Raw genomic sequence first — 115,343 nt, 5'->3', positions numbered from 1 at the left:
GGGCGCGCGCATCGGTCAACCTGGCGCGTTGCCGGATCATGTCGCGTCGGTTTTCCTGTCGGCTGACATCCAGAAACAGGGTGTCGCCCTGCCCCGTCACACCGGATTGCACACGGTCGGCCTCTTGCATGGCCAATTCCATCAGCCTTTGCTCAAGGTCCTGGCGCGCAGCAACGATCTCGTTCGCCTCGACCGCATCGACATAGGACAGCAGCGCGTCGCGCACATCCTCGTTTCGCTCCTGCCAGAACTGGATCTCGGTCATGGCGCGCAAAATCTCGGCCTTTTCCCGGCGGGTCCGGGTCTGGCTGAAATCATAGATCATCTGCGTGACGGAAATACCAATGCCCGGTCCCGTCGATCCCACCCCCAACGAGGCCGTGGGCCGTATGCGGGGGAACCAGGCCGCCTTCTCGGCGGCACTCTCGGCCTCGGCAGCGCGCAGCAAAAACAGGGTCGGCGACCGGTCAATCGACATCCGGTTGGCCTCAAGCGCGACCTCGGCGATTGCCGTTTCATTGCGCAATGCCGGCTGCCAATCTTCGAGATATGCGCCACTCAGCACATATGGTGTCGTCAGCGAGGCATCACCCGGATCGTCTGTCGCAGAGGGGGCTTGTCCAGTATGAGCCGGGTCGGCCAACAGGGCTGACCCGCCATCTTGCGGGACACAGCCCGCCAAAAGGCAAACGGCAGTCAGCGCAGCACATGCAACGCGACATACCCCTGAACCGCTTTGTCCGCAAAACCGGAACGGAGGACCGGACGCCGTCGAACTTGTTACCATTTTACCCGCCTCACGCCTCGCATGGTTCACAACGGTCGTGCCATGCGATGGTTGTAGGAAAAAATAACCGACCTTTCGTCAAAAGCCATCAGTTATTCCACAGTTCTGGACCGTGTCACTTTGCCGACACGCCGAGCGTTCAACCAACGAGACGCGAAATGGCGAAGGGCGGCCCCCGGTAGATGGGCCGCCCTGCAGTTTCATATCAAGTCGTGACGATGTTGGTGATCTCGTCATCGATGAACAACGTGGCGCCATTGGCCTCAAAGATGCTGAAGCTCTGCCCCTGGATCGACTGGTCCTTGCCCGTGTCCACGAACCCGGTCGCATTGACGACATCGCTGTCGTCACCGACGATGATGAGTTCATTATCGGCATCCGTCAGCGCGATGACCTCGCTTTCATTCAACTCCACGACCTGCCGATTGCCATCATTCATGTCGATATATTCGACATCCGCTGTGAACCTGGCATCGTCGATCTGCGTGAAGTCCAGTGTCACATCCTCGCTCAGCAGGATGTAGCCTTCATCATACGTGTCAGAGCCACTGGTCAAACCAGTGATTTCCGCCGCTGTCAGGCTTTCCTCAACACCATCTTCTGTACCGTTGTTGTCACTGTCGGCATCACGGTAATTCGGAATCCCGTTGGCATCGCTGCCCGTCTCATACTTGTCCCAGAGTCGATCGCCGTCGGTATCGATATCAAGGCTGTTGGCGATACCATCCTGGTCAAGATCTTGATAATCGAAGTTCGGATCGGCGACCACACCAAGCGAGAAGCCCTGTCCACCACCGTTTGATTGCAACGTCACAGTTACCTGGGTGGCACCGCTCGAGCTGTAGATGGCCGCTTCATTGAATGAATCGACGATTCTGACCGTCGATGTGTTAGCACCCGTGATATCCGGCCTACCGAGTTGTTCCACAAGCGTCCAAGCACCACCATTGGTCGTCGCTTCGACATACTCTTGAGTGCCACTGGTCTCAGCCTCAGCCCAGAATACCGTTGGGTTGAAACTATTTCCTAAGGAGTCAAGACCAGAGATTGAGAAAATTATGCTCTCGGTGCCCACAACACCTGATGTGCTGATGGGTCCGTTTAGCGCGCCATTGGGCACCAGATAAAGATCATCGAGCGTCGCGCCATTCCATGTTGCCGTCGACGAGGGCAGCAAATCTCCCGTGGCACCCGTCACACCCGTGACCTCAAACGTCACGACCGATCCATCCGGCAACAGCATGGTTTGGCTGTCACCCACCTGCACGCCATTGTCGAAATCCGCCCCCCACTGAACGAAGCGCAGGTCTTCTGTTCCGGACCCGCCCGTTGAATTGAGGAAAGGATCATCCTCGACAGTATCGGTGACAAGATCCCCGTCAGCGTCGTCGACGACCGAATTCGCCGTGCCGTCCCCATCCGTATCGGTGAAAGTGGTCACCGTCGATGCAGAACTCGTAAAGCCATCCAAGGATTGCGTCACCGTCAGCTCTGCACCATCCGCAATCGGGCTATCCGTCACGAAAGACCACATGCCGTCCGTCCAGACAACGGCGCTGCCGATCACGATGTCGCCTTCGGACACCGTCACGGTTGCCCCCGCATCGCCGGTCCCGCTGACCGTATTGGCCTGATCGGTGATGCTGGCGTCAAGGGTCGGCGTGTCCGGGCGAGAGATGGGGCCATCCTCGGTCAGCGAGACGTTAATTCCATCTCGGATAAGCAGAGTGGCGTCATTGGACTCGTAGATGTTGAACCTCTGCCCTTGGATCGACTGGTCCTTGCCCGTATCGACAAACCCTATCGCATTGACCGTATCGTTACTGTCACCGACGATGATCAGCTCATTGTCGGTATCGGTCATCGCGGTCAGCGTGTCGGCATCGATTGTCACCGTCTGGGCGTTCGCGCCATCATTGATGTCGATATACTCGACATTGCTGAAGGCGGTATTCCCGATTGCCGTTAAGTCCATCGTGACGGCATCGGTCAGTACGATGAACTGGTCCGCATACATAGCGCCCGCGACAAGGGCGTTGACCTGTGCCTGGTTCAGGCTGGCCTGCACACCGTCAAACGTGCCGTCATTGTCGCTATCTGGATCGCGGTAATCAGACACACCATCGCCATCACTATCGGTGGTGAGCTCATACTTGTCCCAGACCCGATCGTTGTCGCTGTCGATATCGACCCAGTTCTCGATCAACACGCTCGTACCGGCCACGACATCACCATCGACATCATCGGCACCGGCAAATCGTCCGGTCACGGTGATGGTCTGATCACTGATCGACCCGCCATCGCCATTATTGATGTTCGCGTTCCGGAAACCTGTTCCGATCGTCACACCATTGGCACTGGTCGCATCCACCGTCGGTACGGGGTTCGGAAGTGCGTCGAACCCACTAACACCAAAAATATCCGATCTTCCGCCGTCCGTATTATCAACCAAAAGCTGAACGGTTCCGGCTGCCAAGTCGATAACAAGCTCTGGATTGCCCTCGCCATTAAACGGCGCCCAATCAAAACCGAAGTTTCCAGTATTAGGGTTGCTATCGGCATCATAGTCGAAGGTATCGTAAAAACTCAGATCGAGGCCTTGGTAGTCTCTACCACTAAAATCCACGATCACAGTGCCGTCGATCTCGACATAAAGGCCGTCATCGAAAGATCCGATAGCGATCCCGATGGTCAGGTCCTCGACCGTCTCGCCCTCGACAACATTTGCCTTGTAGTTGAAGCGCGAGATTGTCCCCGTGCCAAGCGCTGACGTGGTCGTGCCGGTCCCGCTCTCACCGAGGGCAACCGCCGTGATGTCGATCAGGCTTCCCGAGGAATTGTCGGTCGTCGTGCCGCTGCTATAGCCCGGGGTCGGTGACCCTATGCTCATGTTCGAAGCCACGGTTTGCGCGGGATAGGTGATGACCGACTCCGATTCCGTTGCCGCTTCATCGGTGTCCGAGATCCCGTCCCCGTCATCGTCGGCACTGTCCGCATTCGACGTGCCATCTCCATCCGTATCGGTGAAGGTGACCTGTGACGCTTGCATACTCAAGTTACCCGCCGCATCTTGCTGCACTGCATGCAGCGTCGCCCCATCCGCAATCGGGGTGTCGGCAACAAAGCTCCATGTGCCATCTGTCCAGACAACCGCCGAGCCAACCGCTTCACTTACCCCCTCCGACATGATCGACACCGAAACCGTCGCTCCGGGCTCCCCGTGTTGATTTCCGTTGAGAACTGACCCGGTAGGTAAGTAAATTTTCACTGAGAACTGACCCATGTGAACACCTTTACCTGACGGATTTGTCAGGGAGATATGGAGTGATCGACATGGGATTTTTGAGTGTCATCCGACGTTGGGCCTTGCGAGACAAGATGCCCATTCGAGAGATCGCCAGACGCACGGGCCTTTCTCGCAATACCATCAAGAAGTACCTGCGCGAGGGCGCAGTGGAACCGAAGTTCAAGACACCGCCCCGGTCCAGCAAACTGGATCCTTATGCGGATCGGCTATCGGCGTGGCTGTTGTCGCAGACGCGCAAGCCGCGCAAAGAGCGCCGCAGCCTCAAGCAGATGCATGAAGATTTGGTGAAGCTCGGCTACGACGGGTCCTACGGGCGCGTTGCCGCGTTTGCCCGTGCCTGGCGCGCAGATCGGCACATTGCTGAGCAGACGACGGGGCGCGGTACATATGTGCCGCTGATTTTCCAGCCCGGAGAAGCTTTCCAGTTCGATTGGAGCGAAGACTGGGCCACCATTGGCGGCGAACGCGTCAAGCTGCAAGTCGCGCATACGAAGTTATCGCACAGCCGCGCTTTCGTGGTGCGGGCCTATCTTCTGCAAACCCATGAGATGTTGTTCGACGCTCATTGGCACGCTTTCCGCGTCTTTGGCGGCGTGCCTGGCCGGGGGATCTACGACAACATGAAGACGGCAGTGGATCGTGTTGGCAAAGGCAAGCAGCGCGACATCAATGCGCGCTTCCAGGCCATGGCCAGCCATTACGTGTTTGAGCCCGAGTTCTGCAATCCTGCGGCCGGTTGGGAGAAGGGCCAGATCGAGAAGAGCGTCCGGGATGCTCGGACCCGTCTGTGGCAGGTGATACCGGTCTTCGACACGCTGGACGAGCTGAACCAGTGGCTGGAGGACCGCTGCATCGCCCTATGGGCAGAGACGGCGCATCAGACATTGCCCGGCTCAATCGCAGATGCCTGGGAGGCTGAGAAGCCGACGCTCATGACGCTCCCGCCCGCTTTTGATGGGTTCGTCGAGCACAGCAAACGCGTCTCACCAACATGCCTGGTCACCTTTGAGCGCAACCGGTACAGCGTGCCAGCTAGCTTCGCGAACCGTCGTGTCAGCCTGCATGTCTACCCAGATCGGTTGGTCTTCGTGGCCGAGGGCCAGACGGTTTGTACGCACGCGCGCATCATCGAGCGATCACATCGCAAACCTGGCTGGGTTGTCTATGATTGGCGCCATTATCTCGCGGTGATCCAGCGCAAGCCCGGCGCTCTGCGCAATGGCGCACCGTTCACGGAGATGCCTGAAGCCTTCCGCCGCCTGCAAGACCACATGCTGCGCAAGGAAGGCGGAGACCGCGAGATGGTCGATATCCTGTCGCTTGTGCTCCACCATGACGAGGATGCCGTCTTATGCGCCGTGGACTTGGCATTGGAAGCTGGCGTGCCAACCAAGACACATATCCTGAACCTGCTTCACAGATTGGTGGATCGCAAACAGACCGATCATCCCGAGATAGATCCACCGGAGGCACTGGTCCTGGCTAAAGCTCCCAAGGCAGATGTCGACCGATATGACGGTCTGAGACAGCCCAAGGGGAAGCGTCATGCGTCATGATCCAGCAGGCGCCTCGATCGTGATCATGCTGCGCAGCCTCAAGCTGTATGGCATGGCGCAGGCCGTCGAGGATCTCGTCGCACAGGGCGCCCCCGCCTTCGAGGCCGCAATACCGATCCTGTCACAGCTACTGAAGGCAGAGATGGCGGAACGGGAGGTGAGATCCATCGCCTACCATATGAAGGTTGCGCGCTTCCCGGCATACAAAGATCTCGCGGGCTTCATCTTTGCCTCCAGTGACATCAACGAGGCCACTGTCCGCCAACTCCATCGCGGCGAGTTCATGGAAAATGCCGAGAACGTGGTGCTCATCGGTGGACCCGGCACCGGAAAAAGCCATGTCGCGACGGCCATCGGTGTCCACGCCATCGAGCATCAACGGCGCAAGGTCCGCTTCTTCTCAACCGTGGAGCTTGTGAACGCGCTTGAACAAGAGAAGGCTGCCGGCAAGGCAGGGAAGATGGCGGAGTTACTGACAAAGGTCGACTTGGTCATCCTCGACGAGCTCGGCTATCTGCCGTTCAGTGCGTCCGGTGGCGCGATGCTGTTCCACCTGCTCAGCAAGCTCTACGAGCGTACCAGCGTCATCATCACAACCAATCTCAGCTTCGCGGAATGGGCCCAGGTCTTCGGCGATGCAAAGATGACGACCGCACTCCTCGATCGCCTGACACACCGCTGCCACATCCTCGAGACCGGCAACGACAGCTATCGCTTCAAAGCCAGCTCTGAAGCCGCCAAGAAAAAGCGAAAGGAGGCACACGCATTGACCAAAACCTGACCGTTGATAAACCTACTTAGGCGGGTCAGTTCTCGGTGAAAATACCGGGTCAGTTCTCAACGGAAATCAACACTCCCCGGTCCCGCTGACCGTATTGGCCTGATCGGTGATGCCGGGATTGATGGTGGGAAGGGCGACAGTATTGTCCAAGGTCGCCGTCGCACTCGCCTCAGTCGCTGCATTACCTGCGGCATCCGACACGTTCGCCGTAACCGTGATCTCACCTTCCGCAAGGCCGGAGATATCCGCCCCGCTGGCGTTCAGGCTCCAGCCCCCTTCGGACACCGTCGTCGTCGCCGTTACCGTCGCATTGGCGCTATCGGTGAAGGTCACCGTGACAATCTGACCATCCTCGGCATCCGTCGTGCCAGCAACGAAAACATCCTCGTCCTCAGAAGCGTTCACGATATCATCACCCGCGATCCCGGGCGTAATCGCAATCGTCGGCGCGCTATTGTCCAATGTCACCGTGGCACGCGCCTCGGTCGCCGCGTTACCCGCAGCATCCGACACGTTCGCCGTAACCGTGATCTCGCCGTTGGCAAAGTCGGAGATATCCGCCTCGCTTCCGTTCAGGCTCCAGCCCCCTTCGGACACCGTCGCCTCCGCGGTCACCGTGGCAGAGGCACTATCGGTGAAGGTCACCGTGACAATCTGACCATTCTCGGCATCCGTCGTGCCCGCGATGACGACATCCGCATCCTCCGCCGCATTCACGACATCATCGCCCTCGATCGGGGTCGTAATCGTGATTGTCGGCGGGGTATTGTCCAAGGTCGCCGTTGCACTCGCCTCGGTCGCCGCGTTACCCGCAACATCCGACACGTTCGCCGTAACCGTGATCTCGCCATTGGCAAGGCCGGAGATATCCGCCCCGCTGCCGTTCAGGCTCCAGTTCCCTTCGGACACCGTCGCCGTCGCGGTCACCGTCGCATTGGCGCTATCGGTGAAGGTCACCGTGACAATCTGACCGGTCTCCGCATCCGTCGTGCCCACGACAAGGACATCCGCATCCTCCGCAGCATTCACGACACCATCAGTTTCGATCGGGGTCGAAATCGTGATTGTTGGCGGGGTACCATCAATCGCCTGAACATCCGTCGGCGTGCTCTCGTTGCCCGCCGCATCCGTCGCCGTCACGGAGCCTGTAAAGCCCTCCGTCGTCCCGTCGGGGAAATCATCGGCAGGGATCGACCACGTGCCATCTTCGCCAACCGTCGCCGTCACAGGCTCGTCGTTCGCATCCAGAACCGGAGCGCCATTGGAGTCCAGCAGCGTGATCGTGCTGTTCGCCTCCGCCGTCCCGCTCAGACCGTCCGCATTGGCACTGGTCACATCAGGTGCGAATGGCGCAGTTTCATCGACTGCAGGCTGTGATGTATTGTTCGCCTGATCGGTCTGTGTTGTCACAACATCGTTGGATATCTGCGGCGCCTCCGAGGTGATCGGGCCGTAAGTGCCGTCATCGGCCACAACCGCCGTGCCGGTCGTTCCATCGGGGAAGGTCGTGGTCACGGTCGAGCCAGGCTCACCCGTGCCCGACACGCTCAGCGTGCCGTCTTCATTCGGCGTCACATCCTGGCTCGGCGCAAGCGGCGCCGTGGTGTCCGAATAGGCTTCGGTCAACGGCTCCGAGGTGTTGCCCGCCGCATCGGTTGCGGTCACGGACACATCGCCCGTCGTCTGAGGCGCCTCCGAGGTGATCGGGCCATAGCTGCCGTCATCAGCCACAACCGCCGTGCCGGTCGTTCCATCGGGGAAGGTCGTCGTCACGGTGGAGCCGGGCTCGCCCGTGCCCGACACGCTCAGCGTGCCGTCATCGTTGGTGGTCACATCCTGCGAGGGCGAAAGCGGCGCCGTGGTGTCCGAATAGGCTTCGGTCAACGGCACCGAGGTGTTGCCCGCCGCGTCGGTTGCGGTCACGGACACATCGCCCGTCGTCTGCGGCGCCTCCGAAGTGATCGGGCCATAGCTGCCATCTGCCGCCACGAGCGCCGTGGCGGTGCTTCCATCGGGGAACTCGGTCGTCACGGTCGAGCCGGGCTCGCCCGTGCCCGACACGCTCAGCGTGCCATCGGTGTTCGGCGTGACCACCTGGCTCGGCGCCTCGGGTGCGGTTGTATCGCTATAGGCTTCGGTCGCCGGATCGGAGGTGTTGCCCGCCTCGTCGGTCTGGGTCGCGGATACCTCGCCGCTGGTCTGTGGCGCGGCCGAGGTCACCGGGCCGAAATTGCCGCTGTCATCGACCAGCGCGCTGCCCACGGTGCCATCGGGGAAGGTGACCTGAACGGTCGATCCCGGCTCACCGGTGCCCGACACCGACAAGGTACCGTCCTCATTCTGCGTCGCCGGCTCGATGACTGGTTCAAGCGGCGCGGTCTCGTCCGTATAGGGCGAGACCACGTCATCCGACTGGTTGCCAGCCTCATCGACCTGGTTCACGATCACGTCACCCGAGGTCTGCGGCGCGTCAGAGGTCACCGGGCCATAGGTGCCATCGGCCTCAACCAGCGCGGTGGCCGTCGTGCCGTCGGGGAAGAACACGGTCATGGTCGCACCCGGCTCGCCCGTGCCGGAGATCGACAGCGTGCCGTCGTCATTCGGCGTGACTGCACCGACGGTCGGGTTCAGCGGCTCGTTCGTGTCCACATAGTCCTCTGTCGACGGCTCGGAGACATTGTTCGCCTCATCCGTCTGCGTGGCCGAGACGGGACCCGTCGTCTGCGGCGCAGCCGAGGTCACCGGGCCGAACGCGCCATCATCGCCGATCGTCGTGGTTGCGGACGTGCCATCCGGGAAGATCACGGTCGCCGTGGAGCCCGGCTCGCCCGTGCCGCTCACATCGATCGTGCCGTCGTCATTCGGGGTCACGATCAGGTTGACCGGCAGCGGCGGCGTCTCGTCGAAATAGGCCTCCGTCGCCGCGGGAGCAGAGGTATTGCCCGCCTCATCGGTCTGCGTGGCCGAGACGGTCCCCGACGTTTGCGGCACAGCCGAGGTTACCGGGCCAAACGTGCCATCTTCGCCGACCAGCACGGTGGCGGTCGTCCCATCGGGGAAGGTCACGGTCGCGGTAGAGCCGGGCTCGCCCGTGCCGCTCACATCGATCGTGCCATCTTCATTGGCCGTGGCGACAAGGTTGCTAGGCGCAAGCGGGGCCTGCGCGTCGTCAAACTCAGCCGTGTCAGCCGCGGACGGGTTGCCCGCCTCATCCGTCTGAACGGCCGACACCGCACCATCCGTCTGCGGTGCGTCAGAGGTCACCGGGCCGAAAGAGCCATCAGGACGAACTGTCGTGGTGCCCGTGCTGCCATCGGGGAAGGTCACGGTGGCGATGGCGCCGGGCTCACCCGTGCCGGACACCGAAAGCGTCCCATCCAGGGTCTGCTCGATGGCCCCAAGAACCGACGCCTGCGGGCCGACCTCGTCGGAGAAGGGCACGGTCGCTGTGGGCGAGACATTGCCCGCGCCATCGGTCTGGGTCGCCGTCACATCACCAGAGGTCTGCGGCGACGAAGAGGTGATCGGCCCAAAGGTTCCATCCGGACCGACAACAGCCGCGCCGATGGTCCCGTCGGGGAAACGCACCGTCGCCGTCGAGCCGGGCTCGCCCGTGCCGGAGACCGACAAGGTGCCATCCTCGTTCGGCGTCACCGTGTCGATGGTCGGGGCGGTCGGAGCCGTGGTGTCGGTATAGGCCTCGGTCGTCAAAGGCGACGTGTTGCCTGCCTCATCGCTCTGCCGCGTCGAGACCGCGCCCGTCGTCTGCGGCGCCTCCGAGGTGATCGGGCCGTAAGTGCCGTCATCGGCCACAACCGCCGTGCCGGTCGTCCCATCCGGGAAGGTCGTCGTCACGGTCGAGCCAGGCTCACCCGTGCCCGACACGCTCAGCGTGCCGTCTTCATTCGGCGTCACATCCTGGCTCGGCGCAAGCGGCGCCGTGGTGTCCGAATAGGCTTCGGTCAACGGCTCCGAGGTGTTGCCCGCCGCATCGGTTGCGGTCACGGACACATCGCCCGTCGTCTGCGGCGCTTCCGAGGTGATCGGACCATAGCTGCCGTCCTCCGCCACGAGCGCCGTTCCGGTGGTCCCATCCGGGAAGGTCGTCGTCACGGTGGAGCCGGGCTCACCCGTGCCGGAGACCGACAAGGTGCCATCGTCATTCGTGGTCACCGTCTGCTCAGGCGCCAGCGGCGCCGTCTCATCCGTCACCGTCTCGCTCTGCGGATCTGAGGTGTTGCCCGCTTCGTCTGTCTGCGTCGAGGACACTTCACCCGTCGTCTGCGGCCCCTCCGACGTGATCGGCCCATAGCTGCCGTCATCATTCACAACCGCCGTGCCGGAGGTCCCGTCGGGGAACACGGTCGTCACGGTCGAGCCGGGCTCACCCGTGCCGGAGACAGACAAGGTGCCATCGTCATTCGGCGTCACCGTCTGCTCAGGCGCAAGCGGCGCCGTCTCATCCGTCACCGTCTCGCTCTGCGGATCAGAGGTATTGCCCGCTTCGTCTGTCTGCGTCGAGGACACTTCACCCGTCGTCTGAGGCGCCTCCGAGGTGATCGGACCATAGCTGCCGTCATCATTCACAACAGCCGTACCCGAGGTCCCGTCGGGGAACACGGTCGTCACGGTCGAGCCGGGCTCGCCCGTGCCGGAGACCGACAAGGTGCCATCGTCATTCGTGGTCACTGTCTGCTCAGGCGCCAGCGGCGCGGTTTCATCCGTCACCGTCTCGCTCTGCAGATCAGAGGTGTTGCCCGCTTCATCGGTCTGGCTCGAGGACACGGTCCCAGTCGTCTGCGGCCCCTCCGACGTGACCGGCCCATAGCTGCCGTCCTCCGCCACGAGCGCCGTGCCGGTCGTTCCATCGGGGAAGGTCGTCGTCACGGTGGAGCCGGGCTCGCCCGTGCCCGACACGCTCAGCGTGCCGTCATCGTTGGTGGTCACATCCTGCGAGGGCGAAAGCGGCGCCGTGGTGTCCGAATAGGCTTCGGTCAACGGCTCCGAGGTGTTGCCCGCCGCGTCGGTTGCGGTCACGGACACATCGCCCGTCGTCTGCGGCGCCTCCGAAGTGATCGGGCCATAGCTGCCATCTGCCGCCACGAGCGCCGTGGCGGTGCTTCCATCCGGGAACTCGGTCGTCACGGTCGAGCCAGGCTCGCCCGTGCCCGACACGCTCAGCGTGCCATCGTCATTCACCGTCACCACCTGGCTCGGCGCCTCGGGTGCCGTCGTGTCGCTATAGGCTTCGGTCGCCGGATCGGAGGTGTTGCCGGCCTCGTCGGTCTGGGTCGCGGATACCTCGCCGCTGGTCTGTGGCGCGGCCGAGGTCACCGGGCCGAAATTGCCGCTATCATCGACCAGCGCGCTGCCCACGGTGCCATCGGGGAAGGTGACCTGAACGGTCGATCCCGGCTCACCTGTGCCCGAAACGGACAAGGTACCGTCCTCATTCTGCGTCGCCGGCTCGAGGAAGGGTTCAAGCGGCGCGGTCTCGTCCGTATAGGGCGAGACCACGTCATCCGACTGGTTGCCAGCCTCATCGACCTGGTTCACGATCACGTCACCCGAGGTCTGCGGCGCGTCAGAGGTCACCGGGCCATAGGTGCCATCGGCCTCAACCAGCGCGGTGGCCGTCGTGCCGTCGGGGAAAAACACGGTCATGGTCGCACCCGGCTCGCCCGTGCCGGAGATCGACAGCGTGCCGTCGTCATTCGGCGTCACTGCACCGACGGTCGGGTTCAGGGGTTCGTTCGTGTCCACATAGTCCTCTGTCGACGGCTCGGAGACATTGTTCGCCTCATCCGTCTGCGTGGCCGAGACGGGACCCGTCGTCTGCGGCGCAGCCGAGGTCACCGGGCCGAACGTGCCATCATCGCCGATCGTCGTGGTTGCGGACGTGCCATCCGGGAAGATCACGGTCGCCGTGGAGCCCGGCTCGCCCGTGCCGCTCACATCGATCGTGCCGTCGTCATTCGGGGTCACGATCAGGTTGACCGGCAGCGGCGGCGTCTCGTCGAAATAGGCCTCCGTCGCCACAGGAGCAGAGGTATTGCCCGCCTCGTCGGTCTGCGTGGCCGAGACGGTCCCCGACGTCTGCGGCGCATCCGAGGTCACCGGGCCAAAAGTGCCATCTTCGCCGACCAGCGCGGTGGCGGTCGTCCCATCGGGGAAGGTCACGGTCGCGGTAGAGCCGGGCTCGCCCGTGCCGCTCACATCGATCGTGCCATCTTCATTGGCCGTGGCGACAAGGTTGCTAGGCGCAAGCGGGGCCTGCGCGTCGTCAAACTCAGCCGTGTCAGCCGCGGACGGGTTGCCCGCCTCATCCGTCTGAACGGCCGACACCGCACCATCCGTCTGCGGTGCGTCAGAGGTCACCGGGCCGAAAGAGCCATCAGGACGAACTGTCGTGGTGCCCGTGCTGCCATCGGGGAAGGTCACGGTGGCGATGGCGCCGGGCTCACCCGTGCCGGACACCGAAAGCGTCCCATCCAGGGTCTGCTCGATGGCCCCAAGAACCGGCGCCTGCGGGCCGACCTCGTCGGAGAAGGGCACGGTCGCTGTGGGCGAGACATTGCCCGCGCCATCGGTCTGGGTCGCCGTCACATCACCAGAGGTCTGCGGCGCAGACGAGGTGATCGGCCCAAAGGTTCCATCCGGACCGACAACAGCCGCGCCGATCGTCCCGTCAGGGAAGCGCACCGTCGCCGTCGAGCCGGGCTCGCCCGTGCCGGAGGCCGACAAGGTGCCATCCTCGTTCGGCGTCACCGTGTCGATGGTCGGGGCGGTCGGAGCCGTGGTGTCGGTATAGGCCTCGGTCGTCAAGGGCGACGTGTTGCCTGCCTCATCGCTCTGCCGCGTCGAGACCGCACCCGTCGTCTGCGGCGCCTCCGAGGTGATCGGGCCGTAAGTGCCGTCATCGGCCACAACCGCCGTGCCGGTCGTCCCATCCGGGAAGGTCGTCGTCACGGTGGAGCCGGGCTCGCCCGTGCCCGACACGCTCAGCGTGCCATCGTCATTCGGCGTCACATTCTGGCTCGGCGCAAGCGGCGCCGTGGTGTCCGAATAGGCTTCGGTCAACGGCTCCGAGGTGTTGCCCGCCGCATCGGTTGCGGTCACGGACACTTCACCCGTCGTCTGCGGCCCCTCCGACGTGATCGGGCCATAGCTGCCGTCATCGGCCACAACCGCCGTGCCCGAGGTCCCGTCGGGGAACACGGTCGTTACGGTAGAGCCGGGCTCACCCGTGCCCGACACGCTCAGCGTGCCGTCGTCATTCGGCGTCACATTCTGCGAAGGCGACAAAATGTCCTGGATTATATCATCCAATAGCGCCTGAAGTTCAGCCACGGTATCGGCGCCACCGGCCTCTGCGTCACGCAGGGCTTCGAGGAATTCGCCAAGGTATGGCGAAGGCGCGGCCAGCCCAGTGAGCCCCATAGCGGTGAGGTTTTCCTCGGTCAGCTGATCCCGCGCATGCTGTGGGATCTCCGCGCCCGTATCCAGCGCCGCAAGCGCTTGTATGGCATCAGCGGTATCCACAAGCGTCTGGAAACCCTCAATGGTGTCCGCATTGGCGTTGGGCGCAGAGCCAGTCGATGTCCCTTTCAGGGAATCCTCGAGAAGAGCCGAAAATTCCGGTTCAGTGGTCTGTCCATCCTCACCCACTTCGGGCGTACGCTCCACCCCCAAGCTGGGCGCGCGCAACAGGTCGGCCTCGGTTTCCGTTCCATCCTCGTTGTTGAATTCAAACTCTCGGGCACCAGCCAGCAATTCCGATCGCACGGCGGATTGTGCAGCGGCGGTATCATCGCCAGCATCTTCGATGGCGGAAACAAACTCTTCGATCGTGGCGCCCTGATCGCCTTGATTTAGCTTGTCCTTGCCTGACAGCATCGCCAGAACCTGGCCGTATTGCTCCCCATCGTCGATATCACCGTCGGTGTCATCGAAGTCTTCATCAAAGATATCTTTGGGCGCGACGCCGTTGATATCGGAAAGACCGAAAGTTTCCTGCACCTGTTGGATGCTTTCGGTGATTTTTTCCGGAGAAACGCCCTCGGCAGGTATCTCGCCCTCGGCACTAACACCGGCAAGACGCGCGGCCACAGTGGTTACCGGGTTGATGTTGAGCGCAACATTCGTGGTCCCGTTGGGCTGCGGATCGCCCGCGCCAAGGCCCATGAGCGTCGCGTTCAGGTCGGTATCCGCGCCCGTTGCTTCATCACGGTAATCGGGATTCTCGTTGAGATCGCGCATGATCGCGATCACGTTGGGGAACGTGCCCTGCAACGTGACCGAAAACGATCCATCTTCGTTCAACGGAATGCCCGCCTGAAGAAGCGCACCGGTGTTGTCATAGAGGTCGACAACAAGCCCGTTGCCGGGGATTACCGGACCGGCCACGAATGTTCCTGAAATTATCGTCAGAGCATTGGAAACTGACCCGAAGAAGGCCCCGGCTCCGCCACCGCCTCCCATAGCCGCCAAACCCAAACCACCGGCACCAAGTCCAGCCAATGCAAGGCCGACACTCCCCTCCCCAATCAACGCCGCGCCGAGGGTGTCGTCGGCCAGCAAAGGCTCAAGGGGTGAAAAACTCGAGGACTTCGCCAGGATGGATCCCGCAGCATCAGGGCTGCCACCAAAGGCGTAAAGGGCTTTGCCATCGACCGTTCCGATCGGGGCCATGTCGGCCGGGAGTTCGATCACGCCGCCAAGGCCATCCATCGAAAAGAGTGTATCTCCGAGGAAGTAATCCTGAAGGACGACCTCGGTGCCATCCGCATAAAGCAACACGAGGTCATTGCCTTGCCGGACCGCCACATAGGGCTGCTCGCCAAGCCTGCCTGCTGCGTCCACGACGGTTACGCTGTCATAAACTTGGTATTTCTGCGCGGGAATAACGGAAACAGAACCCGAACGAACTTCCAGACGGATCACAGAATTATCAAGCATTTAAGCAGTCCTTGCACTCGTTACTTCACACGGTGGAGTAAACTTGCGACCATTGGATGTCGCACCCCACATGATTTCTGGCCTGACATACTCCAGGCCATTCAATCTTTTGAGATAACTTATTCCCTTTTGAGAATGCAAATAGGAAAAGAGATTTATATCCATAAGATTAGGTTACCCGACGTAAGTCAGCCGATGACGGGTCTGAAGCGTGAAACGCAAATATTTTTCGACAACCGCTCTTCAAAGAGCTGCCAAATCGATGTCACGGGGCCTCAGGCTCGTCGATGCGAACGAATGATACGTTAAACACAAACAATCCAATATATGGGGATACCGCCCGCCCTCTGGCGGAAACAGGCTCATTCGAGGCGCGTAATGATGTCAGCGCCCTAGCCAATGCCGGCGCAAGAGCTGTGCGAACATATCGGGCAGGAGGACAGCACGAAACGCAAATGGCATGCCATTGGGATAACGCTCAGATAGACACTTCTCGCAGCAACCTGTCACGCTCCACATCGGCCGCCGGTTCCGACAGACGGACCACACCACGGTTCAGCACGACGATATCGTCGGCCAGATCATAGGCAAAATCGAAGAACTGTTCGACCAGTACGATCGCTATCTTGCCCTCATTCCGCAAAAGGCGGATGACCTCGCCGATCTGTTTGATGATGTTGGGCTGGATGCCTTCGGTGGGTTCGTCCAGAAGCAGAACGCGCGGCTGCGTTATCAGGGCGCGTGCGATGGCAAGCTGTTGTTGCTGACCACCCGACAGATCGCCACCTCGCCGGTCCTTCATCTGCGCAAGCACCGGGAACAGGTCATAAATACGCTCGGGTATCCGTTGTTCGGACTTCGGGAGGCAGGCAAAGCCGGTCTGCAAATTCTCGGTCACGGTAAGGAGTGGAAATATCTCACGGCCCTGGGGAACATAAGCGATCCCGTGTTTCGCCGCATGGACCGCACCGAAGCGGTCCAGCTCGGTTCCGTCCAGCACGATGCGCCCTGCGCTATAGGGGTGCCGCCCGGCGATTGCCTTGAGCAGACTAGTCTTGCCCACGCCATTGGTGCCCATCACCGCTGTCACCGCGCCGGGGCGCGCCTGCAGACTGACACCATGCAGGATTTGCGAAGCCGCGTAATGCAAGGTCAGATCATCAACGCTCAGCATATGTCACCGCCCCAGATAGACATCGATCACCTCTTGGTTCTTCGTGACATGGTCCAGACTGCCCTCCGCAAGCACGGATCCTTCATGCAGCACCGTGACCTTGCAGCCAAGGCGACGCACGAATTCCATGTCATGTTCGATCACCACGACAGCGCGGGTTTTGGCTGCTCGCTTGAGCAGATCGGTGGTGTGTTCACGCTCTGCGGGCGTCATACCGGCCGCCGGTTCATCGACCAGTAACAGCCGCGGGTCCTGCGCCAGCAACATGCCGATTTCCAGCCACTGTTTCTGACCATGACTCAACGCCCCTGCCCGCTTCGGCAACTGCTCAAGCAGGCCTATCTCCTGCGCGATCTCTCCGATCCGGGTGGCCGCATGCCGAGTGCGCCGGTAGAAGAGCACGTCGAAGGGGCCACGTTTGTTCTTGAGGGCCATGGCAAGGTTTTCGCGCACGGTCTGATCTTCGAACACCGTGGGCTTCTGAAATTTTCTGCCAATACCCGCGCGGGCAATCTCGCTTTCGCTCATCCCCAGAAGCGACACCGATTTTTCACCCCAGATGACGCGCCCCTCGTCGGGGCGGGTCTTGCCGGTCACGATATCCATGAATGTGGTCTTACCCGCGCCATTGGGGCCGATCACCGCCCGTAGTTCCGGCTCGGCGATCTGGATCGACAGGTTGTTGATTGCCCGGAACCCGTCAAACGTGACAGAAACGCCCGAGACTTCGAGAAGCGTCGTCATTTGGCCCTCACAAGGTAGTCGAACAGTCCACCGATGCCACGTGGAAAGAAAAGCGTGACGGCGACAAAGCCGAGGCCCAGAAGAACAAGCCACCAATCGGTCCAGTTGATGACGTAGAAGCCAAGGTCAATGTCGGGTGCACCCCCGCCCGTGAACCAGCTTGACGCAAGGCTGACCACCGCCGCCCCAATCACGGCGCCATAAAGGCGCCCACGGCCCCCGATCGCCACCCAGACGGCCAGATAGATCGACGCGATTGGGGCAATTTCAGCCGGGTTGATGATGCCCGCCTGCGGATAATAGAGCGCGCCCGCCAATCCCGAAACAATGGCGGTCAAAGTGAAGATCACCAGCTTGTAATGCTCTACGTGGTAGCCAAGAAACCGCACGCGCGCCTCGTTGTCACGAATGCCACGGATAACCGATCCGAACTTACCCGATACCAGCCATGCGAAGATCACGTAGCCAAGCCCAAGCGCAAAGGCCGATGCCCAGAAGAACCAAAGCGCCAGCGTTGACTGCGGCACATGCAACAGGCCGGGAATGTTCTGGAGGCCCGACAGGCCGTTATTGCCGCGCAGACCGGTATCATTCTGAAAAAGGTAGAGCGACAAAGCCAGCGTCATGGCCTGTGTGAGGATCGACAGATAAACGCCCGTCACCCGGCTGCGAAACGCCAACCAGCCAAAGACCAGCGCCAGCAGCCCCGGCACCAACACGACCATGGCCAACTGCAGCGGCAGGCTGTGCGCGAAAACCCAAAGGGCGGGCAGCTCGTTGCTGCCGACCACACCGAATATCTGCGTGGCGATGGCATCCGTGATCTCTGTCTCGGTCGGCGGAATGGGCGCGTTTTCGAACGAGTCGATCACGATCCCTTCGGTCCGGGCATACATCAACCACATCCCGATGGCGTAACCACCCAGACCGAAGAACGCGAAATGCCCCAGGCTGAGGATCCCGCAATAGCCCCAGACCACATCCATCGCCACCGCGATCAGACACAGACAGAGCGTCATACCCAGCACCTTGACCATCGAGGTCGACAGGATGGGAAGACCGAACCCTTCAGCAAGCACGCTCACACTCAGCGTGAACAGGCCAAGGGCTCCCAAAAACCAGAGTACCGAGGGATTTTCCGCAAAGAAGCTTTTACGTGGCGCGATGTCAGAGGACATATCTTGCGTGCTCATCGATCAATCCCCCGCAGCGCGACCCTTAAGGGCGACAATGCCCTTGGGCCGAACCTGAATGAATAGGATGACGAACAGAACCATATAGGTCTGTGCCGCCAGCGTGTTGGAGGGATTGAGCCATTCGATCCCCTTTTGCAGAAAGCCGATCATCGACGCCCCGGCCAAGGTGCCCCAGACATTGCCCACCCCGCCCACAACCACGGTCATGAAGCTTTGCACGATATAATTAGCGCCCATTTCCGAGGTCACCTGCGCATAAAGCCCGATCGCAACACCCGCGATCCCGGCAATCCCCGAGCCCAGACCGAAGGTCAGCATGTTGATCCGGTCCGGGTTGATCCCCATTGACGCGGCCATACCCGGGTTCTGCGTGACCGCCCGCACCTCGAGCCCGAGACGCGTGCGTTTGAGGACATAAAGCAGCAGCGCCAGAAAGATCAGCGCCAGAACGAAAATCGCGACACGAATGGTTGAGATGCCGACGATATCGTTCAAGGTGATTGCCCCACCCAGCCAGTCGGGTGCAGTCAGAGGACGAGCCTGCGTCCCGAAGATGTTCTTGGCCAGTTGCTGCAATGCGATGGATATACCGAACGTGGCCAGCAAGGTTTCCAGCGGGCGTGTGTAAAGATGCCGGATCACCAGACGCTCCATTGTCACGCCCGCGCCAAACGTCACGGCAAAGGCCAGCGGCAGCGCGACCAATAGGCTGAGTGTGTAATCGGGGATGAACAACTGCACGACATAGCCGGTATAGGCGCCCATCATGATGAACTCGCCATGCGCCATGTTGATGACGCCCATCACCCCAAAGGTAATGGCCAGCCCGATCGCCGCCAGAAAGAAGATCGACGCCAGCGACACTCCATCAAGAATAAGGTCCAGCGTCTGGTAGACAGCCAGCATGCGCGAGGTCGCAGTCAGCGCTGCCTCTGCGGCGTTGGTGATATCAGGGTCCGGCTCAAGGTATTCCTCGTAGAATACATACGCCGCAACGGCGCGCGCCACCTCTTCGTCTGAAGCTCTTGGCGGAACCGTGCCAGCGGCTTCAAGAGCCTCATATGCGATTGCGCGAGTTTCGACCGTGTTCAGACGATGCAACGGCACACCGCCAACCCTGCCGTCCAGGATGTGCTCGGCAAGCACATCGCGCAATTCCGCCGCAGTCTGTCGCGGCGGGGCAAGGTCCTTATCGACCAGCCTGTCATATGCTTCAGCCCGGGTCATGTCTTGGCCGGCCTCAAGAACTCGGGCGATATTAGCGCCGTCAGGCACGGTTTCGGCCAAAGCGTCCCGGCGTGCGGTCAATTGGTTCAGAACGCTGCGCGCCTCGATACTGGTATCCCCGGACAAGGCTTCGATGGCGGCCAGGCGATCCGCCTTGTCCGCTCCGAATTGCGCGGTCAAAAGGGCCAAAAGCCTTTGTTTTCGAGTTTTCAGATCGGCATCTTGTTCGCCGTCGATACTGGCAGCCAGAGGCTCGATCTGGCTGGCGTCAGCGCTTCTTGCGATAGATTCCAGCGCCGCTGCCCGACGGGCGGGGTCAGAGGCATTCAACTCGAACGGCACCAACGCCGCCGCCACTTCTCGTTGCACGCCCGCGTTCGGCTTGATCTGATCCACCTCACGACTGCCGACCTGGCCCACGGACTCTCCCGTGTCGATGTCGACAAGAGTGAGCCCGTCACCCGCATCCTCGGCATAGAAGAACAGACCGTCACCGGGGCGTTTATACACCTCACGCGCCTCCCATTTCCGCAGGAAGTCAGAGATGGCGGGATGATCGGACGCCAGAAGGGCCGCGATCACCGGTCCGATGGTCCGGCGCGAGGGCTTGGACAGTTCGGCCTTGTAGGGCTGCAGGACCGATTGCAGTGTTTCTTGCGCGGCGACATCGCCGGGGCGCCACGCAACAATGCAGACGAACAGCATCGCTGTCGCAATGACGCGGGCAAAAAGGGCGGTGAAACGCATGATCCGTCCGGTCCTGATCGGGGAAATGGAATGGATGGGCCGCGCGGGATACGACACCCCGCGCGGCGCCGTTACCTTAGTAGTTCGAGGTCATCTGAACGCAGGTGCTGGTTTCGACATTGTACATGCCGCAGCCGAGTTCCTTCCAATCGCTTTTCAGAACGGCACTATCCGGCAGGTGATCGGTCCACGCATCACCGGGCACTTCTTCTGTCTGGCTGATGATATCGAACTGACCGTCATCGCGGATCTCACCGATCAGCACCGGCTTGGACAAGTGGTGGTTGGCGTTCATAACCGCCATGCCACCTGTCAGGTTGGGGAATTCCTGCCCCCACATCGCTTCGCGAACGGCATCGACGTCGGTGGTGCCTGCGGCCTCAACGGCGTTCACCCACATGTTGAAGCCAATGTAATGGGCCTCCATCGGGTCATTGGTCACACGGGCCGTATCGCCGATATAGTCATGCCATGCGCTGATGAACGCGGCATTTTCTGGCGTATCGGCGGACTGGAAGTAATTCCAGGCCGCAAGGTGACCCACAAGGTTCGACGTATCGAGACCCGACAATTCCTCTTCGCCGACCGAGAAGGCAACCACGGGAATATCCGCTGCGCTGACATTCTGCGCTGCCAATTCCTTGTAGAAGCCCACATTTGCATCACCGTTGATCGTGGAGATCACGCCAACCTGCTTGCCCGATGCGCCAAGAGCCACGACATCCGACACGATCGTCGCCCAATCGGAATGCCCGAAGGGTGTGTAGTTCACGAAGATATCCTCTTCGGCCACACCCTTGGATTTCAGATATGACTCCAGAATATTGTTGGTGGTGCGGGGATACACATAGTCGGTCCCAAGCAGTGCGAAGCTTTCGACGCCAAGCTCTTCAAGGAAATAATCCACGGCCGGGATCGCCTGCTGATTGGGCGCAGCACCGGTGTAGAACACATTCTTCGACGATTCCTCGCCCTCGTACTGAACCGGATAGAACATCAGCCCGTTCAGCTCTTCAAGCACCGGCAGCGCCGACTTGCGGCTGACGCTTGTCCATGAGCCAAAGATCACATCCACTTCGTTCACAGTCAGAAGCTCGCGGGTCTTCTCGGCGAAGAGCGGCCAGTCCGAGGCCGGATCGACCACGACCGCTTCGATCTCGCAGCCCAGCACGCCGCCCTTGGCGTTTTGCTGCTCGACCAGCATCAGAACCGTATCTTTCAACGTGGTTTCCGAGATTGCCATCGTGCCGGACAGCGAATGCAGAACGCCTACTTTTACGGGGCAATCCTGCGCCAAGGCAGGTGCGGAAAATAGTGCGGTGGTTGTGGCCAGACCGGCCAGCAATGTCTTGGTATTCATTATGCTCTGAACTCCCAGTGTCAGGGCTGCGCTTGCGTCGGGGATCGGGTTTCCATTCACCGTACCCCCTGCTAAATTCGCGCGGCAGCATTTCCATGTTGCCACCGTCCAGCGGTTTCTAGTCTGCCCGGACCGGGGCCGCTGGTCGGTGTCCACGTCCAAGATCGGACAAAGCAACCTAAGCGCCATAAATCCGCAGGTGCCACGAGGCGGTCTACGCCGCCTGACGCTCAAAGGGGCGTTTTGATTAATCTATGAGCAAAAATATTCTTGGCGCCGCTTTTGTGTGCGCCGATCCCGCATCCAAAATGCTGCGCTGCGGCATTCAGCCCGGTTCACCAGTAGATGCGTCTCTTCACCCGAGTCGATGACAGGCGCCAAGAACGGCTCTTATAATCCGGGCTTCCTTGCCCGATGAGACCAATGCACCCGCCTCACAATCACCTTTTTCAGCCCACAGGCAAAAACACTGGACGCACAGGTCCGGGAATAGCACCACGCTTGATACTTATAGCTGCGTGCGGCCCTATGCCTATGCCTTTGACTTTCGCACCACCGATCCAACGAATTTCCTGCGGGCAATCGTCCAATGTGTTGACCAAATCGCCCTTTTACAAAGCCTCGACAGGCCTCAGACCACAAGCCGTCTCGCTCAGGGTTCCCGCCGCAAAGCATACGATATTGTCGGTCCTCAAATCACTGAAAGACCTGGAAACAGACCATCCAACGCTGAATGGCAGACGAGTCGCGGCTTGCATAGCGTCATCAACAGGCACCGGCACATCGCGGCCGCACGTCATTAGTCCCCGGCGCGGGCGGGCAGGCGCGTGGTCCGCCTAAGCGTGTCGCGCTGCCCGGCCAAGCCGTTTCGATCCCCGCTCCGGACGGGTTGCGCAGGGTTACGGCGCGAGCTGCTCGAACAACCGCGCGACCGCCTCGGCGCCCGGATCGACATGGCCCTCAAGCTGGGCTGCATTGATATAGGACGCGCGCCCTGCCTTGGCGCGGACGATGGTGGCCGTGTGGTCCGCGCCATGCCGCGCCTCAACCGCGGCCCGGGCAATACCCTCGGCTTCCAATGCATCCAGTGCCGGCTTGAGGGCATCGACCATCGTGCGATCGCCCAACTGCGCGCCACCGATACGCTGCATCCGCGCCAATCCCTCTTTCAGGGCCGCAACCATCGACAAGCCGCTTGACGCGGCATCCCCGGCGGCAGTGAAGAAGATCGCCAGCAGAACACCGGACGAGCCCCCCATGGTCTGCGTCAACTCCTGACCGATCGCGCGGAAAAGCTGTGTGTGATCCGCCAACGGCAAACGGTCCAACGCCCCGATCAGCGCCCGCGCGGCACCGGCAAGGGTGGACCCGGTATCGCCATCGCCGGACTTGGCATCAAGCGCGTTCAGATCGGCTTCCGCCTCTATCAGGATCTGACAGCATTTTGTCAGAAAGGCCGCCGTTTCGCGGTGCTCGGAGGGGATCGGCTGAATCGGGCGAAGCCCATCCGGCAGGTCGAGCACGCGGACCGGCTGGATCGTCTGGCAGCGCGGCCAGGCCGAGGGCGCGCAAGGCGCGGACAACCACGCATGATCCTCGGCACTCAGAGGATAGACCGACACCGAAAACCCGCGCATGTCCAGCGATGTCATAAGCGCCGCTGGCCCGACCATCAGCTTTAGGTTCTTGCCGATAGGCGATTTCACCAATTCATTGGCCAGGATCGCCATTTCCAGCACAGAGGCACCACCAAGATTGTTGAGCAAAACGACATGCGGCTTGTTCTCCATCGTCGCGGCCAGCTTGGCGGTCACCGCTGCGATGGCCTGCTCGGCATTGTGATAGTCGATCTGCTGAACCCCTGCCTCGCCATGGATGCCCAGACCCAGCTCGGCCTTGCCGTCGCCGATGCGATTTTCTTTGGGCGAGCCAGGAACGGTGCAGGTATCGAGCGACATGCCGATGGATTTCGTGTGTTTCACGACATGCTCGGCCACCTTCGACACATCCTCGAGCGAGGCGCCACTTTCGGCCATGGCACCCGCAATCTTGTGCACGAACAGCGTGCCCGCCACACCACGCGGCTGGGGCAGATCGGGCAAAGCGATGTCGTCATCCACGATCACCATGTTTACCTTCAAGCCGAAGGCCCGGGCCCTTTCGGCGGCCAGCCCGAAATTCAGCCGGTCGCCGGTGTAGTTCTTGACGATCAGCAAACACCCTGCAGGCCCGGTAACCGCGAGGATCCCCGCAAGCACCGCATCGACCGAAGGCGAGGCGAAGACATCACCGCACACAGCCGCGGTCAGCATCCCTTCACCCACGAAACCCGCATGTGCCGGCTCATGCCCCGAGCCACCGCCAGACACGAGGGCAACCCGCGACTTGTCCCAGTCGGCGCGCACAACGACACGAATATGCGGATACCCGTCCAGCCGGGCCAACTGCCCGCCCGACGCCTGGATCACACCGTCGATCGCCTCGGTGACGATTGCATCTTTGTTGTTGATGAATTGGGCCATGGTTCCCTCCCTCAGGCCAGACGCGCGCCGGTTGCGTCGAAATAGAATGGATTTCTCGGGCGTATCCTGACGATATCGCCCGGTTTCAGTTCGGTATGCGCGTCGGTGACAGTGATGATGTCATGCGACTTGCAGGTCAGATGCAGACGCGTTTGATCGCCCAGATGCTCGACTCTCTGGACAAGACTTTCCTCCCCCTCGCCCTGCACGATCTGTTCAGGGCGCAGCCCGATGCTGGCCGCCCCCGACGGCGCCCCGCCAAAGATATCCGCCGGAAGGACGTTGATGCGCGGCTGCCCCAGACGGCTGGCCGCATATATGCTGACCGGGTTCTCATAGATCTGGCGGGGCGATCCGAACTGCACCAACCGGCCCTTGTCCAGAACACCCACATGGGTCGCCATCGTCATCGCCTCGATCTGATCGTGCGTCACGTAAAGCAACGTCGCGCCCGAATCCGCCTGAATCGATTTCAGCTCCAGCCGAAGATCAGCGCGCAGCTTGGCATCCAGCGAACTCAGCGGCTCATCCATCAGATAGACCGACGGATTGCGCACGAGCGCACGCCCGATCGACACGCGCTGCATTTCGCCCCCCGACAGCGCCGTCGCCTTGTTGTCCAGCTTGGACGAGATTTGCAGGATCTCGGCGATCTCGGCGACCTTGCGGTCGATATCGGTCTGCGGCGTGCGCAGGATCGGAGATTTCAGAGGGAATTCAAGGTTTTGCCGCACCGTCATATGCGGATAGAGCGAATATTGCTGAAACACCATGGCCACATCACGCTGCGCCGGCGTCAATCCGGCCATATCATGCCCACCGATGGTGATCCGGCCCTGATCGGGTGCATCCAATCCCGATACCATCCGCAACGTGGTCGTCTTGCCCGCTCCTGTCGGACCAAGCAGCACAACGAACGAGCCATCGGGTATGGTCATCGTGACATCGTCAAGAGCCACGTCCTTGCCAAAGCGCTTGGTGATCCCTGTCAGACAGACTTCAGCCATGACCCAGCACCCTCCTGTTTGCCTCTGATGTGAGGGCGCGCCCGTGGTCATTTTCAAACAGCGTGATGGTGCGCTCATCGAACCGCAAGCCGGTTGTCGCCCCGAGCGTCACCCGATCACTGCTTGGAACGCGCACCTTCACCGCTCCATGCGCGGTCTCCAGCGTCACGATCTGCGTTGTGCCAAGATATTCCGTCGCCAGCACCCTGCCGCGATATGCGGCACTGTCATCCAGCCTCACATGCTCCGGCCGCACTCCAAGCGTTAATTTTCCAGCCCTGCCATCGATGCTCCGCGGCATGCCGATCGTGGCATCGCCAAGCCGGACCTCATCTTGTCCTGCGCCGATCATGCCCTCGAACTCCAGAAAATTCATCGGCGGCGATCCGATGAACTGGGCCACGAATCTGGTGGCGGGCCAGTCATAGATATCCTGCGGAACGCCGAACTGCTCCACGACCCCGTGGTTCATCACGACGATCTTGTCGCCCATCTGCATGGCCTCGAGTTGATCATGCGTCACATAGACGGTTGTTGCGTTCATCCGATCATGCAGCGCGCGCAGCTCTTCGGACATGCGCTCGCGAAATTCCGCATCCAGCGCACCAAGCGGTTCGTCCATGAAGAACGCTTTGGGATCGCGCACGATCGCACGGCCAAGGGCCACGCGCTGACGATCCCCGCCCGACAATCCCCCAACCGGCCTGTCCAGAATGTCGGAGATTCCCAAAATCTCGGCCACCTCGGCTACTTTTGCCTTGATCTGGCCCGACGGCATCCCCTGACTTTTGAGCGGATAGCTGATGTTGCCACGCACGTTCATATGCGGGTAAAGCGCGAACATCTGGAAGACAAACGCGATATCACGCTGGCTTGCGGGTTTCTGGCCCACCTCTTCGCCGTCGATATAGATCTGACCCGATGTCGGCAGCTCCAACCCGGCCATCATCCTCAAGGTTGTCGTCTTGCCGCAGCCCGACGGCCCCAGCAGCATGAAGAATTCGCCATCCTCGATCGTGAATGTCGAAGACTGGACAGCGGTGAACGACCCGAATTCCTTGCGCACGTTTTCAATTCTGATCTGTGCCATGGGTTACTCCGGGAAATGGCTGACGATGATGAACATCACCGTGCCGGTCAACGTGATGACAAAGGACCATGTATAAAGCGTGATCCAGATGGGCTGCATCAGCATCACCACGCCGGCCGCGATCAGGACCGATGCCACCATTTCCCAAGGACCACGGCGCAATCTCAGCAATCCTTTTATGAAACCGCTCATTTGCGCACCGCTCCGAATGTGATCCCACGCAGCAGGTGTTTGCGCAGCAGGATGGTGAAGACCATCACCGGCACGAGGAATATCGTCGCTCCGGCGGCGACGGCGGGCCAGTCCTTGCCCGATGTGCCGATGATCGTCGGGATGAAAGGCGGTGCGGTCTGGGCGGTCCCCGACGTGAGCAGCACCGCAAAAGCGTATTCATTCCACGCAAAGATCAGACAAAAGATGGCGGTCGAGGCGATGCCCGTGGCCGCCTGCGGCAGCACGACCTTGTAGAACGCCTGAAACCGGGTGTAGCCGTCGATCAACGCCGCCTCTTCGTATTCGACCGGGATCTCGTCGATAAAGCCCTTGAGCAGCCAGACCGACAGCGACAGGTTGACCGCCGTGTAAAGCAGGATCATGCCCAGATGCGTGTCGTTCAGCCCCAATTGCCGGAACATCAGGAATATGGGGATCGCCACGGCAATCGGCGGCATCATCCGCGTGCTCAGGATGAAGAACATCAGATCATCCTTGAGCGGCACACGAAACCGGCTGAACGCATAGGCCGCCGCCGTCCCGAGCAGCATGCAAAGCGCGGTTGAGCCAAAACCGATGATCACCGAGTTCAGGAACCGTTCGCCATAGCGTGACGGGCCGGTGATGATCGTGCCCTGATCGCGTGCGATCTGGTCATACCATGTCTCCGGGGGGCCGGCTTCCTCCAGCATGTCCTCGGTGGCGCGGGTCCGGTCGGTAAAAAGGTTCACATACCCCTCCAGCGACGGCTCGAACACCACTTTGGGCGGATAGGCGATGGAGTCGGGGCCGCTCTTGAACCCGGTCGCAATGATCCACACGAGCGGCGCAATGGTGATCAGCGCATAGCCCACGACAAGGATGCACGCGATCCACTTGGTCCGCCCGGACGCTTCTGTGACCGAAAAGCTCATCGTTCTTTCACCTTGTTCAGCGCTTTCACATAGATCGAGGCAAGCCCGAACACGGTCACGAAAAGGATCACCGCATAGGCCGATGAGTAGCCCGTGCGCCACTTCTCGAACGCTTCACGCTTGAGGTCGATCGAGGTCAGGGTTGTCGTGTTGCCTGGTCCGCCGCCCGTCAGCTGGACCACCAGATCGAACATCTTGAAATTCTCGATCCCCCGAAACAGGACCGCCAACATCAGGAACGGCAGCACCATCGGCACCGTGATCGTCCAGAACTGCCGCCACTTGCTGGCGCGGTCGCATTCGGCGGCCTCGTATATGCTATCCGGAATCGACCGCAGACCCGCCAGACAGATCAGCATGACAAAGGGTGTCCACATCCAGGTATCGGCGATCACGATGGCCCAGGGCGCAAGATGCACATCCCCGATCATCGAGAAACTGGCCGGGTCAGCGCCGGTGAAGAAAGCGATCACGTAGTTGAACAAGCCGATCTGTGGCTGATAGAGGAACGTCCAGAAATTACCCACAACCGCGGGCGACAGCATCATCGGAAAGACGATGATCGTGGTCCAAAGATCGTTTCCCCGGAATTTCTTGTTGATGAGATACGCCAGCGCAAAGCCGATCAGAACCTGCAGAACGATGGTCCATATCAGAAAATGCGCGGTTGCCTGCATCGTCGCCCAGACATCCGGATCCGTCAGAATACGTTCGTAATTGCGCAAGCCCACCCATTCCACCTCGCGGTTGGGTCGGTTCACGCGGTAATCGGTAAAGCTCAGGCGGATCGTCCAGATCAGCGGAAAGATATTGACGGCCAGCAACAGAAAGATCGTCGGCGCCACGAAGATCCAGGCAATGCTGCGATCCGACAAGCCGCGAATGCGGCGTGCCAGTGGCTCGGGCGTGGCTTGCGCGGCCTTGTCGATGGGTGTGTCTGTCATTGGTCTTGCCCCATGACCCACAGCAGATCTGCGCGTCTTGCTTGATGCGGAAAGATGTCCCGGCCACCCGCTGCGGGCGGCCGGGGAATGTCAGCGCGCCAAGGCGCCGACAGGCATCAGCCTTACAGCTTGCCTTCGTCCTCGAAGACTTCGATCCAGTCGCGCACCAGACCGTCCAGCGCTTCTTGCGCCGTGCCTTCGCCGGCGATCACGTAGTTGTGGATGCGCTCCTGCATGGGCAGCAACAGGTCGGCATAAGCAGGTTCGGCCCAGAAGTCCTTCACGATGGCCATACTGTCGAGGAAGGTCTGCGCATAAGGCTGGCTAGCGGCAAAGCCCGGATCTTCCACCACCGCGCGCAGTGCAGAATATCCACCCAGCTCCCACCAGCGGGCCTGAATCTCGGGTTGCGCGAACCATTTGATATACTCAAGCGCGGCATCCTGCTTTTCGGAATAGGCCACGACCGAGATCCCCTGACCGCCCAGCTGGGCAAACTGGCCCGCCGGACCGGCCGGGTTGGGGAAATAACCAGACTTGCCGCCGCCGACATTGGGATCGGCCTCGACGCCCGGCCAGATGAAGGCAAAGTTCATCTGCAGCGCCACCTGCCCCGATCTATAGGCGTCGATATTCTCGCCCATATACCAGTTGGACGACCCCGGAGGCGTCGCCGTGTCGTAAAGCTCCTTGTAGAATTCGAGGCCCGCAATAGCGCCCTCGGAATTCACGAAACCTTCCAGATCATAGGGCTTTTCGGGGTTCTCGTAGAGGAACCCGTAGTTATAGAGCGCATTGGTCACGCCCATGGTGATCCCTTCGGAACCGCGCTCGGTATAGATCGCCGCGCCATAGACGGTGGTGCCATCGATCTCACGGCCCTGGAAGAACTGGGCGATATCCTTCAACTCTTCCAGAGTGCCCGGAACGCCAAGGTCACGACCGTATTTTTCCTTGAATTCGGCCGCGATCTCGGGGCGCTCGAACCAATCCTTGCGATAGGTCCAGCCCACCACGTCACCAAAGGCCGGCAGCGCATAGTAATTGGGGGTGTTTTTGGGCCATTCCGCATAACCGGTCACGGTCGCGGGAATGAAATCCGCCATGTCGATGTTATTGGCATCGAAAAAGTCGTTCAGCTTGACGTAGTGGCCATTCTCGGCACCACCACCGATCCATTGGCTGTCGCCGATCATCAGGTCACAAAGCTGACCACCCGAATTCAGCTCGTTCAGCATGCGGTCGGCAAACGAGGTCCACGGCACGAACTCGAAATTCATCGTGTGGCCAGACTGCGCCTCGAAATCCTTGGACAGCTCGACAAGCGCATTTGCGGGATCCCAAGCGGCCCAGCAAAGCGTCAGATCTTCGGCGGTCGCGGATGTGGCGGCACCGCCTGCGATCAGCGCAGAAACGGCAGCCGACATCAGATGTTTGGTCTTCATTCGGAAATCCTCCCATTTGGTCCATCACGGCCCTCCTGCCGCGACTCGACTGCCCGAAGTCGTAAATGAGGTGCGCACCTCATTTCAAGGTATTTCTGAGGTACGCACCTCAAATGTGATTGCCCTTGCCAAAAATCTGAGCGATAATCTTGCATAAACCTCTGGAAATAGGGATATTCGCCCCAATGCGCCCGACCACGAAAGATCTTGCAAAAGCGGCTGGCGTCAGCCTCGCCACAGTGGATCGGGTGCTCAATGGGCGTGCGGGCGTTCGGCAAAAGACGGTCGAAGCCGTCAATGACGCGATTGAACGGCTGGGCTTCCAGCGCAATCAGGTCGCCGCCACTCTGGCTCGGCAAAAAGGCTACAGGTTCGCTTTTGCCCTGCCCCGTTCCGGCGATGAATTTCTCGAAGAAATCATAGATCGGATCCGGGAATTCGACACCGCAGGCCGCGCCGAGATGATCGAAGCCAAGGTCATCCGCCTTGACGATCGTGACCCGCACAAGGCCGCGCACGTCCTGTCGCGACTGTCATTGGACGATATCGACGGGATCGCGATCATGGCGCCCGAAACGCCACAAATCCGCGATGCCCTGTTGCGGATGCGCGAACGCGGCATCAGGACCCTGCCTTTCGTTGCCAACCAGCACTCCTACGGCACGGGGGACTTCGTGGGCATCGACAACCGCGCTGCGGGCGCCACGGCCGGCCGGCTTCTCGCGCGTTTTCTGGGACCTGTCCAAGGATCGATCATCGTGCTCACCGAAACGACCCAATCGCGCGACAGTCTGGAGCGCAGGTTGGGTTTCGATGCGGTGATCTATCGCAATTACCCGGATCTGAGAACCCTGCCGACACTCGAAACCCATGGCGATCCCGGCCGCGCGCAGCACGTTCTGCGCAATGCGTTGCAGGCTCGTGACGATGTCGTAGGCCTCTACTTCATGGGCGCCGAGGCCCGCATTCCGATCGAGGTGGCCCGCGCATTGAACGCCACCACAGGCCGTGTTACGATCGCGCACGAGCGCACGCCCTCCACCGAACAGGCCCTTCGCAAAGCCAAGATCGACGCGGTCATTCATCAGGATCCCGGCCATCTTGTCCGCAGCGCGGTGCGCATCCTGCGCGCGCAATGCGAAAACCGTACGACTCTGGCATCACAGGAACGGATCAGGACGGAAATCCTGATCGCTGAAAACCTTTGATTTCGACGTTGGCGCAGCGCTCCCCTGCCCCACAGGCGGATATGACCGGCACGCAAAAAGGGCACGCAGCGCGCGTGCCCTTCCTGTGATCGTCCAAGACCAATGCTTAGTTCGGAATAGGCGCCAGCAAAGCGCGGTTCAGCACCAGATTGCGCACACCATGCGCATGGTCTTCTTCAAAGATGTTGTTGTCATACCAAGCCGCAAGGCTGGCGATGCTCACCTTGATGACCTCGGGGCGCACTGACCAGGTCACCTGAAACGGCGAACCCTGCTCATTATAGCTGGGTCCAGTGGTCGACCCAAGATAGCCGATTGGCGTGCCGGTATCCGTCGGAATATTCGGCGCCTGCCAGTAACCGTTCACTTGTGAAACGGCGGCAAGCTCGGCGAAGTCCAGCGCGGCATCGTCATTGACCAGCACCATCACCTGGGTTTCGACGCGCAGTTGCGGGTTGCCGGTTTCATCATCCAGGCAGGCGCCAAGCGTCGGGCCCGGCTCGATTTGAGCGGTGGTATGCACATAATGCACTTCGATCGTGTCACCCGACTCAAGAAGGCCCTTTTCACCTTTGCCAATCGGCGTATCGAGCGGGCGAAGCTCCGCCTCGGTCAGTTCTCCATCATAGCCAAATCCGGTGCCAAAGCCTTCGCCATCGCCATTGCCCAGAAATGTAGTGAACTCGCCGCCAGCATGTTCGGCGCCTTCATGAAAATGGATGTTGCACAGGTTCATCTGTGTATGAGCAGGTGCCTTCGAAAAAACCCTCAGGTTTTCACCCTCAAGCGTGCGCAGGTCGCGCGGGGCTTGCGGCCCAAAGCCAACATTCGCCGTGGTTTCTGCCAACGCAGCACGTTGTGCCGCAATCACGTCGTCAGGGACTTCGTCAGTGCCATTCGCAATCGCGGTCGACGCCAGCAGTGCGAAAACTGACGTTTGGATCAAAGTAGGACCTAGTCTCACAGTTAAACTCCACTTCACTCGTTACATAAGAGGTGCAGAGATACGCCGTCGAAAATGGTTAACAATAGTTAACGAAATATTTTTGCCATTTTTCTGCAATTATATTTCGCAGCGGGTCATAAACCTCCCAAAGAAGCATCACGGTCACGGCTCAGGGATCGTATCGCACAATAGAAAACGGGCGCTTGAGCGCGCCCGCTTCTTTCTCCCGACTTCTGTTGCTGTGTCAGAGCACCGCTTCGAACAAGGCCCGCGTGTTCTCTTCGTTCAGTGGCACCGGATTGCCGCCGCAACTCGGATCGCTCAGCGCGCCCTTGACCAGCCGGTCGATATCCGGATCGGTGACGCCCAGTCCCGACAGATGCCTCGGGATGTCGAACCCCTCGTTGAAACCGTCCACGAAGGCGCAAAACCCCTCAAAGCCGCCATCAACGCCCAAATACCCCGCAACCGCATCAAACCGGTCGCGGATCGCCGGCGCATTCAGGCGCAGCACGGCGGGCATGCAGACCGCGTTCGTGGTGCCGTGATGCGTATGATGCATCGCCCCGATCGGATGGCTGAGCGCGTGAATCGCCCCCAGTCCCTTCTGAAACGCCGTCGCCCCCATCATCGCTGCCGACATCATGTTCGCACGCGCAAGCATGTCATCGGGCGTGGCATAGGCCTTTGGCAGGTTCTCGATCACCAGACGCATCCCCTCGACCGCGATCCCCTGGCTCATCGGGTGGTAATGCGGGCTCGAGAACGCCTCGACACAATGGGCGAACGCATCAAGCCCGGTGCCTGCGGTAACGAAGGCCGGCATGCCCACGGTCAGCTCAGGGTCGGCGATCACCACAGACGGCAACACCTTGGGATGGAAAATGATTTTCTTTTCCTGCGTCTGCGAATTGGTCACGACGCTGGCGCGCCCCACCTCCGAGCCGGTGCCGGCCGTCGTGGGCACCGCCACATTGGGATAGATCGCATCGGCATCCGCGCGCGTCCACCAATCGCCGATATCCTCGAAATCCCAAAGAGGGCGCGTTTGCCCCGCCATGAAAGCCACCATCTTGCCAAGGTCCAGCCCCGAGCCGCCGCCAAAGGCCACAACCCCGTCATGCCCGCCCTCGCGGAAGGCGGCGACACCGGCGGCCAGATTGATCTCGTTCGGGTTCGGGTCCACGTCCGCGAAAAGCGCGCGGCCCATGCCCGCCGCTTCCAGCACATCAAGGGCCGTCTGCGTGACAGGCAGCGCCGCCAGCCCCCGGTCGGTCACCAGCAGCGGGCGCTGGATGCCGGCGGCCTTGCAGGCCTCGGCCAGTTCCTTGATACGGCCCGCGCCAAAGCGGATTGCGGTGGGGTAAGACCAGTTTGCAGAGGGGCTCATGTCGTCACCTTCTTGAGATGATAGGATTTCGGTCGGGTCAGATTGTGATAGCCGATGACGGACAAACCACCCCCCCGGCCCGTGTTCTTGCATCCGGTCCAGCACAGGCCCGGGTCAAGGTAATCGGCCCGGTTCATGAAAACCGTGCCTGTTTCAATCCGGTCACCGACGCGCTCGGCCCGCGCCACATCAGCGGTCCAGAGGCTGGCCGTCAGGCCGAATTCGCTGTCGTTCATCAGCGCGATCGCCTCCTCATCGGAGGACACTTTCATAATCCCCACGACAGGTCCGAAGCTTTCATCGCGCATCACCCGCATCTCATGCGTGACACCGGTCAGGATCTGCGGCGTCAGATACGCCGCGCCGTCATCTTCCGCAAAGGTCTCGATATGCGCGGTTGCGCCTTCGGCCACCGCCTCGGCGATCTGCGCGCGCACCTCGGCGGCAAAGCGGATATTGGCCATCGGCCCAAGGGTGGTCTCGGGGTCAAGCGGATTGCCTAGCTTGTAGCCCTTCACGATCCCCACCGCCTTCTCCACAAAGGCATCATACAGGCTTTCGTGAACATAGATCCGCTCGATCCCGCAGCAGCATTGCCCTGAATTGAACATCGCCCCGTCGATCAGCGTGTCGACCGCCGCATCCAGATCGGCATCCTCCATCACATAACCGGGATCCTTGCCTCCCAATTCCGTGGCCACCCCGGTGAACGTGCCAGCCGCCGCGCGCTCCATCTCGGCGCCGCCCGCAACAGACCCGGTGAAGTTCACGAAATCAAAGGCATTCTGCGCAATCAGCCCCGACGTGGTCTGGTGATCCAGAAACACGTTCATGAACACATCCTCGGGCACGCCTGCTGAATGGAAAGCCCGTGCCATCCGCTCGCCCACCAGCAGCGTTTGGGTCGCGTGCTTCAACACAACCGTGTTTCCTGCAATCAGCGCCGGGGCGACGGTATTGATCGCCGTCATATAGGGATAGTTCCACGGCGCCACCACCAGCACCACGCCATGCGGCACGCGCTTGATATAGCGCTTGAAGGTCGCATCCTCGCCAACCGCGATATCGGCCAGCGCGTCTTTCGCGATCTCGGCCATATAGGACGCGCGCTCATTGAAGCCGCCGAATTCCCCTCCATAGCGGATAGGGCGGCCCATCATGCGCGCAAGTTCCGGCACGATCTCGTCGGTCATGGCCCCCACGGCGGCCACACCGGCCATCACAAGGTCGATCCTGTCCTGCAGGGGGCGCGCGGCCCACTGCGCCTGTGCGGCGCGCACACGGTCGATGGCGCTGCACGCCGCATCCGGTGACAGGGTCTCGCGTTCGGCAAAAACCGATCCGTCGATCGGTGAGATACAGCGCAACAAGGTCATGCTTTTTCCAGCCCTCTGGCGATTTCGTAGTCGGTGACCACGCGGTTGAAATCTTCGATTTCCAATGTGGCGGCGCGCGCGTAATGCGTGACCACCTCCGGCCCAAAGGCCTCGCGCAGCATCTCGGACCCGGTCAGCGCCTCGCAGGCATCGCGCAGCGTTCCGGGAATATAGCTCGCCACACCATCGGCATAGGCATCGCCCTTGAACGGCTCGGGCAGTGGCAACTTATCCTCGATGCCCTTGAGCCCCGCGGCCAGCATCGCGGCCTGCGCCAGATAGGGGTTCATATCCGCCCCCGGCACGCGGCATTCGATACGCACCGCCTTGGTGCCATCACCACACAGACGGAACGCCGCTGTGCGGTTGTCCACCGACCAGACGATTTGCGTGGGCGCAAAGGTGCCCTTGGCAAAGCGCTTGTAGCTGTTGATGTAGGGCGCCATGAAATACGTGTAGTCAGCGGCGTATTTCAACAGCCCCGCCATGTAGTGATCCATCACTTCGGATTTGGCCAATGGACGGTCCGCATCGAAAAAGGCATTGCCCTCTGCAGTCCAAAGCGACTGATGCACATGCGCGGCGCTGCCCACGCGCTGATGATGCCATTTTGCCAGAAACGACGCAGCCGCCCCGTTTAGATGCGCGATTTCCTTGATCCCGTGCTTGGCAATGGTGTGGTGATCGGCTGTGGCCAAGGCATCGGCATATTTGATGTTCAGCTCTTCCTGACCGGCCTCGGCCTCGCCTTTCGATCCTTCCACCGGAATGCCCATGGCCCGCAGATGGTTGCGGATCGGGCGCATGATCGGCTCTTCCTTCGTGGTCTGGAAGATGTGGTAATCCTCGTTGTAATTCGAGATCGGGCTGAGGTGGAAGCCATTGCGCGCGATCTCGTCATGGGTTCCCTGAAACAGGAAAAACTCGAGCTCCGTCGCCATGATCGCGTCAAAGCCCATCGCCTTGGCGCGCGCTACCTGCCGCTTGAGCATCTCGCGCGGGGAATGCGGCACCGGCTCATGGGTGTGGTGATCCAGCACATCACACAGGCACATGGCCGTTCCTTCAAGCCAGGGAACAGGGCGCAGCGTGCTCAGGTCGGGCTTCATCACATAATCGCCATAGCCGCTCTGCCAGCTGGTCGCGGCAAAGCCTTCCGGCGTGGACATCGCCAGATCGGTGGCCAACAGGTAATTGCAGCAATGGGTCTCGTGCTCTGCCATTTCCAGAAAGGCTTCGGCGTGAAACCGTTTGCCCAGCAAACGGCCCTGCATGTCGACCATGCAAACCAGCACCGTATCGATACGGGCTGCGGCGATTTCGGTCTTGAGGTCTTCGAATGTCATGATCTGTTCGATGCTATAGGTGCGGGCGGGGTGCAATACCCCACCCGCTGAATTGAGCCATGGGTTATCCGTAGCGATAGGGGCGCCCGGCCTTTTGCATGTCGGCATTGTACTTGCGCAAGATCTCGACGACCTTCGCCTGGACTTCGCCTTCGGCGGCCACTTCATCCCAGAAGGCAACAGCCGCGTTCTCGACCTGTGCCCATTCTGCGTCCGGAACCGAGGTCAGTTCCATTTTGGTTCCATTGACCCGCAGGTTCGCCTCACCGCCCCAATACCACCACTGGCGATAGTAATGCGACTGCTCACAGCAGACCCGGAACAACGTCTGCAAGTCTTCGGGAAGTTCGTTCCAGCGATCCATATTGGCAAAGAACGATCCCGCCCATGCCCCCGAGATGTTGTTCGTGAGGAAATAGTTGGTCACATCCGCCCAACCGACAGTGTAGCATTCGGTGATCCCGGACCAGGCGATACCATCCAGCTCGCCCGTCTGCACGGCAACCTCGATATCTTCCCACGGCAGGGTCACCGGCACGACGCCGAACTGGCTCAGGAAGCGGCCCGCGGTCGGGAAGGTGAAGACACGCTTGCCCTTGAGGTCCTCGAGACTGCGGATCGGATCCTTGGTCGCGAAATGGCACGGATCCCATGCGCCCGCCGAGATGTGCTTGACCCCCACGGCACTGTACTGTTCATCCCAGATTTCGTTCAATCCGTACTGATTGAACAGCACCGGAACATCCAGCGAATAGCGTGAAGCGAAGGGGAAATACCCTCCGAAAACGGTCACATCCGTCGGCGAGGCCATCGAGTCATCATCAGACTGCACCGCATCGATCGTGCCGCGCTGCATGGCCCGGAACAATTCTCCGGTCGGAACCAATTGATCTGCATAGAAAAGTTCGATCTGCATCCGGTCGCCGGCGATCTTGTTGAACATCTCGATCGCCGGGTCGATCACATGCGCCGCCAGTGCCGCACCGGCATAGGTCTGCATCCGCCAGGTGATCGTGCTTTGGGCCAATGCGGGCGCCGCAAGCGGGGCCGCCGCCGCACCGACAGCCGCCGTCGAGAGAAACTTCCGTCTTGTGGTATTCGTCATATCAACCTCCATAAGGTGCTGGTTTTGCGTGCCTTTCGGCCTTCTTGTTATTTTCCGTAAACATATTCCGGCAGCCACAATGCGATCTGCGGGAATATCATGATGATCGCCAAAGACAGGATCATCAGCCCCACGAAAGGGACAATGGATGTGTAGATATCCCTCAACCCGATTTCCGGCGGCGCCATCGCCTTCATCAGAAACAGGTTATAGCCGAATGGCGGCGTCATATAGGCGATTTGTGTGGTGATCGTATAAAGGACGCCATACCAGATCAGATCAAAGCCCAATTCACCCACCAGAGGCACGTAAAGCGGGGCGACAATCACCAGCATGGCCGTGTCATCCAGGAACGTGCCCATCACGATGAACGACAGCTGCATCAGGATCAGAATGACCCAAGGGTTAAGCCCCAGCTGTTCGGTAAACAAGGCGTCGATCGACCTCACCGCGCCAAGCCCGTCGAACACCGCGCCAAAGCCGAGAGCCGCCAGAATGATCCACATGAACATGCATGAAATGGCAAGCGTCTGCTTGGTGCAGATGTGAAATATCTGCAAGGTCATCCGCCGCTTCACGATGGAAGCCGCAAGTGCCGCAAGCGCGCCAATCGCCGAGCTTTCGACAAGCGAGGTCCACCCGTTGACGAATGGCACCATCATCGACGCAAAGATCAGCAACGGCAGAACCCCAGCCCCAAGCAGCCTGATCTTCTCGGCCCGGCTGACACCGGCCAGATCATCGGCGACCGGCCCAAGTGCGGGGTTCACCCGGCAACGCAGCCAGATATACAGGATGAACAAGGCCGCCATCATCAGACCCGGCAGAATGCCCGCAAGCCATAACTGCCCGACAGGCTGACGCGCGATCATCGCATAAAGCACCAGCACCACCGAAGGCGGCACCAGGATCCCAAGAGACGATCCCGCCTGAATGACGCCGGTGACCATCTTCTTGTCATAGCCGCGCTTGAGAAGTTCCGGCAGCGCGATGGTGGCCCCAATCGCCATACCTGCCACCGACAGGCCGTTCATCGCCGAAATCAGCACCATCAGCCCGATCGTACCTATCGCCAGCCCGCCACTGACATTTCCGAACCAGACATGAAACATCCGGTAAAGATCGTCCGCCAATCGGCTTTCCGACAGCACATAACCCATGAAAATGAACATCGGCAGCGTCAGCAGCGGATACCATTTCATCAGCTTCATCGCCGCCGAGAACGGGATGTCCTGCCCGCCCGTCCCCCACAGCGCCAGTGCAGCAATCGCCGCGATAGCGCCAATGGCCCCAAAGACGCGTTGCCCGGTGAAGAGCATCAGCATCATGGAGGCGAACATGAAAAGCGCTATATACTCTTGGCTCATGTTTTCGGCTCCGGAAGGTCCTGTCCCAAGGCGCGCGCGATATCCTTGACCATCTCGGACAGGGCTTGCAGCAGCATCAGGAACAGACCGCAGATCATGATCACCTTGATGGGCCAGATCACGGGGCGCCATGCGGTCGACGATTGTTCGAGCCGCCCGACCTCTTCCGCGCCGGTGATAAGGCCGGTGAAGAACGCGATCGGCGCATCTCCCCAATAACCGAGCGAATAGGCCGTCGATCCAAGCGCGCCATAGAGCAGGACGCCCAGGTAAAAGAGCAGGAACAGAACGGTAATGACATCAATCGTCGCTTTTCGCCTGAGCGACCAGTTGCCATAGAAGAGGTCCATGCGCACATTCGCCCCGGCCAGCATCGCATAGGGACCACCCAGCATGTAATAGGCCACCATGGCGAACTGCGCCATTTCCAGCGTCCAGATCGTCGGCAGGAAAAACGTCTTCGAGATCGAGGACCACAACAGGATCGCCATCAGCACGAAGATGCCATACATCACCACAAGACCGATGCGCCGGTTCATGCCATCAACCGCACGGGCAAAACCAAGCAACACCCTCAAGACGCGCTCCCTGTCTGGCGCAGGTCTTGCAGCGTGGCGGTGATCCACTCCACAAGATAGGCGGCCATCTTGGCCTGCTGATCGGCAGTGCGGATAAGATCGTTGCGGATCTCGATCATCACATTCCACAGCCCGTTGTCGCAGCCGTGCAGATCGAGTGTATGCGCCACCCCATCCGCTGCGGAGTATGGCTCGTTGATCCGTGTGTCGTAGCACGGAGGGGTGGGCAGATGAGCCATCATCGCATGGCAAAATTCCGCATCCCGCCCGTGCAAAAGGCCCAATTCGACGTGACGTGGCTGGCCATGAAAAACCGGCGTGAAACTATGGACCGTCACCAGCAGCTCGAGCGTGCCGGCATATTTGCGCAGCTGACTTGTCAGAGCTCGCGAAAATGGTGCGTAGACATTGGCGATCCGCACTGCGCGCGCCTCGGCCGACAAGCCCCGATTGCCGGGAATGTCATATATTTCGCTTGTTTCCGGGATCGCACTGGCGGCCTCGGGCGGACGGTTGCAATCATAGACCAGCCGCGAGATCGCGCCATTGACCAGCACGGCGCCCAAGTGCTGCGCAACATGCCGCGCCACGCCCAAGGCCCCCGGATCCCAGGCGACATGACTGCTCAGGACATCCCGCTCCAGGCCAAGCCCCTCGAGCGGCTCGGGAACACGGTTAGACGCATGTTCGCACACCACAATCGCATAAGGCGCTTTCGCTGGAGGCGTGACATGCACAGCCTCGGCAAAATCCGCCACCTGTTCGGTCTGAAAGATCTGAAGCGATTCCATATGGAAAATAATTTGCGAAACCATTCGGCCTGTCAATTTTTTTCCGTCATGATTTTTTCAGGCGTGTGCGGGCGATGATTTTTTTGACAATTCGAAAAAAATGCAGAAACTTGATCCATGACCGTATCCGACAGACTCCTTGAACACCGCGATGCCATGACGCCGTCCGAGCGACAGTTGGTGAATACCCTGCTCGACGATTACCCGATCGTCGGACTGAGCAGCATCACAGATCTTGCCGACGCGGCCTCGGTGTCGACCACAACGGTTACGCGCATGTTGCAGAAAACCGGATTCGAAGGCTTTCCCCAATTTCAAGCAGCCCTGCGCAGCGAATTGAAGGAAATGATTTCCGATCCCATTGCCAAGCGCAGTGTCTGGAAACACGAATTGCCGGATGAACATATCCTCAACCGCTATTCCCGGCAGGCGCTCGACAACCAGCAGCGCAGCCTGGACGATGTAAATCCCGAAGATTTCGATCAGCTCTGCCAACTCCTCAGCACGCCCGAAAGAACCGTCTACATAGCCGGCGGGAGGATCACCTCGGCGCTGGCCAATTATCTGTATCTGCATCTGCAGATGATACGCCCGAACGTGCGTCTGGTCTCGAACAGTGGCGCCTGGCCGCAGGACCTTTTGGACGTCAAGCAAGGCGACGTGGTGATCGTGTTCGATGTCCGCCGCTACGAGAACACCACGCTGCAGATGGCCCAGATGTGCGCGAGCAAGAACGCTCAGATCGTGCTCTTTACCGATCAATGGCGCTCGCCGATCCATCGGATCGCCAGCAATACCTTTTCGGGCCGGATCGTTGTGCCATCGGCTTGGGATTCCTGCCTGCCCTTGCTGATGCTGATCGAATGCACGATCGCCGCCCTTCAGGAAAGGATGTGGACGACCGTGAAGGAGCGAACGGACGATCTTGAAGCCATGTTCGACCAGACAAAACTTTTCCGCAAGTTCACCTGAACTTCGGCCAGGTGGCAATTGCCCCGCACTCCATGACAGAAGCGCGAACAAAAAAACCGCCACGACCGAGGGCCGAAGCGGTTTAATTTTAGTCTGCAACTTTACCAACCCGAGGTGAGCCTGACGAGCTACCGGACTGCTCCATCCCGCGGTTGTGAGTATTTGTTTAGAGGCGAGGATTTTTCTAGGTTTGGCGGTGACCTACTCTCCCACGTCTTGAGACGCAGTACCATTGGCGCTAAGGCACTTAACGGCCGGGTTCGGGATGGGACCGGGTGTTTTGCTCTTGCTATGACCACCAAACCGAGGAAAATCCTCTGATACAATACGTGTCCAAGTTTTGACTTTTGGCCAGCGAAGTCAGTCTTCTACTGGATCAAATCAAGCCTATCGGGCAATTAGTACCGGTCAACTGAACGCATTGCTGCGCTTACATCTCCGGCCTATCGACGTGGTGGTCTACCACGGCCCTCGGGGATACCTTGTTTTGAGGGGGGCTTCCCGCTTAGATGCCTTCAGCGGTTATCCTGTCCGATCATAGCTACCCTGCACTGCCGTTGGCACGACAACAGGTCCACCAGTGGATCGTTCACCCCGGTCCTCTCGTACTAGGGGCAACTCCTCTCAAGTATCCTACACCCACGGCAGATAGGGACCGAACTGTCTCACGACGTTCTAAACCCAGCTCACGTACCTCTTTAAATGGCGAACAGCCATACCCTTGGGACCTGCTCCAGCCCCAGGATGAGATGAGCCGACATCGAGGTGCCAAACACTGCCGTCGATATGGACTCTTGGGCAGTATCAGCCTGTTATCCCCGGCGTACCTTTTATCCGTTGAGCGATGGCCCTTCCACTCGGGACCACCGGATCACTATGGCCGTCTTTCGACTCTGCTCGACTTGTCAGTCTTGCAGTCAGGCTGGCTTCTGCCATTGCACTCAACGAGCGATTTCCGACCGCTCTGAGCCAACCTTCGCGCGCCTCCGTTACGCTTTAGGAGGCGACCGCCCCAGTCAAACTACCCGCCACGCAGGGTCCCGGATCCGGATAACGGACCGCGGTTAGACATCAAGAGTGCGAAGGGTGGTATCTCAAGGGAGGCTCCACCGCGACTAGCGTCACGGGTTCAAAGCCTACCACCTATCCTGCACATCACAATCCTGATGCCAGTGCGAAGCTGTAGTAAAGGTGCACGGGGTCTTTCCGTCTAACCGCGGGAAGCCTGCATCTTGACAGGCAATTCAATTTCGCTGAGTCGATGTTGGAGACAGCGGGGAAGTCGTTACGCCATTCGTGCAGGTCGGAACTTACCCGACAAGGAATTTCGCTACCTTAGGACCGTTATAGTTACGGCCGCCGTTTACCTGGGCTTCAATTCAGAGCTCTCACCCCTCCTTTTAACCTTCAGGCACCGGGCAGGCGTCAGACCCTATACGTCGTCTTGCGACTTCGCAGAGCCCTGTGTTTTTAGTAAACAGTCGCCACCCCCTGGTTTGTGCCCCCAGCCAATACTTGCGTAGAAACTGGGCCTCCTTCTCGCGAACTTACGGAGGTATTTTGCCGAGTTCCTTCAACATCGTTCTCTCAAGCGCCTTGGTATTCTCTACCAGTCCACCTGTGTCGGTTTAGGGTACGATCTAGCGATGGAGCTATTTCCAGGAACCTCTGAGCGGCCCGTTCAATCCGATAAGAACGAACAACCTTCGAGATCCGTCACTTCCATCTGGCCCAGGAATATTAACCTGGTTCCCATCGACTACGCCTTTCGGCCTCGCCTTAGGGGTCGGCTTACCCTGCTCAGATTAGCTTTAAGCAGGAACCCTTGGACTTTCGGCGACAGGGTCTCTCACCCTGTTTGTCGCTACTCATGTCATCATTCTCGCTAGTGATCTCTCCACGGGATCGCTCACGCGCCCGCTTCATCGAAAGCTCCTCTCCTCCAACACGCCCGAAGGCGCTAAGGAGGAATGGACCTATGTCACACTACGCTCTGCTACCATGCCTTACGGCATCCTAAGCTTCGGCTCGTGGCTTGAGCCCCGTTACATCTTCGCCGCAGGACAACTTGTTTAGACCAGTGAGCTGTTACGCTATCTTTAAAGGATGGCTGCTTCTAAGCCAACCTCCTGGTTGTTTTGGTCGTCCCACCTGCTTTCCCACTTAGCCACGAATTAGGGGCCTTAGCTGTAGGTCAGGGTTGTTTCCCTCTTCACTACGGACGTTAGCATCCGCAGTGTGTCTGCCATCTAGTACTCCTCGGTATTCGGAGTTTGGTTAGGATCAGTAAGCCTGTGGGGCCCCATTACCCATCCAGTGCTCTACCCCCGAGGGTATTCGGATGACGCTCTACCTAAATAGATTTCGCAGAGAACCAGCTATCTCCGAGTTTGATTGGCCTTTCACCCCTAGGCACAACTCATCCCGACCTTTTTCAACAGGTGTGGGTTCGGCCCTCCAGTAAGTGTTACCTTACCTTCAGCCTGGTCATGCCTAGATCACTCGGTTTCGGGTCTGATCCATCTAACTCATTCGCCCTATTCAGACTCGCTTTCGCTGCGCCTACACCTAACGGCTTAAGCTTGCTAGATAGACCAAGTCGATGACCCATTATACAAAAGGTACGCCGTCACAAGACTGGACACTAATGACAATCATCATATCGCGGATCTGCTCACTTCGTCGGGATCGAGACCCGGAAGTGCACCGTCTCAAGACCGGGGTTGTTGCTGTAAAGCCCCGCGTTCGACCGGTGGTCGACGCCGACGCTCATGCGCACGCCCGTCTTGTTCTGATATCCAACCTCGAGCCCCGATCGGAACTGGATCGGGCCACCAAGATCGACGCCGCTGCCCTCTTCGTAAAGGCCCGCCATCGCGTGGAATTGCAGAAACAGATTTTCGCGCCGGTTCGTCAGCGTGTAAGCATGGCCGATCCCGGCCCAAAGCTCACCATCCGACGTGGCGGACAATCCGTAGACAAGTTGAAACGGCCCATTCGCATGGCGCGTCTCGCGGCGCAGATAGATCTCTTCGCCGACCGTGCGTTCCTGGAACACCGTGTCGCCGACCGAGATACTCGTGTAGGATTGAACCTCACGCTGCGCCAAGCATCCATTATTGGGACAATGATTGACCCCCATGTCGATCAGTCCGGCAATAAGCCCGACCACCGCAATGGTGCCGTCCGTTATGAATGCTAGATCCGACATGCCGCAACTCTCATGGTCCGTTTGACCACGGTGATGCAGCAGATTGTCATTAGAGTCCAGTCAAGCTCCGACTGATTGTAGGCGTCCGGTTTCAGGTACTGTTTCACTCCCCTCGTCGGGGTGCTTTTCACCTTTCCCTCACGGTACTGGTTCGCTATCGGTCAGTAAGGAGTACTTAGCCTTCGAAGGTGGTCCTCCGATCTTCAGACAGGATTTCACGTGTCCCGCCCTACTTAATACGTCCCATCGAGCTTCCCATACGGGGCTGTCACCCGCTATGGCCATGCTTCCCAACATGTTCTGGTCACTCTCAAGGCTCGGCTGGTCCCCGTTCGCTCGCCGCTACTAGGGGAGTAGCTATTGCTGTCCTTTCCTCCGGGTACTTAGATGTTTCAGTTCTCCGGGTTTGCTCTTAAAACCCTATGTATTCAGGTTTTAAGTATCTGGTTCAGCCAATTATAAATCGCCAGAGGCAATTATAATCAACTGTCAGATGGGTTGCCCCATTCGGAAATCCATGGATCAAAGCTTATTCTCAGCTCCTCATGGCTTATCGCAGAGTATCACGTCCTTCATCGCCTCTTACTGCCAAGGCATCCACCAAACGCCCTTCTCGCGCTTGATTTGATCCAGAAAAAGACTGGCTTGCGCCCGTCGCGGAACACCGGCTGGTCAGTCGGCATCCCTTTATTCCGAACCAAAAGTCGTACTTTTCCCGCCTGGCCCTTAAGGACCAGACTATGAGCGACCTTGCGGCCGCTCGGGTTAGTGTACTTGACTTGGACAACACTGCTCGTTTCGACCGGGATACACCAGACAGGTTGAGGAAGCAGCCTGACGTGATGCCTTCCACCCGAAGGTGGAACCGAACCGAGATCCCTGCACACTCGCAGACATCAAACAGTGTCGTATTGTATCTCTCTAAACGATATCAAAGTGCGTCCGATTGGACGGCAAAGCACTCGACAGTGCTTTGCGGTCAAATCAATGAACCCGGTCCAAGGTATGGTGGAGCCTAGGAGGATCGAACTCCTGACCTCCTGAATGCAAATCAGGCGCTCTCCCAGCTGAGCTAAGGCCCCAGAGTGTTTTGCGAAGAAAAACACGCGTCGTGCGGTCAGTGTATTGCCAAAGGCAATCCACGAGACGCACCTGCAATCGGCTCTTGGGACATCCGCTGCGCGGATACCCTGACGCCTTTCACCTTCGCTGCGCGAAGGCAGATTGGTGGGTCGAGGAGGACTTGAACCTCCGACCTCACGCTTATCAGGCGTGCGCTCTAACCACCTGAGCTACCGACCCAAACAGGCCGGCAGGCCTGAAATCCTTGGTCTGAAGAGATATGAGGACGGCCTGGCCCGTGATGTTTGACCGGTCTTGACTGACCGATCTTGCTAAGTGTTCCACGTCCCGGCGCCGCAAGCGACGCTCAAGAGCTAGGAACATCCTTAGAAAGGAGGTGATCCAGCCGCAGGTTCCCCTACGGCTACCTTGTTACGACTTCACCCCAGTCGCTGAGCTTACCGTGGTCGGCTGCCTCCTCGAAAGGTTGGCGCACCGCCTTCGGGTAAACCCAACTCCCATGGTGTGACGGGCGGTGTGTACAAGGCCCGGGAACGTATTCACCGCGTCATGCTGTTACGCGATTACTAGCGATTCCGACTTCATGGGGTCGAGTTGCAGACCCCAATCCGAACTGAGACAGCTTTTTGGGATTAACCCATTGTCACTGCCATTGTAGCACGTGTGTAGCCCAACCCGTAAGGGCCATGAGGACTTGACGTCATCCACACCTTCCTCCCGCTTATCACGGGCAGTTTCCATAGAGTGCCCAGCCGAACTGCTGGCAACTAGGGATGTGGGTTGCGCTCGTTGCCGGACTTAACCGAACATCTCACGACACGAGCTGACGACAGCCATGCAGCACCTGTCACCTGTCCAGCCGAACTGAAAGGAACCGTCTCCGGCTCCCGCGACAGGGATGTCAAGGGTTGGTAAGGTTCTGCGCGTTGCTTCGAATTAAACCACATGCTCCACCGCTTGTGCGGGCCCCCGTCAATTCCTTTGAGTTTTAATCTTGCGACCGTACTCCCCAGGCGGAATGCTTAATCCGTTAGGTGTGTCACCGAATAGCATGCTATCCGACGACTGGCATTCATCGTTTACGGTGTGGACTACCAGGGTATCTAATCCTGTTTGCTCCCCACACTTTCGCACCTCAGCGTCAGTATCGAGCCAGTGAGCCGCCTTCGCCACTGGTGTTCCTCCGAATATCTACGAATTTCACCTCTACACTCGGAATTCCACTCACCTCTCTCGAACTCAAGACTGGGAGTTTTGGAGGCCGTTCCAGGGTTGAGCCCTGGGATTTCACCCCCAACTTTCCAATCCGCCTACGCGCGCTTTACGCCCAGTAATTCCGAACAACGCTAACCCCCTCCGTATTACCGCGGCTGCTGGCACGGAGTTAGCCGGGGTTTCTTTACCAGGTACTGTCATTATCATCCCTGGCGAAAGAGCTTTACGACCCTAAGGCCTTCATCACTCACGCGGCATGGCTGGATCAGGCTTGCGCCCATTGTCCAAGATTCCCCACTGCTGCCTCCCGTAGGAGTCTGGGCCGTGTCTCAGTCCCAGTGTTGCTGATCATCCTCTAAAACCAGCTATAGATCGTAGGCTTGGTAGGCCATTACCCCACCAACTACCTAATCTAACGCGGGCCGATCTTTCACCGAAATTCTTTCCCCCGAAGGGCGTATACGGTATTAAACCCAGTTTCCCGGGACTATTCCGTAGTGAAAGGCACGTTCCCACGCGTTACTAACCCGTCCGCCACTAGACCCGAAGGTCTCGTTCGACTTGCATGTGTTAGGCCTGCCGCCAGCGTTCGTTCTGAGCCAGGATCAAACTCTCAAGTTGAAAAGCTGTTGCCAGCTTGTCCTTGACGTTCGAACCCTGCACATCTCATCGACCCGGCAGGGTCGATGAAGTCTCTGTTTGATGTACAACGTCTCCAAAGAAACGAAGCCACTCAAACAGTGAAGCTGACTATCCATCATCGGATCTAACGCTCGCGCGCCAAACCCTAGGTAGTTGATATGCAGGACTTGATCCATCGAATGAACCAAACCGCCCACATATCTCTTCAGATACCTGCAATTTCAAAGAGCGTAGAGACAAAATCAACAAGCGGCGCCCTAACTTATCGGCGCAACCTGCCTCTCGTACCTCAAGTTTTTTCCACCTCGCGACCCTCAGAAGCTTCGCCCCGTCAGACCGTCCAGCTGCCCAGCACCGCCTCAGCGCCGCTGGTGAAGGCGTATTTACGGCCAACAACCAAACCCTGCAACCCCTTTTTCAAACTTCTTTCGATTCTTTTTTCAGGGAGCTGGTTTCCAGCGAAATTCGGGCTGACGGGCCGCCGGACTGCCGCAGTATATCACCGGCCCAGAACGGGCACGTTGCTTGTGATCCGGGCCGTTCGCCAACAAAACAAGCTATATTCGCTGGTATGCCGTAAAGCATGGCCTGCGCATCACGTCATCTGTGATCTCTGCGGATGACCCTCCCCTTGGTCACCACGGCAACTCCGTCACTCCCAGCCCGGCCGGCTTGCCCCTGCGTCAGCGTGCTGAAAAGCGATTCGTCTGCACGTCAGCGGGCGAATCCCGCGCTCGTGAGGCGACTCGATCCCGACTCACCATCACCTCCTCGCGCATCATCCAGCTTTCGCCTGCGCACACGTCCGATCTGCAGTCCCGGCTTACCCCTGCAGCACGCTAGGCCAGTTCTCGTCTGCGCTGCGAATCCGTCCGGGAATGTCGCGGGCCCACAGGGCGCGCACCGCGCGATTGTAATTCAGATAAAGCCGCCCCTCATGAATGGACCACGCGCGCGGATCGGTACTCGCGGTGTAGCCCTGCGAGACCGCATAGGCGCAATAGCCGCCATATTGCGGCGCATAGGCTTCGGGGTCCGCCTCGAAGGCGGCACGATTGGCCTCGCTCGAGAACCGCCACTCCACGTCTTTCCAGACGAGCGCATGCTCTGCCCGGCCCTCGACCGCCTTGCCTTCAGTGAAATAGGCCACCGGATCATGGCCATTAGCCGCAAGCCCGTCTCTCAGGAACACTTCGGGTTCTGCTGCATGGGCAGGCTGCCCCTTCAACAAAAGGGCGGCCGGCACGCCGGCGGCAAGCCCGGCAAGAAGCAGGCGTCTGGTCAACATGGTCTATCCTCCGCAACCACTGAACGATGCACATAACATGCCCCGCCCTGCCCACCTGCAAAAGACCGCCCACGGCGAAGTGATCGCCCGTGACGCCGGCTCTTGGATCAGAAGCTCAGCGTCGCGGCGACGGCACGTTGCCAGGCACCGTATTTGCGCGCCCGTTCCCCTGCGTCCATCGCCGGAGTGAACTGCCGCTCAAGCGCCCATGTCCGAGCGAAATCCTCGCAGCCGGGATAAAGCCCGATCTGCATGCCCGCCAGCCATGCCGCGCCAAGCGCCGTGGTTTCCAGAACCTCCGGGCGATCCACGGGCGCATCTATGATGTCCGACAAAAACTGCATCGCCCAGTCCGACGCGCTCATCCCGCCATCCACCCGCAAGGTGGCGACCTGTCCCTCGCCCGCCTGCGCGGCCCAATCGGCGCGCATCGCCTCGAGCAGGTCGCGCGTCTGGAACCCCACGCTTTCAAGCGCGGCGCGGGCAAACTCCTCGGGGCGCGAGTTGCGGGTCAGGCCGAACACGGCGCCTCGGCATTCGGCATTCCAATAAGGCGCGCCAAGCCCGGTGAAGGCCGGCACCAGCACCACGTTCTGTGCCGGATCGGCGTTTTCAGCCAGCGGCTGCGTTTCGCTTGCTTCACGGATCACTTTCAAGCCGTCACGCAGCCATTGCACCACGGCCCCCGCAATGAAGATCGAGCCCTCCAGCGCATAGGTCGGCTGGCCATCCAGCTGATAGGCGATCGTCGTCAAAAGCCGGTTCTGCGAGGCGACGGGCACCTGCCCGGTATTGAGCAGGGCAAAGCACCCCGTGCCATAGGTCGATTTCATCATGCCCGGCGTGAAACAGGCCTGCCCCACGGTTGCCGCCTGCTGATCGCCCGCAACACCCCGGATCGGAATGTCGCAACCGAAAAGGTCGGCGCGGGCCACGCCGTAATCGGCGGCACTGTCGCGCACCTCGGGCAGCATCTGCATCGGGATATCCAGAAGCTCGCAGATCGTGGCGCTCCAGCGTCCCTTGCGGATGTCATAAAGAAGCGTGCGCGCGGCATTCGTGGCGTCGGTCGCGTGCACGGCACCGCCGGTCAGTTTCCAAATCAGGAAACTGTCCACCGTGCCGAACAGAAGCTCGCCCTTCTCGGCCCGCGCGCGGGCGCCGTCCACGTTATCGAGAATCCATTTCAGCTTGGTGCCAGAAAAATACGGGTCCAGCAGCAGGCCGGTGCGATCGCTGACCATCGGCTCATGGCCTGCATCTCGCAGCTCGCGGCAATATCCTGCGGTGCGCCGATCCTGCCAGACGATCGCATTATAGATGGGCACCCCTGTCTTGCGATCCCACACAAGGGTGGTTTCCCTTTGGTTGGTGATCCCGATGGCGGCGATATCCGTGCCGCGCAACCCGGCGCGTTCGATCACTTCGCGGCAGGTGCCGGCGGTGGTCGACCACAGATCATTGGGGTCATGCTCGACCCAGCCTGAATCCGGGTAATGCTGGCGAAATTCCTCCTGCGCGGTGGCAACCAGTTTCATATCACTGTCGAACAGGATCGCCCGGCTTGATGTGGTGCCTTGGTCGATGGCTAGGATATGCGTCATCTGTCTTGTCCTGCGCAGTCTGTCTTGTGAAAAAGCGGCCGCCACTGTTGTAGCGGCCGCAGTCTGGCCGGGCCAGTCTGTCATGCGTGGCGCATGTCCGGCCAACAGGGAGTTGAAACGGGGCGACGTCAACCGCCGCCCCATCAAGCAAGGAACTTACTTCCAGCTCGCGATCAGCTCGTCATAGCTGACGGTGATCGGCTCTTCTTCCTCGTTTTCCAGCTTGGGCTTGGGCGAACCGGGCTGTGCCAGCCAATAGTCCTCGCCCTGCTCGTCGTTCATGACCGGACCGATATCGCCCTGAACGCCAGCCCGCTCGAGACGCGCCATGACGTTTTCCATGTCGCTGCACAGGCTGTCCAGTGCCTCCTTGGCGGTCTTGGCGCCCGACATGGCGTCACCGATATTCTGCCACCACAGCTGTGCCAGCTTGGGATAGTCGGGGACGTTGGTGCCGGTGGGCGACCACTGGGTGCGCGCCGGGCTGCGGTAGAATTCCACCAGACCGCCCAGTTTCGGCGCCCGCTCGGTGAAGCTGTCGTGCTGGATCGTGCTTTCACGCACGAAGGTCAGGCCGACATGGCTTTTCTTCACGTCGATGGTCTTGGATGTCACGAACTGCGCATAAAGCCATGCGGCCTTGGCGCGATCGACAGGTGTGGATTTCATCAGCGTCCAGCTGCCCACATCCTGATATCCGACCTTCATGCCGTCCTGCCAATAGGCGCCATGCGGGCTGGGGGCCATGCGCCACTTGGGCGTGCCGTCCTCGTTCATCACCGGAAGATCAGGCTCGACCGAGGCTGCGGTAAAGGCGGTGTACCAGAACATCTGCTGGGCCACATTGCCCTGTGCGGGGATCGGGCCAGCTTCCGAGAAGGTCATGCCCTGTGCTGCGGGGGGCGAGTATTTCTGCAGCCATTCGATCGCCTTTTCCACCGCATAGACAGCCGCCGGGCTGTTTGCGGCACCGCCGCGCGCAACGCAGGCGCCCACAGGCTGGCTGTTCTCGTTCACCCGGATGCCCCATTCGTCGACCGGCAGGCCGTTGGGTTCACCCACGTCGCCCATGCCGGCCATTGACATCCACGCATCGGTATAGCGCCAGCCAAGGCTCGGGTCTTTCTTGCCGTAGTCCATGTTGCCGAAGACTTCGCCCTCGACCCCAAGATGGCTCAGATCGCGCCCGGTGAAGAACTCGGCGATATCCTCATAGGCCGACCAGTTGACCGGAACGCCCAGATCATAGCCATAGGCGGCCTTGAAGTCGGCCTTGTTCTTTTCGTCGTTGAACCAGTCATACCGGAACCAGTAGAGGTTCGCGAACTGCTGGTCTGGCAGCTGATAGAGCTTGCCATCAGGTGCTGTGGTGAATTCCGTGCCGATGAAATCGTCCAGATCGAGACCGGGGTTGGTCACGTCGCCACCTTCGCCGGCGATCCAGTCGGTCAGGTTGCGCACCTGCTGGTACCGCCAATGCGTGCCGATCAGATCGCTATCGTTGACATAGGCGTCATAAATGTTCTCGCCCGACTGCATCTGCGTCTGCAGCTTTTCCACCACGTCGCCTTCGCCGATCAGGTCATGGGTGACCTGGATGCCGGTGATCGCGGTAAAGGCCGGGGCCAGAACCTTGGCCTCATATTCATGCGTGGTGATGGTCTCTGACACCACCCGGATATCCATGCCCGCAAAAGGCTGCGCGGCATCGACGAACCATTGCATCTCGGCTTCCTGCTCCTCGCGGGTCAGAACCGACGTATCGCCGATCTCCGAATCCAGGAAGGCGCGCGCCTCGTCCATTCCGGCAAAGGCCGGGCCGGACATCAGCGTCAGGGCAAGCCCCAGGGCCGTTGTTGATTTCAAGGTCAGGTTCATTGGTCTATTTCCTCCCTTTTGAACCGTTCAATCGTCTTTTGTCGAGGAACTGCGTGATAAGCGCGCCGGGTCTCCTCCCTCCCCGGCCCGCTGCCTGTTCCTAGACCCAGCGAAACACCGCAAAGGCATAGATCAGGCAAACCAGCAGCGCATATGGCTGATGCGCGCCGACAATCCCGAGCCAGCCAAGATTGATGAAGGCCGACCCCAGAAGTGTGATGAACAGGCGGTCTCCCCGCGTCGTCTCGATCCGCAGAATGCCCGTGCGCGGCGTTTCGGGGAACTTGATCGCAAGGATCGAAAAGATGATGAGAAGCCCCGCGATGCTCAGAAAGAAAATCGCTGTCGGCCATGTCCATGCCATCCAGTCCATGACGTCTCTCCTTTCCTAGACCCGGCCCAGGGCAAAGCCCTTGGCGATGTAATTGCGCACGAAGTAGATGACCAAGGCGCCCGGCACGATCGTCAGCACACCCGCCGCCGCCAGCACGCCCCAATCCAGCCCGCTGGCCGATACCGTGCGCGTCATCGTCGCCGCGATGGGCTTTGCGTCCACCGATGTCAGCGTCCGGCTCAGCAGCAGCTCCACCCATGAGAACATGAAACAGAAGAACGCCGCGACCCCGATGCCCGAGGCGATCAGCGGCATGAAGATCTTCACGAAGAACCGCCCGAAGCTGTAGCCGTCGATATAGGCGGTCTCGTCGATCTCCTTGGGCACGCCGCGCATGAACCCTTCGAGGATCCACACCGCCAGCGGCACGTTGAACAGGCAATGCGCCAGCGCCACGGCGATATGCGTATCGAACAGGCCCACCGACGAATAAAGCTGGAAGAACGGCAGCGCGAACACCGCGGGCGGCGCCATCCGGTTGGTCAGCAGCCAGAAGAACAGATGCTTGTCGCCCATGAAGTGATAGCGGCTGAACGCATAGGCCGCCGGCAGCGCCACCGCCACCGAAATCACCGTGTTCATCACCACATAGATCAGCGAATTGACATAGCCCATGTACCAGCTGGCATCGGTCAGGATCGTCACATAGTTCTGCAGCGTCAGATCTCGGGGCCAGAGCGAGAATTCGCCAAGGATCTCGGCATTCGTCTTCAGGCTCATGTTCAGCAGCCAGTAGATCGGCAGCATCAGGAACACCAGATACAGCGTCATCACCACGGCGCGGCTGTTGACCTTCGGCAGGCTCAGACCTCGGGCGGGGGCTTGTGTGCTCAGATCGGCCATTTACTTGCCCTCCCGCCGGTCAAGATTGGTCATCACCGTATAGAACACCCACGAGATCAGCAGGATCACGAGGAAATACATGATCGAGAACGCCGCCGCCGGACCGAGGTCGAACTGCCCAAGCGCCATTTTCACAAGGTCGATCGACAGGAAGGTGGTGGCATTGCCCGGCCCGCCCCCGGTGACCACGAAAGGCTCGGTATAGATCATGAAACTGTCCATGAACCGCAGCAGGATCGCGATCATCAGAACGCCTGCCATCTTCGGCAGCTCGATATAGCGGAACACTTTCCAGCGGCTCGCCTGATCGATCTTGGCCGCCTGATAATAGGCGTCGGGAATGGATTGCAGACCGGCATAGGCCAGCAGCGCCACCAGCGAGGTCCAGTGCCAGACATCCATCACGATCACCGTGGCCCAAGCCGAGATGAAATCCTGCGTGTAGTTGTAGGGAATGCCCAGCTTGTCCAGCGTGTGACCCAGCAAGCCGATATCGACCCGGCCAAAGATCTGCCAGATCGTGCCGACCACGTTCCATGGGATCAACAGCGGCAGCGACATCACCACAAGACAGAAGCTGGCCCAGAACCCGCTTTTCGGCATGCTCAGCGCGACCAGAATGCCAAGCGGCACCTCGATCGCGAGGATGATCGCCGAAAAGGCCAGCTGACGGCCAAGCGCATTCCACATCCGCTCGGAATGCAGCAGATCGTCGAACCACTCCAGCCCCGCCCAGAAGAACTGGTTGCCGCCGAACGTGTCCTGAACCGAATAATTGACCACCGTCATCAGCGGAATGACCGCCGAGAAGGCCACCAGCACCAGAACCGGCAGCACAAGGAACCATGCCTTCTGATTGACCGTTTTTTCCTGCATCACGCGGCCTCCCCGGCAGATCCGTTTCCTGCGCCCTCGGGCGACACGCGCCAATCATTGGCATAGACATTCACATGCGCGGGATCGAAGACCACCCGCGTCATGTCCGCGCCAATCCGGTCTCCCTCGCCGGCGATGATATTGATGTCACTGCCAAAACACTCGGCCCGGACGATCTTGTGGCGGCCCACATCCTCGACCCGGCGCACTTTCACCGGCAAGCCATCGCTGTCGGACAGGCGGGCGAATTCCGGGCGCACGCCGATCTCCACCTTGCCATCGAGCACGCCATACCCGCCACCCAACTCCACCGAGGATCCGTTGATATAGGCGTGCTTTCCGTCGACCTTGGCGGGGATCACGTTCATGCCCGGCGAGCCGATGAAATACCCAACGAATGTATGCTCGGGACGTTCAAACAGCTCCTGGGGCGTGCCGATCTGGACCACCCGCCCGTCATACATGACCACCACCTTGTCCGCGAAGGTCAGCGCCTCGGTCTGGTCGTGGGTCACATAGATCATCGTGTGCCCGAATTCGTGATGCAGCGACTTGAGCTGCGTGCGCAGCTCCCATTTCATATGCGGGTCGATCACCGTCAGCGGCTCATCGAACAAAAGCGCATTCACATCCTTGCGCACCATGCCCCGGCCAAGGCTGATCTTCTGCTTGGCATCCGCCGTCAAACCCCGCGCCTTGCGGTTAAGATCGGCCTCCATGCCGATCATCCGGGCAACCTCCTGCACGCGTTCGGCCACATAGGCTTCGTCGCGGCCTCGGTTGCGCAGCGGGAAGGCCAGATTGTCATGCACTGTCATCGTGTCGTAGACGACCGGAAACTGGAACACCTGCGCGATATTGCGCTCGGCGGTCGGCGCGCGTGTCACATCGCGCCCATCGAACAGAACCCGGCCCTGACTGGGATGCAGCAACCCCGAGATGATATTGAGCAGCGTGGATTTCCCGCATCCCGACGACCCGAGAAGCGCATAGGCCGCGCCATCCTCCCAATCGTGGTTCAATTCCTTGAGAGCGTAATCCTCCTCGCCCGCAGGTTTGGGCAGGTAGGAATGTGCAAGGTTATCGAGCGTGATCTTCGCCATTCTTCCCCTCCTCCTCAGGCCGCCAGCGCATAGGCCGCGGGCGCCACCAGTGCCCCGTCCTCGCCGAACACATAGACATGTCGCGGATCCAGAAAGACCTCCAGATCGGCACCGAGCGGCAGATCGTGAACCCCGTGGATTAGCCCGACCCAACGCTCGCCATGGTGATCCAGATGCACGAAGGTTTCCGAGCCGGTCAATTCGGTCACCGTCAGGCGCGTGACGAATTTCATCGCATCGGCGGTATGCTTGCCGATCTCCAGATGGTTGGGCCGGAACCCGGCGGTATAGCGACCGTCGGGGATCTCGGCCAGCTTGCCCACGGCAGGCGCGCTTTGCCCGTCGCCGAACAGCAGCTTGTTGCCTGTCTTGCTGACCTGCAGGAAATTCATCGGCGGATCGCTGAACACCCGTGCGGTGATCGCATCCACCGGACGGCGATAGACGTCGGGAGTCGGCCCGAACTGCGTGACCCGACCCTCCCAAAGGGTCGCCGTGTTGCCGCCCAGCAAAAGCGCCTCCTCCGGCTCGGTCGTCGCATAGACGAAGATCGCGCCGGATTCCTCGAAGATCTTGGGGATTTCCACGCGCAATTCCTCGCGCAGCTTGTAATCCAGGTTGGCCAGCGGCTCGTCCAGCAGGACCAGCCCCGCGCCCTTGACCAGCGCGCGCGCCAGCGCGCAGCGCTGCTGCTGGCCACCCGACAACTCCAGCGGCTTGCGGCCCAGCATCGGGGTCAGCTTCATCAGCTCGGCGGTCTTGTGTACGGCTGCGTCGATCTCGGCCTTGGGCTTGCCCATCAGCCGCAAGGGCGAGGCGATATTGTCATAGACGCTCATCGAGGGGTAGTTGATGAACTGCTGATAGACCATCGCGACATTGCGGCTCTGCACACGGATGCCTGTCACATCGTCCCCGTTCCACTCGATGCGCCCCGCGTTCGGCACATCAAGCCCCGCCATCAGGCGCATCAGCGATGTCTTGCCCGACAAGGTTGGCCCCAGAAGCACGTTCATCGTGCCCTTCTCAAGGATCAGGTCGGTCGGGTGGATATGCACCTGCCCGTTCACCACCTTCGACACACCGTCCAGTTTCAGCGTCATCCGCGTCGTCCCTCCCTCATGCCCTCAGCGCCGCCGAACTCTTGGCCGGCGGTGTCGTGGCATCGTCTTGCGTTGCCGCCTCGACCATCCACGCCTCCAGCGCGGCGATCTGGTCGGCACTCAATCTCAGCCCAAGCCGCGTGCGCCGCCAGACCACATCCTCGGCGCTGCGGGCATATTCGCGCTGCATCATCCACGCCACTTCTCGCCCGGTCAGGGTCGCGCCGAAATCCGGTCCCAGATCCTCGGGGGTTTTCGCGTCGCCCAGCATCACCGCCGCCTCGGTCCCATAGGCCCGGATCAACCGCCCCGCCCAGAATGCATCCAGAAACGGATACGCCCGGCGCAGATCGGCGGTCAACTGCGCCACGCCATCCACCGCGAAATCTCCACCGGGCAACGCCACGCCCGCCGTCCACTCGCGCTCCGCTCCCTCGAAGAACGGCGCGATCCGGGCCATCGCCGCCTCAGCCAGCTTGCGATAGGTCGTGATCTTGCCGCCGAACACGTTCAACAGCGGCGCCCCGCCCATGTCATCCAGCGTCAGGACATAATCCCGCGTCGCCGCCGTGGCCGATTTGGCGCCGTCGTCATAAAGCGGCCTCACGCCCGAATAGGTCCAGACGATATCCTCCCGGCTGACCGGCGTGCGGAAATACTCCGACGCGAAGCGGCACAGGTACTCGGCCTCTTCCGGCGTGCATTCCGGCCTCGCGGACACATCCTCATGCTCGGCATCCGTGGTGCCAATCAGCGTGAAATCCGTCTCATAGGGGATCGCAAAGATGATCCGCCCATCCTCGCCCTGAAAGAAATAGCACTTGTCATGATCATACAGCTTGCGCGTCACGATATGGCTGCCGCGCACCAGCCGCACACCTTCGGAGGAATTCTGGCGCAGGGTGTTCTGGATCACGTCCTTGACCCACGGCCCCCCCGCATTGACCAGCGCCCTTGCCCGCGTCTCGCGCGTCTCGCCCGTCTGGGTATCTTCCGTCCGGATCAGCCACAGCCCGTCCTCGCCGCGCTGCGCCGAGACAACCCTCGTCCGGGTCCGGATCACCGCACCGCGGGCCTCAGCGTCGCGCGCGTTCAGGATCACCAGCCGGCTGTCCTCGATCCAGCAATCGGAATATTCGAACGCCCGGGTAAACTTGTCTTTCAAGGGCCGCCCCGCCGGATCGCTCGCCAGATCCACGCTACGCGTGCCCGGCAGGATCTCGCGGCCTCCCAGATGATCGTAAAGAAACAGCCCCAGCCGGATCAGCCAGGCGGGTCTGCGCCCCTTCATCCACGGCATCACCATGTTCAACAACCGCGATGTCGGTGTCTCGCCCTCGAACCGCATGTCGCGGTGATAAGGCAGCACGAAGCGCATCGGCCAGCTGATATGGGGCATCGCCCTCAGAAGCGTTTCGCGCTCGATCAGCGCCTCGCGCACCAGCCGGATCTCGAAATACTCAAGATACCGCAGCCCGCCGTGAAACAGCTTGGTGGATGCCGAAGAGGTGGCCGAGGCCAGATCGTTCATCTCGGCCAGCTCGACACTCAGCCCCCGGCCCGCCGCATCGCGCGCGATACCGCAGCCATTGATGCCGCCTCCGACCACGAACAGATCGATACTTTCATCGCCTTTGGCTGATGGCACCTGAGCCTCCCCCTCTCATGGCCGGATGTGAGCGCAAACGAAACACGGAAGCCACGATCAAGTCAATGACGAATGTTCGTTTATTTTCGCTTTGCAATTTCACCTTGTTATTGAATGGTTTTCTCCGCCATTTCGCACCTGCAGAAACCTTGAAAACCAGAAAATCACATCCATAACGGAACGAATCGAACGCCAGACTTGAATGCCCGCCCAAAACGAACATAATCGAACAACACAGCAGGAGCCGCGCCGACGTGTCCCAATCCTTCCGCCATCCCGACATCCTCGAAATCGCTCGTCTCGAGGGCAAGGTCATGGTCGAGGATCTGGCCGAACGCTTCGATGTCACCGTCCAGACGATCCGCCGTGACCTGACCGAACTGGCAAATGCCGGCAAACTCGAACGGGTGCATGGCGGCGCGATCCTGCCCTCGGGCGTGAGCAACATCATCTACGAGGAACGCCGCCGCCTGAACGAAGACGCCAAGCAGGCCATCGGCCGCGCCTGCGCTGCAGCGATCCCCGCCAGCGCGTCGGTCTTTCTGGATATAGGCACCACAACCGAGGCCGTGGCCCGCGAGCTTCTCGATCATGACAACCTGATGGTGGTCACCAACAACATGAACGTGGCCAATACCCTGCTGGCCAACAAAAGCTGCGAAATCGTGGTAGCCGGCGGCACATTGCGCCGCGCTGATAACGGGTTGGTCGGCAACCTGACCGTCCGCACCATCGAGAATTTCAAATTCGATTACGCGATATTGGGTTGTTCAGCTCTCGACGAGGATGGCGACCTGCTGGATTTCGACATTCAGGAAGTCGTCGTCGGACAGACCCTCCTCAAACGCTCCCGCGAGGTGTTTCTGGTGGCCGATCACTCGAAATTCAAACGCAGCGCGCCGGTGCGCATCGGCTCGCTGCGCGATATCGACCACGTCTTCACGGATCGCGCCCTGCCCGGCCATCTTGCCGAAAACTGCGGTCTTTGGGGCACTGCGATTACTGTTGCGGCCTGATCGCCTGAAACGCTTTAACTGCCGTAGACCTCGCACCAGCGTTCGATCAGCTCTTGCTGCAATGTCTTCGACCTTGCATTCCAGCTGGCAGAGCCCGGCGGCCGCCCGGCCGCGCCTCGGTCGATACGGGCGCGCTGTGCGGTATTGGCGGAAAAAATGGCAAATGCCATCTCGGTGCCATCGGGCGCGGTGACATAGCCTGCCAAAGAGCTCACGAAATATAGCGTTCCGGTCTTGGCCGCCACCTTGATCGGATGGCGGTGATCCACCCGGCCATTACCGTCGCGCAGCGGAAAATCCTTGAGGATCGGGTTCAGCTGCCCATCGCCGCGCACCCGCACCAGCGCGCGCGCCATGGCCTCCGCCGACAGCTGTGACCGCTCACCAAGACCGGAATGATCCACCAGCGCGGCGCCCTCCATACCCAGATCGCTGCGCGCCCAACGGCTCATTTCCCGCGCCGAGGCCGACAGCGACTGCGCGCTCCCGACGCGCTTTGCCGTCGCCGCCATACCGACCAACTCGGCGGTCAGGTTGTTGGAATATTTCAGCATGTCGCGCAACACTTCGGTCAGCGGCGCACTGCGATGCACCACCAGCGCCTCGCCTTGCTGCGCACGCGTCACAGCGCCGCCCGGCTTCAGGACGATCCCGTGCGAGCGCGCGAAACTGGCGAAGACCTCGCCGGCATAGGCTTCGGGCTTGCGCACCGGAAGCCACCTCGCCCCGCCATTGCCCAGCGCACCGCTCGCCACCGTCCATGCGTCGTGATCGCCGCCATCGCGATAGGTATAGACCGGCCCCTCGCGCCGTGCGATCGCCATGCGGGCGATGGTCACCGCCGGACGGTGCGCGTTCGAGCGCGCGTCCATCGTCACGCTGTACCCGTTGCTGCCGCGTTTCCATTCAAAATGCACGCGGTTGAAATTAAGGCTCAGGCCAGACACCGACGGGTTATAGCCGACATGCTCGGGTTGGGTCGGGTCGATCACCCGCTCGAACGGCAGCGCGCCACCCCAGACCCGGAACGCACCGCGCACCTCGCGCACGCCCTTGCGTTTCAACTCCGCCGCCATCGCCGCCAGGGAATCCGTGTCCAGCGTGGGATCGCCGCCCCCCGCCAGAATGAGATCGCCGTTCAGAATACCATTCTCGATCGGCCCCGTCGCCAGCAGCCTCGTGCTGAAGCGGAAATCGCCGCCCAAGGTCCGCAGCGCATAGATCGCCGTGATCGCCTTCGTGACGCTGGCCGGAGGCTGCCCCTCGTGGCCGCCCCGCCCCTCGAGGATAAGCCCGCTTTTCACATCCATCACGCTGTATGTGACGCGCCCGCCCAGGTTGGCCGCATCGATCAGCGCCTCGGCGCCCGACGCAACCCTTTGCCCGGCCCCGACCGGTCGCGCCACGGGGCGCAGCGATGTCGCGGGCGCCTGCGAGCATGCAGCCGTTCCCAGACCGCTCAGTGCGGCCCCAATGAAAAATCGTCGCGAGAAACACTGTTTGCCCATGGCGCGAAACTAAGCCCCGGAGCGCATATGGACAATCGAATTTCTTGGCGCGGGCATCAATTTTCAGTCACCACGCGGCCAAGCGCCCCCGCTGCGCAGCCGCGTCGAGGACAGCGCCATCATCGGCACGTTCACAAAGCACCATGCCGGCGCCTCACGTCGGCCCAGACACCGGCTTGCCCGTCCCGGCAGCCGTGCGAAGTCATAGATCCGCGCCGCCTTGGACATGCGCGCCGAAATGCGCTGCCCGGGCCGCGCCAGCACCCCCAGCGGCACCCGTCCCACGATCTCGTGCCAGTCCTGCCACTTGTCCAGCTGCGCCAGATTATCGGCCCCCATCAGCCACACGAACCGCACGCCGGGCCGCAGCGCCTGCAACCGCCGCAGCGTCTCGGCCGTGTAGCGCGTGTTCAGCTGCGCCTCGATATCCGTCACCGCGATGCGCGGATGATCCAGCATCTCCCGGCACGCCGCCATCCGCCGCGCCAGCGGCGCCGGCCCATGCGCCTTGAGCGGGTTGCCAGGACTGACCATCCACCACACCCGATCCAGCCCGAACCGCTTGAGCGCCTCGCGGCTGATATGCACATGCCCGGCATGAGGCGGATCGAACGACCCGCCCAACAGCCCGATCACCTGCCCCGGACGCGTCATCGGCATATCAATCTTCATGCCCCCCTTTTGCCAGCCCCGCCTGCCGTGTCCAGAAGAAAAACCGGCCACCCCCACCGCTTGCGCACAGACGATTGCGGCGCGCGCCCGGATTGACTAGATACGGGGCCAACACATCTTCCAACCCATCCCGGAGCAGTCCCCATGGCAGCCTATCAATATGTCTATCACATGCAGGGCGTCTCCAAGACGTATCCCGGCGGCAAGAAATGTTTCGAGAACATCCATCTCAGCTTTCTGCCCGGCGTGAAGATCGGCGTGGTCGGCGCGAACGGCGCGGGCAAATCCACCCTGATGCGGATCATGGCCGGCATCGACACCGACTATTCCGGCGAGGCGTGGTCCGCCGAGGGCGCCAAGGTCGGCTACCTCCCGCAGGAGCCTGAACTCGACCCCGCGCTGACCGTCCGCGAGAACGTGATGCTGGGCGTGGCCGAAAAGAAGGCCAAGATGGACCGCTTCAACGAGCTCGCCATGAACTACTCGGACGAGACCGCCGACGAAATGGCCGCCCTCCAGGACGAGATCGACAGCCAGAATCTCTGGGATCTGGACGCCCAGATCGACGTCTCGCTGGAGGCGCTGCGCTGCCCGCCGGACGATGCCGATGTGACCACGCTCTCGGGCGGTGAAAAGCGCCGCGTGGCACTGTGCAAACTTCTGCTCGAAGCGCCCGAAATGCTGCTGTTGGACGAACCGACCAACCATCTGGACGCCGAAACCATCGCCTGGCTGCAACAGCACCTCATCGACTACAAGGGCACGATCCTCATCGTCACCCATGACCGCTATTTCCTCGATGACATCACCGGCTGGATCCTCGAACTGGACCGCGGCCGGGGCATCCCCTACGAGGGCAATTACTCCAGCTGGCTCGAACAGAAGGCCAAGCGCCTCGAACAGGAATCCCGCGAGGACAAGTCGCGCCAGAAGACCCTGGAACGCGAACTGGAATGGATGCGGCAGGGACAGAAGGCCCGGCAGGCCAAATCCAAGGCCCGGATCAACGCCTATAACGACCTTGCCAATCAGTCTGAGCGTGAAAAACTCGGCCGCGCCCAGATCATCATCCCAAACGGTCCGCGTCTGGGTCAGAAGGTGATCGAGGTGAACGGCCTGAAAAAGCACATGGGCGACAAGCTGCTGATCGAAAATCTCAGCTTCTCGCTGCCGCCCGGCGGCATCGTCGGTGTGATCGGCCCCAACGGCGCGGGCAAATCCACGCTCTTCAAGGTGCTCACCGGCCAAGAGGCGCCGGATGAGGGCACCGTCGAATACGGCGACACGGTCACACTCAGCTATGTGGACCAGTCGCGCGACGATCTGAAGGATGGCGACAACGTCTGGGAGGCGATCACCGGCGGCGCCGAGATCATCCAGCTGGGCGATGCGCAGATGAATTCCCGCGCCTATTGCTCCGCCTTCAACTTCAAGGGCGGCGACCAGCAAAAGAAAGTCTCGCTCCTGTCGGGGGGCGAACGCAACCGCGTGCACATGGCGCGCCTGCTGAAATCCGGCGGCAACGTGCTTCTGCTCGATGAGCCGACCAACGATCTCGACGTAGAAACCCTGCGCGCGCTCGAAGACGCGCTTGTGGATTTCGCCGGTTGCGCGGTGGTCATCAGCCACGACCGCTTCTTTCTCGACCGGATCTGCACCCATATCCTCGCCTTCGAAGGCGAGGCCCATGTGGAATGGTTCGAGGGCAATTTCGAGGATTACGAGGAAGACAAGAAACGCCGCCTCGGCCCCGACGCGCTGGAACCCAAGCGGATCAAGCACAAGAAATTCGCACGCTGATCCGCGTCGCTGGCACAAGGGTCGCTGACACAAGGATCGGTCTTTCGCCCGCGCCTGACCACCGCGTGAGACCGATCCCTGCCCGTGCCTGACCTCTGCCCACTGACCTCTGCCCGAGATGACCCCGCATCGTCTCGGGCGCGCAACGTCTCGACCCAAATCGCCTCGGGCCACCGCGTAGCCTCGGGCCACCGGCCATGACGCAAGACAAGCCCGACACAAGACATCTCGAACCCGACGCCATGTTCCGCGCCCCCCGCAAGGCGCACCATACGCAACGCGTTTGCCGTCATGACAAACGAAATGGCGGCCCGCGCCGCCACGCATATCACGATCGAAAGGACGGCCCCGAGCAACCGGGGTGGGACATGACTATACATGGCGGCATCTAACCGCAGATGCCTTAACTTCCGGTTACCGGGCGAAATCCCCGATTTTCCTTGCAATGATCGCCGTCACCTGTTATCTGCCCCCCTGCTAAGTTATTCTTTTTCGACCCACTGTCTCCCTTCAAACGGCGCTCAGTCAATCGATCCAGACGACGACGCCGGGTTGCCGCAGTTCCGCGGGCAGCACAAATCCAAGGAGACGACGGATGGCCAATGGCACCGTGAAATGGTTCAACTCAACCAAAGGCTTCGGCTTTATCGCACCTGAAACAGGTGGCAAGGACGTTTTCGTTCACATCAGCGCCGTCGAGCGTTCGGGCCTCACCGGCCTGGCTGACGACCAGAAAGTGACATACGACGTCGAAGCAGGCCGTGACGGCCGCGAAAGCGCGACCAACCTGCAGCTCGCATAAGCGACTGCTCCGGTCCCTTTCGGACCGTATCCAAGATTTTGCGGGGGCGGGCCAATGGCTCGCCCCTCTGTATTTGCGGGGCGGCATCGTGGCCTGCCTGCACCAAACGCGGGCATCGTTACTTTCGTGTGTCCCGCGCCTTTTCCCGCGCAAGGTCGCGCGCCTCGCGCTCCAATGCGCGGCGGCGATACCCCTCTTCCAGCGCATCCTGTTCGGCCTTGCGGCGGCGCTCATCTTCCAGCCCGACACGCTCCCAGACACTCATGCTGTTCCTTTCGCGCTCCTGCTCCTCGGCCTCGCGCGCTTCCTGCGCCAGCAGTTCTGCGCGGATTTCCGCAAAAGCGACGGCAATTTCGGGATAAATGAGCGGGCTGCCGTCATCCTCTTCGTCGTCGCGGCCGGGTTGCGCATGCCGCGCAGGGGTCAGGGTGCTGTCAGGTGCTGATGTGGCCTCTTCGGTCGCTCCCTCCTTGTCGGCCACAGGCGCCCTCACGCGCTTGTCCAGAAAGTCATCCAGCTTGATTTCCTGCGCGATCTTCATCTGTACCCATGTGGCAAGAAGCCGGTTGATCCGTGCCTGGTACCCGTTGCCCATCGCTCTGAAGACCCGCAGCACCGAACGATCCAGATAGAGCGTCACCTTCTCTTTTTTCTCCTCGACATCCAGATCGGCCTCGAGCGTGTGCCACGCCTCGGGGATCACGTCTTCGAGCATCGACGAGATCCAGCCGTCGCGGTTGAGATGTATGAGGTTCTTCATCAGCCCTTCGCGGGCGATCCGTTCGGTCTTGGTCATGCGGGCCATGTTCTGTCTCCATCCTGTCTCGCAAACATGCCTGGCAAAGGGTTAACAGGCGCCTGCCGCAGCGCGCGCTGCACCGATGTGATACCGACGTGATACCGATGCCATACCGCAGCGGATTTTTGCGCCGATCACCGGGTTTTGATTTTTTCGGCGCCGGGTGGCATTCTATACGTCGGCGTGTGTTTTGAAGGGGACCTCATATGCTCAACCGTCGTCATTTCATCGCGACCGGCCTTGCCGCCACCGCGCTGCCCGCTGCAGCTCAAGCCTTTGAACTGGAAGAGAAATTCAAGCCCGCCACGGTGAGCATTTCCAGCCAATACGCGCCCGGTCAACTCCTCGTCCTGCCGCGCGCGCACTTTCTATACTTCGTGACCGCCCCCAACGAGGCCATCCGCTACGGCGTCGGCGTCGGCAAAGCCGGCCTCCAATTCACCGGCACCGCCACCATCGACGTCAAGAAAAAATGGCCCACCTGGCGCCCCACCGACGAGATGATCGAGCGCGATCCGAGTGCTTATGGACGTTTCAAGGGCAATGATTATGTGCAGCCCGGCGGACCGGAAAATCCCCTTGGAGCAAGGGCGCTGTACCTGTTCCAGAACGGGCGCGACACCTATTTCCGCATTCACGGCACCAACGCGCCGCGGTCCATCGGGCGATCAGTATCGAACGGCTGCATACGGATGCTCAACGAGCATGTTCAGGATCTATACGAGCGGGTTCCCGTCGGAACAGTCGTGACCGTCCTTTGAGCATTGGGTGATGGGCGCAATGTCCCCATCACTTTTTTGGTTTATTTTCTCTTGAAGAGGACCAAGGCCAGTTCCATATTCCCTACCGCGACGTTACCTCTATCGACCATCTGCTCCGACCACGGCGCTGTCACTCGATCTTGCTCTGACTGCGCCGGGCTGCCGCACTGAAGCGGGCAGCGACATCAAAAGGAGAAAACGGATGGCCAACGGCACCGTCAAATGGTTCAACACCACCAAAGGTTACGGCTTCATCGCGCCTGAAGGTGGCGGCAAAGACGTCTTCGTGCATATCTCGGCAGTGGAACGCGCTGGTCTGACTGGTCTTGCGGACAATCAGAAAGTGACCTTCGACATCGAAGCAGGCCGCGACGGCCGCGAATCCGCGGCAAACATCGCTCTGGCTTGATCCGCCGCGCACACGAGAATATCTGACGGGCCCGCGACAGGGCCCGTTTTTTGTTGTCCGCAGTTCATTCAGCCCGCAGGACGAGATCGACAACAGCAGGTCCAAGCGCCTCCACGATCCGCTCGACGCCTTCCGAATTGGGATGAATTCCATCGGGCTGAAAATACCGGCGGGCCTGCGCCGGATCATCCTGCCCAAGACCTGCAAAGAAATTCTCGAAGTAAAGCGTGCCGAATTCCTGCGCCAAATCGGGATAGATGCTGTCGAATGCGGTCTGGTACTCGGCGCCGTAATTGCCCGGCGCCTTCATGCCCACCAAAAGAACCTCGACATCGCGAGAGCGCGCCGATTCGAGTATCGCACGCAGGTTGCTCCGAGCGTCTGAAGGATCGAGCCCGCGCAGCAGATCATTGCCGCCGAGTGTCACGATCATCGCATCCACTTCGGGCGTCAGGCTCCAATCCACGCGTGCGGCTCCACCGGCGGTCGTATCTCCCGACACACCTGCATTGATCAGGTCAACCTTAACCCCCTTGGCCGCGAGCCAGGCATCAAGCTGCGGCACCAGCCCTTGCGCTTCGGGCAGGCCGTAGCCTTGTGTCAGGCTGTCGCCAAAGGCCAGCACCGTAACATCCTCGGCCATCGCAGGAGTTGCGACCAAAAGAAACATGGTCGCAACCTTGCCGCGCATAGACCACACACCATATTCAAAAAAGTCGTTTGCAATCAGGCTGAAACCCATGACCGATCCTGTTATTTCCCTCAAGGATGCCACGCTGTCGCTGCAAGGCAACGCGGGGCTTGTCCAGATACTCCACGGGATCTCGTTGGATGTCCATAAGGGTGAGACACTGGGATTGGTGGGGCCATCGGGGTCCGGCAAATCTTCGCTGTTGATGCTGATGGGCGGGCTTGAACGGGCGAGTTCAGGGCAGATCGCCGCACTTGGCCACGACCTGTCCAACATGAACGAGGATCAACTGGCCCGCCTGCGCCGGGATCATTTCGGAGTGGTGTTCCAGTCCTTTCACCTGATCCCGACGATGACGGCGCTGGAAAATGTGGCCGCCCCGCTGGAACTGGCCGGGCGGGCGGATGCCTATGAGCGCGCCGCCGAGGAATTGGCCGCTGTCGGGCTCGCCGGTCGGGCCGAGCATTACCCCTCGCAACTCTCGGGTGGCGAGCAGCAGCGCGTGGCGCTGGCCCGCGCCGCAGCCCCCCGCCCCGATATCGTGCTTGCTGACGAGCCGACGGGCAATCTTGACGGGGCCACCGGTGCGTCGATCATTGAGCTTTTGTTCGATCTGAGCCGTCGTCATGGCGCCACCATGATCCTTGTGACCCATGCCCCGGATCTGGCGGCGCGCTGTGACAGGGTCGTGGAGCTGGTGGATGGCAGGCTTTCGGAAAGCGCCGGAGTGCCCGCATGAGCCTTGTCACCGCGGCGCGCTTTGCCCGGCGGGAGCTGCGCGGCGGCCTGCGGGGATTTCGCATTTTCCTTGGCTGCGTCATCCTTGGCGTTGCGGCGATTGCCGCTGTTGGAACAGTCCGCGAAAGCATCACCGTCGGCCTTGAGCGAGAAGGCGCCACGCTTCTGGGCGGGGATGCGTCGATCGAGTTGACCTATCGTTTCGCCACCGACGCTGAACGCGCCTGGATGAACGAGACAGCCGATGCGGTGTCCGAGATCGCAGATTTTCGCTCGATGGCCATAGCACCGGACGGCGAACGCGGCCTTACCCAGATCAAAGCCGTCGATGCGGCCTATCCTCTGCTTGGGCGCGTGGAATTGCAGCCCGACATGTCCCTCGCGCAGGCTTTGGACGGGCGCGACGGATTGCCCGGTGCGGTGATGCATCCCATTCTGACGAATAAACTGGGGCTGGAACCGGGCGACATTTTCAGACTCGGCACTCAGGATTTCATTCTTTCCGCAGAAATCCAGCGCGAGCCGGATAACGCTGCCGGAGGCTTCACCCTGGGGCCACGGACCATCGTGCGAACCGAGGCGCTTGGCGCCTCCGGGCTATTGGCGCCGGGATCGCTTTTCTCGACCGAGTATCGTCTCGATCTGCCAGTGGGAACCGATCTGGACGCCATCGGCGCCGAGGCGGAAGCGGCTTTTCCCGATAGCGGCCTGCGCTGGCGCGACGCGCGCAACGGCGCGCCGCAAGTGGAAGAGTTCGTCAATCGGCTTGGCGCCTTTCTGATCCTTGTGGGCCTGTCTGGCCTTGCGGTAGGCGGCGTCGGAATATCGGCAGCACTCAGGGCGTATCTGGCAACGAAAACCGAAACCATCGCAACGCTGCGCACACTTGGCGCCGACCGACAAACGATCTTTCTGACCTACTTTTTCCAGATCGGCGTTCTGGCCTGTCTTGGGCTTGCGGTTGGCCTGATGCTGGGTGTCGGCATTCCGGTCTTGCTGTCATCGCTGATCGAAGCCCGTCTGCCGGTGCCCGCCGTTTTCGGCGCCTACCCCGGACCTATCGCCGAGGCGGTGCTCTACAGTGCGCTCACAGTTCTAATCTTCACGCTCTGGCCGCTGGCCCGGGCGCAGGATATTCGCGCGGCCACGCTATTTCGCGATGCTATGGAAACGGGGCGCATTCTGCCTAGGTGGCCATATCTGGTCGCGATCGCGGTGTTGGTCACGGCCCTTCTTTCGGCGGCCATATGGTTTTCCGGGGATGCGCGACTGTCGCTTTGGACAGCGGGGGGGATCGTGGGGTCACTGGCTCTTCTGAGCTTGGCCGCAATCGGGATCAAACAGCTTGCCAGACTGCTGAAACCGGTCATTCGCGGGCGGCCCTCGCTTGGCTGGGCACTGGCAGCGATCGGCGGACCGGGCACCACGGCAGGGCCGGTGGTGCTGTCCCTTGGCTTGGGCCTTTCGGTGCTGGCGGCTGTCGGACAGATCGACCAGAACCTGCGCAGCGCCATTTCGCGTGACCTGCCCGAGCGGGCGCCCTCCTATTTTTTCGTCGACATCCAAAAGGATCAGATGCCCGGTTTTCTGGAACGGCTGGAAAACGATCCCGAGATCAGCCGGATCGACTCGGCCCCGATGCTGCGGGGCATTCTGACCCAGATCAATGGCCGTCCCGCCGAAGAAGTGGCAGGCGATCACTGGGTCGTGCAGGGCGATCGTGGCATCAGCTATGCCGCCGCTGTGCCGGACCGCACGACCATCACCGACGGCGAATGGTGGGGCGCGGATTATGACGGACCGCCACAGATCAGTTTTGCGGCAGAAGAGGCCGAGGAAATGGGGCTGGTTCTGGGCGACGTTCTGACGCTCAATATTCTGGGGCGGGACATCAGCGCCACGATCACATCCTTGCGCGAAGTGGATTTCTCGACCGCCGGCATGGGATTCGTCATGCTTCTCAACCCCGCCGCGATCGCTGGAGCACCGCATACCTTCATCTCCACGGTCTATGCCGAAGCACCGGCCGAAGCTGCGATCCTCAATGACCTCTCAGGCAAATTTCCCAACATCACGGCGATCCGGGTGCGCGATGCGATCGATCAGGTGTCGGACCTTCTGGCGGGGCTGGCCTCGGCTACCGCGTGGGGGGCAGCGGCCACCTTGCTGACCGGCTTTCTGGTGCTGATCGGTGCTGCCGCCGCGGACCAGACCGCCCGCACCCGAGAGGCGGCGATCCTGAAAACCATCGGCGCGTCCCGCGCGCAGATCTTGGCCAGCCTTGCCTTGCGCGCGTCGCTTCTGGGGGCAGCGGCGGGGCTCGTGGCACTTGCAGCGGGGATTACCGGAGGTTGGGCGGTGAGCCATTTCATCATGGATACCAATTTCGAGATCGCCTGGACCTCGGCCCTGCTGATCGTGACAGGGGGAGCAATGGTCAGCCTTCTGGCAGGTCTGGGCTTTGCGTGGGCGCCCATGCAGGCGCGTCCTGCGCGTATCCTTCGTTCGCGCGAATAACGTCTGAACCATCTTTCCGGGGCAGATCGCGATTAGTACCGATCCCGCCACGGGACTCAGCTCGCTCTTAATCGTGAGCAGTCGGCGGCCCCAGAGGGCCACCGACGTCGTCAGACACCGCTTATTCAGCGGCTTCGGCGTAACTTTCCACCGGGGGACAGGTGCACACGAGGTGCCGGTCACCATAGACATTGTCCACGCGGTTCACAGGCGGCCAATACTTGTCCACGCGGAAGGCACCGGGCGGGAAACATCCCTGTTCACGGCTATAAGGCCTGTCCCAATCCCCCACGAGATCCTCCACCGTATGCGGCGCATTCTTGAGCGGATTGTTCTCGCGGTCGATACGACCTTCTTCGATGTCGCGGATCTCCTGCCGGATGGCCAGCATCGCATCGCAGAACCGGTCCAGTTCGGCCTTGGTTTCGGATTCCGTCGGCTCGACCATCAAGGTTCCCGCGACGGGCCAGCTCATGGTCGGGGCGTGAAAGCCACAATCGACAAGGCGCTTGGCAATATCGTCCACCGTCACACCGGCGCTATCGGCGAAGGGGCGGGTGTCGATGATGCATTCATGCGCCACGCGCCCGTTGCGCCCTTTATAGAGAACCTCATAGGCGCCTTCGAGGCGCTTGGCGATATAGTTGGCGTTCAGGATGGCCACCCGCGTCGCCTGTGTCAGACCCTCACCACCCATCATGAGGCAATAGGCCCAGCTGATCGGCAGAAGCGACGGAGACCCGAAAGGCGCAGCCGACACCGGACCCTGCGTGCCTCCGGTGACAGGATGCCCGGGGAGGAACGGCGCCAGATGCTCTTTCACACCGATCGGCCCCATGCCCGGGCCACCCCCGCCATGCGGGATGCAGAAGGTCTTGTGCAGGTTGAGATGGCTGACATCTCCACCCAGATCACCCGGACGGCTGAGCCCCACCATGGCGTTCATATTGGCCCCGTCGATATAGACCTGACCGCCATGCTGATGGGTGATCTCGCAGACCTCCTTGACCGTTTCCTCGAACACACCGTGCGTCGAGGGATAGGTGATCATGCAACCGGCCAAATTGTCCGAATGCGCCTCGGCCTTGGCGCGGAAATCGGCCAGATCGATATCGCCGTTCTCATCGGACTTGATGACCACCACATCCCAGCCGACCATCTGAGCGCTGGCAGGGTTTGTACCATGCGCGCTCATCGGAATGAGACAGACCTTGCGATGGCCCTGACCGTTGGCGCGGTGATAGGCGGCAATGGTCAGAAGCCCGGCATATTCGCCCTGCGCGCCGGAATTGGGCTGCATCGAGATGGCGGCATAGCCGGTGATCTCGCACAGCTTGGCGTTCAGATCCTCGATCAGGTCGTGATACCCCTTGGCCTGATCTGTGGGCACAAAGGGATGGAGCAACGAAAATTCATTCCAGCTGACCGGCATCATCTCGGCCGCCGAATTCAGCTTCATCGTGCATGAGCCAAGCGGAATCATCGCGCGATCAAGCGCCAGATCGCGGTCTGCCAGACGTCGCATGTAGCGCATCATCTCGGTTTCGGCGCGGTTCATGTGGAAGATCGGATGCGTGAGATACTCGGACCTCCGCAAAAGACCATCCGGCATCCGGTATTCGGATGTGAAATCGCGGTCTTCCATGATGATACCGAACGCACGCCACACCGCTTCGATCGTGGCCGGGCGCGTACGCTCGTCCAGTGTGATGCCGATCTTGGTCTCGCCCACGCGGCGCAGGTTCACCCCTTCACGAACCGCCGCCTGAAGAACGCCACGCTGCAAGAGGCCCACATCCACCGTGATCGTGTCGAAGAACTGATCCGGTTGGACCTTGAAGCCCGCCGCCTCCAGCCCCTTGGCCAGACGCACCGTCTTGCGGTGGATGCGCTGCGCGATGGCCTTGAGACCTTTGGGACCATGGAACACCGCATACATCGACGCCATAACCGCCAGCAGCGCCTGTGCGGTGCAGACATTCGAGGTCGCCTTTTCACGGCGGATATGCTGCTCGCGGGTCTGAAGGGCCAGCCGGTAGGCACGGTTTCCATGACTGTCGACCGACACACCTACGAGGCGACCGGGAAGCGCGCGCTTGTAGCTGTCCTTGGTCGCGATATAGGCTGCGTGCGGCCCTCCAAAGCCCATCGGCACGCCAAATCGCTGCGTCGACCCCACAGCAATATCGGCCCCCATGGCGCCCGGCTCTTTCAGCAGGGTCAAGGCCATCGGATCGGCGATCACGATACCAATCGCCCCAGCCCCGTGCAGAGCTGCCATTTCATCGGTGAAATCGCGCAGATGCCCATAGGTGCCGGGATACTGAAAGATCGCTCCGAACACGTGCTCGGGGTTCAGCGTCTCGGGGGCGCCGACCACCAGTTCGATATCAAGCGGTTCCGCGCGGGTGCGCATCACGGCGATGTTCTGCGGATGGCAATTCTCATCGACGAAAAATGCCTTGGCCTTGGATTTGACCACACGCTGCGCCATGGTCATTGCTTCTGCCGCAGCGGTCGCCTCGTCGAGCAACGAGGCATTGGCGATTTCGAGCCCTGTCAGATCGCTGACCATGGTCTGAAAGTTCAACAGCGCCTCGAGCCGGCCCTGGCTGATCTCGGGCTGATAGGGTGTATAGGCGGTATACCAGGCCGGATTTTCCAAGATATTGCGCTGAATTGCCGGAGGTGTGACCGTGCCATGATACCCCTGCCCGATCAGCGAGGTCAGCACCTTGTTGCGGTTGGCCACCTCGCGCATGTGGTGCAGCAGCTCACTTTCGGACATCGGCTTGCCGAAATCCAGTGGCGTCTCCTGACGGATCGATTTCGGTATGGTTTCATCGATCAGCGTCTGCAGGCTGTCCGTGCCCAGAACGTCCAGCATTTCGGCCATTTCCTGCGGAGAGGGGCCGATATGGCGACGGTTGGCGAAGTCATAGGGCAGATAATCGGTAGGTTCGAAAGGCATCATGTCCCTCGTGCTGTCACGGATAAAGGCCGACTTGCCGCCTGTGCCTTACCCTGGTCGGAATGGTGTCGCCCGAAAGCGGCTGCGGTCAGCCGATGAACGACTGATAGGCGTCTTCGTCCATGTACTCGTCCATCTGGGACGGATTATTGGCCTTGATCTTGAAGAACCACGCATCCCCAAGCGGATCGGAATTCACCTTGGCCGGATCGTCGATCAGCGCCTCGTTGATCTCGACGATCTCGCCGTCGATCGGGGCAAGGATGTCGCTGGCCGCCTTGACGCTTTCGATCACGACGATTTCATCGCCCTTGGCCACCATCGTGCCGATCTCGGGCAGTTCCACGAACACCACATCGCCCAACTGCTCACTGGCATGTTCGGTGATGCCGACAACGATCACGTCGTCCTCGTCGTTGCGCAACCATTCGTGTTCTTCGGTGAATTTCATCTCTCGCTCTCCCTGAGTTTCAGCGTTTGAAATTGGCGGGTGTAAAGGGCAGCTTGGCCACTGTCACCGGCATGCGTTTACCCCTGACATCGCCATGCAGACTGGCTCCGGGACCGGCCAGCGCCGCCGGCACATATCCCATCGACATCGGCGCGCCGATGGTCGGACCGAACGCACCCGATGTGACGCGGCCGACAGCGGCGCCCGCGCCCTGCGTTTCGAACAGCTCCGTGCCTTCGCGCATCGGTGCGCGGCCTTCGGGACGCAGCCCGACCCGCTGTCGCGGAGCGCCGTTTTCCAATTGATCGAGGATCACAGCCGCGCCGGGGAACCCACCCTCGCGGGCCCCACCGCGGCGGCGCACCTTCTGGATGGCCCAGCCAAGAGCCGCCTCGATCGGGGTGGTCGTCTCGTCGATGTCGTGACCGTAAAGACAAAGCCCGGCTTCCAGCCGAAGGCTGTCACGCGCCCCAAGACCGATCGGCTCTACCGCGTCATGGGCCAGCACGGCCCGCGCCAGCTCCTCGGCCTGCGCGGTCTCGACTGAAATCTCGAACCCGTCCTCTCCGGTATAACCCGAGCGCGACACCCAAAGTCCCCCGAAAGAGCTTTCAAAAACGGCCACGTCCATGAAGCGCATATCCCGCACTCCGGGCAGAATGCCCGACAGAACCTCTTCGGCCTGCGGCCCCTGCAGTGCCAGCAAGGCGCGGTCGGAAATCTCTTCGACCGTGCAGCCGGGCAGTCCGTTCTGCATATGAGCGATGTCAGCCGCCTTGCAGGCGGCGTTTACCACGACGAACAGATGGTCGCCGCGATTGGCCAGCATCAGGTCATCCAGAATGCCGCCCTGATCGTTGGTGAAAAAACCATATCGTTGCCGCCCCTCGGGCAAGCCGGCCAAATCCACCGGCACGAGCGTTTCAAGCGCAAGGGCCACAGTGTCATAGCCTTGGGGGGAACGCACAATGACCTGCCCCATATGGCTGACGTCGAACAGGCCTGCGGCCGCACGTGTCTGAAGATGTTCCTTCATCACCCCAGCAGGAAACTGAACCGGCATCTCGTATCCCGCGAAGGGCACCATCTTGGCCCCCAATTCGACATGCAGGTCATACAGCGGGGTCTTGCGCAGCGTATCGCTCATCGGGCCTCATCCAAATGGCGCCAGTTGACTTCGGATGAATCCAGCTGGCATCTCTGCACGACCCTGTTGGTCGCGCCTTGATGCCCCCTCTGTCCTTTGGCCTGAGATCGCTATCCCTTCGGCGGGCGCCGCGAAGGCACCACTCTCCAGAGTTCTGAAATCGCATCGGTCCCTTGGGCCTGAGAGTTTCCGGGGCGGTTGCTCCTTCGGCACCGGACTGGCCGGTTCTCCCGATACGATATGGCGGCAAGCTAGTATACGAAATCGGCGACTTCAAGCCTGTTTCACGCAGCGCCCCGGCATGAAAATATCCAGCAGCGCGACGTTATCACAAACCAGCACATCCAGCGTAATTTTGTCGAGATGCGCATAAAAAGCCTCTGCCGCGTCAGCGATGGCGTGCCGCAAACGGCAGGCGGTGACCAGCGGACAGGTATTGTCTACATCGGCAAAGCACTCGGCGATAGGAACGTTCGATTCGAGCTGGCGGAACACATCCCCAATGATGATCTCATCCATCGGACGGGCCAAGGCGATCCCGCCGCTACGACCACGTTGGGTGTGCAGAAAATCAAGCTGCGCCAGACGATTGATGACTTGCGCCAAGTGACTTTCGGACGTGTTGCAGCGCGCCGCGATCTCGGATTTGGTGACCAGCCGGTCGATATTGGCGCCACAGAACATGAGAACGCGAATGGCGATATTCGTGCGTTTCGTGATGCGCATTCCGTTTTTTGACCCTTTGCTTGAATTCAATCCATCCTGCGGTCAAACACGGCAGCAGGACATGATGCAGATCAAGCGGTGCAGGAAAATATACATGGGACATGCATATTTCTTCGGATATGGCAGCCTGGTAAACCGCGACACGCATGCCTTCAAGGAAGCGCATACCGCGCAGCTCAGCGGATGGCGCCGCGTGTGGCGGCATACCTCGCTCAGGAAGGTGGCATATCTTACGGTCATCCCGGACGAGACATCCCTCATCGACGGGCTGATCGCCGCTGTTCCCGGACAGGATTGGGCGGCCCTCGACGCGCGCGAGCAGGCCTATGACAGGGTCGCCGCCGCGCATCAGGTCACCCATGCTCTTACCCACAGTCCCGATATCGCGGTCTACGCGATCCCCGAGGGCCGCCATGACGTGCCGACCGAAACGCACCCTGCCCTCTTGAGCTATATCGATGTGGTCGTGCAGGGCTATCTGCGCGAATTCGGAGAAGACGGCGCCCGACGCTTTTTCGACACGACAGATGGCTGGCAGCACACGCCGGTGTTGGACGACCGCAGCGATCCCGTCTATCCACGTCACCGCCGCCTCAGCCTCGACGAATATGGCTTCATCGACACGCAGTTGCGCGAGAGGGATATCCGCATTCTTCGCCGCTAGCCGCTGGCGGGCGGTGGGCTGCACGGTGGACTGCACGGTGGACTGTCGCCCCCGCATGACGCATGATTTGCGTCGGAAAGGACTAGGATGGCGAACACCAAGACGATCTCCAAGACGCTGCTTGTGATCCTGCGGATAAGCCGGATGCTTTGGGTCCGCGTGACCTTGATGGCCTGTCTTGCCGTGGTGGCCTCGATGGCGGCGATGCTGCTGGACAGCCTGATCCCCGAGGTGCTGCGCGAACGCTTCACGCCGGATGCGGTGATGCCGATCCTGACAATCCTCGCCTCGGGGATGCTGGCGGTCAGCACGTTTTCACTCAATGTGATGGTCACCGCGCATAACGCCGCCGCCGCACAGGCCACCCCTCGCGCGCATCGCATCCTTCTGGCCGACACGACCACGCAAACGGTGCTGGCGACGTTCATCGGCGCCTTTGTCTATGCGCTCAGTTCGATCATCCTGTTCAAGGCAAAACTGCACGCGCCCGGTGCCTCGGTCGCGGTTCTTGCCGTAACGGTCGTGGTGGTCATTCTGGTCATTCTGGCGATGCTGCGCTGGATCGACCATCTCAGCGATCTGGGCAGCATGGACAAGACCTTGCACGACACCGAACGCCACGCGCGGGCCAGCCTGATGCTGGCCCGCAAGACGCCCGCGCTGCGCGCCAATGCGCTGACGCCCGAGACGGTCATGCCGCAAGACGTCGTACCGGTCCCGGCGCCGCGCTCGGGCTATCTGCAATTCATCGACCTGCGCCGCATGAGCGCGATCCTGCAAGACAAGGATGCGCGGCTCTATGTCCATGCCCCGCCCGGCCGCTTCGTGCTGCAGGGCACTCCGGTCGCCTTTGCCAGCGGCCTTTCGGGCAAGGCACTTGAAACCGTCAAGGAATGCCTAACGATCGGTGACTATCGGTCGTTCGAGCAGGATGCGGCCTACGGGCTCCTGGTGCTTTCGGAAATCGCCTCGCGCGCGCTGTCGCCCGGCATGAATGATCCGGGCACAGCCATTGACGTGATCGGGCGTCAGGAACGACTTTTATGGGATTGGGGAAGAACTCCCATCGAAAACAAAGAGCCGATATTCCCCCGCATTTTCATACCCGACACCTCACCTGAGCAACTGATCGAAGGGGCCTTCGCCAGTACCGCACGCGACGGCGCCGCGCTGGTCGAGGTGGCCACCCGTCTGCAACAGGCGCTTCAGACGCTGGCAGAAGGGCCGGATGCCGACCTCGCCAGCGCCGCACAAGTTATGGCGGAACGCGCGCGCGCCTATTCCGAACAGGCGATGGTTCTGGAAGAGGACAAAATCAAGCTTCGCGCACGGCAAAGCGCAGGTGGGGTCAATCCCTAGCCTTGATCCTCTGCAAAAGCGGCAGCACCTGGCTCATGTCCGGGCCGTGGGCCTGCCCTGTCAACGCCTTGCGAAGCGGCATGAACAGGCCCTTGCCCTTGCGGCCTGTCGCGTCTTTGACGCGCGCAGTCCAGTCGCCCCAGGTGCTGTCGTCATAGGGTGCATCGGGCAGCAGCGTCATCGCCTCAGCCACGAACGCACGATCTTCGTCGTCGATCACCGGCTCGGCACCGTCGCGGAACATCGCCCACCATGCCGGCAGGTCCTGCAGCGTGGTGATATTGTCGCGCGTCACCGTCCAGAACCGTTCGGCCAGATTGTCAGGCACGCCGATCGCCGCGATCTGGTCACTGACCTCGTCATAGGCGCGGTCATGCAGAAGGCGTGCCGTCAAGGGAAACAGGTCCTGCACATCGAACTTGGTCGGCGCGGCACCGAAGCGCGAGATGTCGAAGCCCTCGATCAACTCGTCCATGCTGGTACGCACTTCGACCGGATCGGCAGACCCAAGACGCGACATCAGGCTGAGCAGCGCCATCGGCTCGATCCCTTGGGCACGCAGATCGCGCAGCGACAGGGTGCCAAGACGTTTGGAGAGCGACTCGCCCTGCGGCCCGGTCAAAAGCGAGTGATGCGCAAAGCTGGGAACGGTTCCGCCAAGCGCCTCGATGATCTGGATCTGCGTGGCGGTGTTGGTGACGTGATCGCTGCCACGCACCACATGGGTCACGCCCATTTCGGTGTCATCCACGACGGACGCAAGGGTATAGAGAACCTGCCCATCCCCCCGGATCAGCACCGGATCGCTGACACTGGCCGCGTCGATCGAAATATCGCCGAGGATGCCGTCATTCCACTCGATCCGCTCCTGATCCAGCTTGAAACGCCACACGCCGTTGCCGCGCTCGGCGCGCAGTTTGGTCTTCTCATCCTCAGACAACTTCAACGCGGCACGGTCATAGACCGGCGGCTTACCCATGTTGAGCTGCTTCTTGCGCTTCAGATCAAGCTCGGTCGGGGTCTCGAAGGCCTCATAAAAGCGGCCCATCTCGCGCAGCTTGTCGGCGGCCTCGGCATAGCGATCCAGCCGCTCTGACTGCCGTTCCACCCGGTCCCAATGCAGGCCCAGCCACTCCAGATCTTCCTTGATCGCGTCGACATAGACCTGTTTGGAACGTTCAGGATCGGTGTCGTCGATGCGCAGGATGAACGTGCCACCCGCCTTGCGCGCGATGAGAAAGTTCATCAGCGCAGTGCGCAGATTGCCCACATGGATGTAACCGGTGGGGGACGGGGCGAAGCGAGTGGTTGTCATGGGTCTCTCCTGATTGGCGTGGGCCATGTCACAGCCGCAAGCGATTGTCCAGATTTCACCGTCGTCAGCCTTGTGTCGGCCAGACGCGATGCTCGTCATCTATGACGAAAACATGGACGTGCCGCCTGAGCCCATGATGCGCGCGCAGATGCGGGTGATCCTGCGGCAGGTCCGGATGTTCGTGCTCAAGCTCGCGGGTCAGCTCGGCTGGCCACAAGAGACGGGCAAGCACAAGGCCCGTCAGGGCAATCGCGCCAAGCAAACCAAGCGCCACATCCATGCCGAACGCCTGTCCAACCCATCCCGCCAAGGGATAGGTCAACAGCCAACACGCATGGCTGAGCGCGAATTGCGCGGCGAACACCGCCGGACGATCCTCGGAATGGGACGACCGGCGCAGCAGCCGTCCAGAGGGCGTCATCACGCAGGAATAAAAGAACCCCAGAACAGCCCATAGCCCCAGAAAGCCAAGCCATTGCGGCAACCCTGGGACCGCCAGAACAACGGCAGCCAAGATCGCAAACCCAGTCAGGGACGCCGCCCCCACCAGCATCACGGGCCTGTCCGGCACCCTGTCGAGCAGAGCTGGAAGAAGCAGTGCAGCCGTCATTGACCCCGCGCCGAAACACGCCATGGCCTGTGCGAGGTCGGTCTCGGTTCCGCCATATCCCGCGCGCACCAGAACGACCGTGTTGACCAGCACGAACGCCCCCACCGAGGCCGCAGCAAGGTTGAGCGCCAGAAGACCGCGCAAACGCGGCGTGGCAAGATAAATGCGCGTGCCGCGCATCAGTCTTTCGCGGAAAGAACGGCTGCTCTGATGTTGCCCGACCGGCGGCACGCAGACCGACCAGACCAGCGCCGCCGAGGCGGCAAAGCCAAGAACCGTTCCCAGAAACAGCCAGTTGTAGCTGAGGACTGTCAGCAAAAGAGCCGCCGCCGCTGGACTAATCAGGTTTTCAAGATCATAGGCCAGGCGCGAAAGCGACAGCGCGCGGGTGTAATCCCGTTCGACCGGCAGGACATCCGGGATCGCCGCCTGAAACGCGGGCGTGAAGGTAGCTGACGCGGATTGAAGCACGAAAACAAGCACATAGACCTGCCACACCTCGGTCACGAATGGCAGGCAAAGCGCAACCGCCGCACGGACAAGATCCGCACCAATCAGGACGGCCTTGCGCGGCAGGCGATGCACCGCTGCCTGTGCGATGGGCGACAGGCCCACATAAGCCACCATCTTGATTGTATAGGCCAACCCCAACACCAGCCCGGCCTGCGCACCGGCAAGATCGAAAGCCAGAAGGCCAAGCGCCACGGTCAACAGCCCGGTGCCGATCAAGGCGATGACCTGCGCTGAAAAAAGCGCGGCATATGTGGTATTGCGTAGGATCGAGATCATCTAAAAGGGCCACCTTTGCCCGATCGGGCCAGTGCAGGGACGCGGTGTATCACATTGGCGTGAATTGCGCGCCGCTCCGCGATCTGCACACTATCCTTCAACATATAGCAACAGGAGATAAGTCATGTCAGCCACGGAATTTTCCCGACGTACACTGCTTGCAGGGGCCGCAGCCATGCCATTCACGATCGCCTCGGGCGGTGCTGCTCGGGCGGCAGCGCCAATGATGGGAATGGGTATGTCCAAGTTCAACCGCGTGGGCCTTGGCGACTTCGAGGTCACGACGATCCTCGCGGGCACCATGCCCCGCCCGGACCCTCATTCGATCTTCGGGTTGAATGTCAGCGCAGAAACATTCGAGACTGCCTCGAAGGCCGCACGCCTGCCCACCGATGTCGCACAGTTTTTCTTCACGCCGACGGTGGTCAATACCGGTAACGAATTGATTTTGTTCGATACCGGGTTGAATGCCGAAAGCACGACTGCGGCCCTGGCCGAGGCGGGATACACGCCCGATCAGGTCGACATCGTGGTGATCACCCACATGCATGGCGACCACATCGGCGGCTTGATGAATGGCGATGCACCGACCTATCCGAATGCCCGCTACGTGACCGGGTCCGCGGAGTTCGATGCCTGGGCCAAGATGGAAAACGAGAACTTCGAAGCCAAGGTCCGGCCACTGGCCGAGCAGATGACGATGATCGGAGACGGCGACAGCGTGGCCACAGGCGTGACCGCCATGGCGGCGTTCGGGCACACGCCGGGGCACATGACCTATATGCTGGAAAGCAACGGGCAACAACTTGTGGTGGCTGCGGACTTTGCCAACCACTATGTGTGGTCTCTTGGCTATCCCGATTGGGAAGTGAAGTTCGACATGGACAAAGCCGCCGCCGCGCAGACACGGCGGAGGATTCTCGGGATGCTGGCGGCGGATGGAATTCCGTTCATCGGGTATCACATGCCATGGCCCGGAATGGGGTATGTCGAGGCGGCGGGCGACGGGTTCCGCTATGAGCCGACCAGTTATCAGCTGATGATTCAGGCTGGATAACCAAAGGAAAGCATGGGCTTAGCGAAAGGCTGGCCCATGCGCCCAGACCGTCAGGGAGTAGCGCATCCCGGAGGTGACCGGGGTGACGCGATGCAGGACGAAGCCGGGGAAGACGGTGGCAGCCCCCTGCTCGGAGCGGGCCGGGATGATGCCCGCACCGGGCATGAGCTGAAGCTCTCCACCACTATATGTTGACGGGTCCGAAAGCTGCACGACCATGGTGAGCTTGCGCCGCGCCGCCAGAGGTCCGGCACCTATGTCACTATGCCAGTCGAAATGCCCCTCGCGCGCCGCATCATAGCATGCCACCTGAGGACTTTCCTCGAACGCGTTGATATCAAACATGAAAACACTCGCGTTGGCACGCCGCACAACTTCGATGATGCGGCCCATGACCCAATCCGCACCGGGCACGTCATCCAGCCACACAAGATCCGCGCGGCGCAGATTGTGATCGCGCTGCTGGCGCACCAGACCGGCATCCTGTGTGGGGGCCGAGGCAACAAGCCCAAGGATTTCAATGCATTCCGTGGCGCTGAACGCAAGCGGATCGGTGTGCACGGCGATCATGACGACAAAACCCCAGATGTTGTGTCGCGCATCCATATCACGCAGCCAAGGCCCCCGCCCGCCGGTCTCCGACGCGGCTAGAGTCGTTTTTTCGCTGTCTTCTCAAAGGGATGTTGCAGGTCGCACATCACATGGGATATCGAAATAACCATGGATATCAACGAGATGGAAACCATTGCCCGCGAGACGGTGGAGGCGCTGCCCGAACCGTTCGCAAAACTGGCGCGCGACGTGGCGCTGCGGGTCGTGGACTGGCCCGCGCAGGACATGCTCCGGGAGCTGGATATCGACGACCCGCTGGAGCTGACCGGGCTTTACGAAGGCATTCCCGTCACCGAAAAATCATATATGGATCAACCGCTTGCACCCGATACCGTCTGGCTGTTCCGGAAGCCGATCCTGGCGGAATGGCGCGACCGGGAGGATGTGGATCTGGACCGGCTGATCGCCCATGTGACGATCCACGAATTCGCCCATCATTTCGGCTGGTCGGACGAAGACATCGCGACGATCGACCGCTGGTGGGAATGATCGGCGGCCTTGTGTAGGATTTGTACGAAACCTACACGCGTTTGGGACCAAATCGCCCGTGAATTCGCGGAGTTGTGTCCATCCCGTACACAAATCACCCCCTTATTCCCCGGCGCGCGCGGCGTTAAACCGAATCTTAACCCATGTGCTGTCTACTGCCCTTCATCGACTCGCCAATCGAACCGAAGGATACGGGATGACTGCATGATGAATGACGCGACACGGGATGCCCTGGACACACCCCTATTGCAGGGGCGGCAGGGTCACGTCCCATTCAATGGTGGCAGGTATGGGTGTCGTCCCTGCGGCGATGCTGCGGTTCGGGGCATAGCCATCGAGCCGCAGGAACATGCCCTCGATCTTGCCGGACACGACACTGTCCTCCAGCTCGAAAGAGACAAGCGCCCCCCGCCCGCCATCGCCGCCCATGACCAATGGCGCTCCATAACCCAGATCGTCGAGGAGTTCGGCAGACACAAGTGACATGTTGCCCTCGCGTTTCTGCAGCGTGACCTGAAGGATCGGACGGTCGGGCGTCCCATCCTGCGCCACCACATGGCCGAGGAGGTTGATCGTCAGAAAGGTCCCCATGATCGCCTTTTGTTCGGCATGAGGGCGGTTTCGGGCCACATCATAGGCCACGACCATGCTGTAGGTCGTGTCGCCCACCTGGGCCTCTATGGTGCCCATCGTCTCGTAGCGTTCGGTCAGGGTGTGCTGCTCGGCGATCGCGAGGGTGCAAAACCAAGCGGACAGCGCGACAACCGCGCTTGCGACACGGAACATGGACTTCTCCTGCCATCTATGTGGCGGAAACTATTTGGGGGAACGTTTGGTGAATCACTGAATACAAAAACACAGTCTGGAAATTATATAATTTGAAAACAGTGACATACAAGACCGAATGCCCGGGCGGATCAGCCTTTGTCGCGCCAGCGATTGGCGATCGGATAGCGCCGGTCCAGCCAGAACGCCCGCTTGCTCAGCCGGGTGCCGGGCGCGGACTGAAAGCGTTTGTATTCAGATATGTAAAGCAAATGCTCCACGCGGCTGGCATCGGCGCGATCAAAGCCCGCCGCGACGCAATCGGCGATCGATCCGTCCTGATCGACGAGAATCTCAAGAATGCCGTCCAGCACCGAATAGGCGGGCAGGCTGTCTTCGTCGCGCTGATCGGGGGCCAGTTCGGCGCTTGGCGGCCTGTCGATGACGCGCTGCGGAATGACCGCGCCCACAGGACCCATCATCCAGTCGCGATGCACCGTGTTGCGCCAGCGGCACGTGTCGAAGACGCGGGTCTTGTACATGTCCTTGAGCGGGTTGTAGCCCCCGGCCATGTCGCCGTAGATCGTGGCATATCCCACGGCCACTTCGGATTTGTTGCCCGTGGTCAAAAGCATCTCGCCGAACTTGTTGGACATCGCCATCAGCAACAGGCCCCGCAGACGGGACTGGATGTTTTCCTCGGTGATATCCGGCGCGGTGCCTTCGAAGAGCGGCGCAAGCGTGCGGGTGATGGCCTGCCGGCCCTCGGCGATCGGGACCGTGTCGTAGCGGCAGCCAAGGGTCCGGGCCAACGTCTCGGCATCGTCCAGCGACGCCTGAGAGGTATAGTCCGAAGGCAGCATGACGCAGCGGACATTTTCAGGCCCCAGCGCATCGACGGCGACACAGGCCACCAGCGCGCTGTCGATCCCCCCCGAAAGCCCCAGCAGAACCTTGCGAAAGCCGGTTTTGCGGAGGTAATCGCGCAGGCTGAGCACCATGGCGTGGTAATCCTGCTCCATCGCGTCCGGGACCGGCGCCAGATCCGACGGCGTGATCCGCCAGCCATCCTCGGTTCGGGTGAGGTCCAGATGGGCGGTCGCCTCCTGCATCAGGGGCATCTGCAGGGCCAGCGCCCCCCCGGGATTGAGCGCGAAGCTGCCGCCATCGAACACCTGGTCGTCCTGCCCTCCTACGAGGTTGAGATAGATCAGCGGCAGCCCCGTCTCGATCACCCGCGCGACCATGATCTGATGGCGGTGTGACAGCTTCTGGCGGTAATAGGGCGAGCCGTTGGGCACCAGAAGGATCTGCGCGCCGGTCTCGGCCAGGGTTTCGGCGACATCCTCGTACCAGCTGTCCTCGCAGATCGGGCTGCCGATGCGAAGACCGTCCACCGCATAAGGGCCTGTCACAGCGCCTGCGGCATAGATGCGCTTTTCGTCGAACACGGTCTCGTTGGGCAGGTGATGCTTGAACACGCGCGAGGCGATGCGGCCCTCCTGCAGGATGTAATAGGCGTTATAAAGCACGCCATCCTGCAGGGCCGGGCCGCCGATGGCCAGTGCCGGACCATCGGCGCAGTCGCGCGCGAGGCTCTCGATCGCGGCGATGGCGGCGGTATGGAAGGCGGGCTTCATCACCAGGTCTTGGGTGTTGTAGCCGGTGATGAACATCTCGGGCAGCGCGACGAGATTGGCGCCCGCCTCGCGGCCCGTCCGCCACGCGCGCCGCGCCAGATCGGCATTGCCGTCCAGATCGCCCATCGTCGGGTTCCATTGCGCCAGCGTCAGGCGAAAGCTGTCGGCCATGCGGGTGCCTCGTGCTTGCATTCGGGGTTTGATTTAGCAGATCGGTGCGCGAGGGAAAGCCGATTTGGGCAAAAGCCGTTGTCAGCCCTGCGACGCTCCACTAGGTTTTGCGCGACCCCGCATGGCGCGGGCTTCGGGATCCGGGAAGTGACATGAGCTTTACACGCAAGGGCATCGTCTGTGCAGGCGCCATTCTGGCGGCCGGCACCGTGGCAGCACAGGACGGCGAGCTGCGCACGAAGCAATATGACGATGGCGGCATCTATGAGGGCACATTCCGCAACGGGCTGCAGCACGGCACCGGGACCTATACGCTGCCCAATGGCTATGAATATTCGGGCGAGTGGGTGGATGGCGAAATCCGCGGCCAGGGCGTGGCGCGCTTTCCCAACGGCTCGGTCTATGAGGGGGAGTTCGCCAAGGGCAAACCCGAAGGGGTGGGCCGGATCGTTTTTGCCGATGGCGGCACCTATGAGGGCAGCTGGCTGGATGGCAAGATCACCGGTCAGGGCGTCGCGGTCTATGCCAACGGCGTGCGCTACGAGGGCGGGTTCCGCAACGCGATGCACCACGGCAAGGGCCGGATGGAAAGCCCCGGGGGCTATGTCTATGAGGGCGATTGGGTCAACGGCGTCAAGGACGGGCGCGCCACGATCACCTATCCCGACGGCGCGGTCTATGACGGCGAGGTCAGCCGCGGCGCCCGCGAGGGCGAGGGCAAGCTCACCATGCCCGACGGGCTGATCTATGAGGGCCTGTGGAAAGCCGGCCAGATCGATGGCGAGGGGCGGCTGACCCAGCCCAATGGCGATGTCTACGAAGGCACGCTGGTGGCGGGCCGCCGCGAGGGTCAGGGCAAGGTCACCTATGCCAATGGCGACATCTACGAGGGCAGCTTTCAGGACGACCGCCGCCATGGTCAGGGCGTGTTCACCGGCACCGACGGCTATCGCTACGAAGGGTCTTGGGTGGCGGGCAACATCTCGGGCGAGGGGCAGGTCACCTATCCCGATGGCTCGATCTATGTTGGCGAATTTCGCGACGACCTGGCCAATGGCACGGGGCGGATCACCTATCCCGACGGCTCGACCTATGAGGGCGACTGGCGCGGCGGCGTGATCGACGGGCAAGGCCGCGCCACCTATCCCAACGGCGTCGTCTACGAAGGCGCCTTCGAAAACGCCCGCAATCACGGCTTCGGCGTGATGACCTATGCCGATGGCTACCGCTATGAAGGCCAGTGGGAAAACGGCCAGCGCCATGGTCAGGGGATCGCCACCTATCCCGATGGCACCGTCTATGAAGGCACGTTCCGCGACGGGCAGCGCCATGGCCAGGGCAAGATCACCATGCCAGACGGCTTCATCTATGACGGTGAATGGCAGGCGGGCGAAATCTCGGGTCAGGGTGTGGCCACCTATACCAATGGCGACATCTACGAAGGCACCTTCCTCAATGGCAAACGGCAAGGCAGCGGCACGATGCGCTATGCCTCGGGCGAAGAGGACAGCGGCACATGGGAGAACGGCGCGCTCACCTCCCAGACCCGCAGCGCAGAGGACGCCGACACCCCTCCCACGCCGTCGGACTCAGATGCTCCGGCAACCGATACATCAGACGCCGCCGCTCCGGCAGCGCCCCCCGAGGCGCCGCCAGCCGAATAGGCCCTGGCCAGCACTTCTTGCGTCAAGCGTTTCTTCTGGCCGAAAATATCCCGGGGGAGGCGTTGAAATCCCCCTTGAGGGATTTCAACGGCGGGGGCTGGCCCCCTGCCCGGCCCGACACGCAGCGAAACGTCAGACCGCCTCGCCCGCGTCGAGCCGCGCCAGAAACGCCGTCGCTTCGGACAGCACCGTATCGCGGCGCGCCGCGTCCATCCTGTCCCATGTGCGATACATCTGCGCCATGCGCGGGTTGCGCGCGAAGCGGTCGCGGTGGCGGATCAGGAAATCCCAATAGAGCAGGTTGAACGGGCAGGCCCGCGCGCCGGTCTTGTCCTTCACCGCATAGGCGCAGTCCGAGCAGTAATCGGACATTTTGGCGATGTAATTGCCCGAGGACACATAGGGTTTCGATCCGACGATTCCGCCATCGGCGAACTGGCTCATGCCGATGGTGTTGGGCGCCTCGACCCATTCATAGGCGTCGATATAGACGGCGAGATACCATTCATGGACCTGATGCGGGTCGATCCCCGCCAGAAGGGCGAAATTGCCGGTGACCATGAGCCGCTGGATGTGATGGGCATAGGCCTCGTCACGGGTCTGGGCCACGGCATGCGAGAGGCAATTCATCCGCGTCGGCGCGCCCCAATAGAGCGCGGGCAAGGCACGGTCATGGCCCAGCACGTTGCGCGAGGTATAGTCCGGGCCTTCGCGGAAATAGATGCCGCGCATGTATTCGCGCCAGCCGATCACCTGCCGGATATAGCCTTCGGAGGCATTGATCGGCACGCGGCCCGCCTGCCATTCGGCCTCGACGCGCTGGCAGATCTCGAGCGGTCCGAGCAGCCCCAGATTGAGATAGGGCGACAGGATCGAATGATGCAGGAACGGATCCTGCATCAGCATCGCGTCCTGATAATCCCCGAATCCTGCCAGAAGATGCGTTGCGAAATGATCGAGCGCGCGCAGCGCATCGGCGCGGGTTACGGCATAGTGAAACGGGCGAAGGGTGCCGAAAGTGTCGCCAAAGCGGCTCTCGACCAGATCGAGTACCTCGGCGGTGATCGCATCGGGCGCGAAGCGAAGGGGTTTGGCACGCAAGAGATCGCCCGAGGCGGGTTTGCGATTGTCATGGTCGAAATTCCATTTGCCGCCCGCGGGTTTGTCACCCTCCATCATCAGGCCGGTCTTGCGGCGCATCTCGCGGTAGAACCATTCCATGCGCAATTCCTTGCGCCCCTCGGCCCATGTGTCGAACGCCTCCAGCGAACAGACGAACCGATCATCGGGGAGCATCGTCACCGACAGGGGCGCATCATCCAGTGCCGAGATCAGGCGCCATTCACCGGGGCGGGTGGCGATCACCTCGCTTGTGCCATGCTCCTGACCCCGGCGCATCAGCTCGCCCACGATCGAGCGCGACGCATCCGCGTCATCGAGCTTGGTATAGGCCACCTGCCAGCCATCGGCAGTGAGGTCATCGGCGAAATGGCGCATGGCCGAAAAGACGAGCGCGATTTTCTTCGGGTGATGGGGGACATAGCCCGCCTCGTCCCCGACCTCGGCCATGACGATCAGGTCATGGGCCTTGTCGGCGGCGCGCAAGGCCGACAGCGCATGGCTCAGCTGGTCACCCAGCACCAGAACAAGGCGTTTCACCATGGCACGGGCGTCCCTGCCCAATCGAAGAAGCGCCCGGTGTCGTCCGGGGTCAGCCCATCCAGCACCGACAGAAGATTGGCGGCGGCGGTGTCGGGTGTCACGGTGGGATGGCCACGGGCGTATCTGGCCGTCAGCGCCGTCTCCACGGTGCCGGGATGCAGCGTCACGCAGATCGACGCGCGATGCGAGCGGGCCAGTTCGATGGCGCCGGTATGGACCATCTGGTTGAGCGCCGCCTTGGCGGTGCGGTAGGCATACCAGCCGCCATAGCCATTGTCGCCGATAGAGCCCACTCGCGCCGAGAGCGCGGCGAACACCGCGCGCCGGTCGCGCGGCAGAAGCCTGGGGGCGTGTTTCAGCACCAGAGACGGGCCGATGCAATTGAGCGCGAATTGATCCTGAAGGGATTGGGCGGTGACTTCCTTGAGGGATTTTTCCGGGCGCTGGCCGTTGATTTCAAGGCCGCCCGTGGCCACGAAGATCAAATCGAACGGGCCGGTGAGCGGCGAGAGGGCCGCCTCGACCGAGGCCGGGTCGGTGATATCAAAGCCATGATCGCGGCGCGACAAGCCGGTAACGGCCGTGCCGCTCGCGGTGAGGGCCGCCGATAGCGCCTGACCGATGCCGCCCGACGCGCCGATGATGAGTGCTGTATCCATGAGGCTGCCAGCTAGGCTGGAGGGGGCGCGGTTCAAGCCTTGCAAGCGGAGTATAATCGGGGGTTTTCATCGGGGCACGCGATGCATATACTTTGGCGCATGAAACCGCAGGATCATATCGCTTTCGCCAGCACGCCCGGGGCTTTGCCGCGCGCTGCGGGTTGCGTTTGCGCCCTGCTGATCCTAAGCCGCCTCTGAGCGTGCCATCCCGGCGCGACCGCTCAGAGGCTGTGCCGTTTCGCGCCAAGAGGCTTAGGACAACAAACGAGACCCGACATGACTGACAAGATCACAGAGCGTGCATCGCAAGATTCAGGCAAGGACCGTGTGCTGATTTTCGACACGACCCTGCGCGATGGCGAGCAGAGCCCCGGCGCGACCATGACCCACGAGGAAAAGCTGGAGATCGCGGGGCTGCTGGACGAGATGGGCGTGGATATCATCGAGGCCGGTTTCCCGATCGCCTCGGAGGGGGATTTCCGCGCGGTGAGCGAGATCGCCAAGCTGTCGAAGGACGCGACGATCTGCGGGCTGGCCCGCGCCAATCTCAAGGATATCGACCGGTGCTGGGAGGCGGTGAAACACGCCAATTCGCCACGCATCCACACGTTCATCGGCACCTCGCCGCTGCATCGCGCGATCCCGAACCTGACGCAGGACGAGATGGCCGAGCGCATCCATGAGACGGTGACCCATGCGCGCAACCTGTGCGACAATGTGCAATGGTCGCCGATGGATGCGACGCGGACCGAGTGGGATTACCTGCGCCGCGTGGTGGAGATCGCGATCAAGGCCGGGGCCAGCACGATCAACATTCCCGACACGGTGGGCTATACTGCGCCGGTGGAAAGCGCCGATCTGATCCGGCGCCTGATCGAAGAGGTGCCGGGTGCCGACGAGGTGATTTTCGCCACCCATTGCCACAACGATCTGGGGCTGGCGACGGCCAATGCGCTGGCCGCGGTCGCAGGCGGTGCGCGGCAGATCGAATGCACGATCAACGGGCTGGGCGAGCGCGCGGGCAACACGGCACTCGAAGAGGTGGTGATGGCGCTGAAGGTGCGCGGGGACATCATGCCCTATGTCACCGGGGTGGACAGCCGCAAGATCATGAACATCTCGCGCCGGGTCGCCACGGTCAGCGGGTTTCCGGTGCAATACAACAAGGCGATCGTCGGCAAGAACGCCTTTGCCCACGAATCCGGCATCCATCAGGACGGGATGCTGAAGAACGCCGAGACCTTCGAGATCATGCGCCCCGAGGATGTGGGCCTGTCGGAGACCAATATCGTTCTGGGCAAGCATTCGGGGCGGGCGGCGCTGCGCGCGAAGCTGAAGGATCTGGGCTATGAGCTGGCCGAGAACCAGCTCAACGACATGTTCGTGCGGTTCAAGGATCTCGCTGATCGCAAGAAGGAAGTCTATGAGGAGGACCTGATTGCGCTGATGCGCGCGGGCGAGGACGAGGCGACCGACCGGCTGGTCATCAAGTCGCTGCGGGTCGTCTGCGGCACGGGTGGACCTGCGGAGGCCGATCTGGTGATGACCATCGATGGCGTGGAAAAGAGCACCCGTCAGACCGGCGATGGACCGGTGGATGCCACGTTCAAGGCTGTGCGCGACCTGCACCCGAACGACGCGCATCTGTCGCTGTATCAGGTGCACGCCGTGACCGAAGGCACCGACGCGCAGGCGACGGTTTCCGTGCGGCTGGAGGAAGAAGGCAATATCGCCACCGGCCAGTCAGCGGATACGGATACGGTGGTGGCCAGCGCCAAAGCCTATGTCAACGCGCTGAACCGGCTGTTGGTGCGGCGTGGGCGCTTGGGCGAGAACCACAAGGAAATCAGCTACAAGGATGTGAGCTGATCGAGGATCACGCCGCGTTGCAAGATCGAAAAAACCCCGGTCGCGATCAGCGGCCGGGGTTTTGCGTTGTGGCGTGCCCCCTATGCGTCAGGCGGCTTCGGAGGTGGCGGCGTCGGCCCATTCCCAGGGCCGAGTGAACTGCCCCAGCACATGCCCCACCTGCGCCTCGTCGACATCGCCGGTGCGTTCGAGCCGGGCCACAAGGCCACGTTTCTTGGAATCGATCACCTCGGAGACACGGGCCTCGAGCCCCGCCTCGGCCAAGGCGGCATCATAGATGCGGGTGATGGCGCGCTTGCGCAGATCGGGCTTGAACACCTTGCCGACAGCCGTCTTGGGCAATTCATCGAGCACTTCGACATGGCGAGGCACGGCGGCGCGTTCATGCACATGGACCTTGCAGTGTTCCAGCAGCTCTTCGGCTGTGGCGGTTGCGCCTTCGACAAGCTCGACATAGGCGCAGGGCAGCTCACCGGAATGGGCGTCGGGCTGGCCGATGGCGCCGGCCATGGCGACATCGTGATGGGCCATCAGCGCCTCTTCGATATCGGCGGGGTCGATATTGTGGCCACCGCGAATGATGAGATCCTTGGCGCGTCCGGTGATCCACAGATAGCCATCGGCATCGACGCGGCCCAGATCGCCGGTGCGCAGATAGGTGTCGTGATGGTAAAGATCGGCGTTCTTGGCGGTTTCGGTATAGGTGTTGCCAGCATAGACGCCGGGATTCGAAATGCAGATCTCGCCCACTTCGTCGGTGGCACATTCGACAGGCGCGCCTGCGGCGTCGGTCTTGTAGATGCGCACATCCGTGTAGGGGAAGGGCACGCCGACGGAGCCCACTTTCTTGGCGCCTTCGGGCGGGTTGCACGACACAAGGCAGGTGGCTTCGGTCAACCCGTAGCCTTCGATAACGGTCATGCCGGTGGCGGATTCGAATCGCTTGAACAGTTCGAGCGGCATCGGGGCCGAGCCGGAAAACGCGTTCTTGACCGAGGAGACATCGGCATCGACCTTGCGCTGCATCAGCGCCGAGACGGCGGTGGGCACGGTGATGACGAAGGTGGTTTTCCAGCGTTCACAAAGTTTCCAGAAATTGTCGAACACCCCCTCGCCGCGATAGCCCGCGGGCGTCGGGAAGACCACATGCGCGCCGGATTTGATCATCGCCATCAGGATCACATGGCAGGCGAAGACATGAAACAGTGGCAGCGGGCACATCACGCTGTCTTGTTCGGTGAACAGGAGCCGATGCCCCAGCCAGCCGTTATACACCATGCCCGCATAGCGGTGCTGCGCGACCTTGGGCATGCCGGTGGTGCCACCGGTGTGGAAATAGGCAGCGACACGGTCGGTGCCGGGATCGTCGAATTTCAGCGTGATGCTTTGGGCTGCCAGTTCACGGGTGAAGCATTTGACATCGGCATGGTGATTGCCGGGGTTCTTGGGCCGGATCAGAGGGACGATCCAGCTTTTGGGCGGGGTGAGGTAGCGGTTGAGATCGACCTCGAGCACGGTATGGACGCGCGGCGCATGGCGCACGGCTTCGGCTGTTTTCTGGGCGATGTCGGTCTTGGGGAAGGCCCGCAGGGTGACGACGACACGGGCGTCGGTCTCGCGCAGGATGGCGGCGATCTGTTCGGGTTCGAGCAGCGGGTTGATCGGGTTGACGATGCCCGCGATGGCCGCGCCGATGGTGGCGACCGCCGTTTCCAGCGTGTTGGGCATGATGAGGGCGACGACATCGCCTTCGTTGATCTTGAGACTGCGGAAGAGGTTGGCGGCGCGGCAGACCTGTTCGTGGAATTGCTGCCAGGTCATGGTCTGTGCCGGATCGGAGGCGCCGGACATCAGCTGATAGCTGATCGCGGGCCGGTCGGGGAAGGCATCCACCGTGGTGCGCAGCATTTGGTAGAGCGAGCCGGGGCGATCCCGCTCGGCCCATGGTATTTCATTCTGGATGTCGAGCGCATCCTGCCTTGAGGCAAAAGTCATTTACGATCCTCCCCTTTACACACGACCTCTGACGGGCGTTGCAGTCTCCTCGGGGGGAAGATGGTGGGGTTTGCGATGCAGCGCAAGATTGACGCTGCGTTTTTAGCGGATGGGGCGGCGGGATGGGCCGCCCCATGGGACCGGTTCAGCCCTGCGGAGAGAGACACTCGGTCATGGCGTCGGCCATGCCGCGCAGCATGGCGGGGTAGGAACCGGGACCGGCCACGTGATCGACGCCGATCGGGTCGAGCTGACCGATGCGGAGCGCGTCGCCGAAGACCGAGGCGAGGATCGCGGTGTTGAATTGCGGCTCGGCGAAGATGCAGGCGACATCCTGTTCCGAGACGAGCGCACGCAGATCGGCAAGCCGGGCGGGACCGGGCTCGGACGCGTCGCTGATCGACACGGCACCGGCGGCGGTCACGCCGAAGCGGGCCTCGAAATACTGGTAGGCGTCGTGAAAGACCAGAAAGGGGCGATCGGCGAGGGGCGCCAGATCAACGGCGATCTGGTCGGAAAGGGCGGTCAGTTCGGCCTGTGCGGCCTTGGCGTTGGCGGCATAGAGGTCGGCATTGTCGGGGTCGATCGCCGACAGGTCGCGGGCGATGAGCCCGAGCCAGGCGACGGCGTTGACCGGATCGAGCCATGCGTGGGGGTCGGGACCGGCATGGGCGTGATCATGGGTGTCGTGGCTGTGGCCAGCGTGGTCGTCGTGTTTGGCCTTGTCGTGGTCGTGGCCAGCGTGGTCGTCGTGTTTGGCCTTGTCGTGGTCATGGCCTGCGTGATCGTCGTGTTTGTGATCGTCGTGGTCGTGGCCCGCGTGGTCGTCATGCTTGTGGTCGTCGTGGTCGTGGCCCGCGTGGTCGTCATGCTTGTGGTCGTCGTGGCCTGCGTGGTCGTGGCCATGGTCATGGGCGGCGAAGCGGGGATCTATGCGGCCCGGCAACACGAGGGTTTCAGGCGCGGTGAGCAGCGTCAGATGCGCCGCATCCCCGGCGAGGGTCTGGATCGCATCGGTCATCCAGGGCGTCAGCCCCGGCCCCATCCAGACCACCAGATCGGCCTGCTCGAGCGCCCGTGCCTCGGAGGGGCGCATCGCATAGGCATGCGGCGAGGCATCGGGGCGGATCAGCAGCTCGGGCGCCCCTGCCCCGTCCATCACACGGGCGACAAGCGACTGGACCGGGGCGATATCGGCCACGACGCGCGGCGTGTCGGCATGGGCCGCCCCGGTGATCGCAAGACACAAGGCGGCAAGAACGGGGGACGCTAGGCGCATGAGGCTCTCCATGTGATAGTATAACATTTGGACGGCTTGATAATGGTAATTTTATAACATATCAAGCCCTGACAGTTTGGAGGCCCGAATGGACGCCATAGGATTCGAAACGCATGACCACAAAGGATGCATCCGGGATGGTCTGGTCGCGGTGGAAACCGCTTGTGCGGACCGGGGCCTGCAATTCACGCCGGTGCGGCGGCGGGTGCTGGAATTGCTGCTTGAGGGGCATCGGGCGATGGGCGCCTATGAAATCCTTGATGTGCTGCGCGAAGAGGGCATCGGATCGCAACCACCCGTGGCCTATCGCGCGTTGGATTTTCTGGTGAGCCACGGCTTTGCCCACAAGATCGAGCGGATGAACGCCTTTATCGCCTGCACCCATCCCAATGAGACCCATACCCCGGCTTTCCTGATCTGTCGCAAATGCGATGCCGTTGCCGAAACGCATGCGGACCCTGCAAGCGGCCTTTTGGGGCGCGTGCTGCAGGACACGGGGTTCCGGATCGAACAGGCGGTGATCGAGGCTGTGGGCCTGTGCCCGGCCTGCGCAGAGGCGGAGGCGGCATGAGCCTGATCCGGACCGAGGGTCTGAGCGTCAGGATCGGGCGCACACAGATTCTGAGCGATGTGGATTTCGCCATCGAGCGGGGCGAGATCGTCACCATCGTCGGCCCAAACGGATCGGGCAAATCGACATTGCTGCGCGCCCTGATCGGGGCGGTTGCGCCAAGCGCGGGCAAGGTGGAGCGCGCACAGGGGCTGAGGATCGGCTATGTGCCGCAAAAGCTGCATATCGATCCGACGCTTCCGATGACCGTGGGGCGGTTCCTGAACCTGCCGCGTCGGCACGAAAGGGCGGTGGTGCGCATGGCGCTGGAGCAGGCGGGATTGCCCGATCTGGCGGAACGGCAAATGGGCGATCTGTCCGGGGGGCAGTTCCAGCGGGTGCTGCTGGCGCGGGCCTTGATGGAGATGCCCGATCTTCTGTTGCTGGACGAGGCGACGCAGGGGCTGGACCAGCCGGGATCGGCAGTGTTCTATCGACGGATCGAGGAGGTGCGGCGCGATCTGGGCTGCGCGGTGCTGATGGTCAGTCACGAATTGCACGTGGTGATGAGCGCGAGCGACAGGGTGATCTGTCTGAACGGGCATGTGTGCTGCGAGGGCAAGCCCGAGATGGTGGCGCAGGCCGAGGAATACCGTGCGTTGTTCGGCACAGGCACACGGGGGGCGCTGGCGCTGTACCGGCACGACCACGATCACGAGCATGACCACGGCTGCACCCATGGGGACGGGCACGGCCATGACCATGTGCATGAGCATGAGCATGAGCACACGCACGAGGCCGCGCGATGATGCTGGACGATTTTCTGATTCGCGCCATGCTGGCGGGTCTGGGCGTGGCGCTGGCGGCGGCGCCGCTTGGCTGTTTCGTGGTCTGGCGGCGGATGGCGTATTTCGGAGACGCCACGGCGCATGCGTCGATCCTTGGCGTGGCGCTGGCGCTGGCCTTCGGGATATCGGTGTTCACCGGCGCGCTGGTGGTGGCGCTTATCATGGCGGCGGCGGTGTCGAGCCTGTCGGGGCGCGGCATGGCGATGGACACCCTGCTGGGGGTGATGGCCCATTCGGCACTGGCCTTCGGGCTGGTGGCGGTGTCGTTCCTTCAGGGCGTACGGATCGACCTGATGGGCTATCTCTTTGGCGATATCCTGGCGGTGGGCAAGGCCGATCTGGCAGTGATCTGGGGTGGAGCGGTGGCGGTTGTGGCGCTGCTGGCATGGCGCTGGCAGGCGCTGTTGACCGCGACGCTGAGCCCCGATCTTGCAAAGGCCAGCGGGATTGATCCGCGCCGCGAGCAATTGGGGCTGACACTGGCGCTGGCGGTGGTGGTGGCGGTGGCGATCAAGGTGGTGGGCGTGCTGCTGATCGCGGCGATGCTGATCGTGCCGGCCGCCGCGGCGCGCCCGCTGGCGGCCACGCCCGAGCGGATGGCGCTGATCGCGGTCGGGCTGGCGGCGCTGGCCGCGCTTGGCGGCGTGCAGGGGTCTTTCGTGCTGGATACCCCCACGGGACCGACGATCGTCTGTGTGGCTGCGGCGATCTTTGTACTGACAACGGGCGCGACGGCCCTTGGGCGTCTGAGCGCAAAATCCTGATTTCAAAAGATAAATCAAAGCCCTCGGAAAAGTTTTATCCGGGGGCGGATTTTCTATTGACTGTTTTTGTCGGAAATAGATAGGAATGTCTTACAAATTCACTCAGTTATCTGAAGGGCAGAGACTCATGACGCTATCCCCCTCCCGCAGCCTAATCGCAGCGATTGCGCTGTCGGCCACCGCATTGCCGGCGCTGGCGCAAGAGGTCAACGTGTATTCCAGCCGCCACTATGACACCGACGACGCGCTGTATCAGGAGTTCACCAACCGCACCGGTATCACGGTCAACCGCATCGAGGCCAAAGCCGACGAGCTGATCGCCCGGATGCAGGCCGAGGGGGACAACAGCCCCGCCGATGTATTCCTGACCGTGGATGTGGGCCGTGCGAGCCGCGCCGAAGAGGCCGGCGTGCTGCAGGCGTTCAGCTCGGACGTGATCGACGAGCGTATTCCACCGCATCTTAGGGATCCGGAGAACATGTGGTTCGGCGTGTCGCAGCGCGCGCGGATCATCTTCTATGCCAAGGATCGCGTGGAAAACCCGCCGCGCACCTATGAGGAGCTGGCCGATCCGAAGTGGAAGGACACGATCTGCATCCGCTCGGGTTCGAACATCTACAACCTGTCGCTGCTGGCGGGCTTGATCGATGTGCATGGCGAAGAGGCCGCGCGGGACTGGGCATCGGGCGTTCTGGCGAACATGGCGCGCCCCCCGCAGGGCGGCGACACCGACCAGCTGCGCGGCATCGTGTCGGGCGAATGCGATATCGCGGTGTCGAACCAGTATTACTATCTGCGCGGCTTCGAGGGTGAGGTCGAGGGGCTGACCTCGGGTCTGGATAATCTGGGCTTTGTCTGGCCGAACCAGGGCGACCGGGGCGCGCATGTGAACCTGTCGACCGCTGCCAAGGCCGCGAACGCGCCGAACTCGGACGAGGCCGACCAGCTGCTGGAGTTCTTCACCAGCGACTTCGCGCAGGCGCATTTCGCCGGTCAGAACAACGAATACCCTGCCGTGAGCGGCGTGCCGCTGGACGAGGATACCGCGCGGATGGGCATCTTCATTCCCGACACGCAGACCAGCACGGCGGTCTATGGCGACAATGCCGCCAAGGCACAGGCCATTTTCAACGAGATCGGCTGGAACTGATCCGCATCGCGCTGCGACACGACCCCTGACCGCAGCCCTGCCCCGCGCCAAACCGGCGCGGGGTTTTTTGTTTGCGAGGCGGCGGGCGCAGGGGCGTGCGATTGGAGGCAGGCGGGACACGGCGGCAAAAAAATTCGTCGCGCGATGGCCTTTGACTTGGCGCGTTCGAGGGGATGTGATTCTGTGCCTCAGCGGAGCTTGGAGCGCGTCACGATGCGATCCGATGTCCGGTGTTCATGAGGATGGCCTGTCGGGAGTATTTGGCAGTGCAAAGTTATGATGACGTGATCACATCGAAAGGCTTCCTGAGCGATCTGAAGGCGCTCAACACGGTCATCGCGCAGTCGCTGACAGACGCGGGATTACCCGTCATCATGAATGGCAACGTATGCTATTCGGACAAGGACGAGGATTTCAACAAAGGGACCCTGTCGAGCCTGATGGAGCCAAAGCGCAAGGCGCTGGTGGCGATGGCGCAGCGGTCGCGCTGTTTCGTGGAAGTGGGCATCGCGGGCGGGCATGCGGTCTTGCTGGCGCTGCACGCCAACCCCGATCTGAAGGCGATAGGGATCGATCTTGCGGTACAGGCCAAACCGTCATGGCCGCGCGTGGACATTTTCGTGCCAGCGGCGACGGAATGGTTGCTCAAGCGGTTTCCGGATCGGTTCAGGTTCGTCAAACAGGACGCCATCGACGGGCTGCGAGAGGTGGCGAGCGCGCCGGTATTCGGACCCGTCGACATGATCCATCTGGATGGTGGCAAGCTGAACCGGATGGAGGAGCTGGCGGCCATTTGGCCCGCACTGGCGGAGCGCGGCTACCTGATGCAGGGCGATTACAAGAACGGGAATGTCAGGGCGTCGACCCGCGCGATGATCGAGTACGGGCTGGCCCGAGAGGTGCCAGAAGAGGATCTTCCGCCGATGCGGCATCGGACGTTCAAGGTTGTCGAGATCGGACCGTCGGTGCTGGCCCAGAGCGTGCGGCTTCAGGATTTCAGGGGCAAGCGGGTTCTGCTGTGCACTGCGCATCAGGATGATGAGCTGTTGTTCGCGGGCGGGTTGCTGAGCAAGATCGCTCGAAAGGCGCAGGTCCATGTCACCTGTTTCTTCAGGCCCATGAAGGGGCGGGCCGACAGCGACACACGGATCGCCGCCATGCAGCGGCTTTGTGCGGATGTGGGGGTATCCTGCACCCAGTATCCCTTTGCGGTGGAAGCGCCATACCGGCGACTGCGGCGATATATCGTGCAGGACGACACGGACGGCGCGGCGCCTGTATCGCTGCTGCGCCCGCTGGAGAGCCACGGGCTTTATCCCACCCTGCTGGAAACGGCGATTTCGACGCTGCGGCTTTATGAGCCGGACATCGTCATCACGCATAACCCGGTGGGCGAATACGGGCATCTGGAGCATATTTTCCTGCACCGGACGATGATGGAGGCGGCCCGCAGGGCCAATATCACCACGCTGCTGACCTTCGGCGCGGGACAGGAGCACCGGGCCGGGCTGAGCGTGACATATGACACGCGCCGCAAGAAGCGCCTGTTCAAGCATTACAAGCCGCAAGGGGACGGGCTGAAGATGTACGATTTCGCGCTTGATCCGGAGCGGTTCGTTCGGGAGCCGCTGTTTCCCACGTAGCAGCGGCGCGGCGCGGCGGGGGTGGCGACGTGACCGGGACCGGGACCGGGATGGCCCTGCCCTATTCGGCGGCGCGTTTGAGGCTGGCCATCAGGACGTGGAACTTCTCGCCCTGAACGGCGACGTGCTTGCGAAGGGTATCTTCGGCGCAGGCGGCATCGCCATCTTCGAGTGCTGCAACGATCGCCTCGTGCTCGGCCATTGACTGCGCCATGCGGCCCCGGAAACGGAGCTGCTTGCGGCGGAAGGGCTTGAGGCGTTTGTGCAGTTTGGAGGTTTCCTGCTCGAGAAAGCTGTTGCCGGACTGCTGGTAGATGATTCGATGAAAGCGCTCGTTTTCGGCATAGTAGCTGTCGGAATCGCGCGCCTCGACCGCCGCGAGGCATTTGGCATTGGCGGCGCGCAGATCCCCGAGGGCGTTGTCGGTGATGCGCATGGCGGCGAGGCGGCCGCAGGCGGCCTCGAGCTCGGCCATAACCTCGAACATCTCCATCAGCTGGACCGGTCCGGGCTGTTGGACGAAGGCGCCGCGGCGCGGGATCATCTCGACCATACCGGAGAGCGCAAGCCGTTGAAGAGCTTCGCGAAGTGGGGTGCGGGAGACGCCGAAATGCTCGGCGAGGCGCACCTCGTCCAGCCGCTGGCCATCGACGAAGGTTCCGTCGAATATCAGCTCTTCGAGCTGCACTGCGATCTGATCTGCACGGCGCGTCTCCATGGAAGGGAAGTGTATCAGCTTGCCTTTAAGATGCAACATAAACGGTCTCGTATACAAAGTGGTTGACTTGAAAAACACACCGCACTTAACCTGCACCGACATCCCCGGCCCTGCCGGGGCAATGCATTGGGAGGAGAACCATGAAGAGAATGCTTAAAACCGCCGTGGCGGCAGCTGCACTCGTGTCTACGGCCACGCTGGCCCATGCGACCGAGCTGCGCCTGTCCCACCAGTGGTCCAACAAGGACGTCCGCCACCAGGTCGCGCAGATCGTGGCCGATGAAGTGGCCGCCGCGGATGTAGACCTGGACATCAAGATCTTCGGGTCGAAATCGCTGTTCAAGCCGCGCGAACAGTACCAGCCGCTGAGCCGTGGCCAGCTGGACATGACAGTTCTGCCGCTGAGCTATGCTGGCGGACAACAGCCGGCGTTCAACCTGACACTGATGCCCGGCATGGTGAAGAACCACGATCACGCCGCTCGTCTGTCCAACAGCCCCTTCATGGAAGCGCTGGAAGCCAAGATGGCAGAAGATGACGTGATGGTGCTGGTCCATGGCTATCTTGCGGGCGGCTTCGTCGGCAAGGAGAAGTGCATCACCTCGCCCGCCGATGTCGAAGGCATGCAGATGCGCGCCGCCGGCAAAGCGTTCGAACAGATGCTGGCCGGTGCCGGTGCGTCGATCGCGTCGATGGCATCGTCGGAAATCTACAACGCCATGCAGACCGGCGTTCTGGATGCCGCGAACACCTCGTCGTCGTCCTTCGTGTCCTATCGCATCTACGAACAGGCGGCCTGCTACACGCCCGCGGGCGATGTGGCGCTGTGGTTCATGTATCAGCCGCTGCTGATGAACAAGAGCACATTCGAGGGGTTGACCGAAGAGCAGCAAAACGCACTGCTGGCAGCGTCTGAAAAGGCGGAGAGCTTCTATCTCGAAGAGGCCAAGAAGCAGGATGCGGCCTCAGTCGAGGTGTTCAAGAAAGCCGGCGTCGAGATCGCGACCATGAAGCCGGAAGACTTCGAAGCGTGGCGCACTCTGGCAAAGGAAACGTCCTATAAGGCGTTTGTCGAGGAAGTGCCGGACGGGCAGGCGCTGCTGGACATGGCGCTGGCTGTCGAATGATTTGACACGGGGGGCGGCCCGCTTGGGTCGCCCTTGGATCCATTCTGCGCGGCGATGGCATGGTCGGCATAGCTTGCGCCGTTCAGACGACAGTTCACAGACAAAACACACCGAGGTTCAAGGGAGGCTTTCATGGCCGGTCAAAGTTCGGCTGCCGCAGCGCAGACCGGGAACAATCCTTTTCTGCGCATCATCGCCGGAATTTCCACGCTGGCGGGCTGGTGTTCGGCGGGGATGATAGTCGCGGCGGTGGGGATCACCTGTCAGATGATCTTCATCCGCTTCGTGCTGAATGGCTCGACCGTGTGGCAGACAGAAGCCGTGATCTATCTGATGGTGGCGGCCACGCTGATCGGTCTGCCTTATGTGCAGAAGTTGCGCGGCCATGTGAATGTGGATCTCTTCCCGCTCGCGCTGCCGCCAAGGGCGAGATACGTGCTGTGCATCATCACGCTGTCGGTCTCGATCCTGATTGTCGGGGTGATGCTGTTCTACGGATTTGAATACTGGCATTTCGCGTGGGATCGCGGCTGGCGCTCGGACACGGTTTGGGGCGTGCGGCTGTGGATACCCTATCTTGCCATTCCGGTCGGTTTCGCACTGCTGATGCTGCAGCTAGTGGCCGATCTGGTGGCGGTCATTATCAAGGTCGACAAACCCTTTGGACTGGAGAACGTCTGATGGATCCTCTTCTGCTTGGCGCGCTTGTCGCCATCATCACCATCTTCGTGCTGTTTTCCGGCGTGTCGGTGGCCATCGGGCTGCTGATCGTGTCGGCGGGCTTCCTGATTGCCTTCGACGGGCTGCGGTCGTTGGAGTTGATGCCGGAAATCCTGTTCGGGAAGCTGAACAATTTCGCGCTGCTGTCGATCCCGATGTTCATCATCATGGGGGCGTCGATCGCCTCGACCAGGGCGGGGGCCGATCTTTACGAGGCGCTGGAGCGTTGGCTGACGCGCGTGCCCGGCGGGCTTGTGGTGTCGAACCTCGGCGCTTGCGCATTGTTTTCGGCGATGTCGGGGTCGAGTCCCGCCACCTGTGCCGCGATCGGCAAGATGGGCATCCCCGAGATGCGCAAGCGCGGCTATCCCGACGCGGTAGCGGCGGGATCGATCGCGGCAGGCGGCACGCTTGGCATCCTGATCCCGCCATCGGTGACGATGATCGTCTATGGCATCGCCACGGAAACCTCGATCGGGCGGCTGTTTCTGGCCGGGGTCATTCCGGGGATGCTGCTGGTGAGCCTGTTCATGGCGTGGTCGCTCTATTCCACATGGAAGTCCGGTTCGGCACAGGTGCTGATGGCCAGCAGCTATAGCTGGAAACAGAAATTCGAGATCCTGCCGCGCGTCCTTCCGTTCGTGGCGATCATCATCGGTGTTCTTTACGCCATGTATGGCGGTATCGCGACGCCGTCGGAAACCGCCGCCGTGGGCGCGCTGATGTGCCTGCTGATCGCGATGATCATCTACAAGCTGTGGGATCCGCGCCAATTGTGGGTGGTGCTGCGCGACAGCACAAAGGAATCGGTGATGATCCTGTTCATCATCGCCGCCGCAGGCGTGTTCAGCTACATGCTGTCGTCGCTCTTCATCACCCAGTCGATCGCCGAATGGATTGGCACGCTGGATGTGAACCGGTGGGTGCTGATGGGGGCGATCAACGTCTTTCTGCTGATCGCGGGCTTTTTCCTGCCGCCGGTCGCGGTGATCCTGATGGCGGCGCCGATCCTGTTGCCGATCATCACCACCGCTGGCTTCGATCCGATCTGGTTCGCGGTGATCCTGACGATCAACATGGAGATCGGCCTGATCTCGCCGCCGGTGGGGTTGAACCTTTATGTCATCAACGGCATCGCGCCTGATATTTCGCTCAAGACGATCCTCAAGGGGTCACTGCCCTATGTGGCCTGCATGGTTGTCGCGATCATCCTGCTGTGCTTCTTTCCGGGGCTGGCCACGTGGTTGCCGGATGCGGTAATGGGTCCGGGACAATGACCTTGCTCGCCGATCTTCTTTCCACCGTCTTCGAGCGGCGTTACCGCCCCTTTGCGCAGCGCCGCCATGGGACACGTCCGATCACGGAACTGGCGGATGAGTTGGTCGGCAGCACCGGCGAGACGTCGGGGGCCAGCATGGCAGCCGAGATCCTGACGGGCTTCGCGATGATGAAGGACGAGGAGAAGCTAGGGTTTTTCGAGCATCTGGCGGGGGCGATGAATATCGATCCCGAAGCGGTGCGAAACGCGCTGGATGCCTATGAGGAAGAACCCTCCAAGGCCAGTTATCGCAGCTACATGGCCGCGTCAGAGCCGCGCCGACAGGAGTTGATCCGTAGGCTGAACGGCGTGCCGGGTGCCACGAGGGCACTGGTGGGAATGCGCGCCGATCTGTTGCGGCTGGGGCGCGGCAGGCCGGAGCTGGAGGCGCTGGATCTGGATTTCAGGCACCTGTTCGCGTCGTGGTTCAATCGTGGCTTTCTGGTGCTGCGGCCGATCAACTGGGAAAGCCCTGCGCATATCCTCGAGAAGATCATCCAATACGAGGCGGTGCACGCCATCGACAGTTGGGACGATCTGCGCCGCAGGCTGGAGCCGGAGGACCGGCGCTGTTTCGCCTTTTTCCACCCCGCGATGCCCGACGAGCCGCTGATTTTCGTCGAGGTCGCGCTGACCCGGGGGATTCCGGGATCGGTGCAGGCGCTGCTGGCGCCCGAGCGCGCCGCGCTGCCCGAGGAAGAGGCCGATACGGCGGTGTTCTATTCGATCTCGAACTGTCAGGCGGGGTTGGCCAGTATTTCCTTCGGCAATTCGCTCATCAAGCAGGTGGCATCGGATCTGGCGGCGGAGCTGCCGGGGTTGAAAACCTTCGTGACGCTGTCGCCGATTCCGGGGCTCTGTGCATGGCTGGACGCGCAGGGCATCGCCTGGACCGAGGCCGCGCCCGAGCAGATGCGCGCTCTGGCGGCGCATTACCTGTTGCACGCCAAGCACGACACGGGCGCACCGGTCGATCCGGTCGCGCGCTTCCATCTGGGCAATGGCGCCATCGTCCATGCGGTGCACGCGGAGGCCGATACTTCGGCCAATGGGCGGGCGAGATCGGGCGGCACGATGGTCAATTACCTGTACGATCTGGCAAAGGTCGCGCAGAACCACGAACAATTCGCGGCCACCAACACCGTGGTTGCCACATCCGAGGTCAAATCGCTGGCCAATTCAGCACATCTCGAACCAGCCAAGGAAAAGTGAGCCATGGCAAACACGCTTTATGACAACCTGTTCGGAAAACATGCCGGCAACACGGCCACCTTCCTGCATCTGCCGAGTGGCGGCACGATCAGCTATGCCGCGTTTCTGGGCACCGCCGCCCGGATCGCCAACGCGGTCACCGCGATGGGTCTGCAGCCGGGAGACCGGGTCGCGGCACAGGTCGCCAAATCCCCCGAGGCATTGGCGCTTTATGCCGCTTGCGTACAGGCGGGGCTGATCTTCTTGCCGCTCAACACCGCCTATACGGTGGATGAGCTGTCCTATTTCATCGAGAACAGCGGCGCGCGGTTGATCGTATGCGACGGCGCCAAGACGGGTGAGATCGCGCCCATGGCCGAAGGTCTGTCGGCGCGGGTGGCGACACTGAACGCCGATGGCAGCGGCAGTCTGATGGAGCAGGCCGCAGACCAGCCCGAGACATTCGACACGGTGGCGCGCAGCAAGGATGATCTGGCGGCATTTCTGTATACTTCGGGCACGACCGGGCGCTCGAAGGGGGCGATGCTGACCCATGAGAACCTGCTGTCCAACACCCAAGTGCTGGTGGATCACTGGCGCTTTACCGGCGAAGACGTGTTGCTGCACGCGCTGCCGATCTTCCACACCCACGGCCTTTTCGTGGCGACCAACATCATTCTGTCGGTCGGCGGTGAGATGATTTTCCTGCCGAAATTCGATGCCGATGAGGTGATCGCATGGCTGCCGAAAGCCACGTCGATGATGGGTGTGCCCACGTTCTATACGCGGCTTCTGGATGATGAGCGGTTCACCGGCGGTCTGGTGCGTCATATGCGGCTGTTCATCTCGGGGTCGGCGCCGTTGCTGGCGGAAACGCATGTGCAGTTCGAAGAGCGCACCGGCCACCGCATCCTTGAACGCTACGGGATGACGGAAACCAACATGAACACCTCGAACCCCTATGACGGGGAGCGGCGCGCAGGCACGGTGGGCTTTGCCCTGCCCGGCGTGGAGCTGAAGATTACCGATCCCGAGACCGGCGAGACGCTGCCCGATGGAGAGATCGGCCAGATCGAAGTGCGCGGGCCGAACGTGTTCAAGGGCTATTGGCAGATGCCGGAGAAGACCGCAGCAGAGCTGCGCGAGGACGGGTTCTTCATCACCGGCGATCTGGGGAAGATCGACGAGGACGGCTATATTCACATTGTCGGGCGCAACAAGGATCTGATCATCTCGGGCGGCTACAATATCTATCCCAAGGAAATCGAGTTGTTGCTGGACGAGCAGCCCGGCGTTCTGGAAAGCGCCGTTGTGGGAGTGCCGCATCCCGATTTCGGGGAAACCGTGCTGGGGGTGATCGTGCCCGAAAAGAACGAGCAGCCCGATCTGGATGCGATCATGGAAGCGGCCACGCAATCACTGGCGCGGTTCAAGCACCCCCGCAGGCTGGTGGTGATGGACGCCCTGCCCCGCAACACGATGGGCAAGGTGCAAAAGAACGTGTTGCGCGAGGATTTCAAAGACATGTTCGCGCCGGCGTGACAAGAAAACGCCCCGCCTGATTGCAGGCGGGGCGCTATTGCCCGAGCGTCGTGCGCCTCAGGCGGGACGAAGGCTCAGAATCTGGCGGGCCTCAGCAGGGGTGGCGGGACGGCGATCGTATTCGCCAGCGATATCGACGATCTTCTGGACAAGCTCGGCGTTGCTGTTGGCGACGCGGGTCTTGTCATATTTGATGTTGTCCTCAAGCCCAGTGCGGCAATGCCCACCCAACTCGAGACACCATTTGTTGACCTCGAACTGGTGACGCCCGATCCCGGCGGCGCCCCACGTGGCGCCGGGCAGGACCTCGTGCAGCTCGGAAATCAGGAATTCGAGCAGGGCGCGGCGCGCGGGCATGGCGTTGGGAATGCCCATGACGAATTGCACATGGGCCGGAGCGTCGATCAACCCGCGCTTGATGAGCGTGGCGGTATTGTAGAGCATGGCAGCGTCGAACACCTCGATCTCGGGCTTTACCTCATAGGTTTGCATCCGGCGCGCCAGAGCGTCGATGAACTCGGGCGGATTTTCGTAGATCTGTTTGGGAAAGTTGACCGAGCCCGTGGTGAGCGACGCCATGTCGGGGCGGTGCTCGAGCGCTGCGCCGCGGGCGTTCTGATCGCGCCCACGGCCGCCGGTGGAAAACTGGATGATCATGCCGGGGCAATGCTTGAGCACGCCCTCCTGCACTTCGGCGAATTTGTCGGGGTCGGAGCTGGGGCTTTCGTCGTCATTGCGCACATGGATATGCACGAGCGCCGATCCGGCCTCATAGGCTTCGTGGGTGGATTCGATCTGCTGCGAGGGCACGACCGGAAGGCCGGGACACTCCGAGGTGCGCGGGATGGCGCCGGTGATCGCGGTCGTGATGATGCAGGGTGTGGTCATGGTCTGTCCTGTGGTGCTTGGCGCGCCTGCTTGGGCAAACGCGGCTCAGGGTTTGACGCTGAGATGGAAGCTCTTGATGTCGTCGCGCTTGGCGACTTCCTTGAGCAGGGTCAAAAGCGGCGTGCCGGCCAGCCGATACTCGGTGTCGATCGGACCTGCCTGTTTCAGGGCCTTGTATTGCGTATCGTCATAGAAGGCCGCGAGCAGCAGATCGTCATCCGAGGCGAAGGGGCCACGCGATTGGCGCAGACGGGCGATGGCCGGTTCGATCAGGGCACCCGCACGCTGCGTGATGATCTCTTTGCCGCCGGTCAGCTTGTCATAGAGGTTGGCGTCGATCTCGCCCGCGATCTCGCCATAGCCGCCGCGCGCATAGAGACGGATTTCGTCGGGCACGCTGTCATAGCGCTGACCACCCTTGTCCATCGCGGTGACGTTCAGAACGGCCTGGGTCACGATATATTGCGCGAAAGGGCTGACCACGATGGGATAGCCCAGATCGGCGCGCACACGGCCCGCCTCTTCGAGGATTTCGGTGATCCGGTCGGCAAGGCCCACGGTTTCAAGCTGCACCCGCAGGTTCGAGATCATGCCGCCTGCAACCTGATGATGAAAGTGGAACTCGTCATAGTCGAGCGGCTGGCCTGTGGGTTTGCCTTCGACCTTGGCGATGTAGTCCAGACGCTCGGCCACTTCGCGGATCGCGTCGAGATCGAGCGCGGCGGAATGGCCGCGACGGCGCAGGTTTTCCACCACACGCTCGGTCGGCGGGTGCGAGGCCCCATGCGCCAGAGTGGAGGTGGCGGTGTGCAGCACGTCGATGCCATGTTCGACAGCCTGCAGCGCCACATAGGGCGACAGGCCCGACAAGCAGTGCGAATGCAGTTGCAACGGCAGATCGCCGATGGCGGATTTGATCGCGGGCACGAGGGTTGCGACGCGTTCAGGCGTCAGAAGCCCGCTTGGATCCTTGATGAAGATGCCGTCCACACCGATCTCGACCAGTTCGAGGGCCTTCTTGCGGTAATACTCATCCGTGTGAACGGGGCTGTAGGTATAGACGAGACCCGGCACCGTATGGATGCCCAGCTTGCGCGCGGCCTGCACGGGAATCCGCAAGTTGCGGATGTCGTTCAAGGGATCATAGGGCGTATGATAGCGCATCCCGTTGGCGGCAAAACGCTCGGCGGCCAGTTCGACGATGTCGTCGGGGAAGAATTCGAAAGTGAAAAGGCTTTGGCCGCGCGTATGGATGATGAGAGGCGTCTCGGTGATCCATGTGTTGAGGATGCGCATACGCTCCCAAGGGTCTTCGCGCAGGAAGCGGACGCAGACATCGAACACGGCACCGCCGACCAGATCGATCGCCTCGAACCCGGCACGATCCAGAAACGGCGCGATGTCCTTCATCATGCCGGTGGTCATGCGGGTGGCCCAGAGGCATTGATGCGCGTCACGCAAGGTGACGTCGATGAATTTGATGTCGCGGCTCATCACGCTCCTCCCAGAGACTCGAGTGACATGTCGTTCTCGATCCATCTTGTATGCACACGGTCTTGCAGAAAATCCTCGTGGTCGATCAACCGTCGATGAAAGCCGATCGTGGTCTCGACCCCGTCGACGCGGCAGCCATCCAGCACGGCGCGCGACCGCGCGAGCGCCTCGTCACGGGTTTCGCCCCAGACGATCAGCTTGGCGATCATCGAATCGTAGAAGGGTGAAATTCGCTGGCCACGATAGACGGCGGTATCAAGGCGGATGCCCTCACCCTGCGGAACCAGCCATTCGTTCAGGCGGCCCGGCGACGGCATGAAGCCGTTTTTCCAGTTCTCGGCGTTGATGCGAAACTCGATCGCATGGCCGCGGCCCACATGATCGGCCAGCGCCGGATCGAGCGGCGCGCCACCCGCGATATCAAGCTGCATCGCGATGAGATCATGGCCGATGCGCATTTCGGTAACGGTATGTTCCACCTGGATGCGGGTGTTCATTTCGATGAAGAAGAACTCGCCGGTTTTCACATCGAGGATGAATTCGATGGTCCCGGCCCCTTCATAGGAGATGCCTTGGGTCAGTTTCAGCGCCGCCTCTTTCAGCCGGGCGCGCAGATCGGGGCCGACGGCAGGGGATGGGGATTCCTCGATCAGTTTCTGGTGGCGGCGCTGCACGCTGCAATCGCGCTCGTCAAAGGCCACGGCACCGCCGCGCCCATCGCCCATCACCTGAATTTCGATATGGCGCACCGCGTCGAAGAACCGTTCGATATAGACGCCGCCATCGCCGAAAGCAGCCTCGGCCTCGCGGCTGGCCTGAAGAAACTGGGCGCGGAAGGCGTCCAGCTCGCGGACGATCCGCATGCCCCGGCCACCGCCGCCGGATTTCGCCTTGAGCAGCATGGGAAAGCCCACATCGGCTGCCACCGACTCGGCGGCGGCGGGATCGGTGAAGGCACCTTCGGAGCCGGGCACCACCGGCACGCCAAGACCGGAGGCCACCTCGCGGGCACGGGCCTTGTCACCCATGGTCCGGATCGCATCCGCCGAAGGGCCGACGAATTTGAGGCCGTTCTGTGCGCAGAGATCTGCAAAATCGGCGTTTTCCGACAGAAACCCGTAGCCGGGATAGACCGCGTCGCATCCCGTCATCTTGGCGACATGCACCAAAGAGCCGGGCGACAGGTAGCTTTTGGTGGCCGCGGCGGGCCCTATGCAGACGCTGTGATCGGCCGCCCAGACATGGGGCGCGTCCGAATCAGCCTCGGAATAGACGGCAACGGATGACAGCCCCCGGTCGCGACAAACGCGAATGGCCCGCAGAGCGATTTCGCCCCGATTTGCGATCAGCACACGCGACAGCCTTGGGTCGGAGCCGCGTGCGCCTTGGGGCGTGGGATTAGGGCTTTGGTTCATTGGGAGTCTGTCCACCGGCTGCCTGTTTCTGCTTGCTGTCTCGTCTCGAAATAAAGCACGTATCGTTTCAAATTAAGTATAGGATGATTGATTTCCGTTCTGCAAGAGGTCATAGTAATGATCGATGGACGGGTCGTGCGCCGACCCTGCATCGAACAGAACAAGGGTGAAACATGAAGAACGAGTCCAAGCGCGCGCCTGTGGTCAACCTTTTCAACAACGACGATCTGGATGACCCACTGATCGAGGATGCAATCGAGTCGACGCGTCGCGACCAGCTGGCCGAACTGGGCGTGACCGGAAAAGCCTTCATGATTCTGGAGCTGATCGCCCGCAGCACGCGGCCGATTTCAATTTCCGAAATGATTCGTATCACCGGGCTGACCAAGCCGACCACGCACCGGGTGGTGAACATGCTGGTCGAAATGGAATTTCTCGAGCGCGACGCCGCCGATAACGGCTTTACCGAAGGGCCGCGGCTCATCACGCTTTCGCAACGGGCGCTGGTGACATCCGCGCCCAGATCGCTGCGCCACTCGATCCTGCAGGAGATCGCGGCGGAAACCGGCGAGACCTGCAATTACGGCATCCTGTCCGGATCGGAGGTGATCTATCTGGACCGGGTCGAGTCGAAATGGCCGCTTGGTCTGCGCTTTGCGGCAGGCAGCCGGGTTCCCGCGCATTGCACCGCCATCGGCAAACTGATGCTGAGTTTTCAGTCGGAACGCGATCTGCGCGCCATCGTCGAGGCCCGGCCATTGACCGCCTACACGGATGCCACGATCACCGATCCCGGCAAGCTGACCGAGGCCATTCACCGGGTGCGCATGGACGGCATCGGCACCGACAACCAGGAATTCATGCATGGCGTGGTCTGCGTGGCCGTGCCGGTGGTGGACCAATCGGGCAATTGCCTTGGATGTATCGCCGTCTCCGCCCCCGAAGCGCGCATGACGCTGAACCAGATGCTGGGCTTCGTGCCCCGCATGAAGGAAGCCGCGCAAAGTTTTGCCAAGACGTTCCACTCGGATCAAGACACCCCTGACAAGGAAGAATGAGGACCCCATGACGCTCAGCTACAGTGACGTTGCCGAAATCGTGAAGATCGTCGATAGCAGCAATTGCGACGAGGTTTCGCTTGAGCTTGAGGGCGCGAAGATCCTGATCCGCCGCAAGGGCGCCTCGGATCCGGCACCGGCTCAGGTTTCGACGGCCCCTGCCCCGGCGGCGGCTCCTGCAGCTGCGGCGGCAAGCCCGGCTCCGGAGAGTTCGGCCCCGGTGGACAGCGCCGCAGCGCCGGTGAGCGGCAATCAGGTGGTCGCCCCGATGGTGGGCACCTATTACAGCCGCCCCTCGCCCGAAGAGGCGGAATTCGTCACCGTGGGCGCGCAAGTCGAGGTGGGAACGCCGCTGTGCATCATCGAGGTGATGAAGCTTTTCACCACGATCGAGTCGACACGCGCAGGAACGGTCAAGGCGATCCTTGCGACGGATGGCCAGATGGTCGAATACGGGCAGCCCCTGTTCGTGATCGACTGAGCCGCGCGCTTACAAAATCGAGGCCACAAGCGTTCCGATTGCGGTCATGGCGAGGATACCGAGGGCGATGGCGCGGTAATTGCGCCCGCCCGTCCTGCGAAAGAGCCAGGCGCCGAAGACCGTGGACAGCATGTAGGCCGGGGCCATCATCACCCCGAGGATCACCACTTCACGATTGAAAAGATCGAACGCGTATTGCGCGGGGATCGACACGAGGATGATGAGCGCCATCATCACCAGCACATTACCACGTGTTTCGCCCGCATCGTCACGGCGCGCCATGAGAGCGGCGGCAATCGGCGGGCCGCCCACCCCTGCGCTGCCCTGAAGGATGCCCCCGGCGGTGCCCCCGAGTATCCCGGCCCAGTTGCCCCGCGGCGGCGGCAAACGCACACCGGCCCACATGAATGTCACAAGGCCGAGCACCGCAATGGACATCGCAACGCGCATCACATCGGGCGGCAGGCTGACCAGAAGCAACATGCCCACCGGCACGGCGAGGATCAGGCCCAGCATCATCGGCAACACCGTGGAGCGGCGCGCATGGCGCAGCCCGTCAGGCAGAAGCTGCAGTGCCGTGGGTATCTCGATCAGCGCGTGAAAGACCACCGCATCACGCGGCAAGGTCACCAGCGCCACCACGGGAATGATGACCATTGCGGCGCCGAAACCGGTAAAGCCGCGCAGCACGCCACCGACGATGGTGATCAGAAAGATCACCAGCAACGACACGGGCGGGGGCAGCGGCTGAAGCCACTGGATCAGAGCGTCAAGCGACTGCATGGCGCCTGTCCGGTGCCAGGTGCGCTTCGATCCAACGGGCGGCTTGCAGAAGCGCCCGATCCCGGCCCGGCCGCGCGGCCAGTTGAAGGCCCATCGGCAAGCCGTTGGGGCCAAGCCCTGCGGGCAGCGTTATCGAGGGCAGGCCAAGCAGGGTCCATGCGCGGCTGAGATCGGGACTGCCGGTGCCGGTCTCGAACCTGGGGGCTTCGTCCAACGCGCTTGGCGCCAAGAGGATGTCCGCCCCGGCAAAGAGCGCGTCAAGCTGCGCCAAGGCGGTGTCGCGCGTGGTATAATCGGCCTCTTGCTGGTCAGAGGGCATGGCCTGCCCGGTGGAGATCAACTCCTGCAGAGGCTCGCTCAGGCTGTGGCGGTGAAAGCGCGCTTCGGTCGCAAGGTCGCGGGCGGCTTCGGCGGCCATCAGGCGGGTCTGGACCTGCGCCAGCGGGGTGAAGGCGGCTGGCGCAGGTGCCCGCGTGACGGGCGCACCGAACTCGGCCAGCGATGCGGCAATGCTGTCGAGCGCATCGCGCATCCAGGGCGAAGCCATGTCCCATTCGGGCGTGATGGCGAGATGCAGGGACGGCGCAGGCGCGCCCAGTCCGGCCGGGTCGCGCCAATCCGGGCGGCCTGCCAATACGCTGGCAAGGCTCGCCACATCCGCCACATCGCGCGCGAAGCACCCGGCGGTGTCCATCGAGCCCGCCAGCCCCTTGACGCCCGCAAGGCTGATCCGGTGCAGGCTGGGCTTGAAGCCCACGATGCCACAATAGGCGGCAGGCCGGATCGTCGAGGCGGCGGTTTGCGAGCCGATGGCCAAGGGGACCATGCCCGCAGAAACGGCGGCGGCGGATCCCGCCGACGAGCCACCGGGGCTGTGATCCGGGTTGCGAGGATTGCGCGTCTTGCCGGCTTTCCAATAGGCGAATTCAGTGGTCACCGTCTTGCCCGGCAGGATCGCCCCCGCCCCGCGAAGAACCGCAACCGCAGCCGCATCCGCCGCCGGACGGTTCCCGGCATAGATCGGCGAACCATAGGCCGTCACGAAATCGGACGTGTCGAAAATATCCTTCACCCCGACGGCGACACCGGCCAGCGGCAGGTCCTGCCAGTTCGGGCGCGTCATCAGGCGGCCCGCCTGTTCGAGAATAGCGTCGCGGTCCAGCACCTCCCATGCGCCGATGCGGTCCTCGTCTGTCGAGGCGGCGGTGTGGATCAGCTCGGCCAGAGCCTCCGGGTCCGCGGCGTGGGTCGCCGCGCGGCGCTGAGAGGCGAGGCCGCGATGAGATGCGTTGTCAGACAAGGGTGCGTCCTCCGTCAACGTATATGGTTTGCCCGGTGATGAACGCGCCGCCGGGACCCAAGAGCAGCAAAGCCAGCCCGATCAGATCCTCTGGCAGGCCGAGGCGACCCATGGGAATGTCGCTGATTGCCTTGGCGCGGAAGGCGGGATTCGCGAGATAGTCCCGGGTCAGATCCGTTTCGGTGAGAGCCGGGCCGATAGCATTGACCGTGATCGCATCCGGCCCCCATTCGCGGCCCAGCACGCGCACGACCTGCGCCAGACCGCCCTTGGAGCCTGCATAGGCAGCATAGGCGGGGTTGGAGACCGTGCTAGATACCGATGCGATATGCAAGATGCGACCGCCGCCTGCGGCACGCAAAGCGGGCGCCAACGCCTGACTGAAGAGAAACGCGCCCGTCAGGTTCACATCTATGCAGCGGCGAAAAAGCTCAGCGTCCATCGTGTCGGAGGCCGCGATGGGCAACAATCCCGCGGCGTTCACCCCGCCGTCGAGACGGCCAAAGCGAGTCTGGCCCAGATCGACGGCCGCATCCAGCGCGGACTTGTCGGTGATGTCGCCTGTGAAAGAGAGCGCGTTTTCCGAGCCATGAGCCGCGATCATAGCGTCGAGGCCCGCATCATCCGTATCCATCAAAATGAGCCGCGCGCCCCGCTTCAGAAGTGCTGCAACGATCGGCCTTGCCAATCCGCCCGCGGCACCGGCCACAAGATAGCACCGCCCCGCAACCTCGATCGGATTATCCTGCACCAGCGCCATGGGCCGCCCCCTTTGGGTAAAATTCTTCCTTCGAGCCTATCGCGTTGATGACAATTCGTCCAGCTAGTGATATAGATTGTCTTGCATAATGAGAACGCGTCAGTGGCCAACAGGTCCGAAACGCCAAATTGCACAGTCCTATGGGAGGAACATATGCCACGACTCAAAATGAAAACTCTGGCGCTGGCCGCCGTCACCAGCCTTACAGCGATCGCTGGTGGCGACCGCGCCGCACAGGCCGTAGAGGCCATCCCCGTTCTGCTTTGCCCCTTTGGATGCGGGCCGATGGCAGGCGACACGATCCTGATGAACCAGCTGATTCAGGCGCAATCCGACGTCATGATTCTGCCGCAGGAGACGCCGGGATACAATTACAACATCCGCGAAATGGCGTTGAACGAATCGAAACGAAAAACCTCGATTTTCGCGACAGAGGATACGCTGATCCAGGTCGCCTATCAGGGTGGTCAGGGCAGCATGGCGGAATTCCTGCCCGAGCCTGTGCAGATTCCGTGGAAGCTGCTTTACGGCGAGGCATGGTGGGGCCAAGGCAAATTCCTTGCGACCTTCGATTGCTCGCTCAAGACAATGGCCGATCTGAAGGGCAAGCGGATTTCGCTTGGTCTGCGCGGCCAGTCGGACTGGGGCGTGTTCAGCCGGCTGTTCCTGGAATACGGCTATGGCGTGACGCCGGAGAACACGGATATCCGCCACATGACGCCCGGCCAGCTGACACAGCAGCTGATCGACGGTGCGACGGATGCCGCCGTGACCCCGATCGGCGCCGAGCCGACGCTGACCAACTTCCTGATCCCCGGCCCGGTGCGCCAGCTTGAGGCGACAGGCAAGAAAATCTGCTACCTCGGCGTGACCAAGGAAATCGTCGACAAGCTCAACAAGGAATTCGACGCCACCTGGATTCACGTGACGCTGCCGCCCAACACGCTGCCGCATCAGGACGAGCCTCTGGGTGTCGGCTTCAACCGCGCCTACAAGGCCGCGCATGAGGATTTCAGCGAAGAGACCGCCTATAAGCTGGTCAAGGCCGTGGCCGAGATCGGACCCAAGATGAAAGAGCTTCACGCGCTCTGGAACATCTGGAACCCCGAGCTGATGACCTGCGGTCTGTCCGAGGAAAACGCCCATCCCGGTGCGATCCGCGCGTTCAAAGAGCTTGGCTGGTGGGAGCTGACCGAGAAATGCGACCCGATGACCTATCCTGAGGTCAAGTGATCGCCTGTACCTGAAGGCGATATGTCTTAACGACATGGCCGACCGACCCTGCGGGATCGGTCGGCCCTTTCAAAGCGAGGCAGGCAGGGCAGCGGTTTCGTCCGTAGCGGCAACTCGCTTCTCAGCTTCAAACTTCAAGCAAACCGACTGGGATACGTTCCATGGCCTGGAAGACTCTGCGTAAAGCGACCGACATACCGTTCTTGCTGATCGGCTTGTTGATGACCATTTATATCGGCTTCGCCGCGTTCGGATTCACGAGCAACTCCTCGGAGCATTACTCCAATTTCATCCTTGGTATCGTGATGATGACCGGCCTTCTGGCGGTGCGTAACCTGTGTGACGAAAAGCTCGGCATCGCCGATCCGGAAACCGAGATAATCCGGCCGATCCGCCCCTTTTTCTGGCCGCGCATGGTGTTTGCGGTCGTGGGGCTTGTGATGGCCACGATCGCGATGGGCTATGTGCGTCTGAATGCCCAACAGCTTGAGGTTTCACAGCCGTTCTTCAACGAGACCGACATGATCTTCGGCTGGATGATGACCATCTCGATCCTGATGCTGACCTTCATCCACTGGGGGTGGTTGCTGACCACGGTGGTGTCTATTGCGATCGCGTATTTCTTTCTTGGATACAAAATCGAAAACCCGCTTTTCGTGACGCCGCAATATTCGCCCGAATTCGTGATGAACTATATCGGCCTCGGAACAAATCAGGCTTCTATTATCTGGCGCAGTTGCCGCCGACGCGATCTATTTTCTGATCATCTATGCGCGATCCTGCTTGGCGTCGCATGTTGGACATGGTGCTCGAG

Annotated in this window: 87 protein-coding genes, 2 tRNA genes, 3 rRNA genes and 1 riboswitch (1 of these 93 running past the window's edge); of the genes, 31 read left to right on the top strand and 61 right to left on the bottom strand. The window is 61.3% G+C overall.

The features are described from left to right. Together RAZWK3B_RS16275 and RAZWK3B_RS16270 are read right to left on the bottom strand one after the other, a co-directional pair. A protein-coding gene (locus RAZWK3B_RS16275) for a TolC family protein (RefSeq protein WP_157132290.1) crosses the window boundary here: on the bottom strand, nt 1-643 show its 5' portion. 203 nt of this gene lie to the left of the window's left edge; only the first 643 of its 846 coding nucleotides appear in the window; it begins with the start codon at nt 641-643; its stop codon lies beyond the left edge, outside the window. Nucleotides 644-992: 349 nt separating this feature from the next. Further along, on the bottom strand, nt 993-4,070 hold the full coding sequence (locus tag RAZWK3B_RS16270; protein WP_157132289.1) for an Ig-like domain-containing protein: 3,078 nt from the start codon (nt 4,068-4,070) through the stop codon (nt 993-995). Between the two features lie 50 nt (nt 4,071-4,120). Here RAZWK3B_RS16270 and istA point away from each other — a divergent pair, with 50 nt between their 5' ends. Further along, on the top strand, nt 4,121-5,650 hold the full coding sequence (istA, locus tag RAZWK3B_RS16265; protein WP_050774262.1) for an IS21 family transposase: 1,530 nt from the start codon (nt 4,121-4,123) through the stop codon (nt 5,648-5,650). Further along, nucleotides 5,640-6,431, top strand: coding sequence for an IS21-like element helper ATPase IstB (gene istB, locus RAZWK3B_RS16260; protein ID WP_007817051.1), 792 nt, complete (start codon nt 5,640-5,642; stop codon nt 6,429-6,431). The genes istA and istB overlap by 11 nt, the downstream gene beginning before the upstream one ends. Before the next feature lie 66 nt (nt 6,432-6,497). Here istB and RAZWK3B_RS16255 read toward each other — a convergent pair whose 3' ends face one another. From RAZWK3B_RS16255 to RAZWK3B_RS16195, 13 genes are all read right to left on the bottom strand, one after another. Further along, nucleotides 6,498-15,389, bottom strand: coding sequence for a beta strand repeat-containing protein (locus RAZWK3B_RS16255; protein WP_157132288.1), 8,892 nt, complete (start codon nt 15,387-15,389; stop codon nt 6,498-6,500). A 478-nt stretch (nt 15,390-15,867) separates the two neighbouring features. Beyond that, a complete protein-coding gene (urtE, locus tag RAZWK3B_RS16250; protein WP_007817048.1) occupies nt 15,868-16,563 on the bottom strand; it encodes an urea ABC transporter ATP-binding subunit UrtE in 696 nt (231 codons plus the stop codon). Between the two features lie 3 nt (nt 16,564-16,566). Continuing rightward, the gene (gene urtD / locus RAZWK3B_RS16245; RefSeq protein WP_007817046.1) at nt 16,567-17,307 is read right to left on the bottom strand and encodes an urea ABC transporter ATP-binding protein UrtD; all 741 of its coding nucleotides are present in this window, start codon (nt 17,305-17,307) and stop codon (nt 16,567-16,569) included. Further along, complete coding sequence (gene urtC, locus RAZWK3B_RS16240; protein WP_007817045.1) at nt 17,304-18,500, bottom strand: urea ABC transporter permease subunit UrtC; 1,197 nt, start codon at nt 18,498-18,500, stop codon at nt 17,304-17,306. Before urtC ends, urtD begins: the two co-directional genes overlap by 4 nt. Before the next feature lie 3 nt (nt 18,501-18,503). Then, nucleotides 18,504-20,477, bottom strand: a complete 1,974-nt coding sequence (gene urtB / locus RAZWK3B_RS16235; protein ID WP_007817043.1) for an urea ABC transporter permease subunit UrtB — start codon at nt 20,475-20,477, stop codon at nt 18,504-18,506. A gap of 76 nt (nt 20,478-20,553) precedes the next feature. Beyond that, a complete protein-coding gene (urtA, locus tag RAZWK3B_RS16230; RefSeq protein WP_007817041.1) occupies nt 20,554-21,837 on the bottom strand; it encodes an urea ABC transporter substrate-binding protein in 1,284 nt (427 codons plus the stop codon). Nucleotides 21,838-22,736: 899 nt separating this feature from the next. Further along, entirely contained in the window at nt 22,737-24,359 is a 1,623-nt protein-coding gene (locus RAZWK3B_RS16225; RefSeq protein WP_007817040.1) for a dihydroxyacetone kinase subunit DhaK, read from the bottom strand. Between the two features lie 11 nt (nt 24,360-24,370). Beyond that, on the bottom strand, nt 24,371-25,366 hold the full coding sequence (locus RAZWK3B_RS16220) for an ABC transporter ATP-binding protein (RefSeq protein ID WP_007817038.1): 996 nt from the start codon (nt 25,364-25,366) through the stop codon (nt 24,371-24,373). Continuing rightward, nucleotides 25,359-26,456, bottom strand: coding sequence for an ABC transporter ATP-binding protein (locus tag RAZWK3B_RS16215; RefSeq protein ID WP_007817036.1), 1,098 nt, complete (start codon nt 26,454-26,456; stop codon nt 25,359-25,361). Before RAZWK3B_RS16215 ends, RAZWK3B_RS16220 begins: the two co-directional genes overlap by 8 nt. Before the next feature lie 3 nt (nt 26,457-26,459). Beyond that, nucleotides 26,460-26,648, bottom strand: coding sequence for a hypothetical protein (locus RAZWK3B_RS16210; RefSeq protein ID WP_037296095.1), 189 nt, complete (start codon nt 26,646-26,648; stop codon nt 26,460-26,462). Next, complete coding sequence (locus RAZWK3B_RS16205; protein WP_007817032.1) at nt 26,645-27,583, bottom strand: carbohydrate ABC transporter permease; 939 nt, start codon at nt 27,581-27,583, stop codon at nt 26,645-26,647. Before RAZWK3B_RS16205 ends, RAZWK3B_RS16210 begins: the two co-directional genes overlap by 4 nt. Then, nucleotides 27,580-28,527: a carbohydrate ABC transporter permease gene (locus RAZWK3B_RS16200; protein ID WP_007817030.1), complete on the bottom strand. Its 948-nt coding sequence runs from the start codon at nt 28,525-28,527 to the stop codon at nt 27,580-27,582. Before RAZWK3B_RS16200 ends, RAZWK3B_RS16205 begins: the two co-directional genes overlap by 4 nt. A 122-nt stretch (nt 28,528-28,649) precedes the next feature. Continuing rightward, nucleotides 28,650-29,972, bottom strand: a complete 1,323-nt coding sequence (locus RAZWK3B_RS16195) for an ABC transporter substrate-binding protein (RefSeq protein ID WP_007817028.1) — start codon at nt 29,970-29,972, stop codon at nt 28,650-28,652. A gap of 185 nt (nt 29,973-30,157) precedes the next feature. On the opposite strand from RAZWK3B_RS16195, the gene RAZWK3B_RS16190 reads away from it, so the two are divergent. Continuing rightward, nucleotides 30,158-31,180, top strand: coding sequence for a LacI family DNA-binding transcriptional regulator (locus RAZWK3B_RS16190; protein WP_007817027.1), 1,023 nt, complete (start codon nt 30,158-30,160; stop codon nt 31,178-31,180). A gap of 106 nt (nt 31,181-31,286) precedes the next feature. Here the strand turns inward: RAZWK3B_RS16190 and RAZWK3B_RS16185 are convergent, their stop codons facing one another. The 8 genes from RAZWK3B_RS16185 to RAZWK3B_RS16150 all read right to left on the bottom strand — a co-directional run bounded on the left by RAZWK3B_RS16185 (nt 31,287) and on the right by RAZWK3B_RS16150 (nt 40,103). Beyond that, entirely contained in the window at nt 31,287-32,126 is an 840-nt protein-coding gene (locus RAZWK3B_RS16185) for a delta-class carbonic anhydrase (RefSeq protein WP_007817025.1), read from the bottom strand. Nucleotides 32,127-32,370: 244 nt separating this feature from the next. Further along, nucleotides 32,371-33,516 (bottom strand): iron-containing alcohol dehydrogenase, encoded by a 1,146-nt coding sequence (locus RAZWK3B_RS16180; RefSeq protein ID WP_007817023.1) that lies wholly within the window; start codon nt 33,514-33,516, stop codon nt 32,371-32,373. Then, a complete protein-coding gene (locus RAZWK3B_RS16175) occupies nt 33,513-34,892 on the bottom strand; it encodes an aldehyde dehydrogenase family protein (protein ID WP_007817021.1) in 1,380 nt (459 codons plus the stop codon). Before RAZWK3B_RS16175 ends, RAZWK3B_RS16180 begins: the two co-directional genes overlap by 4 nt. Continuing rightward, nucleotides 34,889-36,238: a glutamine synthetase family protein gene (locus RAZWK3B_RS16170; protein ID WP_037296117.1), complete on the bottom strand. Its 1,350-nt coding sequence runs from the start codon at nt 36,236-36,238 to the stop codon at nt 34,889-34,891. The genes RAZWK3B_RS16175 and RAZWK3B_RS16170 overlap by 4 nt, the downstream gene beginning before the upstream one ends. Before the next feature lie 64 nt (nt 36,239-36,302). Further along, nucleotides 36,303-37,343, bottom strand: a complete 1,041-nt coding sequence (locus RAZWK3B_RS16165; protein ID WP_037296094.1) for a TRAP transporter substrate-binding protein — start codon at nt 37,341-37,343, stop codon at nt 36,303-36,305. Between the two features lie 47 nt (nt 37,344-37,390). Beyond that, a complete protein-coding gene (locus RAZWK3B_RS16160; RefSeq protein WP_007817016.1) occupies nt 37,391-38,710 on the bottom strand; it encodes a TRAP transporter large permease in 1,320 nt (439 codons plus the stop codon). Further along, nucleotides 38,707-39,249, bottom strand: coding sequence for a TRAP transporter small permease subunit (locus RAZWK3B_RS16155; protein ID WP_050774261.1), 543 nt, complete (start codon nt 39,247-39,249; stop codon nt 38,707-38,709). The genes RAZWK3B_RS16160 and RAZWK3B_RS16155 overlap by 4 nt, the downstream gene beginning before the upstream one ends. A gap of 35 nt (nt 39,250-39,284) precedes the next feature. Then, nucleotides 39,285-40,103: an N-formylglutamate amidohydrolase gene (locus tag RAZWK3B_RS16150; protein ID WP_007817012.1), complete on the bottom strand. Its 819-nt coding sequence runs from the start codon at nt 40,101-40,103 to the stop codon at nt 39,285-39,287. Nucleotides 40,104-40,196: 93 nt separating this feature from the next. Here RAZWK3B_RS16150 and RAZWK3B_RS16145 point away from each other — a divergent pair, with 93 nt between their 5' ends. Next, entirely contained in the window at nt 40,197-41,051 is an 855-nt protein-coding gene (locus RAZWK3B_RS16145) for a MurR/RpiR family transcriptional regulator (protein WP_007817011.1), read from the top strand. Between the two features lie 188 nt (nt 41,052-41,239). Here the strand turns inward: RAZWK3B_RS16145 and rrf are convergent. From rrf to glpD, 14 genes are all read right to left on the bottom strand, one after another. Further along, nucleotides 41,240-41,354, bottom strand: a 5S ribosomal RNA gene (gene rrf / locus RAZWK3B_RS16140). Between the two features lie 74 nt (nt 41,355-41,428). Continuing rightward, nucleotides 41,429-44,887, bottom strand: a 23S ribosomal RNA gene (locus RAZWK3B_RS16135). 381 nt (nt 44,888-45,268) lie between these two features. Beyond that, nucleotides 45,269-45,344, bottom strand: a tRNA-Ala gene (locus RAZWK3B_RS16130). A 143-nt stretch (nt 45,345-45,487) separates the two neighbouring features. After that, a tRNA-Ile gene (locus RAZWK3B_RS16125) sits at nt 45,488-45,564 on the bottom strand. Between the two features lie 150 nt (nt 45,565-45,714). Then, nucleotides 45,715-47,181, bottom strand: a 16S ribosomal RNA gene (locus RAZWK3B_RS16120). Together the 16S, 23S and 5S rRNA genes with 2 tRNA genes alongside form the textbook arrangement of a ribosomal RNA operon. 844 nt (nt 47,182-48,025) lie before the next feature. After that, complete coding sequence (locus RAZWK3B_RS16115; protein WP_007817009.1) at nt 48,026-48,490, bottom strand: YHS domain-containing (seleno)protein; 465 nt, start codon at nt 48,488-48,490, stop codon at nt 48,026-48,028. A 107-nt stretch (nt 48,491-48,597) separates the two neighbouring features. Then, a complete protein-coding gene (glpK, locus tag RAZWK3B_RS16110) occupies nt 48,598-50,094 on the bottom strand; it encodes a glycerol kinase GlpK (protein ID WP_007817007.1) in 1,497 nt (498 codons plus the stop codon). Nucleotides 50,095-50,250: 156 nt separating this feature from the next. Continuing rightward, entirely contained in the window at nt 50,251-51,972 is a 1,722-nt protein-coding gene (locus RAZWK3B_RS16105; RefSeq protein ID WP_007817006.1) for an ABC transporter substrate-binding protein, read from the bottom strand. 100 nt (nt 51,973-52,072) lie between these two features. Next, nucleotides 52,073-52,345, bottom strand: coding sequence for a DUF2160 domain-containing protein (locus RAZWK3B_RS16100; RefSeq protein ID WP_007817003.1), 273 nt, complete (start codon nt 52,343-52,345; stop codon nt 52,073-52,075). 15 nt (nt 52,346-52,360) lie between these two features. Beyond that, a complete protein-coding gene (locus tag RAZWK3B_RS16095; protein WP_007817002.1) occupies nt 52,361-53,209 on the bottom strand; it encodes a carbohydrate ABC transporter permease in 849 nt (282 codons plus the stop codon). Further along, entirely contained in the window at nt 53,210-54,085 is an 876-nt protein-coding gene (locus RAZWK3B_RS16090; RefSeq protein ID WP_007817000.1) for a carbohydrate ABC transporter permease, read from the bottom strand. Then, nucleotides 54,085-55,188, bottom strand: a complete 1,104-nt coding sequence (locus RAZWK3B_RS16085; RefSeq protein ID WP_007816998.1) for an ABC transporter ATP-binding protein — start codon at nt 55,186-55,188, stop codon at nt 54,085-54,087. The genes RAZWK3B_RS16090 and RAZWK3B_RS16085 overlap by 1 nt, the downstream gene beginning before the upstream one ends. A gap of 14 nt (nt 55,189-55,202) precedes the next feature. Continuing rightward, nucleotides 55,203-56,291 (bottom strand): ABC transporter ATP-binding protein, encoded by a 1,089-nt coding sequence (locus RAZWK3B_RS16080; protein ID WP_007816997.1) that lies wholly within the window; start codon nt 56,289-56,291, stop codon nt 55,203-55,205. 16 nt (nt 56,292-56,307) lie between these two features. Then, nucleotides 56,308-57,939: a glycerol-3-phosphate dehydrogenase gene (glpD, locus tag RAZWK3B_RS16075; RefSeq protein WP_007816995.1), complete on the bottom strand. Its 1,632-nt coding sequence runs from the start codon at nt 57,937-57,939 to the stop codon at nt 56,308-56,310. 254 nt (nt 57,940-58,193) lie between these two features. On the opposite strand from glpD, the gene RAZWK3B_RS16070 reads away from it, so the two are divergent. Beyond that, entirely contained in the window at nt 58,194-58,955 is a 762-nt protein-coding gene (locus tag RAZWK3B_RS16070; protein ID WP_007816994.1) for a DeoR/GlpR family DNA-binding transcription regulator, read from the top strand. A gap of 14 nt (nt 58,956-58,969) precedes the next feature. Here the strand turns inward: RAZWK3B_RS16070 and dacB are convergent, their stop codons facing one another. Both dacB and RAZWK3B_RS16060 read right to left on the bottom strand, forming a co-directional pair. Then, the gene (dacB, locus tag RAZWK3B_RS16065; protein WP_007816992.1) at nt 58,970-60,463 is read right to left on the bottom strand and encodes a D-alanyl-D-alanine carboxypeptidase/D-alanyl-D-alanine endopeptidase; all 1,494 of its coding nucleotides are present in this window, start codon (nt 60,461-60,463) and stop codon (nt 58,970-58,972) included. 63 nt (nt 60,464-60,526) lie between these two features. Next, complete coding sequence (locus tag RAZWK3B_RS16060; protein ID WP_007816990.1) at nt 60,527-61,135, bottom strand: nicotinate-nucleotide adenylyltransferase; 609 nt, start codon at nt 61,133-61,135, stop codon at nt 60,527-60,529. A gap of 144 nt (nt 61,136-61,279) precedes the next feature. Between RAZWK3B_RS16060 and ettA the strand changes: the two genes are divergently transcribed. Both ettA and RAZWK3B_RS16050 read left to right on the top strand, forming a co-directional pair. Beyond that, nucleotides 61,280-62,935, top strand: coding sequence for an energy-dependent translational throttle protein EttA (ettA, locus tag RAZWK3B_RS16055; RefSeq protein ID WP_007816988.1), 1,656 nt, complete (start codon nt 61,280-61,282; stop codon nt 62,933-62,935). A 595-nt stretch (nt 62,936-63,530) separates the two neighbouring features. Beyond that, entirely contained in the window at nt 63,531-63,737 is a 207-nt protein-coding gene (locus RAZWK3B_RS16050; protein WP_007816986.1) for a cold-shock protein, read from the top strand. A gap of 118 nt (nt 63,738-63,855) precedes the next feature. On the opposite strand, the gene RAZWK3B_RS20690 is transcribed toward RAZWK3B_RS16050, so the two are convergent. Next, nucleotides 63,856-64,542 carry a BrnA antitoxin family protein gene (locus tag RAZWK3B_RS20690; protein WP_007816984.1) on the bottom strand — a complete coding sequence of 229 codons (687 nt, stop codon included), beginning with the start codon at nt 64,540-64,542 and terminating at the stop codon, nt 63,856-63,858. Nucleotides 64,543-64,742: 200 nt separating this feature from the next. On the opposite strand from RAZWK3B_RS20690, the gene RAZWK3B_RS16040 reads away from it, so the two are divergent. Next, complete coding sequence (locus RAZWK3B_RS16040; protein ID WP_007816983.1) at nt 64,743-65,297, top strand: L,D-transpeptidase; 555 nt, start codon at nt 64,743-64,745, stop codon at nt 65,295-65,297. A 202-nt stretch (nt 65,298-65,499) separates the two neighbouring features. Next, nucleotides 65,500-65,706, top strand: a complete 207-nt coding sequence (locus tag RAZWK3B_RS16035; RefSeq protein ID WP_007816981.1) for a cold-shock protein — start codon at nt 65,500-65,502, stop codon at nt 65,704-65,706. Nucleotides 65,707-65,770: 64 nt separating this feature from the next. Here the strand turns inward: RAZWK3B_RS16035 and RAZWK3B_RS16030 are convergent, their stop codons facing one another. Next, nucleotides 65,771-66,448 carry an arylesterase gene (locus RAZWK3B_RS16030; protein WP_007816979.1) on the bottom strand — a complete coding sequence of 226 codons (678 nt, stop codon included), beginning with the start codon at nt 66,446-66,448 and terminating at the stop codon, nt 65,771-65,773. Here RAZWK3B_RS16030 and RAZWK3B_RS16025 point away from each other — a divergent pair. Together RAZWK3B_RS16025 and RAZWK3B_RS16020 are read left to right on the top strand one after the other, a co-directional pair. Continuing rightward, nucleotides 66,447-67,136 (top strand): ABC transporter ATP-binding protein, encoded by a 690-nt coding sequence (locus RAZWK3B_RS16025; RefSeq protein WP_007816977.1) that lies wholly within the window; start codon nt 66,447-66,449, stop codon nt 67,134-67,136. The genes RAZWK3B_RS16030 and RAZWK3B_RS16025 overlap by 2 nt on opposite strands. Then, a complete protein-coding gene (locus RAZWK3B_RS16020; RefSeq protein WP_007816975.1) occupies nt 67,133-69,652 on the top strand; it encodes an ABC transporter permease in 2,520 nt (839 codons plus the stop codon). The genes RAZWK3B_RS16025 and RAZWK3B_RS16020 overlap by 4 nt, the downstream gene beginning before the upstream one ends. Before the next feature lie 121 nt (nt 69,653-69,773). Here the strand turns inward: RAZWK3B_RS16020 and gcvP are convergent, their stop codons facing one another. The 4 genes from gcvP to RAZWK3B_RS16000 form a co-directional block, all read right to left on the bottom strand. Then, entirely contained in the window at nt 69,774-72,623 is a 2,850-nt protein-coding gene (gene gcvP, locus RAZWK3B_RS16015) for an aminomethyl-transferring glycine dehydrogenase (protein WP_037296114.1), read from the bottom strand. Nucleotides 72,624-72,711: 88 nt separating this feature from the next. Beyond that, nucleotides 72,712-73,074: a glycine cleavage system protein GcvH gene (gene gcvH / locus RAZWK3B_RS16010; RefSeq protein ID WP_007816972.1), complete on the bottom strand. Its 363-nt coding sequence runs from the start codon at nt 73,072-73,074 to the stop codon at nt 72,712-72,714. Between the two features lie 19 nt (nt 73,075-73,093). Continuing rightward, the gene (gcvT, locus tag RAZWK3B_RS16005; RefSeq protein WP_007816971.1) at nt 73,094-74,221 is read right to left on the bottom strand and encodes a glycine cleavage system aminomethyltransferase GcvT; all 1,128 of its coding nucleotides are present in this window, start codon (nt 74,219-74,221) and stop codon (nt 73,094-73,096) included. A 156-nt stretch (nt 74,222-74,377) separates the two neighbouring features. After that, nucleotides 74,378-74,464: riboswitch (glycine riboswitch) on the bottom strand. A gap of 30 nt (nt 74,465-74,494) precedes the next feature. Further along, nucleotides 74,495-74,947 carry an RrF2 family transcriptional regulator gene (locus RAZWK3B_RS16000; protein ID WP_007816969.1) on the bottom strand — a complete coding sequence of 151 codons (453 nt, stop codon included), beginning with the start codon at nt 74,945-74,947 and terminating at the stop codon, nt 74,495-74,497. A 94-nt stretch (nt 74,948-75,041) separates the two neighbouring features. Here RAZWK3B_RS16000 and RAZWK3B_RS15995 point away from each other — a divergent pair, with 94 nt between their 5' ends. Continuing rightward, the gene (locus RAZWK3B_RS15995) at nt 75,042-75,611 is read left to right on the top strand and encodes a gamma-glutamylcyclotransferase family protein (protein WP_007816967.1); all 570 of its coding nucleotides are present in this window, start codon (nt 75,042-75,044) and stop codon (nt 75,609-75,611) included. Nucleotides 75,612-75,698: 87 nt separating this feature from the next. After that, a complete protein-coding gene (locus RAZWK3B_RS15990) occupies nt 75,699-76,970 on the top strand; it encodes a DUF2254 domain-containing protein (RefSeq protein WP_007816965.1) in 1,272 nt (423 codons plus the stop codon). Here the strand turns inward: RAZWK3B_RS15990 and gltX are convergent. Together gltX and RAZWK3B_RS15980 are read right to left on the bottom strand one after the other, a co-directional pair. Further along, nucleotides 76,960-78,285 (bottom strand): glutamate--tRNA ligase, encoded by a 1,326-nt coding sequence (gltX, locus tag RAZWK3B_RS15985; protein WP_007816962.1) that lies wholly within the window; start codon nt 78,283-78,285, stop codon nt 76,960-76,962. The two genes, RAZWK3B_RS15990 and gltX, sit on opposite strands and share 11 nt — an antisense overlap. 64 nt (nt 78,286-78,349) lie before the next feature. Further along, nucleotides 78,350-79,684, bottom strand: a complete 1,335-nt coding sequence (locus tag RAZWK3B_RS15980; RefSeq protein WP_007816961.1) for an MFS transporter — start codon at nt 79,682-79,684, stop codon at nt 78,350-78,352. A 124-nt stretch (nt 79,685-79,808) separates the two neighbouring features. Here RAZWK3B_RS15980 and RAZWK3B_RS15975 point away from each other — a divergent pair, with 124 nt between their 5' ends. Further along, nucleotides 79,809-80,741, top strand: coding sequence for an MBL fold metallo-hydrolase (locus RAZWK3B_RS15975; RefSeq protein WP_037296092.1), 933 nt, complete (start codon nt 79,809-79,811; stop codon nt 80,739-80,741). A gap of 18 nt (nt 80,742-80,759) precedes the next feature. Here the strand turns inward: RAZWK3B_RS15975 and RAZWK3B_RS15970 are convergent, their stop codons facing one another. Next, the gene (locus RAZWK3B_RS15970; protein ID WP_007816958.1) at nt 80,760-81,347 is read right to left on the bottom strand and encodes a 2OG-Fe(II) oxygenase; all 588 of its coding nucleotides are present in this window, start codon (nt 81,345-81,347) and stop codon (nt 80,760-80,762) included. Between the two features lie 114 nt (nt 81,348-81,461). Between RAZWK3B_RS15970 and RAZWK3B_RS15965 the strand changes: the two genes are divergently transcribed. After that, complete coding sequence (locus RAZWK3B_RS15965) at nt 81,462-81,842, top strand: metallopeptidase family protein (RefSeq protein WP_007816956.1); 381 nt, start codon at nt 81,462-81,464, stop codon at nt 81,840-81,842. Between the two features lie 243 nt (nt 81,843-82,085). Here RAZWK3B_RS15965 and RAZWK3B_RS15960 read toward each other — a convergent pair whose 3' ends face one another. Further along, nucleotides 82,086-82,628 carry a hypothetical protein gene (locus RAZWK3B_RS15960; RefSeq protein ID WP_007816954.1) on the bottom strand — a complete coding sequence of 181 codons (543 nt, stop codon included), beginning with the start codon at nt 82,626-82,628 and terminating at the stop codon, nt 82,086-82,088. A gap of 131 nt (nt 82,629-82,759) precedes the next feature. After that, the gene (locus tag RAZWK3B_RS15955) at nt 82,760-84,418 is read right to left on the bottom strand and encodes an NAD+ synthase (protein WP_007816953.1); all 1,659 of its coding nucleotides are present in this window, start codon (nt 84,416-84,418) and stop codon (nt 82,760-82,762) included. A gap of 152 nt (nt 84,419-84,570) precedes the next feature. Between RAZWK3B_RS15955 and RAZWK3B_RS15950 the strand changes: the two genes are divergently transcribed. Beyond that, the gene (locus RAZWK3B_RS15950) at nt 84,571-86,082 is read left to right on the top strand and encodes an MORN repeat-containing protein (RefSeq protein ID WP_007816951.1); all 1,512 of its coding nucleotides are present in this window, start codon (nt 84,571-84,573) and stop codon (nt 86,080-86,082) included. A gap of 132 nt (nt 86,083-86,214) precedes the next feature. On the opposite strand, the gene RAZWK3B_RS15945 is transcribed toward RAZWK3B_RS15950, so the two are convergent. Together RAZWK3B_RS15945 and RAZWK3B_RS15940 are read right to left on the bottom strand one after the other, a co-directional pair. Next, nucleotides 86,215-87,744: a cryptochrome/photolyase family protein gene (locus RAZWK3B_RS15945; protein ID WP_007816949.1), complete on the bottom strand. Its 1,530-nt coding sequence runs from the start codon at nt 87,742-87,744 to the stop codon at nt 86,215-86,217. Further along, nucleotides 87,738-88,403 (bottom strand): SDR family NAD(P)-dependent oxidoreductase, encoded by a 666-nt coding sequence (locus RAZWK3B_RS15940; protein ID WP_007816947.1) that lies wholly within the window; start codon nt 88,401-88,403, stop codon nt 87,738-87,740. The genes RAZWK3B_RS15945 and RAZWK3B_RS15940 overlap by 7 nt, the downstream gene beginning before the upstream one ends. Nucleotides 88,404-88,679: 276 nt before the next feature. On the opposite strand from RAZWK3B_RS15940, the gene RAZWK3B_RS15935 reads away from it, so the two are divergent. Continuing rightward, on the top strand, nt 88,680-90,272 hold the full coding sequence (locus RAZWK3B_RS15935; protein ID WP_007816945.1) for a 2-isopropylmalate synthase: 1,593 nt from the start codon (nt 88,680-88,682) through the stop codon (nt 90,270-90,272). A gap of 87 nt (nt 90,273-90,359) precedes the next feature. Here the strand turns inward: RAZWK3B_RS15935 and RAZWK3B_RS15930 are convergent, their stop codons facing one another. Next, a complete protein-coding gene (locus RAZWK3B_RS15930; RefSeq protein WP_007816943.1) occupies nt 90,360-92,267 on the bottom strand; it encodes an acyl-CoA synthetase in 1,908 nt (635 codons plus the stop codon). 145 nt (nt 92,268-92,412) lie between these two features. Then, a complete protein-coding gene (locus RAZWK3B_RS15925; protein ID WP_007816939.1) occupies nt 92,413-93,546 on the bottom strand; it encodes a zinc ABC transporter substrate-binding protein in 1,134 nt (377 codons plus the stop codon). Nucleotides 93,547-93,634: 88 nt separating this feature from the next. Here RAZWK3B_RS15925 and RAZWK3B_RS15920 point away from each other — a divergent pair, with 88 nt between their 5' ends. The 5 genes from RAZWK3B_RS15920 to RAZWK3B_RS15900 all read left to right on the top strand — a co-directional run bounded on the left by RAZWK3B_RS15920 (nt 93,635) and on the right by RAZWK3B_RS15900 (nt 98,501). Beyond that, the gene (locus tag RAZWK3B_RS15920) at nt 93,635-94,117 is read left to right on the top strand and encodes a transcriptional repressor (protein WP_007816937.1); all 483 of its coding nucleotides are present in this window, start codon (nt 93,635-93,637) and stop codon (nt 94,115-94,117) included. After that, nucleotides 94,114-94,905, top strand: a complete 792-nt coding sequence (locus tag RAZWK3B_RS15915; RefSeq protein ID WP_007816936.1) for a metal ABC transporter ATP-binding protein — start codon at nt 94,114-94,116, stop codon at nt 94,903-94,905. Before RAZWK3B_RS15920 ends, RAZWK3B_RS15915 begins: the two co-directional genes overlap by 4 nt. Continuing rightward, nucleotides 94,902-95,708 carry a metal ABC transporter permease gene (locus tag RAZWK3B_RS15910; RefSeq protein WP_007816935.1) on the top strand — a complete coding sequence of 269 codons (807 nt, stop codon included), beginning with the start codon at nt 94,902-94,904 and terminating at the stop codon, nt 95,706-95,708. The genes RAZWK3B_RS15915 and RAZWK3B_RS15910 overlap by 4 nt, the downstream gene beginning before the upstream one ends. A gap of 127 nt (nt 95,709-95,835) precedes the next feature. Next, a complete protein-coding gene (locus RAZWK3B_RS15905) occupies nt 95,836-96,858 on the top strand; it encodes a Fe(3+) ABC transporter substrate-binding protein (RefSeq protein WP_007816933.1) in 1,023 nt (340 codons plus the stop codon). Nucleotides 96,859-97,124: 266 nt separating this feature from the next. Then, nucleotides 97,125-98,501 (top strand): PIG-L family deacetylase, encoded by a 1,377-nt coding sequence (locus tag RAZWK3B_RS15900; RefSeq protein WP_157132285.1) that lies wholly within the window; start codon nt 97,125-97,127, stop codon nt 98,499-98,501. A gap of 61 nt (nt 98,502-98,562) precedes the next feature. Here the strand turns inward: RAZWK3B_RS15900 and RAZWK3B_RS15895 are convergent, their stop codons facing one another. Beyond that, entirely contained in the window at nt 98,563-99,219 is a 657-nt protein-coding gene (locus RAZWK3B_RS15895; RefSeq protein ID WP_007816929.1) for a GntR family transcriptional regulator, read from the bottom strand. 140 nt (nt 99,220-99,359) lie between these two features. Here RAZWK3B_RS15895 and dctP point away from each other — a divergent pair, with 140 nt between their 5' ends. The 5 genes from dctP to RAZWK3B_RS15870 all read left to right on the top strand — a co-directional run bounded on the left by dctP (nt 99,360) and on the right by RAZWK3B_RS15870 (nt 105,117). Beyond that, entirely contained in the window at nt 99,360-100,346 is a 987-nt protein-coding gene (gene dctP / locus RAZWK3B_RS15890; RefSeq protein WP_037296089.1) for a TRAP transporter substrate-binding protein DctP, read from the top strand. A gap of 132 nt (nt 100,347-100,478) precedes the next feature. Continuing rightward, on the top strand, nt 100,479-101,027 hold the full coding sequence (locus RAZWK3B_RS15885) for a TRAP transporter small permease subunit (protein WP_007816926.1): 549 nt from the start codon (nt 100,479-100,481) through the stop codon (nt 101,025-101,027). Then, entirely contained in the window at nt 101,027-102,343 is a 1,317-nt protein-coding gene (locus tag RAZWK3B_RS15880; RefSeq protein ID WP_007816924.1) for a TRAP transporter large permease, read from the top strand. Before RAZWK3B_RS15885 ends, RAZWK3B_RS15880 begins: the two co-directional genes overlap by 1 nt. Further along, nucleotides 102,340-103,596, top strand: coding sequence for a malonyl-CoA decarboxylase (locus RAZWK3B_RS15875; RefSeq protein ID WP_007816922.1), 1,257 nt, complete (start codon nt 102,340-102,342; stop codon nt 103,594-103,596). Before RAZWK3B_RS15880 ends, RAZWK3B_RS15875 begins: the two co-directional genes overlap by 4 nt. A 3-nt stretch (nt 103,597-103,599) precedes the next feature. After that, on the top strand, nt 103,600-105,117 hold the full coding sequence (locus tag RAZWK3B_RS15870) for a malonate--CoA ligase (RefSeq protein ID WP_007816920.1): 1,518 nt from the start codon (nt 103,600-103,602) through the stop codon (nt 105,115-105,117). 57 nt (nt 105,118-105,174) lie between these two features. Here the strand turns inward: RAZWK3B_RS15870 and RAZWK3B_RS15865 are convergent, their stop codons facing one another. From RAZWK3B_RS15865 to RAZWK3B_RS15855, 3 genes are read right to left on the bottom strand one after another with little or no spacing between them, the layout of a single operon-like run. After that, nucleotides 105,175-106,005 (bottom strand): 3-oxoadipate:acetyl-CoA acetyltransferase, encoded by an 831-nt coding sequence (locus RAZWK3B_RS15865; RefSeq protein ID WP_007816919.1) that lies wholly within the window; start codon nt 106,003-106,005, stop codon nt 105,175-105,177. A 45-nt stretch (nt 106,006-106,050) separates the two neighbouring features. Next, a complete protein-coding gene (locus RAZWK3B_RS15860; protein ID WP_007816917.1) occupies nt 106,051-107,499 on the bottom strand; it encodes a pyruvate carboxylase subunit B in 1,449 nt (482 codons plus the stop codon). Further along, nucleotides 107,499-108,914: an acetyl-CoA carboxylase biotin carboxylase subunit gene (locus RAZWK3B_RS15855; protein ID WP_007816915.1), complete on the bottom strand. Its 1,416-nt coding sequence runs from the start codon at nt 108,912-108,914 to the stop codon at nt 107,499-107,501. Before RAZWK3B_RS15855 ends, RAZWK3B_RS15860 begins: the two co-directional genes overlap by 1 nt. Nucleotides 108,915-109,087: 173 nt before the next feature. Here RAZWK3B_RS15855 and RAZWK3B_RS15850 point away from each other — a divergent pair, with 173 nt between their 5' ends. Further along, nucleotides 109,088-109,972, top strand: a complete 885-nt coding sequence (locus RAZWK3B_RS15850) for an IclR family transcriptional regulator (RefSeq protein ID WP_007816913.1) — start codon at nt 109,088-109,090, stop codon at nt 109,970-109,972. Nucleotides 109,973-109,979: 7 nt separating this feature from the next. Then, nucleotides 109,980-110,453 carry an acetyl-CoA carboxylase biotin carboxyl carrier protein gene (accB, locus tag RAZWK3B_RS15845; protein ID WP_007816910.1) on the top strand — a complete coding sequence of 158 codons (474 nt, stop codon included), beginning with the start codon at nt 109,980-109,982 and terminating at the stop codon, nt 110,451-110,453. 9 nt (nt 110,454-110,462) lie between these two features. Here the strand turns inward: accB and RAZWK3B_RS15840 are convergent, their stop codons facing one another. From RAZWK3B_RS15840 to RAZWK3B_RS15830, 3 genes are read right to left on the bottom strand one after another with little or no spacing between them, the layout of a single operon-like run. Further along, nucleotides 110,463-111,236 (bottom strand): sulfite exporter TauE/SafE family protein, encoded by a 774-nt coding sequence (locus tag RAZWK3B_RS15840; protein WP_007816908.1) that lies wholly within the window; start codon nt 111,234-111,236, stop codon nt 110,463-110,465. Then, the gene (locus tag RAZWK3B_RS15835; RefSeq protein ID WP_007816906.1) at nt 111,223-112,536 is read right to left on the bottom strand and encodes an amidase; all 1,314 of its coding nucleotides are present in this window, start codon (nt 112,534-112,536) and stop codon (nt 111,223-111,225) included. The genes RAZWK3B_RS15840 and RAZWK3B_RS15835 overlap by 14 nt, the downstream gene beginning before the upstream one ends. After that, nucleotides 112,529-113,296: an SDR family NAD(P)-dependent oxidoreductase gene (locus RAZWK3B_RS15830; protein WP_007816904.1), complete on the bottom strand. Its 768-nt coding sequence runs from the start codon at nt 113,294-113,296 to the stop codon at nt 112,529-112,531. Before RAZWK3B_RS15830 ends, RAZWK3B_RS15835 begins: the two co-directional genes overlap by 8 nt. A 153-nt stretch (nt 113,297-113,449) precedes the next feature. On the opposite strand from RAZWK3B_RS15830, the gene RAZWK3B_RS15825 reads away from it, so the two are divergent. Together RAZWK3B_RS15825 and RAZWK3B_RS15820 are read left to right on the top strand one after the other, a co-directional pair. After that, complete coding sequence (locus RAZWK3B_RS15825; protein ID WP_083799209.1) at nt 113,450-114,529, top strand: TAXI family TRAP transporter solute-binding subunit; 1,080 nt, start codon at nt 113,450-113,452, stop codon at nt 114,527-114,529. 161 nt (nt 114,530-114,690) lie between these two features. Next, nucleotides 114,691-115,343: hypothetical protein (locus RAZWK3B_RS15820; protein WP_007816900.1), on the top strand; the 653-nt coding region annotated here is incomplete at its 3' end.

The sequence above is a fragment of the Roseobacter sp. AzwK-3b genome, from assembly GCF_000170875.1.
GTDB lineage: Bacteria > Pseudomonadota > Alphaproteobacteria > Rhodobacterales > Rhodobacteraceae > Roseovarius > Roseovarius litoreus.
This window is presented reverse-complemented; position numbering and strand designations above follow the sequence as displayed.

Coding starts and splice junctions, on each gene's coding strand:
- RAZWK3B_RS16270 (WP_157132289.1), bottom strand. CDS start 4,070: ATGGGTCAGTTCTCAGTGAAAATTTACTTACCTACCGGGTCAGTTCTC.
- istA (WP_050774262.1), top strand. CDS start 4,121: ATGGGATTTTTGAGTGTCATCCGACGTTGGGCCTTGCGAGACAAGATG.
- istB (WP_007817051.1), top strand. CDS start 5,640: ATGCGTCATGATCCAGCAGGCGCCTCGATCGTGATCATGCTGCGCAGC.
- RAZWK3B_RS16255 (WP_157132288.1), bottom strand. CDS start 15,389: ATGCTTGATAATTCTGTGATCCGTCTGGAAGTTCGTTCGGGTTCTGTT.
- urtE (WP_007817048.1), bottom strand. CDS start 16,563: ATGCTGAGCGTTGATGATCTGACCTTGCATTACGCGGCTTCGCAAATC.
- urtD (WP_007817046.1), bottom strand. CDS start 17,307: ATGACGACGCTTCTCGAAGTCTCGGGCGTTTCTGTCACGTTTGACGGG.
- urtC (WP_007817045.1), bottom strand. CDS start 18,500: ATGAGCACGCAAGATATGTCCTCTGACATCGCGCCACGTAAAAGCTTC.
- urtB (WP_007817043.1), bottom strand. CDS start 20,477: ATGCGTTTCACCGCCCTTTTTGCCCGCGTCATTGCGACAGCGATGCTG.
- urtA (WP_007817041.1), bottom strand. CDS start 21,837: ATGAATACCAAGACATTGCTGGCCGGTCTGGCCACAACCACCGCACTA.
- RAZWK3B_RS16225 (WP_007817040.1), bottom strand. CDS start 24,359: ATGGCCCAATTCATCAACAACAAAGATGCAATCGTCACCGAGGCGATC.
- RAZWK3B_RS16220 (WP_007817038.1), bottom strand. CDS start 25,366: ATGGCTGAAGTCTGTCTGACAGGGATCACCAAGCGCTTTGGCAAGGAC.
- RAZWK3B_RS16215 (WP_007817036.1), bottom strand. CDS start 26,456: ATGGCACAGATCAGAATTGAAAACGTGCGCAAGGAATTCGGGTCGTTC.
- RAZWK3B_RS16210 (WP_037296095.1), bottom strand. CDS start 26,648: ATGAGCGGTTTCATAAAAGGATTGCTGAGATTGCGCCGTGGTCCTTGG.
- RAZWK3B_RS16205 (WP_007817032.1), bottom strand. CDS start 27,583: ATGAGCTTTTCGGTCACAGAAGCGTCCGGGCGGACCAAGTGGATCGCG.
- RAZWK3B_RS16200 (WP_007817030.1), bottom strand. CDS start 28,527: ATGACAGACACACCCATCGACAAGGCCGCGCAAGCCACGCCCGAGCCA.
- RAZWK3B_RS16195 (WP_007817028.1), bottom strand. CDS start 29,972: ATGAAGACCAAACATCTGATGTCGGCTGCCGTTTCTGCGCTGATCGCA.
- RAZWK3B_RS16190 (WP_007817027.1), top strand. CDS start 30,158: ATGCGCCCGACCACGAAAGATCTTGCAAAAGCGGCTGGCGTCAGCCTC.
- RAZWK3B_RS16180 (WP_007817023.1), bottom strand. CDS start 33,516: ATGAGCCCCTCTGCAAACTGGTCTTACCCCACCGCAATCCGCTTTGGC.
- RAZWK3B_RS16175 (WP_007817021.1), bottom strand. CDS start 34,892: ATGACCTTGTTGCGCTGTATCTCACCGATCGACGGATCGGTTTTTGCC.
- RAZWK3B_RS16170 (WP_037296117.1), bottom strand. CDS start 36,238: ATGACATTCGAAGACCTCAAGACCGAAATCGCCGCAGCCCGTATCGAT.
- RAZWK3B_RS16165 (WP_037296094.1), bottom strand. CDS start 37,343: ATGACGAATACCACAAGACGGAAGTTTCTCTCGACGGCGGCTGTCGGT.
- RAZWK3B_RS16160 (WP_007817016.1), bottom strand. CDS start 38,710: ATGAGCCAAGAGTATATAGCGCTTTTCATGTTCGCCTCCATGATGCTG.
- RAZWK3B_RS16155 (WP_050774261.1), bottom strand. CDS start 39,249: ATGAACCGGCGCATCGGTCTTGTGGTGATGTATGGCATCTTCGTGCTG.
- RAZWK3B_RS16150 (WP_007817012.1), bottom strand. CDS start 40,103: ATGGTTTCGCAAATTATTTTCCATATGGAATCGCTTCAGATCTTTCAG.
- RAZWK3B_RS16145 (WP_007817011.1), top strand. CDS start 40,197: ATGACCGTATCCGACAGACTCCTTGAACACCGCGATGCCATGACGCCG.
- RAZWK3B_RS16115 (WP_007817009.1), bottom strand. CDS start 48,490: ATGTTGACCAGACGCCTGCTTCTTGCCGGGCTTGCCGCCGGCGTGCCG.
- glpK (WP_007817007.1), bottom strand. CDS start 50,094: ATGACGCATATCCTAGCCATCGACCAAGGCACCACATCAAGCCGGGCG.
- RAZWK3B_RS16105 (WP_007817006.1), bottom strand. CDS start 51,972: ATGAACCTGACCTTGAAATCAACAACGGCCCTGGGGCTTGCCCTGACG.
- RAZWK3B_RS16100 (WP_007817003.1), bottom strand. CDS start 52,345: ATGGACTGGATGGCATGGACATGGCCGACAGCGATTTTCTTTCTGAGC.
- RAZWK3B_RS16095 (WP_007817002.1), bottom strand. CDS start 53,209: ATGGCCGATCTGAGCACACAAGCCCCCGCCCGAGGTCTGAGCCTGCCG.
- RAZWK3B_RS16090 (WP_007817000.1), bottom strand. CDS start 54,085: ATGCAGGAAAAAACGGTCAATCAGAAGGCATGGTTCCTTGTGCTGCCG.
- RAZWK3B_RS16085 (WP_007816998.1), bottom strand. CDS start 55,188: ATGGCGAAGATCACGCTCGATAACCTTGCACATTCCTACCTGCCCAAA.
- RAZWK3B_RS16080 (WP_007816997.1), bottom strand. CDS start 56,291: ATGACGCTGAAACTGGACGGTGTGTCGAAGGTGGTGAACGGGCAGGTG.
- dacB (WP_007816992.1), bottom strand. CDS start 60,463: ATGGGCAAACAGTGTTTCTCGCGACGATTTTTCATTGGGGCCGCACTG.
- RAZWK3B_RS16060 (WP_007816990.1), bottom strand. CDS start 61,135: ATGAAGATTGATATGCCGATGACGCGTCCGGGGCAGGTGATCGGGCTG.
- ettA (WP_007816988.1), top strand. CDS start 61,280: ATGGCAGCCTATCAATATGTCTATCACATGCAGGGCGTCTCCAAGACG.
- RAZWK3B_RS16050 (WP_007816986.1), top strand. CDS start 63,531: ATGGCCAATGGCACCGTGAAATGGTTCAACTCAACCAAAGGCTTCGGC.
- RAZWK3B_RS20690 (WP_007816984.1), bottom strand. CDS start 64,542: ATGGCCCGCATGACCAAGACCGAACGGATCGCCCGCGAAGGGCTGATG.
- RAZWK3B_RS16040 (WP_007816983.1), top strand. CDS start 64,743: ATGCTCAACCGTCGTCATTTCATCGCGACCGGCCTTGCCGCCACCGCG.
- RAZWK3B_RS16035 (WP_007816981.1), top strand. CDS start 65,500: ATGGCCAACGGCACCGTCAAATGGTTCAACACCACCAAAGGTTACGGC.
- RAZWK3B_RS16025 (WP_007816977.1), top strand. CDS start 66,447: ATGACCGATCCTGTTATTTCCCTCAAGGATGCCACGCTGTCGCTGCAA.
- RAZWK3B_RS16030 (WP_007816979.1), bottom strand. CDS start 66,448: ATGGGTTTCAGCCTGATTGCAAACGACTTTTTTGAATATGGTGTGTGG.
- RAZWK3B_RS16020 (WP_007816975.1), top strand. CDS start 67,133: ATGAGCCTTGTCACCGCGGCGCGCTTTGCCCGGCGGGAGCTGCGCGGC.
- gcvP (WP_037296114.1), bottom strand. CDS start 72,623: ATGCCTTTCGAACCTACCGATTATCTGCCCTATGACTTCGCCAACCGT.
- gcvH (WP_007816972.1), bottom strand. CDS start 73,074: ATGAAATTCACCGAAGAACACGAATGGTTGCGCAACGACGAGGACGAC.
- gcvT (WP_007816971.1), bottom strand. CDS start 74,221: ATGAGCGATACGCTGCGCAAGACCCCGCTGTATGACCTGCATGTCGAA.
- RAZWK3B_RS16000 (WP_007816969.1), bottom strand. CDS start 74,947: ATGCGCATCACGAAACGCACGAATATCGCCATTCGCGTTCTCATGTTC.
- RAZWK3B_RS15995 (WP_007816967.1), top strand. CDS start 75,042: ATGGGACATGCATATTTCTTCGGATATGGCAGCCTGGTAAACCGCGAC.
- RAZWK3B_RS15990 (WP_007816965.1), top strand. CDS start 75,699: ATGGCGAACACCAAGACGATCTCCAAGACGCTGCTTGTGATCCTGCGG.
- gltX (WP_007816962.1), bottom strand. CDS start 78,285: ATGACAACCACTCGCTTCGCCCCGTCCCCCACCGGTTACATCCATGTG.
- RAZWK3B_RS15980 (WP_007816961.1), bottom strand. CDS start 79,684: ATGATCTCGATCCTACGCAATACCACATATGCCGCGCTTTTTTCAGCG.
- RAZWK3B_RS15975 (WP_037296092.1), top strand. CDS start 79,809: ATGTCAGCCACGGAATTTTCCCGACGTACACTGCTTGCAGGGGCCGCA.
- RAZWK3B_RS15970 (WP_007816958.1), bottom strand. CDS start 81,347: ATGGATGCGCGACACAACATCTGGGGTTTTGTCGTCATGATCGCCGTG.
- RAZWK3B_RS15965 (WP_007816956.1), top strand. CDS start 81,462: ATGGATATCAACGAGATGGAAACCATTGCCCGCGAGACGGTGGAGGCG.
- RAZWK3B_RS15960 (WP_007816954.1), bottom strand. CDS start 82,628: ATGTTCCGTGTCGCAAGCGCGGTTGTCGCGCTGTCCGCTTGGTTTTGC.
- RAZWK3B_RS15955 (WP_007816953.1), bottom strand. CDS start 84,418: ATGGCCGACAGCTTTCGCCTGACGCTGGCGCAATGGAACCCGACGATG.
- RAZWK3B_RS15950 (WP_007816951.1), top strand. CDS start 84,571: ATGAGCTTTACACGCAAGGGCATCGTCTGTGCAGGCGCCATTCTGGCG.
- RAZWK3B_RS15945 (WP_007816949.1), bottom strand. CDS start 87,744: ATGGTGAAACGCCTTGTTCTGGTGCTGGGTGACCAGCTGAGCCATGCG.
- RAZWK3B_RS15940 (WP_007816947.1), bottom strand. CDS start 88,403: ATGGATACAGCACTCATCATCGGCGCGTCGGGCGGCATCGGTCAGGCG.
- RAZWK3B_RS15935 (WP_007816945.1), top strand. CDS start 88,680: ATGACTGACAAGATCACAGAGCGTGCATCGCAAGATTCAGGCAAGGAC.
- RAZWK3B_RS15930 (WP_007816943.1), bottom strand. CDS start 92,267: ATGACTTTTGCCTCAAGGCAGGATGCGCTCGACATCCAGAATGAAATA.
- RAZWK3B_RS15925 (WP_007816939.1), bottom strand. CDS start 93,546: ATGCGCCTAGCGTCCCCCGTTCTTGCCGCCTTGTGTCTTGCGATCACC.
- RAZWK3B_RS15920 (WP_007816937.1), top strand. CDS start 93,635: ATGGACGCCATAGGATTCGAAACGCATGACCACAAAGGATGCATCCGG.
- RAZWK3B_RS15915 (WP_007816936.1), top strand. CDS start 94,114: ATGAGCCTGATCCGGACCGAGGGTCTGAGCGTCAGGATCGGGCGCACA.
- RAZWK3B_RS15910 (WP_007816935.1), top strand. CDS start 94,902: ATGATGCTGGACGATTTTCTGATTCGCGCCATGCTGGCGGGTCTGGGC.
- RAZWK3B_RS15905 (WP_007816933.1), top strand. CDS start 95,836: ATGACGCTATCCCCCTCCCGCAGCCTAATCGCAGCGATTGCGCTGTCG.
- RAZWK3B_RS15895 (WP_007816929.1), bottom strand. CDS start 99,219: ATGGAGACGCGCCGTGCAGATCAGATCGCAGTGCAGCTCGAAGAGCTG.
- dctP (WP_037296089.1), top strand. CDS start 99,360: ATGAAGAGAATGCTTAAAACCGCCGTGGCGGCAGCTGCACTCGTGTCT.
- RAZWK3B_RS15885 (WP_007816926.1), top strand. CDS start 100,479: ATGGCCGGTCAAAGTTCGGCTGCCGCAGCGCAGACCGGGAACAATCCT.
- RAZWK3B_RS15880 (WP_007816924.1), top strand. CDS start 101,027: ATGGATCCTCTTCTGCTTGGCGCGCTTGTCGCCATCATCACCATCTTC.
- RAZWK3B_RS15875 (WP_007816922.1), top strand. CDS start 102,340: ATGACCTTGCTCGCCGATCTTCTTTCCACCGTCTTCGAGCGGCGTTAC.
- RAZWK3B_RS15870 (WP_007816920.1), top strand. CDS start 103,600: ATGGCAAACACGCTTTATGACAACCTGTTCGGAAAACATGCCGGCAAC.
- RAZWK3B_RS15865 (WP_007816919.1), bottom strand. CDS start 106,005: ATGACCACACCCTGCATCATCACGACCGCGATCACCGGCGCCATCCCG.
- RAZWK3B_RS15860 (WP_007816917.1), bottom strand. CDS start 107,499: ATGAGCCGCGACATCAAATTCATCGACGTCACCTTGCGTGACGCGCAT.
- RAZWK3B_RS15855 (WP_007816915.1), bottom strand. CDS start 108,914: ATGAACCAAAGCCCTAATCCCACGCCCCAAGGCGCACGCGGCTCCGAC.
- RAZWK3B_RS15850 (WP_007816913.1), top strand. CDS start 109,088: ATGAAGAACGAGTCCAAGCGCGCGCCTGTGGTCAACCTTTTCAACAAC.
- accB (WP_007816910.1), top strand. CDS start 109,980: ATGACGCTCAGCTACAGTGACGTTGCCGAAATCGTGAAGATCGTCGAT.
- RAZWK3B_RS15840 (WP_007816908.1), bottom strand. CDS start 111,236: ATGCAGTCGCTTGACGCTCTGATCCAGTGGCTTCAGCCGCTGCCCCCG.
- RAZWK3B_RS15830 (WP_007816904.1), bottom strand. CDS start 113,296: ATGGCGCTGGTGCAGGATAATCCGATCGAGGTTGCGGGGCGGTGCTAT.
- RAZWK3B_RS15825 (WP_083799209.1), top strand. CDS start 113,450: ATGCCACGACTCAAAATGAAAACTCTGGCGCTGGCCGCCGTCACCAGC.